Below are 115,343 nucleotides of genomic sequence, written 5' to 3'. Positions count from 1 at the left end.
CCAGGAGGTGGTTCAGTTTGCCAAAGCTTTTGGAGCAACAGTTGAAGCTGAGCTGGGCCTGGTTGGCGGCAGTGAAGACGGAAGCGGCGATCACGGGATCTGCTGCACGAATCCTGATGATGCAAAGGTGTTTGTGGAACAAACCGGTATTGATGCTCTGGCTATCGCTATCGGCAATGCCCATGGCAATTATCCGGTGGCACCCCAGCTGCAGTTTGAGGTGTTAAATGCAATAAACGAAGCAGTTGATATTCCCCTGGTACTGCATGGGGGAAGCGGCATAACAGATGAAGATTTCCAAAAGGCAATTTCCTTAGGAATCAAGAAAGTAAATATCGCCACGGCCAGTTTTAACAGCTTGACTGAATATGCCCGCCGGTATTTTGCCGGTAATGACAGTTATAATTATTTTGATTTGGATAGGGCAATGATTAAAGGAACTTATGAAAATGTAAAGCATCATATTAAAGTCTTTAATCATGCTCCTGCAAACGTAAGGTGAAGTTCTATAAGACATTTATTAAACTAAGCATTTTTATCGTACTGCAAAACGTTATTGTCCTCAGTGTAAATTTGCTGGATAATGTAATGCTGGCACGGTTTAGCGGGCAGGCCATGGCGGGTGCATCAATAGTCAACCAAATACAATTCGTTTATCAGCAAGTGCTTACGGCACTTGCTGAGGCGGTTGTAATGATTGGCAGCCAGTATTGGGGAGCGAAAAAGGATAAGCAGAACCGTGATATTGCCAAATGTGCTTTGACAGTCGGGGTACTGGTTTGTGTCCTTTGTTTTGTTATTGTCAGTTTGTTTGACCAGCCAATTTTATCTTTGTTTACCAAAGATGAGGTTATTTTGGTACAAGCGGAGCGGTATCTGGGAATTATACGGATATCTTATGCTTTTTCTATGATATCGACAATTTTACTGGGTTTTTTAAGAAGCAGAGAGCTGGTGCAAATCGGCTTTTGGCTTTCAGTGGCAGCTCTTTGTACTAAAGGGCTTCTTAATTATCTGTTTATTTTCGGCAAATTTGGTATTCCCGTACTGGGGATTGAAGGAGCTGCATTTGCCACTTTGATAGTCAGGCTGATGGAATGTGCGATAGTGGTCATCTATACACTTAAAAAGACCGGATTCTCTCCAGGACAGAAATTAGCCGCTATTGCCCCGGGATTTTTTAAGGATTATCTTAAGGTCTTGTCACCGCTTTTTGTTATGGCACTTATCTGGAGTTTAAGTACCGCTTTGCAGACGGTGATTCTTGGTAATATGAGCAGTACCGCTTTGAGCGCAAATGCAGTTTCCTCCAACTTGTTTTTGATGGTCAAAGCGGCAGTCACCGGCAGTGCATTGGCAGGCGGGGTCATGATCGGTAAGGTAATTGGTGAAGGTGACACCAGGGCGGTTAAAGAAATGTCTAAAAAACTGCAGATAGTATTTTTAATTACGGCCCTTGCCGGGGCTCTTATTTTGTACCTGATCCGAATTCCGGTGCTGGAATACTATAACCTTAGCCCGGAAATAAAGACTATGGCGAATCAGTTTTTGATTCTTATGAGCATTATTTATATGGGGATGGGATATCAGATGCCTACTAGCGAAGGAATAATAAAAGGCGGAGGCAGCCCTTCCTTTATTCTGGTGATGAATATTATCAGTATATGGATTATCGTCCTGCCGCTTTCCTGGTATATGGCATTTGTAAAAAAAGCGGCTCCTATTGTAGTTCTGGCCTGTCTTAATGCAGATCAGATCTTTAAATGTGTACCTGTCTTTATCAAGACCAACTATGGACACTGGGCGAAAAAGCTAACGAGGAATTGTTAGGTTAAGAATAGAAAATAAAGAGATACCAGTATCTTAAATCATTAGTTGATTGGGATGCTGGTCTTTTTTGTCGATATTTGATGCTTTTTGGAAAATAATGTTTACAAAAAATTAAAAAGGTGGGCAAAAATGATTGCGGAAACTTTGACAATAATTTATCATATGTAATATAAATAATATTATCGGTAATATCGATAAAATATGTAAGGAGGGTATGCATTGGAGGTTTTAGAGTTAATTGTTGCGAAGGTGAATGGATTTTTATGGGACTATTTGCTGTTATTCCTGCTGGTAGGAACCGGGATATGGTTTACTCTGCAGCTTGGTTTCATTCAAATCAGAGGCTTTGGGGAAGGCTTCAGAAGAACATTCGGAGGGTTGTTTAGAAAGGAGGAGGAGGCTGGAAGTGACGGCATGTCGTCATTTCAGGCACTTGCAACTGCAATTGCGGCCCAGGTAGGTACAGGTAATCTAGCTGGTGCGGCGACGGCTATTGCGGTCGGAGGCCCAGGAGCTATTTTCTGGATGTGGGTCAGTGCATTTTTTGGTATGGCGACAATATATGCAGAAGCATTAATGGCCCAGAAATTTAAACAGACAGATAAAGACGGAAACGTTACAGGTGGTCCGGTATATTACATAAAAGGTGCTTTTAAGGGAACGTTTGGTAAAGTATTGGCAGCTATTTTTGCAGTACTAATTATTTTTGCTCTTGGTTTTATGGGAAATGCTGTTCAGTCCAATTCAATTGGGGATGCATTCAGTGCAGCATTTGGTGTTAATCAGGTTATTGTTGGGGTTGCTGTTGCGATTCTGGCGTTCTTTATTTTTTCAGGTGGGATTAAAAGAATTGCCAAAGTTACAGAGACATTGGTACCTATTATGGCGTTGTTCTATATTATAGGAGCACTTATTGTAATCTTTGCAAACGTTACAAAGATTCCGCTTGTTTTCCAGGAAATCATCGTAGGAGCATTTGCTCCGCAGTCAATTGCAGGGGGTGTAATTGGTGCGACGATTCAGCAGGCCATGAAGAAAGGTGTTGCACGTGGATTGTTCTCAAATGAGGCTGGTATGGGTTCTACACCTCATGCACATGCAGTTGCTAAAGTAAAGCATCCTGCAGAACAGGGGTTTGTAGCTATGATAGGGGTATTCATCGACACATTTGTTATCCTGAACTTGACAGCATTTGTTATTATCATCACACGTTCTGTAACACCGGACCAGTCGCTGATAGGTACAGCACTGACACAGGCTGGATTTTCGTCTGTATTTGGTAAATTTGGAGAGATATTCATTGCTATATGTATGTTTTTCTTCGCATTCTCTACCATTATCGGCTGGTATTTCTTTGGAGAGGCCAACATTAAGTATCTGTTTGGAAAAAAGGCAGTTAAAATTTATTCATTGTTGGTATGTGTATGCATTATATTAGGTTCTGCCATGAAAGTAACTTTAGTTTGGGATATGGCTGACTGCTTCAATGGATTAATGGTAATCCCAAACTTGATAGGTCTGCTGGCACTTACTGCGGTAATTAAGTCGGTGCACAAGGACTATCAGGTAAATTTCAAAAAGAAATAGCAGGCTGGCTAAAATTGTTAGGATGAAGTAAAACTTTCAGGCAAAAAGGATTAGAAAATGGACCATACTCTGAATCTTGTATTAATGACTGGGTAAGGGAACCTGCGCAAGACAAAAGGCAGAAGGACGATTGATAAGCTGTAAAAGCTTTAAGTCGTCCTTCGTACTTTTATAATATAAGATCCTTTTGATGATTGGACAACCCCAATAAAACATGTTAATATTCAGAAAGAGAAGACTTGACAAGGAGGGGTAGTTATGGCGGTGACACTTCAGCAAATAGCCGATGCGGCCGGAGTATCAAGAAGGACGGTCGACCGGGCTCTAAAGGATCAGGGCAGAGTCAGGCCGGAAGTGGCCGAAAAGATAAAAAAGCTGGCAGAAGAAATGGGATACCGCCCTAATCAGGCAGGCAGAGCATTGGCCCTGGCTAAGAACCCGATTAAAATAGGTGTGATTACTCAATCATCAGAAACCCCCTTTATGCAGGAAGTTTTAGTGGGGGTGCATGATGCAAGGAGAAGAGTGCGGCGGAATGGCGCTGATGTAGAGATTTGCCGGATTGACGGAGTGAATGCCCGGCAGGTCATTGCATGTATGGAGAAGCTAAAGGAGTCCGGTGTAAGGGGCATGGCTCTGGTTCCCGCAGAAGATGAGGGGATTAAGCTAGAGATTGACCGGCTTTCGGAGGAGGATCATATTCCAGTAGTAACCTTCAACTCAGATGTATCAAATAGCAGAAGGATTTGTTTTGTGGGACAAAACAATAAAAAGGCCGGTCAAACGGCAGCCGGTCTAATGGCAGATTGTCTGAAGTCTTATGAACAGATAGGGATTATTACCGGCTCCGCTGAAAACCCGGCACTTAACAGCAGGGTGAAAGGCTTTCAGGAGACTTTGAGCGAGCTGCGTCCGGACCTGATGATTAACCAGGTCTACTATATTGCCGACGATGAACTCCAGGCTGAAAAAATCACTGTAGAGCTGTTAAATGAATTTCCGCAAACCAAGGGCATTTTTGTCAGTGCTCCGGCCGTACTGGGAGTGTGCCGGGCATTGAGGAAAAAGGGTGTTGAAAAAGAAATCATTGTGATTGCCAATGATGTTCTGGGCGAGAATATAAAATGCCTGGAAGAGGGAAGCATCAATTATCTCATTGGCCAGGAGGCATATTTCCAAGGTTATGAAGGGGTTATGACTCTCTACCGCTATTTGCTGGAAGATCGAAAACCCAAAAAAGAGTTAGAGTATACAGATATTATTATCAAAAATCGTTATAACATTTAGTGTACTGTACCATTAATGTTTTTCCTGGGCAGCTTACCTGAACAACAGTGGCACAGTTCACTAGTTAAATAAAAAACAAGTCGGAAACAATTACTGAAATCCGACTTGTTTTTTTGTGTAAAGTTTCTAAAAATACCCCAAACTTATTGTTTAATATTTATCAATTTGTGATTATTGACAAAAATAGCTTGTGAAATATGTTCAAAAGATACATTGCGCCCACGTGGGCAATATGTTAATATGACAACACGGTAACTGTTCCTGGTTCTGAACAGATACACAATACCTTAATAAAGGACATTAGAATTATTACAAAATAAGGAGGAACATTATGTTAAAAGTAGGAGTGATTGGCTGCGGTGGTATGGGCAGAGACCATATTAAGCGTTTGACCAATAAGATTCAGGGCGCAGAGGTAGTTGCGGTTTCTGATGTTATGGAAGAAAGTGCAAAAGAAGCTGCTAAAATCTGCAATGCAAGGGTTTATACCAACGAACTTGAATTAATTGCTGATCCGGAAGTAGAAGCAGTGTTTATTGTATCTCCTGGCTTTGCTCACACCGAGCCGCTGTTAGCAGCAATTGAAGCCGGAAAGAGAGTTTTTTGTGAAAAACCATTAGCAACGACGGCAGCGGATTGCCTTAAGGTAGTAAATGCTGAGGTTGCTGCCGGTAAACATCTGATTCAAACTGGTTTTATGCGGCGCTATGACAAAGGGTATATGCAAGTAAAAGAAGCCTTGGATTCCGGTAACTATGGTGAACCGTTAATGCTTCATTGTACACACCGTAATCCCGAAGTTGGTACAAACTACAATACTCCGATGGCGGTTCATGACACTGCAATCCATGAGATAGATGTACTGCATTGGCTGGTAGATGATGAGTATGAATCTGCTCAGGTGATTATGCCCAGAATCACCAAGTATTCTCACTCCGAGCTTAATGATCCTCAGATTATGCTCCTCAGAACTAAAAAAGGCGTTTGCATTGATGTAGAAGTGTTTGTTAACTGCAAGTTTGGTTATGACATTAACTGTGAAGTGGTTTGTGAAGATGGTGCAATTAAAATGCCCGAACCGGCCTACCCCTATATTCGTAAGGATGCCAGACTTTCGACTACCATCGATACTGACTGCTTTGTCAGATTCAAAGATGCCTACGATGTGGAGGTTCAGGACTGGGTTGATAAGGCTGGGGAGGAAGTAATCAGCGGCCCCACTGCCTGGGACGGGTATCTGGCAGCAGTTACCGCTGATGCGTTAGTAAAAGCACAGGAAAGCGGCAAAATCGAACCGATCATAACAGAAGTTGAAAAACCGGACTTTTATAAATAAGAAGAGGAGATTTTTAGAAAATGAAAATTGGATTTAACGAAGCAACAGCGCTGGAGTGCCAGGGACAGTCATTGATGGCAGATTTGGAAGCCTGCGAAAAGAATGGTTTTGATTATATTGAGATTCGCTTTGATTGTATAAAAGATTATTTGCAAGATCATACATTGGAAGAATTGGCTGACTGGTTTAAGAATCATAACCTGAAACCCTGGGCTTATAACACGTTGATTTTCTTTAATCAGAGAGATGAAGCCGGGAAAAAAGAAATTGATGAAGAAACTGATTTTATCATCCAGGTATGCAAGGCGATTGGAATGAAGATGTTGATTACTGTACCTTCCTTTGATGTGAAAGATAAAACAATTTCTGAGATTAAGGAAGAGGCGGTAGCAAGGCTGCGTTACTTAAGTGACAAGGTAGGAGCGGATATTAAGATTTCACTGGAGTTTTGTGGGGCACCCAATTGTTCCATTAACCAGTTTGGGACAGCTTATGACGTAGTAAAAGCGGTTGACCGGGAGAATGTTGGGGTAACCGTTGATACGTTCCACTTCCATGAAATGTGTTCAAAGCTTGAAGACTTGGAAGCGGCTGAAGGGAAGAAAATTTTTGCTTATCACTTAAATGACTGCGAAGACTTACCTTTAGGTTCTGCCGGTGATGATAAGAGGCTGTGGCCGGAAGAAGGAGTTGTTAATCATGCCGGAATTGCCGCCGCTCTTAAAAAGATCGGTTTTGATGGAGTTTGTACCATCGAAGAGTTCCGTCCGGAATACTATGCTCTCCCCCATGCAGAGAATGTCAGGAAAGCGGCAGAAGTTACGAAGGCTTTTGTTCATAAATACTTTAGCTAGACAGGAGGCGGCAAGATGTTGGATAATAATAAAATCAAACTGGGCATTTCCCAAATCGGGTGGACGAATGATGATATGCCGGATCTGGGGAAAGAAAACACTTTTGAGCAGACAATAAGTGAGATTGCCCTGGCAGGATTTAAGGCATCAGAAGTCGGAGCCAAATATCCTGATGACCCGGCGGTGCTGAAAAAGGCAATGGATTTGCGCGGACTTACGATTTGTAATAGCTGGTTTTCCACGTTTTTGATTACCAAACCATATGAAGAGGTGGAAAAAGACTTTATAAAACAGCTTGACTTTTTAAAGGCCGTGGGTGCAGATGTAATCGGTGTCTCCGAACAAAGCCATAGCATTCAAGGCAGGCTTGATCAGCCCATCTGGGAAGGCAAGTATGTGATGAATGAAGATGAGTGGAAGATGCTGGCAGATGGTCTTAATAAATTAGGAAAAGCTGCGAAAGATAAAGGGATGAAGCTGACGTTCCATCACCATATGGGAACGGTAGTTCAGACTGAAGAAGAAATCGACCGTTTTATGGATTTGGTTGATCCGGAATATGTCTTCTTACTTTTTGACAGCGGACATTTATCCTTTGCAGGAATCGATCCGGCTAAGATTCTTAAAAAATACATAAGCCGGGTACGGCATATTCATTTGAAGGATATTCGTCAGACGCTGGCAGATAAATCGAAGGCAGAGCACTGGAGTTTTCTGAAAGGTGTCAGAGAAGGTGTCTTTACGGTACCAGGCGATGGAGATGTGGACTTCGAACCCCTTTTTAAGATTGTTGCAGAGTCAGGTTATGCAGGCTGGCTGGTGGTGGAAGCCGAACAAGATCCGGCGAAAGCGAATCCCCTGGAATACGCCATCAAAGCCCGGAAATATATTGCCGAAAAGACAGGTTTATAAGCAGGCCAATTTTATGTTATTTTAAGACAAAAATATGTAGTGATAATCATTAACAAATATTATATTATGTGGAGGTGAAAGGATGAAAATAGCATTTGATGTGGATGTATTGGCGAAGCAAATGGATATTAACCGGATGGTTCACCAGGTGGCAGACTGGGGATATAAATATATCGAACAATCCCCCCATCCCCGGATTAATCCTTTTTATAAGCATCCCTTGTTTTCTAAAGAGTGCGAGGCTGAGTACAAAAAAGCCTTAAAGGAAACAGGTGTTGAACTGTCCTCATTAATCGGGGTGTACCGCTGGTCGGGACCCACAGAGGAACAGAGACAATTTGCAGTAAAAAATTGGAAACGGCTGATTGAAATCGCTGTGGAACTGGGTGTTCGGGTTATTAATACGGAATTATCAGGCGATCCGAACCAGCAGGAAATCTGCAATGGAATGTGGTTTAAGTCGATGGAAGAATTGCTGCCGGTTATAGAGCGGGAAGGCATCCGGATTGAGATTCAATCTCATCCATATGACTTCTGTGAGCTGAATAATGAGTGCTGTGATTTGGTAAAATCCTTCCGTTCCGATTATCTGAAATATGTTTTTGCTACAGCTCATGGTTTCTTCTATGACCAGGGCAAGGGCGAGATGAGAAAGATGTTAGAGTATGCAGGCGAAGATTTATCACACGTTTTATTTGCGGATACATTTAATCAGGAACTGGATTGCCGCTATATCGTAAATCCACCATGGCTTAACAGCCGCGGAGCTGCCGATGTAACTGTGCATCAGCATCTGGCCATGGGGGAAGGGGATGTAAACTTCGAAGAGATTTTTGCTGCGCTAAGGGCCATGAACTTTAAAGACCGCACCTTTAAGGTGGGCGGTGAATCCATCGCAACCGTTTCTTATTTTGGTTTTCCTGAGAAGATGGATAAGCAGGCTCCGGAAGCCAGAGAAAGGATTGAAAAGGAGCTATTAGGATAGTAATTGTGCCAAGGGCATTAAAAATATAAAGGAAAAGAAAGGGAAAGAAAATGAAAAAGATGAGGAAAATGTTGGCTGGTTTGAGTGCAATGGTGATGGTGGTCGGGTTACTGACTGCTTGCGGAGGCGGAGGCAGTGACACAGACTCTGGCAGCAAGAGTGATGGCGATAGCGGCAGTAACAGTGATTCTGCCAAGCTAACCCTGATTATGTCCCAAAGAGATGAGTGGCTTGGAGAAATGGAACAAGCAGCTGTAAAGGAAGCAGAAGAAATGGGTATTAATCTCAATACTGTTGATGCACAGTCTGACACCAGCAAAATGCTTCAGTTTATTGAAAGTGCAAAGAATGATGGTCAAAAGGCTGTTATTATCAACATGGTAGACCCGGAAACAGCAGAGCAATGTGTGGAAGCTGCCGGTGATATGTATGTAGTTTTTGTGAACCGCTACCCTTCAGATGATTCTGTCTTAAATGAAAAAGTAGTTTATGTTGGCTCTGATGAAAGTACTTCTGGCTATTTCCAGGGTGAATGGTTAGCAGAACACTTTAAAGCGGAAGGAAAGAGTGAATTTAGCTATATTCTTCTTAATGGTATTTTAGGTCAGACCTCCACCACTTTGAGAACCGAGTCGTTGTTAAAAGGTTTGGAGGATAACGGCGTTAAAGGGGTAGAAGCAACGGCTCCGCTGGCGGCTGAATATCAAAGAGAAAATGCTCAGGATATGATTGCACCACTCTTAAAGACTGCAAAATATGATGCAATTATTTCTAACAATGATGCCATGGCTCTCGGGGCAATTGAAGCAATGATTGATCAGGGTATAGATCCCACTACTGTACCGATTGTAGGTATTGACGCTTCTTTAGATGGCCGTCAGGCTGTAAAAGACGGCACTTTAGACATGACAGTATTCCAGGATCCGAAAGGACAGGGAAAAGGAGCACTGATTGCCGCTAAAAACCTGATTAACGGCAATGCAATTAACGATGGAACCGACTGGGAACTTGACGAAACCGGAAATATTTTATGGATTCCTTTTGAACCGGTAACAATTGATAATGTAGATGAGTATGACAACCGCTAATAATTAAAGCAAAGCATGGAAGACGGGGGAGAATTCATTTTCCCCCCATTTTCAGCAAAAGAATGAGGTGAAGGTATTGAGTGAAAAATACATTCTGGAAATGCAGGGAATCGTTAAGGAATTTCCCGGTGTGAAGGCCTTGAACGGAGTTCAGTTAAAGGTGCGGCCAGGTACTGTTCATACCCTGATGGGGGAAAACGGGGCCGGGAAGTCGACCCTGATGAAATGTTTGATTGGGATGTACGCTGCGAATGCAGGGACAATTACCTATAAAGGCAGAGCCGTAAAGTATAAATCGACAGAAGAGGCATTAAATGATGGAATCTCCATGATTCATCAAGAGTTATCGCCTGTGCTGGAGCGTTCGGTCAGTGAAAATGTCTGGCTTGGACGGGAACCTAAAAAAGGGATTTTTATTGATTATAAAAAAATGCGTCAGGATTGTCTGGAGTTATTTGGGAAAATGGGTGTTGACTTAAATCCTGACGAGAAGATGAAAAATCTTACCGTAGCTAAGATGCAGATGGTAGAAATTGTGAAAGCTATTTCATACAACTCTTCGATTGTCATTATGGATGAGCCCACTTCGGCTTTGACGGATTCCGAAGTAGAAGATTTGTTTCGGATTATCGCTGAGCTGAAGGCGAAAGATGTGGCGGTTATCTATATTTCTCATAAAATGGATGAAATTTTTAGAATCAGTGATGATATTTCTATTTTCCGTGATGGAACTTACATATCTACCGACCAGGCCTGTAATTTGACCCAGGACGAGGTTATCAAACGGATGGTAGGCCGGGAGATTACAGAGATGTTCCCTAAAGAGGAATGTGAAATTGGTGAGGTTATTTTAAGGGTTGATAAGCTTAGTTCCGGGAAAGCGGTAAAAGAAGTATCTTTTGAATTACATAAGGGTGAGATTCTTGGTTTTGCCGGACTGGTTGGGGCCGGACGTACCGAGACTATGGAAACCATCTTCGGAATGCGGCCAAAAACCGGAGGAGCAGTTTACATCAATGGGAAAAAGGTTAACATTAAAAGCCCGGAAGATGCCGCTGCTAATAAGATTGCCTTGTTAACGGAAGACCGGAGAGGGAATGGTATCCTTGGAATCTTGAGTGTTAGGTTTAATACGGTGGTTGCAAATCTGAAGACCTATGGTTTCCCGGTTGATTCAAAGAAAATGGCTGCAGATACACAGGAATATATCGACAGACTTAGTATTAAGACTCCCAGCATGGATGCTCAGATTCAGGATTTGTCCGGGGGGAATCAGCAGAAGGTTTTACTTGGACGCTGGTTATTAACGGATCCGGATATTTTGATTGTAGATGAGCCCACCCGCGGAATTGATGTAGGAGCAAAAGCAGAAATTCATCGTATTATTTCTGACCTGGCAAAAGCCGGGAAGGCGATTATCGTTGTCTCATCAGAGCTGCCGGAGGTTATGGGTGTGTCCGACCGGGTGGTGATCATGCATGAAGGCAGAGTAACCGGTGTCCTTGACCGCTGTAATTTATCACAGGAATTAATTATGAAATATGCGACTAAAGAAGAAGTTGAAAGTAAATCCATGGTTCAGGAGGGTGAATAAGTGAGTATTCAGAGAAAGAAATTTTTATCAGATAATATGATTTGGCTGGTTTTGATTGCGCTGGTTATTATTATGTCGATTGCAAACCGTAATTTTGCCACAGTGTCAAACCTGACAACGTTATTGACCGGAGAAGCAATCAAGGGGATTATGGCCTTTGGTGTGGCTTTTGCCATCCTGACTAAGGGAATTGATCTTTCATTAGGGGCAGTGGCGGCTTTAGTGGGGGCAGTCAGCGGAGCCTTAGTACAGCCGACGGACTTTGCAATGAGAACACTCTCAAGCGGGGCAAGGCTTCCGGCACCTGCAGCAATTCTTATTGGATTATTATTAGGGGCGGCAATTGGCGGATGTATTGGGGCTATCATTGCCTATACGGAAATCCCGGCATTTATTGCCACTCTGGGTGCCCAGCTGATATGCCGGGCTGCTGCAAAGATGTTTTCGAACCGCCCGGTTTCGAAGCTTTCTGATGATTATCGTTTTCTGGGAAGCGGACGGGTATTGGGGATACCAATGATTGTCATCGTCTTTATCATTATAGCGGTTATTTCCTGGTTTATCCTGGTTCATACCCGTTTTGGCAAGAGTCTTTACGCCATCGGCGCAAATTCTCAGGCTGCCAGAGTGGCCGGGATTAATGTTAATGCAAACCTGATTAAGGTTTATGTCTGGTGCTCCTTAATGGCAGCTCTTGGCGGTGTATTGCTGGCCGGCCGTTCCGGTTCTTCAGATCCTTCTACTTCAGGTCTTAACTATGAGCTTGATGCAATTGCCGCAGCCACGGTTGGCGGTACTTCCCATACCGGCGGTGTATGTTCCGTAACCGGAGTCATTGCCGGAATCCTGATTCTGGGAGTTATCAATAACGGTTTGGTATTGATGGGTGTAGATGATAATATGACGAATATTTTAAAAGGTATTATCATTATTGGTTCGGTGGTATTAGATATGCGTAAGAATATAAAGAAGGTATGATAAAGTGGCGTTCTTAGCTGTGGTGGTTTTTTCACCTGGATAAGAACGCCATAACTATTTAGTATAGAAAGCTATTATTTCCATAGGGAACGGTACTGAAGTGGAGTTATGTTTTCCAGCTTGCGGAAATTATGGATGAAGTGTGAAGTGTTGCAGAAGCCGCACGTCTCGCCGATATTCTCAATACTGGCGGCGGTAGTGCTGAGCAGTTTCTTGGCATGCCTGATGCGCAGTTGAAGGAGATAGCGGTGAGGGGTTACCTGATAAGCCTCTTTAAACTTGCGTAAATAGTAATGGGTACTGAGGGAGGCTTTCTCGGCGAGCTGATTCAGAGACAGATTACTTTGTCCCAGATGCTCTTCCATATATTGGATTGTATCCTCCAATAACAGTTCCAGATTTCCCTTTTCCTGTTCGCTATTAAGTTCTGCCAGTTGTGTTAGCAGGCGCTGAAGATAAAGAGCCATAGTATGAGGTGAGGTGTTTGCCTGCTTAACATTTTTGATAATACGCTCGCAGCAATGCTCAATCTCAGAAGTTAAATTCTGCGGATAGAAAATACAACCCTGGTGCTTTAACAACATATTGGTATAGGCTGTACTGCTGCTTCCGGTTAAATGGAACCAACGCATTCTCAGGTCATCGGTGCCGGCATAATAACAATGGGGTTCCCGGCAGTCTAATAGTACAAGGCTCCCGGCAGGTGCCTTTTTTTCTTCGCCCCGGTATCTGACCATCAGGCTGCCCTCATCTACAATGATTACGTGGCAGGTGTCAAGCCATTCCCGTTCCACGATATAATGCTGGTCACAGTGATAGATCCCTGCATGAGGGATATAGCAGAGATTTTTTTTCGTAAAAGGGTCAGGTTCATAATAAAAACGTTCCGAATCTTTCAAGACACCAACATCCTTCATTCTCATTCCTCCACAAGGTCAATTTTATGTTATTTTATGACAAGAATATGTAGTGATAATCATTAACAAATATTATATTATGTGGGAAAGAACCTGTCAAATGGAAGTTGTGAAGATGGGTCATAGAAAGTTAATTTTAAATTATTTTTATGGAGGACAAGAAAATGAAAGAAACAAAAATTGGCTTGATTGGTGCCGGCTGGATGGGGCGGGCTCACACGGTAGCCTTTCACCATGCCGGAATGATTTTTGGAGATGATTTACCAGTCTTTGAAATCATTGCGGATGTTTATGAGGAACAGGTGAAGGAAGCCGCCGAGTCTCTGGGGTATAAGCGTTATACGACCGATTGGCGCGCGGTGGTAACGGATCCCGCAGTTACCCTGGTGGATGTAGCCACCCCTAACAATATGCATTTTGAAATGGTTAAGGCAGCCCTGGAAAATGGAAAGCACGTTTTTTGTGAGAAACCTTTATCTCTCTCCGGTGAGGAATCGCAAATTCTGGCGGAGCTGGCTAAAGAAAAGGGAGTAGTTAATTATTGTGGCTTCTCTAACTTAATGAATCCGGCAAACCAGTATGTTAAGGAGTTAGTAGAAACCGGAGAGCTTGGTGAAATCATGCGGATTCATGCAACTTACGATCAGGATATGCTCCTTGATCCCAAACTGCCCCTGACCTGGCGCCATGTAAATGAGACTGCCGGCTCGGGAGCTTTAGGGGACTTATGCAGTCATCTGTTATCCGTATCCCAGATGATTCTTGGGGATATCAAAGAGGTTATCGGGATTGATTCAGTTGTGGTCCCGGAGCGCCCGATTGCCGGCAGTGACAAAACTGGTAAAGTTGAAAATGATGATATTATTACCTTTCTGGTAAAGTATAAAAACGGAGTTATTGGTGATTTTTCCTCATCCAGAGTTGCTACCGGCCGGAAGAATTATTTCTATTATGAAATCCAGGGGACGAAGGGAACGGTAGTCTATGATCTCGAGCGGATGTGCGAAGTGCAGGTCTATTTTAAGCAGGATGCAGATAAGAGAAAGGGGCGGGACAGTGGTTTCCGCACAGTGCTGTTAAACCCGGAACATAAAGGTTATAAGTATTTTCAGCCGGCTGGAGGGATTGCCATTGGCTTTGATGATATGAAAGTATTACAGGCCCATGAATTAATGCAGGCCATGGCCGGAGGTGAATATGCCGCGAATTTTGCTATGGCAGCCAAGGTGGATGGCGTAGCCAGCGCTGTGCTTAAGTCACTGAAGAGCAGAACATGGGAAGAATGTTGTAACTGTTCATGGTTCTGAACAGATACAGAATGCCTATAGCAGGAAGATGTCTATAATAGGAGGATGTTTAAATGGGATTTGGTAAGATTGAACTGGGGATTGCACCTATCGGATGGACGAATGACGACATGCCTGAGTTGGGCGGGAACAATACCTTTGAACAAATGGTTTCGGAAGCCGCCCTGGCAGGTTTCACCGGGACGGAAGTGGGCGGCAGGTTTCCTGCTGATCCGGCGGTGCTGAATAAGGCATTAGAAATGAGGGGGCTTAAGATTGCCAGCCAGTGGTTTTCCAGTTATTTGTGTTCAGCGCCCTATGAGGAAAATGAAGCAGCGTTTATGAAACAATTGGATTTTTTAGAGGCGGTGGGAGCGAAGCGGATTAATGTCTGCGAGTTAACCAGATGCTTGTTTGCTGAGCGGGTATCCATGTTTGGTGAGCATAAGCCTCTTGCCAGTGACATGGAGTGGGAGAAGCTTTGCGATGGCTTAAACAAGCTGGGAAAAATTGCAGCCGCCCGGGGCTTTAAATTGTGTTTTCACCATCATATGGCGACGGTGGTGCAAACCCTTGAAGAGACCCGGCGCTTATTGGATAATACCGACCCTCGATATGTTTATTTGTGTTTTGATACCGGGCATTTTACATTTGCCGGAGAAAATGTTGTGCGGGCAGCGGTTCTCTTTGCAGGCCGAACCGGTCATGTACATTTAAAGGATATTAGAAAAGAAAAAATGGAGCAGGCTTATCGGGAAGGTTTTGCGTTCAGGCAGGCGGTGTTAGCTGGTTGTTTTACGGTTCCGGGAGACGGGTTTGTGGATTTCCCCGGGGTTTTTGCAGAACTTGAGAAAAAGGGATATGCCGGGTGGATGATGGTAGAAGCCGAACAGGATCCGGCTCTTGCCAATCCTTTTGAGTTTGCCCTTAAGGCGCGTAAATACGTCAAAGAGCAGACGGGATTATAGGAGTAAAAAATGGATAAAAAAATTAAGTTTGGTATAATTGGTCTGGGAACAATGGGCAAAATACACCTGCAGAACTTACAAAACAGGATAAAGACAGCAGAGGTGGCAGCAGTTTGCGGGAGAACTCCGGAGAAAGTTGAGAAAGTAAGAGAAGAGTATAACATTCCTTACGGTTTTACTTCTGTTGATGAACTGTTGGCGTTTCCGGAGCTTGACGCGGTAGTTATCGCTACTGGAGCGGATGCACATAAGGAACCCGTTTTAAAGGCGTGTGCAGCCGGAAAACATATATTCTGTGAGAAACCCCTGGCGAAGACCCTGGAAGATTGCAAAGAAATAGAAGCAGCTGTGAAGGAAAATGCCGGTAAATGCTTCACGGTGGGATTTATGCGGCGCTTTGATCCTTCCTATGCTGAAGCAAAGGAAAGAATTGAAGCCGGGGAGATTGGCGTGCCGATTATGTATAAGGGCAGCAGCATTGATCCCGCAGAAGTACTGCCGGATCACCTGGAAGGAGTTAAGAACGGTATTTATGTCCCCTGGTTTATTGAAATGGGGAGCCATGATACGGATTTGGCCCGGTGGTTTTTAGGGAGCGAGCCGATTAAGGTTCACGCCTATGGCGGAGCTTATGTTTGCAAGGAGCTGGCTGCTTATGATGATTACGATAATGGTGCGTCACTGACCGCGTTTGATAATGGTACCATGGCTTATATACAAGTGGGGAGGACCGGGACTTGCAGTCATGTAGAGTCCGAAATTGTGGGGACGAAGGGAACCCTTAGGGTTAATCATGTTCCCCGGCGTAATTATCTGTCTGCTTTGGTGGCGGAAGGTCATCTGGAAGCTTGCCAGGATAGCTTTATCAGCCGTTGGAGTGAGGCTTTTTTTAAGGAAATGGATGATTTTGTGGAGTGCATTATAAATGGAAGAAAGCCACAGGTTACTGCTTATGATGGAACAATGAGCCTGGAGTTTTGCCTTAAATTGCACCAGGCATATCTGGAGGGAAAAGAAAATGAGTAAGATGATGGACGCGGTTGTTTTCACTGAAAACGGAAGGTACGAAGTTATCACCCGGAAAGTACCGGAACTTACCCGGGATGAGGATGTAAAAATTAAGATATTAAGGGCCAGTATTTGTGGTACAGATGTTCATATTCTTCACAACCCTCCGGGAATCAGGGCAACGAAAGGTATTATTCTTGGACACGAATGTGTTGGCGAAGTAGTAGAAACGGGAGACGGTGTCAGGACACTTAAAAAGGGAGACCGGGTTATCCTTGATAATAACCTGCCCTGCGGCGTATGCCCGGCATGCCAGAGCGGCAGCAGTAATCTCTGTACAAAGATGGCTTCCATGGGAGTACATATAGATGGTGTCTTTGCACAGTATGCGGTGGCGCCGGAACAGCAAATGGCCGTTCTTGATGACATGGTTTCCCTTGATGAAGCAATTTTTGCGGAACCGTTAAACTGTGTTATGGGAGCGGTTAAGAAGCTTAAGGTCATGCCGGGTGATACGGTGCTGATACTGGGCGGGGGACCGATTGGTTTGTATTTCACTACCCTGATGCGCCTGTGCGGAGCAGGCCGGGTTCTGGTTTCGGAAATTTCAGCATTTCGTAAGGAGTATGCTTTGGGTCAGGGAGCTGACAGGGTGATTGATCCGTCTGCAGAAGACCTGAATGAAGAGATTTTAAAAGAAACCGGCGGAATTGGTGCTGATATTGTAATAGACGCGGTTGGTGTATTATTACCCGAAGCAATAAAGGCTGTAAAAAAAGGCGGGAGCATCTTGTTATTCGGACAGAATGGGATGGTTCGTCAGGAATTATGCCAAAATGATATTACGGCTAAAGGAATAACAATTTACGGGAACTATATTGGCAATTACACCCTTGGAAATGTAACCAGACTGCTAAAGAGCAAGCGTTGTGATTTCAGCAGGATGATTACTCATCGGCTGCCTCTTAAGGAGTTTGGCACTGGTTTAGCGGCAATGCAGGAGGGGAAAGCGCTGGAGGTGGTCTTATATCCGCAAAATGATGCTGAAAAGGCTGCCGGGAAATAAGAACTCTGGAAAAACAGAGAAGCCATTGGTAGTTTTTACTCTCCCAATGGCTTTTTTGTTTAAACATTTCCTTTTAGTGCTTATTTGCGTCGTTTTATGAAAACGGCAATGCCGGCAGCGACAACAACCACAATAGCGGCAACGACGATAACAGCAGAGTTCATGGTGTATCCTCCTTTCGTGTTTTTGTAGGTTTATATGGAAAGCATATTATTTGCCTTCTCGCAAACGTCGTAAATCTCGTCATACTTTCCGTCGATCAAAGGTGTTACTTTATCTGTCTTTTTCTTGCTAATATGAACATAGCAAAAATAAGGGATTATCCAGCCGACAAAGCCGGGAATTGCCAGAATAACCATTAAGGGAAGCATATCTGCCAAATATGCAAATACAGAACCTGCCATAAAAGCAGTGCCGAATATGCCTATTACATAAGCAGTCGCAGCAGCGGCAATGACCTTTGAATGGTCCAGTGCAATAATGTCATTTACGCAAGCGTCAAACTGCCGTTGCAGGCGGGTTAGCTCTGCTTTATTGCGGATTTTCCGGTCGCGTTTTAATTTCAGGGTAACCGAGCCCACTTTTTGTATGGGGTGAGAAGTTCCCTCCAAGGTCCAGCCAAAGTTGGTGTAGCCGTCGGCATATACAGAAACCATATCATTTTTGATTGTTACATCTTTGTACTCATAGCCGATAAAAGCATTATCGCCTATAACTGTTTCGTTCATAGTAATACCTCCTGTCCTTATATCGTTTTGATACTCATACTTTACGATGTTGTTGTTTATAAATTGCTTGAGAATTGTTTCTAAAATATTAAAACAAAAAAAGGTGCTTATCCCATTTCGGGAGTAAGCACCTTTCCTTAATAATACCCTGTTAATAATTCAGGGGGATAGTCGCAGTGAATATGCTGCCCTTTCCTGGTTCACTGGTAACCTCCAACTCCCCTCCTAATTTGTCAACCACCCTATATGCAAGGGCGAGTCCCAGGCCGTTACCCTCGCTGGAATGCGATGTATCACCTTGATAAAAAATGTTTTTTTCGGATAGGACAGCAGTTTGAAGAGGATATTAAATTCACGGACAGTTACTGGGATTTCATCATCATCAATGCTTGCAGAAAGTGCGTCCGCGTCCAGCGTGAGGCTGCCAACCGTCAGCTTTTTTTCGTCCATGATATTTGCCCGGCGTAAGAGTGCGGCAACACGCAGCACAAGCTCGTCTAAATTGACCGGCTTAACCATGTAATCATCAATCCCGGAGTGAAACCCCTTTTGTTTGGACTCGATATCGTCCCGCGCCGTCATAAACAGGATAGGAATAGTCTTGTTAAGAGAGCGTACCGTTTTTGCAAATTCAAAGCCGTCAATCCCCGGCATCATAATATCCGAAATAATAAGGTCGTATAAACGCCCATACATCAAATCATAAGCTTCACTGGGGTCGAAACAGCCTTTTGCCGCATACCCGTTATCAGAAAGATGGGAGCATACGATTTGATTTAGCTTACTATCATCTTCCACTACTAATATATTTATCATCATCAGACCTCCAAGACAAAAAATCAAAATTACTATATCATGCTGTTGTTTGAGAATTGTTAAAATCAGTCCTTTTTCGTTATATGTAACACTATATATGCTCAAACGGATAATATCAAGAAATCCCTGTCGTAATTTTTAGTACTATGTGCTTTTATCATTATAAATAATTAAGTTGCGTGCGTTTTGCGTGTGTGTTATAATCAGTTCTTAGAAAATACGTGATAAGAGGTGACCAAAGGATGGCTGGAACAATTCAAGATATCGCAGACCGGGCGGGAGTGTCCCGGGGAACAGTAGACCGTGCCCTTAATAAGCGGGGGCGTATTAATCCTGATGTGAAAAGGCGAATATTGCAGATTGCCGATGAAATGGAGTATGTGCCCCGGAAAAGGAAAAGTGAAAATAAAAAGAAGGTCAAAATCGGGATTGTGACGCAGCTGTCAAGTGCTTCTTTTATGAGCAGGATTAGAAAAGGTATCCAGGATGCGGCAAAAGAAACGGCTTCAAAAGACTTTGAATTACTCATTGAGGAATGTGAGAATGTAAGTGAAGATTCCCAGATGGAGTCTCTGCTGCGGTTAGAGAAAGCGGGGGTAGCGGGAATCGCAATTATGCCGGTTGACGGGAATCAGATCCGCAATAAAATCAATGAGCTGATTGAGCAGGGGATTAAGATTGTTACTTTCAATACTGATATTATTGGTACTAAGCGCAGCTGTTTTGTAGGTATGGATAATATCCGCAGTGGCCGGGCCGCCGCCGGACTGATGGGATTGCTTGCGAGAAAAGAAGGCGAGGTTCTGGCTATTACGGGCCATTTTGGCAATAGTGTCAATAATATGCGGGTGGAGGGCTTTACCTCTGAATTAAAAGAGAACTTCCCTGATCTTCATCTGGTAGGGGTTCAAAGCAGCTTTGATGAACCCGGGGAAGTGGAACGGCTGGTGTCTAAAAGTCTGGATACTTTTTCTGATTTGAAAGGTATCGTGGTATTTTCTGCCGGTCAGGAGGGAGTTTTAAAAGCCTTAGCAAAACAAAAGATTCCATCCAAACAGCGCCCCTTTGTTATTGTCTATGACTTGACCCCTGAAAATATTGCCGGTTTAAAAAGTGATGGCTTTGATTTTATTCTGGATCAAAACGGATACATGCAGGGGCACCAGGCCTTATGTATCCTGGAAAATTTAATCTTTGCGGATGCTCTGCCAACGAAAGAATACTACTATACCGATATTGTTATAAAAACAAAATATAACATCTGAGGGAAAATTGCAGAAATAAAGATTTTAAAAATGAAAAAGCACGCACTTCAGCGTGCTTTTTGTCTGTTTGATTACAAGAAAGGGAAAAAGTACTAGTTGAAAACTGTGAAAATTGTGCAATATAGTAGAATATGTATAATGTGCTATTTATTATATTGCACGCGAGTGCGGCGTGTGATATCATGAGGGTAAGAACTTATTAAATACATAATAAATGAGGTGAAGAGATGAAATATTTAGAACTGGATAACAACAGAGAATTTGATTTGGTTCTGCTTGGCCGAGTGGCGATTGATTTTAATCCGGCTTATAACGAGGATGTGAAAGAGGATTTTAAACCTCTTAAGAAGGTTCACGTTTTTGAGAAATTTGTAGGGGGATCTCCGGCCAATATTGCGGTCGGTGTAACCAGACACGGGATGAAGGCCGGATTTTTTGGAAAGGTGTCTGACGATCAGTTTGGCGAGTATGTGGTAGATTATTTTGATAATGAGGGAATTGATACCAGCCGTATCACCAAATGTGAGAATGGTGAGAAGCTGTGTCTGACCTTTACGGAGATGCTGTCACCAAAGGAAAGCAGCATCCTGATGTACCGTAATATACCGGCTGATTTGCAGTTAAGTGTAGCGGATATTGACGAAGAGTATATCAAGAATACAAAAGCACTCCTGATTTCAGGGACAGCCCTATCGGCCAGCCCTTCAAGAGAAGCAGCTTTTAAAGCGGTGATGCTGGCCAGAAAATATAATACCCGGATTATCTTTGACATTGATTACCGGCCTTATAGCTGGAAAAATGATGATGAGATTTCCATTTACTATTCATGGGTAGCTAGAGAAGCAGATATTATTATGGGGTCAAGAGAAGAATTTGACCTGACGGAAAAATTAATCAAAACTGGCATGACTGATGAGGAGAGCGCTGCTTACTGGCAGAACTATCATGCTAAGATTGTAGTTATCAAACACGGTATGAAAGGCTCAACGGCTTATACGAATGATGGCGGTAAGTTTTCTATTAAGCCATTCCCGGTTAATGCCCGTAAAGGCTTTGGCGGCGGTGATGGCTATGCTTCCGGATTTTTGTATGGCTTGTATCAGGGGTGGGAGATTATCGACTGCCTGGAGTTTGGTTCTGCCGAGGCCTCAATGATGGTGAAGAGTAACACATCTTCTGATACCCTTCCTAATCCGGAAGAAGTACATGCTTTTATCAAAGAAGAAAAAGAATTATACGGGGATATGGTTGCCCGTGCAGGCGAGGAGGAAAAATAAGGTGAGTAAGACGACAAAAATGACAACTGCACAAGCAATTGTGAAGTTTTTGGATAATCAATATGTTTCAATGGACGGCGCAGAAACTAAGTTTGTAGAAAGTTTTTTCACCATCTTTGGTCATGGAATCGCCGTAGGGTTAGGTGAAGCTTTAGATACTGATCCGGGAAGCCTGAAGGTTTTACAAGGACGTAATGAACAGGGAATGTGCCATACTGCAATTGCTTATGCCAAGCAGAATAACCGGCGTAAAATTATCCCCTGTGCTTCTTCCGTAGGACCAGGAGCAGCTAATATGGTGACTGCCTGTGCGACGGCAACAGTGAATAATATTCCTTTGCTGGTATTCCCGGCTGATACTTTCGCCTCCCGGCAGCCGGACCCGGTGCTGCAGCAGTTGGAGCAAAGTAATAGTTTGGCTACAACTACGAATGATGCTTTCAAACCAGTGTGTAAGTATTGGGACCGGGTTTCCCGCCCGGAGATGGTGATGACCGCGTTGATAAATGCTATGCGCGTTCTGACTGATCCGGCCGAGACAGGTGCCTGCTGTATCTCTCTGCCTCAGGATGTGGAGGGTGAAGCTTTTGATTTCCCGGATTATTTCTTCAAAAAACGGGTTCATCGTATTACCAGACCGGTAGCTGTTCCGGAAGAGCTGGATGACCTGGTAAGCATTATTAAAGATGCTAAGAAACCCCTTATAATTGTGGGCGGAGGAGTACGTTATTCCGAAGCCGGTGAAACAGTGGAAAAATTCTGTGCAGAGTTTAAGATTCCTTTTGGCGAAAGCCAGGGAGGCAAGAGTGCATGTAAATCCAGTGATCCCTATTGCCTGGGCGGAATCGGTGTGACCGGTACTTATGCCTCAAACGTAATTGCAAGAGATGCGGATGTAGTGATTGCCATTGGCAGCAGATTATCTGACTTTACAACCAGCTCTAAGCACTTGTTCCAGAATCCGGATGTGCAGTTTGTAACGATTAACAACTGCCGCTATCATGCTTATAAGATGGACGCTGTCAAAGCTGTCGGCGATGCAAAGGTGACGGTGGAAGCATTAAGTGAGAAGTTAAGATACATTAATTATCAATCCGCTTATACAAACGAAATTGTGGACGCGAAGGCTAAATGGGATGCGGAAATGAAGCACCTAGGCAGCATCGAATATACAGGTGATGATTTTGAGCCGATGATTAAAGCGAGAGATCCCCGGACAGTTCCGGAATTTGTCAAGCTTACGGATGGTAAGATTACACAGACTGCGGCTCTTTATGCAATCAGAGAAGTGATTGACGAAAACGCTACCCTGATTACGGCGGGCGGTTCCTTGCCAAGCTGCCTGCAGAGAATGTGGACTACCGACAAACGCGGCGGCTATCATGCTGAATACGGCTACTCTTGTATGGGATATGAAGTAGCTGCTACCCTGGGGGTTAAGTTTGCAGAGCCTGAGGATGAAGTGTATACCGTAGTTGGGGACTCCAGCTTCCAGATGCTTCATAGTGAGATTATGACCATTATGCAGGAGCGGCAAAAGGTTAATATCTTAATCTTTGACAACTGTGGTTTTGGCTGTATCAACAATCTGGAAATGACTCATGGTATCGGCAGCCTCGCAACCGAGTTCCGCTATACTGACGGTAAGAAGCCTTGTGGAGATTTAATTCCGGTTGATTATGCCAAGATTGGCGATGGCTATGGACTTAAGACCTATACCTGTAAGACGATTGCAGAACTTAAAGCAGCTTTAGAGGATGCGAAAAAGCAAGAGATTGCGTGTCTGTTTGATTTAAAGGTTATTCCAAAAACTATGACCGATGGTTATGAATCCTGGTGGAACGTGGGTCAGGCTCAGGTTTCCGGAAAAGAAAGTGTTGTTGAAGCCTGGGAAGAAGTTAAGAAGGCCAGAGAAGAAGCAAGAGTCTATTAGAAAGGAGAGATTATCTGATGGAAGAAAAGGTATTTGGTTATCCCCAGTTTGATGATCAGGGAGAAATGATTTTATCAACTTATGATAATGAATACAAAGCAATGCTCATGGATATCCGTGTCTATCGGCTGAAAACCGGTGAAAAGCGGACGTTTAAGAAAAACGATGAAGAGATGGCTATTCTCCTGTTAAGTGGTAAGATTGTTTACCGGTTTGACGGTAAAGAAGAAGCGGGAGAAAGAAAAGATGTTTTTACCGACGGCCCTTACTGTGTTCACGTCAGCAAGACTACAGAGGTAGAGATAGAAGCATTGGCCGGGACGGAGATTCTGGTTCAGTGTACGAAAAATGACAGGAGCTTTGAGGCAAAGTTCTATGTACCCAAGGATGCACCCTGGAAATATTCCAGTGTCGGCAAGTTTGGCAATGTAGCCAAACGCCGGGTCAGCACAATTTTTGATATTGATATTGCCCCCTATTCCAATATGGTTCTGGGCGAGGTGTTAAATGACAGGGGGAACTGGTCTGGTTACCTGCCTCACCGCCACCCCCAGCCGGAACTTTATTATTTTATGTTTGACCGGCCGGAAGGCTTTGGCGCCAGCTTTGTAGGTGATGATGTTTTTAAGAGCGTAGATAAAAGTTTTTCTGCGATTCCCGGAGGCAAGCTGCATCCTCAGTCAGTAGCACCTGGCTATCAGATGTACACCTGCTGGATGATCCGTCACCTGGATGGCAATCCATGGCATCAAACCGACCGTAATGAAGATGAAGCTTACTTGTGGCTTCACGAAGCCGATTTTTCGGATTCCTCCCAAATTTAATAGAAAAATGTAATAAAAGTAAAGCCTGCCGGATTCCGGCAGGTTTTACTTATGAAAACTGTTATCCTGGGAAGAGTGCGTTATAGCTCCGGGCACTTGCGCTGCGCCCTTCGTCTGTCAGGTTTGTTAAATTGCCGGAAAGCTGAATATAGCCATCATGTTCCAGTGAGCGGATAATTTTAGATGTAAATTTTTCCGTCCAATGCAGATGAGCATGTATAGTATCAATACCCGGTTTAAAGTTTTCTTCTGCGCTGTCTTCATGGCTGGCAAGGTGGAAAAGAAGAGTTACCTTGGCAAACTCAAGCTTCTGGTTTCTGCGTCTGAGGAGGGAACTGATCAATCCTCTATGGGGTGCAAAAATGAATACGAGCATAAAGAGCAGCCCTGTCACTACAGCCATACTCCCGGCGATGGAAACATCCAGCAGTGCCGCTGCCTGATATCCGAAAATTCCGTTAACGGCTCCGATAGCACCACTTAAAATAAGCATATGTCTGAGGTCATCTGTCAGAAGATATGCGGTCACCGGCGGGCCAATCATAAAGGCGACAACTAAAACGGATCCTACTGCCTGAAATGCGCCAACTGCAGTAAGAGATACTAGTGTCATCAGCCCGTAATGTACCAGGGCGGGGGAGAAGCCTAATACTGCAGCCAGCATAGGATCAAAGGTTACAATCTTGGCCTCTTTAAAGAAGATTATAATTGCAGCAAGGTTAATCAATAGCAGTATTCCGGATGTGTAGATTGCCTTTGCGCCAATATCCACGCTTCCGATAAGCATGCGGTCAAAGGGAGCGAAGGCCAGTTCACCCAGAAGTACCGAATCAGTATCCAAATGAACTGAGCCCGCATATCGGGTTATCAGAATGATTGCAATGGAAAAGAGCAGTGGGAAGACCACGCCGATAGCGGCATCCTCTGCCAAAAGCCGTGTCCGGCTCAATAGCTCCGTCAGCCAGACAGTCATTACCCCCATCAGCGCTGCCCCGGCAATCAGAAAAGGTGAGGAAAGATCGTGAGTGGCGAAAAAAGCAAGCACAATCCCAAGCAGAATCGTATGAGTAATAGAATCTGACATCATGGACATCTTTCTGAGAACCAGAAATGTTCCGGGCAGGGCACAGGCCACCGCCACAATGACAGCTATGAGTTGTATTTCAATTTGAGGGGACATCCGGTGAACCTCCTTCCAGCTTATATAGAATCTTGTTTTTCCTGCGTTGGTAAATTCGGTGCAGTACGCCACGGCCGGGTGCAAACAGAATACTGAAAAGAACAATGATACTGACGCAGACCACGATTGCCGGTCCGGTGGGAAGCTTTGGCACAAGTGAGCTGGCAGCAGTTCCTGCAATACCGGATATGGCTCCGAACAGTGCTGAGAACGTCACCATGACCCACAGCTTATTCGTCCACTGACGCGCTGCCACCGGCGGAGCAATGAGCATGGCACTCATGAGAATGACACCAACTGTTTGTAATCCGATGATGATAGCCAGCACAATCATGAATGACAGCAGCAGATTCAGTTTTTTAGGTGAAAAGCCAAGGCTCTGGGCAAAATCTGTGTCAAAGGTAAAGAGCTTGAATTCTTTCCAGAACAGCAGTACTAGTACAAGCAGTATCAGGCCACAGATTATCATTAAAGTAATATCACGCTGCAAAAGCGTAGACGCCTGCCCGAAGATGAAGCGTTTCAGTCCTGCCTGGTTGGAATTGGGGATTTTCTGCACATAGGTGAGGAGTACCAGCCCCAAGCCAAAAAATACCGACATGACCAGGGCCAGTGCGCTGTCAAACTTCACCCGGGTATGCCGGACGACTCCAACAATAAACAGCGTTGCCAGCAGGCCGGAAATAAGTGCACCCAGCAGCAGGACTTCAGTTTTTTTACTGCCCAATAAAACAAAGGCCATCACTACGCCGGGCAGGGCTGAGTGAGATACTCCGTCACCCAGGAGGCTCTGCTTGCGGAGTACTGCAAAGCTTCCCAGCACTCCGCTGATCAGACCGAGGAGAGCAGAACCCAGGGCGACTGTTTGAAAGGTATAGTCTGAAAATAAAGAGCTTACACTATTCATATCACACCACACTCCTTAGGAGCTCGCCGGAGCTGTGATAGGTCTTTTTCAGGTTTTCCTCGTGGAATACTTCGTCCACAGGTCCGCTGGCAACCACGCGCAGATTGATCAGGGTCACCCAATCGAAATAATCGGGTACCGTCTGTAAATCATGGTGAACGACCACCACAGTTTTACCCTGCTCTTTCAATTCTTTCAACAGTGATACGATAGCCCGTTCCGTTTGGGCATCGACCCCCTTGAAGGGTTCATCCATGAAATAGACCTCCGCTTCCTGTGCCAACGCGCGGGCAAGAAATACCCGCTGCTGCTGGCCTCCTGAGAGCTGGCTGATTTGGCGGGCAGCATAATTCTGCATTCCGACCTTTTGAAGTGTTTGCTTTGCCAGTTCTATATCCATTTTACGGGGACGGCGGACCCATCCCAGTTTACCGTAGCAGCCCATCAGTACCACGTCCTGAACCGTAGCCGGAAAATCCCAGTCTACGCTGCCGCTTTGAGGCACATATCCAATGCGTTTTTTCAAAACCCGTACATCACCGCTGCCGTCTGCAAAGCGGACTGCTCCGGTCACAGGTTTTAAAAGTCCCAGCATCGCCTTTATTAGGGTAGTTTTACCGGCTCCGTTTGGGCCAACCACTGCCATTAGTTTTCCTTTTGGAATTTTTAAATCAATATCCCAGAGTACGGGCCTGGTGTCATAGGCCACGGTTAAATCCTCTACCTCTACTGCGTAGTTTTGCTGTTTCTCCATGAAGAATCCCTCCCGTCATTTTAAAGCATCCACAATCGTATCAATATTGGCTTTTACGGTCAAAATGTAGGTATCGGTCCCGGCCTCGGCATCTCCCAGAGAATCGGAGTAAAGCTCACCGCCGATTGCAACATCAAAGTTTTTGGCTTTTACAGCAGCCTGCAGCGCCTCAATAGTTTTTGGGGGCACAGAGGATTCTACAAAGATGGCCTTAATCTTCCGTTCCACGATGAAGTCAGCTAAAGCGCTCACATCTGCTGTGCCGGCTTCCGCATCTGTGCTGATACCCTGCAGGCCGTGCACTTCAAAACCGTAGGCTTTACCAAAATATTGAAATGCATCATGAGCCGTAACCAGCACGCGCTGTGCCTCTGGCAGTTCTGCCGCACGATTCCGGATGTATGTATCCGTTTCGTCCAGTTCTTTTAGATAAGATTCCAGATTGGTTTCGTATTCCTCTTTTCCGTCAGGATCTGCCTTGGATAATCCGTCTGAAACGGCTTTTGCCGCCTCCTTCCACAAAGACACATCAAACCAGATGTGAGGGTCGTGTGCAGAGCTGTCGTCTTCCGAGGCCAGAAGCTTGGATTCGTCCAGCCCATCCTCAATGCAGATGACGTTGGCTTCCTGTCCGGACAGGTTTTCAAATATTTCCCCCATCTTACCCTCCAGATGCAGGCCGTTATATACTACGATATCCGCTTTCTGCATCAGGGACACATCCCCCTCACTGGCCTGATAAAGGTGAGGGTCAATACCGGGGCCCATCAGACCATCCACTGTAACCCGTCCGCCGCCAATAACGGTGGATAAGTCCGCCAGCATCGTGGTGGTAGTGACAACGTTCAATTTATCTTCCGTGGATCCAGTGTCTGCTGCGGGAGCTGAGCAGCCTGCAAGCAGTAAGGATAAGCTTAATACCGCGCTGAAAAGTCTTTTGATTTTTTGTTTCATAAAAACCTCCTAAATAATATAGTTGTGTTATAAATTTTCCACCTTATCTACAAAGATTTGACTGGCAGCTTTATAACTGATTTGAACACGTCTTCCTTCCAAATCTAGTGTAAATGGCCCTTCATAAGGCGCCGCCTCTATAATGCGGACAGAACTTCCAATTACAATTCCACTTTCCTGCAGGTAATCCAGCAATTCTGTTTCTTCCGTTACACGCCGGATATGAGACTCCGTGCCGGTGGAAAGATGGATCAGAGCCTGCAGAGGCATAAGGGTGATATGTCCGTCAGGGTGAGGAATAGCGCTTCCATGAGGGCAATACGCCGGGTAATTCAGAAATTGATCCAGCCGGGCTGTCAGACGGGAGGGAGTAATGTGCTCCAGCAGTTCTGCGTCCTCGTGAGCTTCGCTCCATGAGTAGCCCAGATGACGCATCAGAAAGACCTCCCAAAGACGATGCCCGCGCACCAGTAAGATCGCAGACCGGATTCCTTCAGATGTCAGACGGGATCCTTTATAAGGCTCGTAATGGATTAATCCCTCCCGCTTCAGTTTTCCCAGCATTTCTGTAACAGAAGCAGGGGCGATCTGTAAAGCTTCCGCAATTTGTTTATTGCCAACCAGTTCCTCCATACCTCCAAGTTTATAAATAGCTTTTAAGTAGTCCTCTTTATTAGGTGTCATTTTATCTTCCTCCGTTTAACGCAAATGCGTTGTATGATTTCAGCAGTTTCACTTCAAAAAGCATTATTCTATACTTATTGAGCTGCTAATGTTCAATAAGGTATACTCCTGAATTGTTAATACTCAAGAAAACATGAACATTTCCACAAGTACCCCAGCCAGTAAGATGAAAGCGGCTGCGGATAAATTCAGTATTTTGCGTCGAAATAACCGTTTTACATAATCATCCATTCTTTTTCTCCATTACTAATCTTATACATCCCGTTATTTAGGTATACCTAATTTTAATTGTATTATATGCCTAAATGATGAAAAATGCAAATAATTTTAAAAAATAATATTAACTGCCTGATTTGTTAGGGGCGGGAAATACTGTTTCCCATGACTAATTTATGATGACTAAGGGTAAAGTGTTACGAATATATTGTATAAAAACATATAGGGGATGAATGTTTATGAGTAAGCCTGCAGAAAATGAATTTCGTACTGTCCGGGGATATCAGCTAAAAAAGCAAAATGAGAGCGGGCTTACACCTGCTTTGGAGGATTATCTTGAAATGGCCTACCGGTTATGTCTGGAAGAAAGTTATACTCGCGTAAATAAACTTTCCGAATGTCTGAATGTACGGCCGTCATCTGTATCAAAGATGGTGTCCCGGCTTGTTAAGCTGGGTTATCTGGAATATGACAGCCTTGACAGCATTTTGTTGACTGAAGAAGGGAGAATAACCGGGGCATATTTGCTGGAACGCCATAATATTATAGAGCATTTTTTTACTTTGGCCGGAAGTTCTAACCCATTGGAAGAGACAGAATTGGTCGAGCATATGCTGTCCGCTTCTACGGTATTGAAAATCCAGACACTGCTGAGATTCTTTGAAGAAAATCCAGATATTGACCGCCGGTTTAAGTCCTTCAGAGATGGAACTGCTTTTTCTGAAATCTAAACTTCAAAGGCTGCTTGACAGATTCGATGTCGCCTGCTAAACTGATAATTGAATTATCAGTTTTGTGTGAGGAGGTGAAACTGTCAGATGTCCAAACCGGATCACTCCATTGACCCACGTATCATGGAGAGCGCAAAAAAGGAGTTTCTTTCCCATGGGTTTGAAAAATCCTCTTTAAAAGAAATATGTAAAGAAGCAGGGGTTACTACGGGCGCCCTGTATAAGCGGTACAAGGGAAAAGAAGATTTGTTTTGCGCTGTGGTAGCGGATACGGCTGCAGCATTGGATGACTTTGTGAAAAAGCGAAGTGCCGCACAGGCATGTGATTTGTCTGACGAAACACTTATCAAAGCATGGGAGATGGATGAAAACATGACGGCATGGTTTCAATTTCTCTATAAATATCATGATGGTTTTGTACTGCTTATTTCAGGCGCAGGGGGAACCCGGTATGCCAATTTTCAGCACGACTTCGTGGAAACAATGACCGTAAAAACTTATGAGTATTTTTTGGAAGCCAGAAGGCGGGGACTGACCCATGTGGATATTTCCATAGAGGAAATGCACATTCTGCTCTCTGCATTTTGGACCACAATCTACGAACCCTTCATCCATGGTTACACATGGGACCAGGTGGAAGCCCACTGTAAGCTGGTCTGTGACCTGTTCAACTGGAACCGGGTCCTGGGGTTTAGAACACCCGTATAAAATTCCCTTTTAGAAAAGGGGATTTTATTTAGTCTCTGGTTAGTAATAACTAACTTTAAAGGCAACTTTTTTATTACAGGAGGAATAATCATGATCAATGCAATTGATGCAAAGGAAAAACAAAAGCAATTTATACTGAATGAGGGATTGTGGAAGGTAATGGCCCAGCTTTCATGGCCTGCTGTGGTGGCTATGGTGCTGTATGGTTTTAATGCTGTGCTGGATGCTATCTTCGTGGGACAGTTTGTAAACGACGTTGCTCTGGCCGGGGTGTCCCTTGCCTATCCCCTTTCCCAGATTAGTACTGCCTTTGGTTCGCTCATCGGTGTGGGTGCCGGCTCGGTGCTGAGCATCGCTATTGGTGCAAAGGACATAAAGACACAAAGGAATCTGCTGGGGGTGGTAAACCGGCTGTCTATTATATGTGCCATTCTTTATATGGTTGTAGCCTTTGTTTTTGCAGAGCCTCTTATTGCAATGATGGGCGGACAGGGTGAGGCTCTTGCTTACGGAGTCAGTTATTTTAGAATATGTACGGTGGGTGCATTCTTTTGGATTTACGGACTTGCGGGTAATATGATTATCCGTGCAGAGGGAAGGATGAAAACAGCAGCCTGGATGATGGGAGTCGGCTTAATTGTCAACGCTGTTTTCAATTATATTTTTATGGTAATTTTTAATATGGGCGTTGAAGGCGCGGCCTGGGGCACGAACGTGGGCATGTTTGTCTATACACTGATGGGCTGGATCTATTTCGGACGGGATAAGGCAACCTTTCAGGCGAACCTGGTTTCGCTAAAAGGAGACAGGGAGATTACATCTTCTGTGGTGCGGCTTGGTATGCCCTCTCTGATTATGTCTATTATGAGCCTGATTCAGGGGCTGGTGGTATTTAATGCGCTGGCAAGGTATGGTACTATTGCGGACATTGCCTTTTATGGGGTGGTTTACCGGGTATTTCAGTTTCTGCTTACACCTATCTTTGGCCTGATGCGTGCCCTTCAGCCGGTCATCGGTATTAACTACGGCGCAAAGCAGTACGACAGGGTCATACGCTCATACAAGATATTTGCCGCGGCCGCACTTCTGCTGACCCTGCCCTTCTGGATCATCTCTCTTGTCACACCTGGCTCTATTTTAGGTATGATGTTAAAGGATCAGGTTTTTACGGGCACGCAGTTTTTGTACTTCCGGGTCTATATGGCAATTCTGCCGGTGCTATCCTTTATTTTTATGGCAATGACGTTATTTCCAGCTATTGATAAGAGTAAGCCTGCCATGATTATTGGCATAGCAAGGCAGGTTGTGTTTTACATACCTGTGATGCTGTTTCTGCCAAAAGTCGTAGGAGTGAGTGGCATATATTATGGTTCCCTTGCAATTGATGCTGTTATCGTTCTTTGGACAATGCTGCTGGTGAAGAAGGAGTTTAACAGATTAAGAGAAAATAAGATATAAAAACATTAAATAGAGAGCATAATCATAGCTGAATACATTTCTTACAATCCGTCAAGAATTGTTTTATAGGTTGAATTAGATTGGAGGAAGAGAATATGTCAATAAGCAATAATGCAATAGTAAATTTTTTAAAGAAGTTTGACGAGCATCCATTTATGGTAAAACTAAGCGGAGAGGAGCACAAAATAGGGGATGGAGAGCCTGTGTTTACCCTTTCTGTAAAAGAGGATATCCCATTGTCAAGTCTGATGTCGAGTACATCCATTGCGTTGGGAGAAGCATATATGGATGGAAATATTGGAATAGAAGGGAACCTGTATCAGGCCTTGAATCAATTTCTGGGGCAGATGGGAAAATTCCATACAGATACAAAGGCATTGAAGAAATTGATTTATTCCTCACTGTCCAAAAAGAATCAGAAGGAAGAAGTGACTTCCCATTATGATATAGGAAATGATTTTTATCAGCTCTGGCTGGACGAAACAATGAGTTATTCCTGTGGATATTTTAAAACAGAAGAGGATACCCTTCTCACAGCTCAGAAAAATAAAATAGAAAGAATATTACAGAAGCTGTATCTTAAGCCGGGAATGGAGCTTTTGGATATAGGATGCGGATGGGGTGAATTACTGATTGAAGCCGCAAAAAAATATGGCGTCCGCGGGACTGGTATTACACTTAGCCAGGAACAATATGAAAAATTCAGTAAACGAATTGTGGACGAAGGATTATCAGAATTATTAAGCGTAGAAATTCTGGATTATAGGGATTTGCCTAAAAAGGAGTGGCTGTTTGACAGAGTGGTTAGTGTAGGAATGATAGAACACGTCGGGCGGGATAACTATAATCTATTCCTCTCATGTGTGGGCCAGGTATTAAAACCCCAGGGAATGTTTCTGCTGCACTTTATCAGTGCATTAAAAGAGTATCCCGGTGATGCATGGATAAAAAAATACATCTTCCCGGGAGGCGTAATTCCAAGTCTGAGGGAAATCATTAATTTGACTTCTGAGTACAATTTTTATATGTTAGATATCGAAAGTCTGAGAAGGCATTATAACAGGACTTTGTTATGCTGGGAAAGAAATTTTAGTAAGAACAGAGAAGAAATAGAAAAGAAGATGGGGGCTAGATTTACGAGAATGTGGCACTTATATTTATGTTCCTGCGCAGCAACCTTCAATAATGGAATCATTGATTTGCATCAGATATTAATGACAAAGGGACATAATAACGAATTACCAATGACCAGGTGGTATTAGAAATAAAGATGTAATTGAGCCCGGCCGGAAAGGGCACTGAATAGAAAGATAAACAGTAAAGCGGATTGCAGAAGTCCGCTTTACTTTATGCCTGAAAAAGAATAAAATAAGGAGAAGATGATGCATTAAAAGATTGGAGGGATGATGACGCTATGTTATTTCAAGATAAAATTGCTGTTGTAACAGGCGGTGCAAGGGGAATTGGTAAAACGATTTCAGATGAGTTTCGCGCAAACGGGGCCACTGTTTGTGTCATTGATATACTTCCCAATGATTATTATATAGGGGATCTGGCGGAGGAACAGGTACTAACTGACTTTGCTAAAAAAGTGGTTTCTGATTACGGGAAAGTAGATTATCTGATCCACAATGCGATGCCGCCGATGGCAGGTATGACAAACTGCTCTTATGACGAATTTAACTATGCTCTGCGCGTGGGAGTTACAGCTCCGTTTTATTTATCAAAGTTGTTTTTACCTCATTTCTCATCAAATGCTTCTATTGTGAATATTTCTTCCTCCCGTGACCGGATGAGTCAGCCCGATACTGAAAGTTATACGGCAGCAAAGGGTGGTATTCATGCACTGACCCACTCAATGGCGGTTAGTTTAGCTGGGAAGGTACGGGTCAATTCTATTTCTCCTGGATGGATTGATACGGCATTTACACAATATGCAGGAGAAGATGCAATACAACATCCTGCCGGACGGGTGGGGAATCCTCTTGATATTGCGAATATGGTATTGTTCCTGTGCTCGGATAAGGCTGGGTTTATTACCGGAGAAAATATCTGTATTGACGGTGGGATGACAAAACAAATGATTTACACTGGCGATTTTGGATGGACATTGAATACAGACCCGGAAAACAAGGAAAGCGAATTTAGAGAATAGAAAAGGATAGTTTAAGAGAGAAGGAGGTTTCCCTATGGAGAATGGAAAAAAGAAATTGTCATCAAAGCAGCGTGAAGAGTTACTTGAAACATTAAAAGCCCGGTTTGAGAAGAACATGGACCGGCATGCAGCCATTGAATGGGACAAAGTACAGGAAAGGCTGGACGCAAACCCTGAAAAAATGTGGTCGCTGGGAGAGATGGAGGCAACAGGCGGAGAGCCGGATGTTGTGGGCTATGATAAGGAAACGGATGAATATGTTTTTTATGACTGTTCGCCGGAAAGTCCCAAAGGGCGCAGAAGTATCTGTTATGACCCTCAGGCGCTGGCATCGAGAAAGCAGAACAAGCCGGAAAACAGTGCTGTTGGGATGGCTTCAGATATGGGAATTGATGTTTTGACAGAAGAAGAATACAGGGAGCTGCAAAAGCTTGGGAAGTTCGATTTGAAAACATCAAGCTGGGTGAAAACACCAGATGATATTAGAAAACTTGGCGGCGGCCTCTTTTGCGATTGCCGCTATGATACAGTATTTGTGTATCATAATGGAGTGGAAAGCTATTATTCTGCAAGAGGATTCAGGGGGGTGCTGCGGATTTAGGATACTAAATGACTGAATGCTGCATTAAAGAATAGATCTTACTGATTTAAAGAAGTCAGCAAGGTCTATTTGCTTTTATTCTGTTTGAAAAAGGGGAAAAAGTATTGACAAATCTGGAAAAGTTGTGCTATATTTTGAACATAAAGATTGCGAACAATTAAATTATATATAATTAAAGGAGGGATAAGCAAAATAAAATGAAGACAGCGATTCGTTACTATTCAAAAACAGGAAACACGAAAAAGCTGGCAGATGCAATAAGCCAGGCAGCAGGTATTCCTGCCGAAACTGTTGAGCAGCCTGTAACAGAACCGGTGGATGTTTTATTCCTTGGAAGCGCTGTATATGCAGCAGGCATAGATAATGAGGTGAAAACATTTATCTCCGCACTGGATAAAGACAAGGTGAAAAAAGTGGTAAATTTCAGTACCGCAGCCTTGCTTCCATCCACATATAAGCAAGTAAAGCAGCTATTAGAGCAGAAGGGGATTCCGGTAGACGAACGGGAATTTCATTGCAGAGGAAGCTTTAAAATGTTACATCGGCGAAGACCTGATACAGAAGATTTGAAGAGAGTTCAGGAATTTGTAAACGGAATAATAAATTCAGGAAAAAGATAGGAGGAACACTATGGGTATTTATGGATTTGAAGCGAAAAGCGCAAAAGGAGATAATGTTAGTTTAAAGGAATATGAAGGAAAAGTTCTCTTAATTATAAATACGGCGACAGAATGTGGATTTACGCCCCAATATGAGGACTTAGAAAAACTGTATAAAGCGCATAAGGACCAGGGATTTGAAATTTTGGATTTCCCATGTAATCAGTTTGGTGGGCAGGCTCCTGGAACCGATGAAGAGATTGGAAACTTCTGCTCTTTGAATTTTGGGACTACTTTCCCGCGGTTTTCTAAAATTGATGTAAACGGAGACAGCGCATTACCATTATTCAAGTATCTTAAGGAGCAGAAAGGATTTGCAGGATTTCAGCCGGAGCATAAACTGACACCTGTTCTGGAGAAAATGTTGGGAGAGGCTAATCCAAACTACAAAGATGAACCGGATATTAAATGGAATTTTACAAAATTCTTAATTGACAGACAGGGTAATGTTGTAGAGCGGTTTGAACCGACAAAGGATATTTCTGAAGTAGAAAAAAGAGTAGAAGAATTATTATAACCCCACAGAAAGGTGTGCTGCACTTTTTGGGGGATAATAATGGAGAGGGATAAATGGCTGGTAAGTATGATGCTTTAAAATTAAAAAACCAATTATGTTTTCCATTATATGCCTGTTCCAAAGAAATTGTAAAGTTATATAAGCCATATCTGGATGAACTGGATCTGACTTATACCCAGTATATTACGATGATGGTTTTATGGGAACATAAGCAGATGAACGTAAAAGAACTGGGAGGACATCTTTACCTTGATTCCGGGACACTGACACCGGTTTTAAAGAAGCTGGAGCAGAAAGGCTGGGTAAAGCGGTCCAGAACAAAAGAGGATGAAAGGGTATTGAATGTCACCCTGACAGAGAATGGAGAAGCTTTAAAGGAAAAAGCAGTCCAAATACCAGAACGCATGGGAGAATGCATGAAGCTGGAACCGGAGGAGGCAAAAATCCTTTATAAAACCTTATATAAGTTATTGGGAGAATTTGAATCGTAAAAAACAGGAGCCGTTGCGAAGAGGTGAGTTCACAGTCACTTTCTGAGCAGCGGTTCTTTTTATATAATAGGAAACTGTGTTTCCTATTATATAAAAATCCCCCGGAGGATTGCACTGGGCAGGGTTACCTATACAGGAGAACTTGCAGAGGGGATAGTATCTATAGAATGGGGAGGCAGTATTGCTATTCTCTCCCTTTCCTTGTGATAGGCAAAAACATCTGTCAAAGAGCTGTAAAGTTTCTCAAATATATCGTATGTACTAAATGTAGTTTTAATGGGATGATATGTTTTTTGTATTCTGATAGATTTCTCCAGTGCTTCCTCGTAAGTGCCAAAATAGCCCAGGGATATAGCACTAATTATCGCTGCCCCTAAGCATGGGGCTTCTTCATTTTCAGGGATATCAATTATGCATCCGGTAATATCCGCTTTTATCTGCGTCCATAGTGAAGATTTTGCTCCACCGCCAGTAGAGATAATACGGGTTGGAGATATCCCTTCTTGTTTCATTGTGTCAAGGTTTTTCTTAAGCAGGCAGGCGACTCCCTGCATAACTGACAGGGCAAGGTCATATTTAGTGTGATGTGCTTTTAATCCAAAGAAAACACCAGAGGCATTTTCATTAAAATCAGGTGCATTTACACCAGTAAGGTAGGGAAGAAAGATTGGTGCAGTAACCTTATCACATTTCTCAAGTTCCCTGTTAATGACATCGTAAGAAATGTCAGAGAAAAAGTTGTTTTTGTACCATTCCATACTAAAACCCCCACTTTCACAAACAGGGAGCAAGACATAAGTTTCTGGAAAGGGACCGCAATAAATAGGAATTTTATTTTTCCCGAAAAGTGGAGCGGCAACAAGAGTAGAGATAGATAAAACGGTTCCAGCTGATTCGCTTATCATTCCCGGGGCAGTATTTCCAGTGCCAATCATTCCGGCAAAGTGATCTAAAGTGCCTATATTAATTCTGGTACGTCTGGTAAGTCCTATATTTTCATCAACATGTGCTGTTATTAAGTGTCCGGCAATACTTCCGGAGGGCGCAACCGGGGGGAGTTGGTCTAACCGTACTCCACAATAGTCAAGAATTTCTTTCCAATAGCATTTTTTGCTTATATCAAAGTAATGTGAAAAGCTATAAATGGTGTAATCACCAAGCATATTTCCGCATAACCGATAGATGATGTAATCTTTTAATAATAAATATTTAACTGCTTTTTCAAAAGTGGGGGCTTCATTTTTTTTCAGCCAAAGCAGCTTAGTGATGGGCCAGGTTGGTATAAGTTCAGGCTGGCCGGTAGTATGGAAACATTCATCAGAATCAAAGTGTTGGGATAACTCTTTGCATTCTTCCTTAGAACGCATATCTAACCAGGATATTCCAGGATAAATTGGTTCGTTATTCTCTCCCAATACAATAAGAGACTCAGCTTGTCCGGTGAGGATGATTTCACCAACCTCTTCATTATTGAATTTCTTCCCTTCTGCTGATGCATGGCGAATCATGGATATGATTTTATTAAAATACTCATTAGCATCAAATTCCACAAAATCGTTATCCCGGTCATAGGTGACAGACTCCGATAAAAGAGTAATAAGAGACAAGCTGCAGTTATAGATTGCAGCCTTTATGTTGGTTGTTCCTAAATCTATAGAAATAATGTTCATGTCATACCTCCAAATTTATTGATTGTACAGATTCTCGTTTAACCAAATATGGTTCGAGAGAATATATGCACATATTTGTTTGTTGTTGAACTAATACAGAGGTTAGAATGGTAATACAGCTCTGAGCCATGCGCTCTTTAGGCAAATGTACGGTGCTGAGGGGGGGCATGGAAAATGCAGAAAAAGGATTATCATCAAATCCAATTACGCTAATATCTTTTGGTACACTGAGATTAAACTGTGCAGCAGCCTTATAAACCCCATGGGCAAGTGCATCATCAAAGGTGAGGACTCCAGTAAACGGAAGAGTAAATTTTTTTAAATCATAGTCCCATAGGTTTTGTATTACTTCGCAGCCATTTTCTATAGTTGCGGGAGTGGTTTTTATCATTGAACGATTAAAAATAAGTCCATATTCTTTATAAGCACGTTCAATACCAAGAACAAATTGCTCGCTTATAGGAAAAGAGAGGGGAACTGTTATTACCAAACAGTCTTTATGGCCATTTTCCAGCATCTCTTTTGCAGCAGCATATCCTCCGTATGCATAATCAATATAAACATGGTGACAGTTTATTAAGTCATAACGTGCGCCTTGAAGAATTAGTTTTTTGTGAACATCAGATAATAGCTCTATGTTAGAAGATGCTGTTTTCGCCGGCTCCAGGATAATAAAATCAGGCTGCCGGGAAAGGGCAGTTATAATATTTGCCCGCTCCTGGCGTTCACTGAATTGTGAATCAAAAATCATAGTCGTATATCCATGCTTTTCCATTTCAATAGAAATATTTTTGAATATATATGTAAGAACGGGGTTTTCAATATCATTAAAAATGATTGCAATCGTCTTCGTGGAGTTACTCTTTAATCCTTTGGCAAGGGGGTTGGGAATATACCCCATTTCCTCTGCTTTTTTAAGAACAAGTTCACGTGTAGATTCCTTAATTGCAGGATTATTATTCAGCGCTTTTGAAACTGTGGAAAAAGATATTCCTAACTCTTGCGCTATTGATTTAATTGTAACAGGTTTTTGTCCGTTATCAGAAGTCATTAAGGGTCATCCTTTCTTTCAAATAGTGAGGTTGTATTTACAAAGATTACAACATAATTACAACGTTGTCAATGTGCAGGTGAAAAGATTAACAATAGTTGGAAATGAAATCAAAAAATAAAAGTGCATAATACACAAATATAGAGAGGAATATTTGTGAAAATGAACCAATTAATATATAAAATAAAAATGATATATTGACATAATGAATAAAATAAATTATTGTAATTACAACGTTTGAAATATTTTCCGGAAAAAATCAGTAAAAGAAAAATTTTTTTAAAACAAAATTACAACGTTGTAAAAAGGAGGGACATATGAAGTTAGCTTGTACTAGCTCTATGGTTAGCGGAGCAAGTATTACTGAAAAGGCAAATATAATCAGAGAATGGGGATATGAAGGAATAGCTGTTTTTGTTGAGTTCAAAGAGTGGAATGACAAAATGTATCAGGAAGTTTTAGGGCTGGAAAAGAAAACAGGGGTAAAGCCATGTGAGTTTGTTTTTGGAGATGAAATCTATGGCCATCTGATGGATGCAGATAAGGATATCAGAAAGAAAAGTAGAGAGATGTATAAATTAGCAGCACAGGTATGTGCTGAGATAGGGGCGGTTACGGAATTGGAATTTTCATATGGCCCGCAAAATCCCCTTCCACTATTTAACCCATATGTAAAGATGAGTGAAAGCCAGGAAGAAGAATTTTTAGAAATGTACCGGGAGGTTGCTGAACCATTAGAGGGTACACAAGGTACTATGTTACTTGAAGGAATTAACAGATATGAAAGCTTATTTATGAACAGTATTAAGGATTGTAAAGATGTAGTAGATAAAGTTGGAATGAAAAATGTAGGTGTTCTGGCAGATTTTTTTCATATGTCAATTGAAGAAGCTGATTTTAAAGAAAGTATTTTATATGCCGGAAGTTCAATTAAACATGTGCATCTGGGGGATAACAACCGCCTGTTGCCAGGTTACGGAATGACAGACTGGAAAACATGTTTTCAGGCATTAAAGGATATTAAGTATAATGGATTCCTTAACTTAGAGTGCAGTACTTGCGGCATCCCGGAAGAAACACTGCCAAAGACAGCGGAGTTTTTGAAAAAAATGATTTAGCAGGTGAAGGTACAGGTGAGGTTGTATGAAAAAATTAAGGGTACCGTTTTTTGAAATTGGTCCTAAAGCATATTTGTATGGTGAGGAAGCGCTGAAACTTGCTAAGGCTGCGGATGAACTGGCAGAAGAATATGAAGTAGACATTATTTTTACAGCACAGTATACAGACATTAGAAGAATTGCAGATGCAACAAAAAACATTCGAGTATTTGCGCAGCATATGGATTCATTAAAACCAGGGAGAGGTGTAGGTGCTGTTTTGCCAGAGGCTTTAAAGGAAGCTGGTGCAGAAGGGGTTTTATTGAATCATGCAGAAAAGCCTCTAACAATTACTGAGATATCAAGATGTATTGAAAGAGCAAAAGAAGTTGGACTAATTTCTATGGTATGTGCAGCAAATGTGAAGGAGGCAAGGATGATCGCAGCTCTGGAGCCAGATATCATTTTGGCGGAATCCCCGGAGTTAATAGGAAAAGGGGCCAGAAGTAAAGAGGATGCAATTGCAATTGAAATTATAAATGAAGCAGTTCATTCAATATCCAAAAATATACAGATACTCCATGGTGCGGGTATTCAAAATGAGAATGACGTATATGAAATTATCCATGCGGGGGCACAGGCTACAGGTTCAACCAGCGGAATCATACTGGCTGAATCGCCGGAACTAATGCTGAAAAAGATGATAAAGGCAGTTGCAACAGCATGGAAACAGAGAAAAAAGGAAGAGGAGGCATAAGAATATGGCTGTATTTCATGAAGTGTTTACGATTGAATCAGGGCAGAGGGTAAGCTTTGATGATGTAACAGAAAGGGTCATAAAAATTGTTGAAAGCTCAGGAATTAAGGAAGGCATTGTAAATGTATATTCCCAGCATACAAGCTGCAGTGTTTTTTTACAGGAGGATTCAGAAGACGTTACTTATTGGAACGTGCCATTGATTCTTCAGGATATGGTAAATGTTTTGGAAAAAATAATTCCTAATTGTAATAATGAGGGGCAATATCTGCACCCAGGCCCCATCCATGTAAAAAACGCAATGGAACTGCGGGATGAAAGGTCAGAGTGGCTTTTAAATACCGATGGACATTTGAGGTCTGTACTGTTGGGGCGGTCAGAGACTATTCCACTTGTAGACGGCGAAATGGTGTTAGGTGAATTTGGGCGTATCTATTTTACAGATATGGACCAGACTCGTGCAAGAACAAGAAATGTAAGAGTACAGATCGTAGGGGAATAGGGGCCAAGAGGAGGTAAAAAGTGGGTATTATTGAAAAAATGAGATTAAACGGCAAAAAAATATTTGTTACAGGAGGGGCACGGGGCATCGGAAAAAGTCTTGTGACAGCCTTGGCAGAGGCCGGAGCAGATATTGCTATTGTAGATGTAGATTTAGAGGAAGCAAAGAAGGTTGCTGAAGAGATTGAAAAAAAGCATTGCAACAAAATGATTGCTATTAGAGCAGATATTACGAAGCCGGAAGAGGTGAATGAGATGATGGAGATTATTCTCAAAGAGTTTGGAAGGCTTGATGTAGCATTTTGCAATGCCGGTATAGGACATACAGTTCCAATTGAGGAGGATAATATTAAAGATTGGAGCAAAGTTATTCATGTGAATCTAACGGGTACATTTTTAACAGCACAAGCGGCGGGAAAGGTAATGATTAAGCAAGGCGGCGGCTCTATTATAAATACAGCATCCATGTCAGCGCACATTACCAATATACCTCAAAAAGAGTGTTCATACGCAGCTTCTAAAGCGGGAGTCATCGCTATGTCCAGAAATATGGCTGTAGAATGGGCGGAGAAAAATGTCAGGGTTAATACGATTAGCCCAGGATATGTTGCAACGGAAATGACATTAAATGATTCGACCCTGGCACCGCTGATCGGACAATGGGAGAAGTTGATTCCAGTACATAGAATGGCGAAGCCGGAAGAATTACAGGGTATTGCTGTATATTTGGCCAGCGATACCAGTTCATATACAACGGGAGCCGATTTCAGGATAGATGGAGCTTATACTTGTTTTTAACCGAATCAAGGAAGCGGATTGCGAATATCCGCCTGACTTTAAAATGGGAGGAAGAATAGATGAAGAAGAGAGTTATAGGAGCATTTTTGGCAGTAGTGATGGTAATTGGTTTAGTGGGCTGTGGAAATAAAGAAGGAAACGATAGCAGTTCAAATGGCTCGGAAAGCAGTGGGGAAAGCAGCAATATGATTGCATATACACAAAAAACGTTAAATCAGTATTTCCATGTTGCCCTTCAGGAAAAAGTGGAAGAGGCTGTCAGTGAAGCCGGGTATGTTCCGGAGGTGGCAAATTGTAATAATGATTCCACTTTACAAAATGATCAGATGAAGAACTTTATAACAAAAAAGCCTAAAGCAATTATTGTAAATACAGTGGATTCAGATGCACTCAATGATGCGACAAATGCAGCAACAAATGCAGGTATTCCAATTGTTATGGTAGATAATCCGGCTTCTACGGCAGTAGTTGACTGTACGATTCAGTTTGATAACTTTGAGTGCGGGAAAATGGCCGCAGAGGAGATACTGGCAAAACTCAAAGAAAAAAATGGCTCTGAAACAGGGCGGGTCGTAAACGTATATGGTGCTATGAGTTCAGAATCATGGAGACTTAGAAAAGATGGATTTGATTCCGTAATGAAAGAATATCCCGATATTGATTATGTTCAGGTGCCGGGTGAAGGTGAAAGAGGAAAATCACAGGAGGCGCTGACAAATGTTATTGCAAAATACAATGGAGATATTGATGCAGTGCATTGCCCTTCTGATGATCCGGGACTTGGCTGTGCAGAAGCCCTTCAAGTGGCCGGACTGTGGTATCCGGTGGATGATGAAAAGCATGTAATCATGGTAACAGGAGATGGAGAACCTGATGCGGTGAAATATCTTCAAGATGGCTATTATGATGCAATTGTTGTGGAAGATGCTTATGCTTATGGACCAATGGCAATGGATGTATTAAGTAGTTATATTTTTGAAGGCAAAGAGGTTCCGACAACGGGAACATATACCAATGAAAAATTTTACTGGAAAACAGCAGAGTTTATGTCAGGAGAAACAGGCCCGATTCTTCGTGTACCGCCATACGTACTGGATGCATCTAATATAGAAGATGAGGGTCATTGGGGTGTACAGGCGCTGAAAGCTGAAGGAGAATAAAGCTATGGGAGAAATCGTTCTAAAAGTAGAAAATATCAATAAAAGGTTCGGGGCTACCCAGGCTCTTAAAGATGTTAGTTTTGCTGTTGAAAAAGGGACGATACACTCACTTCTGGGACGAAATGGAGCGGGAAAGTCAACCGTAGTGAATATTATAGCAGGAATTTACAGACAAAATGATGGCACTGTGACTTTAGAGGGAAAAGATGTAACCCCATATTCTGTCTTTGAAAGGCAGAATATGGGAATAAAGCTGGTACCTCAACATGCGAGTATTGTTCCTGAGCTGACGGTGGGTGAAAATATTTTTGTGGGAATTTGGCCCGAAAAAAAGGGCTTTGTGGACTGGAAAGCTCTTTATAAAATGGCAGAGGCAGAACTCAAAAAATACGGACTTGAAGTAGACCCTAAGGAGAAGGTAAAAAACCTAAATGCAGTAGACCAAAGAAAAGTTAATATAGTAAGGGCTATGCATGGAGGCGCAAAGGTTATTATTCTAGATGAACCAACAACGGCACTGTCAACGAAAGAAAGAGCAGAGTTGTTTGTATTTGTGAACGAACTGAAGGCACGGGGAACCTCCTTTATTTTTATCAGCCATTACTTACAGGAAGTTGTGGAGCTTTCTGATGATGTTACGGTTATTCGTGATGGATGCTCCTTTACGGGAATGGATGAGGATGGTCTGCATGAAGAAAAACTTGCAAATTTAATTGCTGGTGAGGAAGTAGAGCTAATCCGCCGGCAAAGAACAGCAGATGACAATCAGAGAAATCTTCTGGTGGAGGTAGATCGTATTTCAGGCTCCATTTTAAAAGATGTTTCGGTAAATTTGTATAAAGGGGAGATCACTGGAGTCGTAGGTTTTCCAGGGTCGGGTGCCAGAGAGTTTTTGAGAACACTTTTTGGTCTGGAAAAAGTAAGGTCAGGAAAAATTATTGTGAAAGACAGCGGTGTTATGCTGGCAAAGTCACCATGGAATGCCATTAAAAATGGGATATCATATGTTTCGAATGACCGCCATAAAGAAGGCATAGTAGACCTTATGACGATAGAAGAAAATATAAGTCTTCCATTGTTGTACTCAATGTTAAAGGGCAGGTTTGGTTTTGTTGATAAGAATAAATCAAAAGGTATCTCCAGGGATTATTTCGACTTATTTCATATAAAGGCTAATGCCATTTATGACAAATTAAGCAGCTTATCAGGAGGTAATCAGCAAAAAGTAGTGGTTGCCAAAGCAGTCAGCAGTTCACCAAAGCTTCTTATGCTGGATGAACCAACAATAGGAATTGACATAAAGAGCAGAGAAGAAATTATTGAAAATGTTATAAAAATCGTTGAGGAAAAGCAGACTTCCGTATTGTACCTGACAAATGATTTTGATGAGTTAGTCAGAGCGGTGGACCGTATTTTATTCTTCAATGAAGGAAAATTGGTGAAAGATGTAAGAAATGAAAATCTGACTCACGATGACATAATCAGTATTCGAGACTCTCTTGCGGATGAACCGGCTATTATTTGAGATGAGAACATGGAGGGATAACAGTGGATAGTAAATGGTTTAAGATAAGAAAGAATTTATTAAACAATATAGTTTGGATATTATTAATACTGGCAATTGTCGTAGTCGGAGGACTGGAAAAAAGTTTCTTTACTACAACTGTAATGGGAAATGTTCTGTCTCAGGCAACGGTTCTGGGTATTCTCTCTTTTGCCCAGGCATTTGCCATTATGTTAGGGTTGATTGACTTGTCTTTATTAGGTGTTATGTCGTTTTCGGCAACAACAGGCCTTCTTTTAATCGAAAAGGGGTGTCCGACGCCCATAGCGATTTTAATGATTTTTGTTGTTGGAGCTTTATTGGGAGCAATGAATGGTGTTTTGATTGCTAAATTAAAAGCAGTTGCTTTAGTAGAAACACTTGCCGTAAAATTAACACTTTTGGGCGCTTTTTTAGCAATCACTCAAGGCAGGGCGATAACGAGTGTTCCTGATTCATATAAATGGTTTGGACAAGGAAATATTGCAGGCATCCCAACTCTTCCAATTGCGTTAGTAATCGTGTTTGTTGTTGTATATATTTTGTGGAATAAAACTCCATATGGCAGGAGTTTGTATGCTGTAGGAGGGAACGAACATGCAGCCTATGTATCGGGTATTAAGATTGACAGAGTTAAGATAATTGCATTTACAATTTCAGGACTGCTTGCAGGTATAGCCGGCTTTTTCTTGTCCGCGTATATGGGTGCGGTTACTTCAACTTTTGGGACTTCCTATGATATGAACAATATTGCAGCAACTGTTATTGGCGGTGTTGCTTGTAGTGGAGGTAAAGGAAATGTACTTGGGGTATTGGGGGGCGTTTTACTTCTTACTGTTATTCAAGTAGGACTTCAGATATTGGGGGTTGCAAGCTACTATGTACAGATGATAAATGGTCTCATTATTTTTATCGCCGTGCTTTTGGATGCATTTAGGCTGAAATCTGAGCAAGTCAGATAAGATAATATATAGGATTCATAGCAAGTTATTAAAATTAATAAAAATTGATTTTGGATACATAGGGGAGGAATGCTGTATAATAGCTGTAAATTGCTATTATACAGCATTCCTTTTTGTATGTTTAAGATTTGCAGGTTGTATTTGGGGATTTGAAAATATATAATAGAAAGAATAATGCAATCAATTGTGAATAGGGGGAATTACATATGCAGCAGGAACAAGTTGATAGTTTAATAAAAGGATATGTGGAGCAAAGCCCCAGAAACAGAGTATATGAGGAAGAGGCCCTCAGAGAGGATTTGGCTGGGATGAAGTTATACGACGAGCCTGTCATTGGGTACTCAGACGCGGAGGATTCTTTGTATGCGGGATTAAAGGACCCTGATGTGATAGGACCTCATTTTATGCTTCCCAGTGAATGGCTGCCCGGCGCAAAGACGGTTATTAGTTTCTTTCTTCCATTTACAGAGCAGATACGGCGTGCCAATGCTTTGGAAAAGGTCCGCCCTGCTGATGAATGGCTGCATGGACGTATAGAAGGTCAGGTGTTTATTATCAGCCTGCTGGCCTACTTGTCGGAAAACCTTACTGCTGCTGGTTACCAGGCAAAAGCACCAGCTGTGGATTCCAGGTTCTTTTCTGCTGAGGCCCCTGGAGAAGATGGGCTGGGTTATACAAGTAACTGGTCGGAACGTCATGTGGCATACATATCCGGGCTGGGCACTTTTGGGCTGTCACGTGGAATGATTACCTTAAAGGGAATGGCAGGCCGGTTTGGAAGTGTTATTACAGATTGGAAGACCCAGGCTACGTCAAGAGAGTACGACAGCTATGACGAGTATTGTACCCTATGCATGGCATGTGCCAGAAAATGTCCGGTACATGCTATCTCGAAGGAGGGAAAGGATCAGGCATTATGCGCCGCATATATCAATAAAACGAAAGAACAGTTTTATCCATATTATGGGTGTGGCAAATGTCAGACTGGTGTACCCTGTGAGCATGGCAAACCAAAAGGCAGGCGGATTGACCGATAAAAAGTATTGAAAGAGAAAGGCGGATTATAATTATGAACAGCAAAATCACCAGAGAAGAAGCATTTGAGTTACTTAAGAAATATAATAAGGAGTCATTTCACATCCAACACGCACTTACGGTAGAAGGTGTTATGCGCTGGTATGCCAATGAACTTGGGTACGGCGGTGAAGCGGATTACTGGGCAATTACCGGATTACTGCACGACATTGATTTTGAACTTTACCCGGAGGAACACTGTCAGAAGGCACCTGAACTTTTGCAGGAAGGTGGCGTGGGAGAAGATATGATTCATTCTATCTGTTCTCATGGGTACGGCATTTGCAGTGATGTGAAGCCGGAGCATGAGATGGAGAAAGTCTTGTTTGCAGCGGATGAGCTGACAGGATTAATTGGGGCCGCGGCCCTGATGCGTCCTTCTAAGAGTGTAATGGATATGGAAGTTTCCAGTATAAAAAAGAAATTCAAAGATAAAAAATTTGCGGCCGGATGCTCCAGGGATATTATCCGTCAGGGCGCGGAAAATCTTGGCTGGGAGTTAAATGAATTATTTGAAAAAACCATACTGGCTATGCGTTCCTGTGAAGAAAGTATCAGAGGTGAAATGGAGAATTATACACAGATAATTTGTATTTAAGCAAAAGGGGAAGGCAGACACTATCCAGGTGTTTGGCTTCCCCGAATTTGTTATTTGACATGAGGGACTACCTTAAAAATAGCTGCATTTTGGCTGTAAAGCATCATCTTAATATTGGCTTTGAATTAAGTCATGTCGTCCCGAAGCGCATCAATAATATTTTCTTTTTTTATCTTGCTAACGGCATACAGCATTGTAATAAATACAAGAAAGAGTACACCAAACACGCTGATTGCCATACTGCCCCACGGGAATACAAATCCAATATTCCCGCCGCCGATAATCATGCCCTTATAAATCAGACAGGAAAAAATTCCTGAGAGAGGCAGTCCCCAAAGCATCGTCCGCGCTCCATAAAGAGCGCATTCAAAACGCATCATCTTATTAAAGTCCCGGTCGGACATCCCCACAGAACGGAGCATGGCAAATTCCCGTCTCCGCAGCTTGATATTGGTGGAAATGGTGTTGAAGACGTTCGCAACCGCGATCAGCGAAATCATTGTGATAAAAACAACCGAAAACAGCTTAACAATGAATGTAATATTACGGTTTTGCTCAAGTATCTCATAGACATTGTACAGATTATAGTCGGCGGTAATGCTGGCGCTGTCAATCATCGTCTGCATCTCAGTTGTTGACTGACCGGGATGTTCTGACTTGAAGGTCATGCCCAGCTTAGTAGGTTTTACAGTTGCACCTAGTGCATCAAATTGCGGTTTTACCTCGTAAGGGGCTATCACCATAAGAGAGTATCCGGGCCACTCACCCGGCTCCATGGGCAGCAGATCGGGGTAGTCTTTTACAAAAGCTGCATGGATTGTTTTCGTTTGATCTCCGGTCTTGGAGTGGAGCGTAAATTCCATAGGCTGTTCCTGCGTATACCAACGTCCGGGCAGTATTCCTGCCATAATCATTTTTTTGTCCTGACCGGTGTATTCTTCTGGGGACAGGCCGAGGCCTTCCAGCAGGTTCTGATAGACACTGTCCTCAACAAACTGAATATCCAACTGCACTTCCACCGTTTCACTTGTCCCATCATAATTAATGGGCTCGCCGTACTCATCAAAGAAATGGCTTGGCAAATCATTTGTATTGAGCACGCAGGAATAGGTCGAAAGTGCCTGATAAGTGCTTTCGGTAACACCGCCGGCGGTTTTCAGCTCATCATAAAGCTGTAACAGACTGCTTTCCTCCATGTCTCGCGTATAGAAACAGATGTCATATTCTTCAGCTACTACAGATGAATTTTCAGCAATCTGATTCAGATAGGTTCTGAAAGAGCTTGCCGACACAAATAACACGACGCTTAACGTAAGAGACAGGATAATGCTGTGGTAACGCCCCCTGTTTCTCTTAAAATTTTTTAACGCAAGGGTTTCCTCTAAACCGTAAAAGCGTTTTGCGAGCTTTGAGATTCTTATCGCTTTCGCTTCCACCTTTACCTCGTTTGTCTGGCGGATACACTCCATCACAGGCGTACTGGCGGCCTTCTTTGCCGGAATATAGGCTGAAATCAGAATAGTGAACATACTGATAGCTGCAGCAGCAACAAGAGCAGGGATGGACACCACCAAAGTCAATGGTACATTGTCATACATAACATTTGCGAAATTCTTTGCTACAAGAGAAAGCACAAGCTTGATGCTGGGTATTCCGACTAAAATGCCAATCGGAATTCCGATTGTACCGATGCAAAGGCCTTCAAACAAAACAGAATTGCGCAGTTGTTTTTCGGTGGCACCTACCGACATTAGAATTCCGAACTGATGTGTACGTTCATTCAATGAGATGTTGAATGAATTGTAAATCAGAAACACTGAGCCGAGCATAACCAGGGAAATCAAAATGCTGCCAATCGAGTACAGAAGAACTGTAAGCATCTTTTCCCCTGAAAGTCCCATAAAACGCAGTACATCATCGTTCAAAACGTAACTGTGATTATCGGATATACTGTCTGCATAAGAATGAACCTGATATGGGTCCTTCAGCGTAATAAATACTGTAAGACTGTCCGGTGCGGCTATATCCTCTGTTGTGATTAAAGTGTATCCGGGTGCAGCAAACTCCTCCATTCCAGGCCGTTGGCAGATACCGACAACCGTATATGTTTTCTCTGTCGCGGTTACAAGCGTTTCATTCCCGGCAGAATATAAATCGTGCTGGCTGAGCTTCTGATCACCGCTCATGCGGCTGCCCACCGAGAGGGTGAGTGTGTCACCCGCCAAAATTTTCACACCGCCGTTTGCCGCAATATGAGCCGGTATCATAACCTCGCTGCTGTTCTCCGGCAGTCTGCCGGAAAGGAGCTTGATGGGCAGCGTATTCAAGGCTTTCTTGTTCCATCCGGTAATAAAAAGATATGGCTTGTCGGGATTTTGCCCGCCTTCCAGTGTGGCATAGCCTATGTTCTGCAGCGCTACGGTATTTGCCACCCGGCTGTCCTCTGCCTGTTCCATCACAATAGAGGAATCTGCGTCCGGGATTTCAATATGCCAATCACCATATTTGGCAGCGGCACCGTTTATCATATAGCTTTGCAGGGATACGGCAAAGGCAGCAACTGCCGTAATCATAGCGGCGGACAGAACCACTCCGATTATTGTAACAATTGTTCGGGTACGGCTTTTCTTCAAGCTTTGCAAAGTAACTTTATTAAAAACATTCATGGCCGCACCCTCTCGTCTCTTGCTACTTTGCCGTCTGATATGCCGATAATGCGGTCTGCCTGCAAAGCGATATTTTCGTCATGGGTGACGAGAATCAGGGTCTGCCCATATTTTTGATTGCTTTCTTTCAGCAGTTTGATAATTTCATGCCCATTTCGGCTGTCCAAGCTGCCCGTGGGTTCGTCGGCAAGCATGACCGCCGGGGCATTCATCAAAGCGCGCCCTATGGAAACACGCTGTTGCTGACCGCCTGAAAGTTGATTGGGCAAATGTGTTTTGCGGTCTTTTAATCCAATCATTTCAAGGAGGTCATCCAGCCTCTCCTCGTTGACCTTGCGTTTGTCCATCAGGATAGGCAAGGTGATGTTTTCTACCACATTCAGAGTGGGAATTAGGTTGTGAAACTGGTAAATCAGTCCAACCTGCCGCCTGCGGAAGATGGCGAGTTTTTCATTGCTCTGGCCATATACATCCTGCCCCTCCAAATACACCTTTCCACTTGTGGGAATATCTACGCCGCCGATGATGTGAAGCAATGTGGATTTGCCCGAGCCGGAGGAACCGATGATTGCGGTAAACTCGCCCTTTTCGATAGTAAGCGAAACATGGTCAAGCGCGGTAACCTGATTTTCACCCTTGCCGTAAACCTTGCACAAATTTTCGATTTTTAAAAACTCCATTATGTGAGTCTCCTTTCTTATGCTTTACTCATATAATAGAACTTTAACCTTACATCTCGGTGACTTTTAAGTGAGAGATTCGTCACTTTGGGAAACGAATGGCAAATACCGCACCGCCCTGGGGGTGGTTTTTTGTGGTAATCGTCCCGCCCTGCCGTGTTATAATCATCTTGCAGAGAGCCAATCCAATCCCGTATCCTGCAGCGTTTGTGTTTTTTCCACGATAAAACCGGTCAAACAGGCGGGGTAAATCCTCTTTTTCAAAACCTGCGCCGCTGTCGTGAATGACAATCTCAGTAAACAGGGGGTTTTTCGTGCAGACAATTTCAATCTTTCCGTTATTGCCTGTGCTTTCCATGCAGTTCTTGAGGATGTTTTGAATTGCTTCTGAAAGCCAGCCAGAATCACCTTGAATGATTATCCCGTTCGGCACGTCTATCTGCACACTAATATCATGCAGTTCCATTGGGATTAAGAGCGGTCGAAGCGCGGCGCATATTAAGGTGTTTACATCTATCTGCCCGTTTTGGAACACCACAATGCCCGCGTCCAGCCGGGATAATTTTAGCAGGGAAGTAAGAAGCCAATCCATCCGTACAAGCAATTCCTCTGTTTCCCGTACAAATGCCTTCCGCTCATTTTCATCAGGGTTATTCTCTAACAATGTCAAAATGAGGTTTGCAGATGTCAGTGGGGTTCGAAGTTGGTGGGCTATATCGGCCAGCGAATCGGCAAGATGCTCTTTTTCTTTTTTCAGCATATCGTTTTGTTCACGGATACGCAGCAGCATTTTTGTTATCTCACTGTGCAGAATAGAAAGCTCGCCCTCATTCGATTCACCAATATATAGATGGTCAGTATTATGAAGCACAAGGTCGATTTCATGTGAAATCCGCGCAATACTTTTGTATCGGTTTTTGGTAAACACGAAAAATGCTGTGCCAAATGCAGCCACAGAAGCAATGGCAAGGATTCCTGCCACCTCATTGATTGCAAATCCCAGTATTACAGTGGCGGCACCCAGTAAAGAAAATAATATAGCAAATTGCCGAAACTCTCTATTCCGAAGCATACTCATCCCCCAATCTATACCCCATCCCACGAACGGTCAGAATGATTTGCGGGCTTGCCGGATCAGCTTCTATTTTTTCCCGCAGGCGTTTGATGTATACAGTCAGTGTATTATCATTGACAAACTCACCCGCCGCGTCCCACAATTCGTCAAGCAGCCTGATCCTCGTGATAATACTTTTTGGGTTACTAATAAATACCAGAAGCAAGCGGTATTCTAAGGCTGAAAGAAAAATCTCGCTGCCGTTTTTTTTCACAATGCCGCTTGACGTATCAACATGAAGCCCGAGGATTTGAAAATCCGTCTCGGAACGCCTCCCTTTTCGCAGGGCGGTTCCAATGCGCGCAATCAATTCACGCGGACGAAAGGGCTTAGTGATATAGTCGTCCGCACCTATGTTCAGTCCGGTAACAACACTTGATTCATCGCCGGAAGCCGTCAGAAAGATAACGGGAATATCTTGCGTTTCTTTGATTTCTGTACAAACCGTAAAGCCATTTCCGTCAGGCAGGGAAATATCAACCAACGCCAGGTCAAATTTATTCCTGGCAAGCATGGCAAGAGCGTCACTCTGTGTGGGGGCATGGGTAACTGTAAATCCTTCCGATTGAAGCAAAAGCACAAGGTTTCGGGCGATTGCCTTATCGTCCTCAACCAACAATATTCGTTTCATTTGTTTTCACCATCCTTTGCCTTACTGCTCCTATATCGTCCGTCAGCCAGTGCTGCTTCCTTTGTTGTTATATAATCCACGTATAAACACCTCCATAGCTGTATTGTATTTCTTTTGACGGAAATATACAAGCTATGGATTGTAAGTGATTTTAAATAAAGGTATAATATCAGTATCTAATTTAAAGCGAGGGGGCTGTATGGACACTGCATTATCATTAAGAATGAAATTTGACAATAAAGAAGCGGTTTCAGACGAAGAAATTGATACTCTGCTAAAGCAATCTAAAATAGTTCAAAAGCTGACAAAGGATTATGAAGAAAGTGCTCTTTTCAATCTTTTCCGGCTTATTTGCTTATCTGAAATTCCTTATGCAGAAAGATTACCATATACGGAAGAAGTCATTTCTTATATCTCCAATCATTTATCTGTACCGGAGGGTTTTTCTTATACAGGGAAAATTGATTATATCGTACCCTGCTACAATGCAATGCTGTTAGAAGCATATACCCGGCTAGGCAAAGCAACCTCCCGGGAAGCTCAAAATGCTTTGAATTGGATAAAACAATATCAAGTATTTGACCGTAACCAATCAACTACATGGAAATATATTGGAATTTGTAAACATGGAGGTTGTATGAATGCTACACCTTGCTATATCGGTATTGGAAAAGCTGTTAGAGCATTGATTACTTATGCTGAGTTTGTTGATCATTCTGATGAAAAAGTGGAATCCTTAATCAAAGATGGTACACACTATATGCTTCGCCACAATATGTATCAGAGATTAAGAAATCAAGCTCCAATAAGTACTCACATAACAGATATTATGTTTCCCCAAGCTTATATGCTTTCGGTTACTGACCTGGTTTGCATTGCAGGCAGGCAAAATCTTTGGGAGAACAAAGGTGCACAGGAATTAAAGGAACTTTTGCGGAAAAAATCCTGTGCAGAAAATAGTTGGAAGATTGATTACATATATAGCCATAAAGGGTATAAAGCATTTGAAGGTAAAAGCAAGCCATCAGAGTGGATTAACTATTTATTTAATTCTAGTCAAGGCTCAATAAAGAAAAAGGAGATTTAGTTCATATGAATGGGATGATAAGAAGTAATATTAAAATAGGCAGTAGAGTCCTGGTCGTGCAAAAGCAAGACCAAAGAACCGGAAAATTAACGGAAGGCATTGTGATGCGTATTCTTACGAATTCTCAGAATCATCCAAGAGGGATCAAGGTTATGCTGGAAGGCGGAATTGTAGGAAGAGTGCAGAAAATATGCGATGCACCTGCTGGGGGCGGTAATAAGAACTAGGAAAGGTTAGGGATTAAGATGAATATACAGATATTCGGTACGACAAAGTGTTTTGACACCAAGAAAGCTCAGAGATATTTCAAAGAGCGCGGTGTGAAATATCAATTTATAGATTTGAAAGAGAAAGGTCTTAGCAAAGGCGAATATACCAGCGTGAAGCAGTCTGTTGGCGGATTGGATAAAATGTTGAATCCAAAATGTAAGGATAAGGATGCATTGGCATTAATCCAATACATTTCTGAGGATGATAAAGATGAAAAGGTATTAGAGAATCAGCAGGTGTTATTGACACCGATTGTGCGGAATGGCAAGAAAGCAACCGTTGGATATCAGCCTGACGTATGGAAGGGATGGGATTAGGAATTCGAGATGTTTAAAAAGTTTATTTTATTTATATTAAAGCCTCTGTCGTTTCTTCCGGCAATTATTATGGTGTACGTGATTTTTAGTTTTTCCTCCCAATCCGGTGTGGACTCGGGTAATTTAAGCTACATTGTAAGCCATAAGATTGTGAAAATCGGGAATGAGGTATTGCAGAAGAATCTGGAGGAATGGGAGATTGATGAGGTTGCGTATAGGATAGAGTATCCGGTGAGAAAGGCAGCGCATATGACGGAATATTTTATTCTGGCTGTTACAGTGTCCCTTCCGTTTTATGTATATGGACTCCGGGGCTTTGGCCTTGTGGTGGTTGCCGGGCTGATATGCGTAGGTGTTGCCTGCGGGGATGAGTATTTCCAGTCTTTTGTGGATGGAAGAGGTCCCTCCATCAGGGATGTTGGTATTGACAGCATCGGTGTGTTTTTGGGAATTACTGCAGTACGTATTTGCTGCTGGACAGTTCTTGCACCTGCAAGGATGATGGAGCGCAGCAGGCGCCGGTGGGAAAGAAAGCGGCAGCGTGAAAGGCAGAGGGCACGTCAAAGAAGAGTGCAGAGCCGGGCACACAGCCGCTGGGAGGAATATTAAAAGTTTAAGGCAATGCAGACAATTAAGGTTTCTTAATTGTCTGCATTACGTTTTTAATAACTTCCTGCCGTATTTCTTCCTCTGATTCGGATGAAGTTCTGTAGTCAGCATATCGTGCTGCCACATACAAGTAATCCGCCAGACGGTTCATATATTGCAATGCTTTGTTATCTGCCCCGTAGTTTTGGGCTACTTTGTGAAATCTCCGTTCCGCTCTTCTTGCAACAGCCCGTGCCACATCCAGACGTGCAGACTGCTCGCAGCCTCCGTATAAAATAAATTCTTTGGCGCGGGGAAATGCATTTTCCATCCAATCGATTTCCGCCTCAAGTTCCTGAATCTTATCCTCAGAGAGGCGGTATTGGGAATTTCGGGGGTCGGCTATTTGGGCCATTATCTGCATCAATTCTTTTTGAATCTGTGAAAGGCGGTCATGAAGAGACTGCTCAGCGATTACTTTTGCAAGTCCGATGTGGCTGCTCAGCTCGTCTATGGTCCCCAGCAGTTCAATTCTGTCATCATACTTGGAGACTCTGATTCCGTTCATGAGAGAGGTTTTACCTCCATCTCCGCTTTTGGTATAAATTTTCATTGCATTCCTCCCACTTTGTAGTAAAATCAGTAACAGTTCAAGCCATGAGCTCGATTACGCGCCGCTTCATCTCGCTTTGACAGAGCGCCAAATAAATTTCCAGGGATATATGTCATGCGCAAGCAAGCTTTCTCCTGGCATATATCCCTGCAAATTTGCATGGCTGAACTGTTACAAAAATCATTTAAAAGGCAGCTTTTTAATAGCACGTGCGCTGTTCGCACCCAGTTTCCGGCACTGTTCTTTATCAGGGGTTTGATAGCTTTCCACAGGACGGTTCTTTTCAATGCCGCGCATCTGCAGAGCAATATAAGTGCCCCTTATACCGATTCCGGAGCCAAGCATAGAATCGTTTGCCGCATTCCAGGCCAGTTCCTTCAGATTGGTGTTATCCATTTCTTTCAACTCGAAAAATACGCCTTCTTCTTCTATCCCGGCGCAGATTTCCTTCACGACAGCGGCATCGGGTTCATTTGCATATATAAAAATAGAAGGTTTTTTAATTATCATTGTCTTTCCCCCACATATGAAAGCACAAGACCGGTTGCTACGGCATTCCGGGGGCCTTCCTGGCCGCGGATGTTGCCCCTGCCGCATACAATGCGGTAGCCGGAGAATTCCTCCATCAGCATTTCCGGTATCTCGAAGTCTTCGGCTGAACCGCCCACCAGCACAACGTTGGATATGTTTTTCAAATCATGGTCCGGTGCTACCTTTTGAAGGGCACGAAATGCATTTGTTACAAATACTTTTCGCTTTGCGTCCCGGCGTACCTGGGCAATCTTCTCCATTGGGATATCCTTTTCTATACGAATAAAGCCTTCCTCTGACAGAAGGACAACCCGCCCGTAAAATCTTGGATCAATGGACTCGTCTACAAAAGTCATCTGCCCGTTTTCCATACGCACATGAAAAAGGCTCTCTACCTTTGCCAGGGGATATTTTTTTATCTGTTCCGCTATGTGTCTGTCCCCCAGTCCCAGCTCTGTCTCAATGAGCATGGAAACCAGCTCTCCGGCCCCTGCCTGGTGAGTAATGACAACCTTTCCTTCTTCTGATATTACAGCCGCATCCGTAGAACCTCCGCCCATATCCAGAATGGCAAGGGGAAGTTTTGTACCCGGAGTGGTAAGGGCACCCAGGCTTGCCATAACAGCCTCCACACCTGCAACCTTCACATCTGTGTCCAGCTCCAGCTTTAATTTTTCGGCAATCTGGCGCATAGGCAGCTTCTGTGTTTTTACCATAGCCGCAATACCGACTGCTTTCTCCAGACAGGTTTCACCTGCCAGTGCCCCGGAGATTAAAACAGGTGCCAATGTATCAACTGCCAGAATATCTGTAATATGGACATCTGCATTGGCAGTGCCGTCTAATTCGCTCATACCTTTTTTAATGCGGGCAAACATATTTCCCACATTCGTTTCCGGCTGTCCGGTGATATCGCGGATGCTACCTGCATCGGACACAACCTGCATGATTTTTTCCGCCCCTTCATCCAGGTTGATGGAAGCGCTATGCTCTGCATCAAGATAAATCTCTCCTGCGGGGAGTACATTTTCACGGACATTGCCGCCGGGAGTTTTCAAAACAACAGCGCTGCGTTTTCCAATCAGACTTTTGGCAATGGGAGTGACGGTGCGCGTCTCTTCTGCATTCAAATCAAGAAGAGTTGCTATTCCGTAAGGATTTGACAACATGCGTATCGTCTGCCCGGGAAGTGCAACTTCAATTGCCGCAGGAACTCCGCCGGGAAGCTTGTCAATCCGTGCCACTTCATCTATAATGGGAACTTTTTTATGAAGGCGGTTTTTTACAAGAACAGCTTCGTCGGCCTGCAGAATGACTCCGGTAATATTCAGGGAATCCCCGGATTGATTCAGGATGGCGGCAATTTCTTCATAGGAATAGGAAGCAGGTGCCGCAACAATATAGGGTGTTCCCGGAACTCCCCGGGATATATTTTCAATCAGCAGAATTTCTCCAACTGCCTGGCCTGCTCCTGCAGGGGTAGAAGGATTGTGGCCAATCATAGAAGAGTCCGTGATGATTGTCTCGGTCAGTGTTTCCATGGCAGTATCACCAATGACCGGTGCCGCTTCATTCAGGCGGATCAGGGAAATGTCTTCCACGTCCCTGCCGATCTTACTCATGGCCTGTTTTAAGGCGGCTTTGACTCCATGGGTGTTGGAGACAGTTCCCTTCGTACCGGTAGTCGGGCATGAAGCACTGGTCAGGAAATGAATGCTGCCGTCAGCGGCGGCTTCCCCGACACATACTTCTGTTGTAGAATTTCCGATATCTATTCCGGCAATATAACTCAAAGCAGAATCCCTCTTTTCTCATACACTTCGGCGGCTTCCATTACAAGCCTTGCACAGTTTTTCGCGTTATATTTTTCTAAAAGCTCCTGGGCCATCATCACCAACTCCAGTTTAGTAGAGCGGTTGGGGCGCAGTTTATCATACATTTTTAAAATTACATCATCGGGTACATCTACCAGTTCTGCCGCACGCTCAAAATTTTTCTCCATAGGGTCATTGCCTGCATCTCTGGCTACCTGTCCCTGTGCTCTGAGCATTTCTTTAGATATCTTAATATCATCGGCAGAAACGCGGTTTTTCATCACTTCATCCAGTGTAATATCGGTTAGTTTTTTACCGGTTCTGGATGTAATTTTTTCTTTTTCATGTTCGCCTAATGGGTATTGCATTTATCTTCCCTCCCATTCAATAATTCCTATTTCTGGGTCAAGCTGTTCCGTCTCCGCAATATGCATCAGTGCAGCTTTTACCTGGTATTTTGGACGGGACATAGGGTCATTGGTGGACGGAATCGGTACGACCTGCTCGCCCTTTACATATTTTGCAGCATTCTGGCCAATCTTACGGTAAGTTTCCAGGTCCATCAAAGGTGCCTGGGGAAACAGCTCCAGGTTAGAGAGCGGGTATAAATCCTTCTGGTGGATAACAGTCGTCCCTTTGGACTGAATCCCGATGCCGATGCCGGAGCCGGAAAGTTTAGCGGCTTCCAGTGCCATAAAGCAGACATCAGAAGTATCCAGGATTTTGACAACTCTGGGAACCATGCCCTCTTCTTCAATTCCTGCCTTTACATTTTCCAGAACATCATCCAGGGGAATGCCGCAGATGGTTTTCTGGATTTCTTTCTGAAATGCGGCGCCCACACCTATGACAACCTCTTTCGGGTCAGTACCCTTTTTGGCTTTAGTCCAGGATGCGTAGGAAGTCTTTGCTTCATGAATTCTTTCACGTCCCGCCATAGATGGTATTGCAGAGGCGGACGGCACAGTTGTTGTTCCGGTATCCTTCTCTTTCTGTTTCATCTCAGCAAGGACCGCATTTGTAATCTGTTTTATTAAATCTTCATTCATCTGCATATGCTCACCTTTCTTCCTTATATATCCTGTGGGTTTATAATATGAGGAATCTTTTTGATTTCTTCCCAGCGCTCACCTTCTACACGGTAGCCGGTTCCTGGTCCCATATAGTCATTGGGAGTATTTACGCCAGACAGGACGTGAAAGTCTCTGTCCAAAATGGCTGCTGTTTGCATGTAATCACCTGCAACGCGCTGCTTGAGCATACTCAGCACACTTTCTGCAAGGTCCTGATAGCCTGACTCAGCCAGGGCTTTCACCACGTCAACTCCTGTGATGCCCCGCTTAAGGACATCTTCCGCTGCCATCAAATCGGCTGTAACATCACGAGGCAGAGTATCTTTACTTCCATGTGCATAAGTGACTGCTTCGACCTGCTCATCAGAAACTGGCGACAGTCCAAGCTGTCTGAAGACTGCCTGTACAGCTTTCCCTGCTTTTTGCCGGACATGGATGACCTCTTCTTCTGTAACCGGACGTAAGCCTCCGTCTACCTGCATATCTCTCTGCAATACATTGTAATCGTCAAAGTCTTCAGCGTCAAAATTGGAGCCTGCAAACATATTATCATAGTTTGGTTCCCCGGCGTAGCCGGAGAAAATAAAGTCGGTTCCCGGAAGGAACTGAAGCATAGTCCTTGCAGTTCTTCTCATGTCAGAGTTGGAGAAGCTCTGGTCATTAGAGGATGCACATTCCAAACCAAGAAGGGCCGCTACAAGATTCTCACTCATGACTTCCCGGATACCTCCCGGTACTGCACCAGGTACTCCGATACAGCTGACGGAACCATTTTGGATTCCCTGGCTTCCCGCACCCTTTGTTGCATAGAGACAGCGGCATTCCAGATAAAGCATGGACTTCTTTTCGCTGTTCCCCATCAGGACTTCTGAGCCGGAACCGGAGGTGAAGCGGACCTTCAGTCCTCTGGAAGCGTATGCTGAGTTCAAAAATGCTTTAGAATAAGGAGTGTCATCCCCATCGATAAATACCTTTTCCGTACCATATACGGAAAGTGTCTCCGCATATGTAGTCAGACCTCTGATACCAAGCTCCAGCTCTGTAGCTTCTTCGGCAGAACACTGTGTCAGTATGCCGGGGCGCCCAACCTGAGAACCGATTAACAGTGCTATAGCACTTAGCGGCGCATACCGGGCAACACCCATAGTTGTCTCTTCTTCCGCAAATCCACGGAGTGCGCCTTCTGCGGCATCTGCTGCTATCTGTACCGGATCATCCTTCAGATTTGTAATGTGTGCCTGGTTTCCCGGCATCCTGCGTGCACGCATTTTCTGCATTCCCATCATGAGCTCTACTACATTAAGATGGTTCATAACTTCCACCATCTTGGCAGGAGTGATACCACTTATGATTTCTAAAATTTCTTTTCTGGACACATGAATATCTACAATCATCCTGGCAATATCCAGAGAAGGGATTGTCATAGATTTTTCTGCCCGCCCGGTATGGATTGCATAATCAGCAATAAACTGGTCAATAAAATCAAATTCTTCTCTTTTCTTACCATCTAATTCTATGATTTTTCCATTTTCTACCTTAATAGAGGGTTTGGGGTCGTATGGGCTTGCCATTGCCACAAATCCCATCTCAGGCCATTCGTTGATGTAACCGTCCATATTCACAGGACGCTTGTCCAGTGTTTCAATACGTTTTGATTTTTTCATCTCTCTTCTCCTAACGGATAGTATCCCACGATTTACAGTGCCTCTATTATACACCAAACACAGGGAAATAGCAATGTATTATTGCATAAAACATACAAAAAACCACATATACAACATTTGAAAACCACATGAAACAACATATAGTGTGTAATGAAGGTGAAGTTTGACACAGCTATAAAATAATTATATAGTAAGTTAGTAAAAGCTAACCAATGGAAAGGATTATATTATGGAGTTAAAGCAATTGGAATATTTTGTAGTAGCCAGTGAATGCGGCAGTTTTAATAAAGCGTCGGAATGTTTATATACATCTCAGCCCAATGTCAGCAAGGTAGTGGCAAGTCTGGAAAAAGAGCTGGGACGGGAACTTTTTGTGCGTACGAGAAAAGGAATCCAGCTTACGGCCTTTGGTGAAACAATGAGGGAATATGCACAGAATATACTAATAAATGTGCAGATTATGAATAGTATGGCTCCGGTTAACCCAGGCAGGAAATTGTCGCTATCTACGTACCCCAGTAACATGATTGCCAGACTTTTAGTGGACTTTTACAAGGAAATGGGGGAAGAGTACGTTGTTGAGTATTTACAGGGGACAGTAGAGGAGATTACGGACAATGTAAAAAAGGGAATTTCGGAGCTTGGCATTGTGTTTATTGCTGAGAAACAGCTGACGGCTTTCCAGCATATCTTATCTCATAAAAACTTAAGATTCTATACATTAGATACGAAGGAAGTCTGTGTCTATGTAGGGGAAAATAACCCCCTATTCCACAGGGACAGTATAGACTTTTCAGAACTTCCGGAGCTTAAATTTATCAGAGGCGTGAGAGATTACTTTTCCATGGAACATCACCTGGAATCGGTGAGCCTGGGGGTAATCAGTACGGAAAAATTAAGGCATGTGATCTATTCTAACAGTGACCACATGACTATTGATGTACTGCTGCATACAGATATATGCAGCCTGGGCATTAACTTTATGAATGAAAAATATGAGCAATATCCTATAAAAACACTTGCAGTGAATAATTGTGAACCATTTCTTGTCATTGGTTATGTGGCTGATGAAAATAGAGAATTAAGTCTGCAGGCAAAGTGGTTTATCGAAAGATTAAAAAGTATATTATAACAAATTGTTATATCAGGAACTTCCAAAACGATATTAGTTAGAAAGCACTAACTTGTGTTACACTCACATAAGCCGAGAAAAAAGGAGGAAGTTTTTGTGAAGAGAAAATTTTTTATGTTAGTAATGGCAGGTATACTTGCAGCTTCTGTTATAACAGGCTGTGGAAATAAGGAGCAGGAGTCAAAGAGTGAGACTTCGCCGGAGGCTTCTGGTAATGAGGAGTTAGTATTTGTCAATTACCGGGATATCAGGGACTTAAACCCTCATCTGTATGCCGGTGAAATGTATGCCCAGGAAATGTTATATGAAACTTTGGTAAATATTACAGAGAGTGGATACGAGGGCTGTATTGCTGAAAGCTGGGAAATCAGTGAAGACGGAAAAACGTATACATTCCAGATCAGAGACGGAATTACCTTTTCTGACGGAGAGGTATGCGATGCTTATGCGGTAAAAGCAAATTTTGATGCTATTATTGAAAATAAGGACAGGCACACATGGCTGGAAATGATGAATCTTCTAAAAGGAGTGTCAGCCCCGGATGAAAAAACTTTTGTGATTGAACTGTCAGAGCCTTATTATCCTATGCTTACAGAGCTTGGTGTGACAAGACCTTTTGCAATGATTTCTCCAAAAGCTATGAAAGACGGAAGTACGAAGGATGGTGTAAATGAATACATCGGGACAGGTGCCTATGTGCTGACAGATTTTGTGACAGACGAATATGCGGTGTTTGAAGTAAATGAAAATTACTGGGGAGAAAAACCTGAGATTAAGAAGATTACAGTTAAGGTTATTCCTGACAATCAGACCAGAATCATGGCACTGGAAAAAGGTGAGATAGATTTAATCTTCGGAAAAAATATGATAGATGCTGATGCAGTAAACAAATATATTGACAGTGAAGAGTTTAAAGTTGCTCTTTCAGATCCTACATCCACACGCCAGATTGTTTTAAATACATCGAATGAAATCCTGAAAGATAAGGAAGTACGCCAGGCAATTCAGCACGCAACAAATAAAGAGGCTATTTCAGAAGGAATCTTCTACGGTCTGGAGAAGCCCGCAGATACATTATTTGCAGAAACAGTTCCATACTGTGGCATTGATTTGCAGCCATATTCTTACGCAGCAGAGCAGGCGGAACAGATGCTGGGTGAAGCAGGCTGGGTAAAGGGTACCGGCGGTGTGCGTGAAAAAGACGGCAAAAAAATGGAGTTATCTCTGTTGTATAACAGTGACAGTGTAACAGAAAAAACAATTGCAGAATACCTTCAGTCTGAATATGACAAGCTGGGAATTTCCTTGAATATCAGCGGAGAAGAAGAACAATCCTACAGAGATAAAATGAAAGCCGGAACTTTTGATATGGTATTTAACATCTGCTGGGGAACACCATATGATCCGCAGTCCTCTCTGGCAGCAATGAGACAGCCTGTATACGGAGATTATGCAGCACAGCTTGGTCTGGGGGATAAGGCAGAAATAGATGCCGCAATTACAGAAATCCTGACTTCCACCGATAAAGCAAAAAGACAAGAATTATATACATTCGTGCTTACAAGACTGCACGAGGACGCGGTGTACATACCATTGACTTATGAGTGCAACAAAGCAATCTACCGTTCAGATCTGGAAGGAATGCATTTCACACAGACACAATATGAGGTTCCATTCTACGATATGTATTTTGAATAAAAAACCCCGGAGGGCGCAGCAATTTGCAGCGTCCTCTGGCTTGAGGAGAGAATGATTTATGAAACAGTATATTATGAAGAGAATACTGCTGACCATTCCATTGTTAATCTGTATTTCGTTCGTGTGCTTTGTTTTTATAAACCTGATTCCGTCAGATCCGGCAGAGGTTGCACTCAGAGTCCGGCAGGTGCCGGTCATAACGGATGAAGCCATTACAGAAGTGAGGGAGGAGCTTGGACTGGACAAACCCTATATGATACGTTATGTAAGCTGGGTGGCAGATTGCCTGCGGGGAGACTTTGGAATCAGCTATACAAATCCATCCAGGACAGTTGCCGGGGAATTGGCACGATGCCTGCCTGCGACGCTTCAGCTTGCAGGGGCTTCTTTGGTTCTGGTTATTTTACTTAGCCTTCCCATTGGATTTTTATGTGCGGTATATCGGAATAGCTGGTTTGACAAAATCATTCGTATGCTGGTGTTTATGACAACGGCCATGCCTGCATACTGGATTGGCCTTTTGTTAATGTGGCTGGTGGCAATTAAATTAGATTTGCTCCCAACCAGCGGAGGCGGAACGTTCAGCCATTTGATTCTCCCGGCGGTTACCGTATCGTTTACATATATTTCTACTTATATCCGTTTGATACGCAATAACATGCTGGAAAATATGAAGCAGGACTATGTACTGTATGCGAATGTACGAGGCATTCCGCAGAAAAAAATACTGATAGGACATATTTTACGAAACTCGCTGCATACCTGTTTTGTAGCAATCGGAATGAGTATCCCACAGTTGATTGCCGGAACGATTGTAGTGGAAAATGTGTTTGCCTGGCCGGGACTTGGGACCTTGTGTATCACATCCATTTTTAACAGGGACTATCCCGTAATTCAAACTTATGTATTATTGATTGGAGTACTGTTTGTTGTATTTAACCTGATTTTTGATATACTTCAGACAGTTGCAGACCCAAGGCTCCGAAAGGAGGCATCCTGATGTTCAAACGTTTTTTACATAATAAAACGGCTGTAATTACTACAGCCTTAATCATTTCAACTGCTGTTCTGGGGATTTTAGCGCCATGGATAGCACCTAATGATCCATATGAAAATGATATTATCAATAAGTTTGCGGCATTTAGCCTGGAATACCCCCTTGGCACAGACCATTTAGGAAGGTGCGTGCTGTCAAGAATGTTATTTGGTATCCGGCCTACGCTGGGGCTGGCGGCTTTGACTATGATTGGAACCATTGGCCTGGGAGCTTTAATGGGTCTGCTGGCGGGACATTTCGGAGGCATTGTGGACGAAGTGATTATGCGGGTGGTAGATGTCATGTTATCTTTTCCCAGCCAGATTATGGTATTTGCTGTTGTAGCTCTTCTGGGAATTGATGTCCGTAATGTGATTCTTGCAAATGTATTTATTAAATGGGCATGGTATGCACGAATGATCCGGACGGGAGTGGTCCAGTACCGTGACAGAAATTTTGTCCTGTTTTCCAGGTGTGTGGGTATGCCGGAACATTTTATTCTTTTCCGGCATTTACTTCCGTCTATTGCGGCGGACCTTGCGGTATTATCAAGTCTGGACATTGGATGGGCCATCATTAATATATCCACCCTGTCCTTTTTGGGGCTGGGAGTACAGGCACCTATACCGGAATGGGGTGCCATGCTTAACGAGGCAAAGAATGTCCTGACCACAAACCCGGTACAGATGCTGGCACCTGGTATTGCCATTGTAGTCGTTGTAACCGCCTTCAATTTGCTGGGGGATGCACTCCGCGATGTTCTGGACCCTAAGGAGACACAAGTATGAGTAATGTAATATTAAATGTGAAAAATTTACAGGTTTCTGTTCAGGAAAGGGGAAAATCTTACACACTGGTTTATGATTCCGGCTTCTGCGTAAATGAAGGGGAGTGTCTTGGAATACTGGGGGAGTCCGGGAGCGGTAAGAGCATGACGGTAAAAAGTATTATGGGACTGCTGGACACGAATTTCAAAGTAACTGGGGAAGCCTGGTTTCACGGGAAGGACCTGTTAAAAGAGAGTAAGGAAAGTCTGCGGAATATCAGGGGAAGTAAAATAGCCATGGTACTGCAGAATCCTATGACCTCTTTTGACCCTCTCTGCAGGATTTCCAGCCAGATTGCCGAAACTTTTCAGGCACATACAGACTGGGATGCTGAAAAAATCCGGGAGAAATCCATTGAACTGCTGGAACAGATGCAGATCAGGGAGCCTTTGGAAGTTCTGCAGAAGTATCCCCACCAGCTTTCGGGAGGTATGATTCAAAGAATCATGGTGGGAATTGCCCTTTCTATGGAACCGGATCTTCTGGTTGCAGATGAGCCCACAACGGCATTGGATGCGATTACCCAGCATGAGGTTCTGAAAGCGTTCAGAGAAATCAAAAGGGAGAAGAAAACGTCCATGATTTTTATTACCCATGACTTAGGGGCGATCTCCTATGTGGCGGACCGTATCCTGGTCATGAATCAGGGAAGGATTGTGGATGAAGGAAGTTTTCATGACATTCTCCGCCACGCAAAAGATCCATATACCAGAATGCTTGCAGAAAAGAAGTGTGCGGTTATGGAACAATACAGGAGGGTTCTGGGAAAAGGGAGAGGGATGCTATGATTGAATTGCAACATATAAATGTAAGCTTCCGAAACGAGCTGCAAAAGAAATTATTTGGAACAGAGAGAAAGAAGGTTCTGCGTGATATATCAGTAAGAGTTGAAAGAGGAGAGTGCCTTGGAATTCTGGGAGAAAGCGGCAGCGGGAAGAGCACCATGGGAAAGGTTTTATGTGGATTATTAAGACCAGATAATGGGGAAGCGCTGATAGAGGGGGAGAGTATTTACTCCTCAAGAAAAGGCAGGAAGTTACTGAGGGATAAAATCAGTGTTGTATTTCAGGATTATACCACATCATCAAATCCAAGATTTCATATCAAGGACATTATTGGAGAAGGGATTACGGTAAGAGAGAGAAAAACAAAGAAGAGGATAGAAAGAAAAGAAGAAGTGGCAAGGCTTCTTAAGTTAGTGGGACTGGATGAAACTTATGCAAACCGGTTTCCCCACGAGCTTTCCGGCGGGCAGCTGCAGAGGGTATGTATTGCCAGGGCAGTGGCCTGCGATGCTGAAATCATTCTTCTGGATGAGGCAGTTTCTTCTTTAGATGCACATACACAGGTACAGATTATGGATCTGCTCATAGAGCTGAAAAACCAATTAAATCTGACCTACATTTTTATTACTCATGATCTGACTTCAATTACTTATTTTTGCGACAGAGTACTATTTTTAAATAACGGGAGAGTCACAGAAGTGACCAAAACCAGTAACATTGGAGCGGTGACAGATGAATATGCTCTGAAACTGCTGCATTCAATTATTGATTTTATGGAGGAGGAGAATCATGCTGCAGAGTGTGTATGAAAAATGGGGCATTGTGATTCCTGTTCCGGGTACGGAAGGAATTAAGGGAATCTGGATAAAAGGGGATGCCCCAGGAAAAACCTTGGTGGTTACTGCAGGAGTTCATGGCTGTGAATACGTAGGAATTCAGGCAGTCAGAGAGTTAACAACTGAAATAAAGGCAAGTGAACTGTCGGGAAGCGTCCTTTTTATTCCCTTAATAAATGAGAGTGGATTTTATGAAGGTGCAAGGCAAATTGTACCGGAAGATGGGGAAAATTTGAACCGGTGTTTTCCGGGAGATGAAAAAGGCAGTATCACATGGAAAATGGCAAAGGCGCTGGAAGAGTATCTATATAAAAAGGCGGATTTTCTTATAGACCTTCATGGCGGTGATGTGAATGAATCTATGACCCCTCTGGTATTTTTTCCGGCAGGTGCAGGAGCAAAAATTGAACAGAAAACAAGAGAAGCGGTAAAAAGGCTTTCTATAGAATATTGCATTCAGTCCAGGGCAGAAAATGGGCTTTATAGCTATGCGGCAAAATGTAACATTCCGTCCTTATTAATCGAAAGAGGCGGGGGCGGCAAGTGGACTGCTGCGCAGGTTGAGGCATGCAAACAAAATGTCTGTGAGATTATGGATTTTCTGAACATAAAAAAGTATGAGAAAAATCATAAGAGTTCTGTAGAAATTTCACATACCTCTTATGAAGAAGCAGCGGAAAAAGGCTTCTGGTACTGTATGAAGGGAGCCGGGGAAGCAGTGAAAAGGAATGAGCTTTTAGGCAGGCTGACAGATGACTCCGGGGAAATTATAAAGGAATACAGAGCGGAATTTGACGGAGTGGCATTATATCTAACCCATGCGTTAGGAGTAAGAAAAGGGGACCCTTTAATTGCATATGGGAAAATATGATAAAGAATATTTAAAAATTGCTATGCCTTCTGCTGCGGAAGGCATATTTATGATTCTGCTCAGTTCGGCAGATTTAATTATGGTGGGAACCCTTGGAACAAAATCTATTGCAGCAGTCAGTATTTTTGTACAGATAAAAATGATACTTTTTTGTATTGCCCGCTCGCTGGCAACGGCAATTATGGTTTTAACTGCCCGCAAGGCAGGTATGGGGAAGATACAGGAGGCAAAAGACGTACTCAGGCAGTCTTTTCTTACGGTTGTTCTCTTTTTGTCTGCGATTCACGTATTGTTTTTTCTTTTCATCGAAAAAATTCTATGGCTGGCAGGGGCAGATGCTGTGTATTTATCCCGTGCTGTTACCTATGGCAAGATTGCGTTGTGCGGGGTGTTTGTAAGTTCAATATCAACGGTATTGCAGGCGGCATTGATGGGGGTTGGGAAAACCGGTATCGTAATGAAAGTAAACATCACAGGTAATGTTATGAATGTTGTTATGAATGGAATCTTAATCCTGGGGATAGGTCCCTTTCCGTCTTTGGGAGTGAAGGGGGCAGGCATTGCTGCATTGACTGGCACAACGGTTACATTTTTATATACGGCATATGTTTTAAGAAAAGGGGGGATTTTTCAGGAGAAAGGCAAGTGGATGCCGGAAAGAAGCTATCTGAAAGAATTCCTCCCGGTTTTTGGCGGTATTTTTTTGGAGCAGGGCAGTGAGCGGGTGGGGATGGTCTTATATTCCCGTATGGCAGCAAGATTAGGTACTGTTCCTTTTGTTGTGCACAGTATCTGCATGAATGTATGTGATATCTATTACAATTTTACCCAGGGAATGGGCAAAGCCAGTACGGTCCTGGCCAGCCGGTCCGGAGGAAAGAAAAGCCGGGAAGACTGGGAAGGATATGTAAAATCAGGAAACAAAATGAGCGTCATTTTTTCTATAGTATCTTTTCTGGTCTGCTTCTTTTTCAGAGATACAATCCTGGGATTTTATACCAGAGATAAAGCGGTGGCAGAAATGGGAAGTGTTATCATGATATTTGTTGCTGCTGTCAGCTTTCCAGAGGCCCATGCCATGATTTGTGCGGGAGTGCTCCGGGGGAGCGGGAGAACCGGGCAGGTTGCTCTCTATTCTTTTATCAGCATTACAGTCATTAGGCCCATATTTACCGCCTTTTTAATTTATCAAATGAAACTGGGCGTATACGGGGCGTGGATTTCTTTAGTATTGGATCAGGTTATAAGGGCAGTATGCTCGTCAATTTTGCTGAAAAAGCTGTTGATGAAACTGAAAGATTCCTTTAATATAAAAGAAGAATGATATCATCTATGCTAAAAAGGAGGAATGCAACATGATAAAAATTGTAGCAGATAACTTTGTAAAAAAGGATGAGGTAAATGAGTTTTTAAGTCTGGCGAAAACACTGATTGCGGAGACAAGAAAAGAAAAAGGCTGTATTTCCTATAATTTAAACAGGGATTTGAAAGACGAAACACATCTGACCTTTATTGAAGAATGGGAGGACGAAAAGGCAATTGAAGGCCATAATGCTTCTGACCATTTTACAACCTGTGTACCGCAAATGGCAAAACATTGTTCTAAGCCGGGAATATGCTGCTTATATACGGAAGTGGATTTATAGGATTTGGAAGAAACTGATAGCAGATGCATGACTTAATGCCCTGAAGCCGATACTTTGATGGCTCCGATGCCGTGCAGCGGAGTGCACGGCACGGTCTGAACAGTAACATGTATCTGCTATTATTCATATTCAAGTGGGACGTTATTGACAAACGCTTTCGTAAGCAGTATGATGACTATATAAAATGATTCAGTCAAAAAGGAGAGGTTGAGTTGCCTAAAATATATACGGATAACGAACGCGCATATATCAAAAAAAGGCTGAAAGAAGAAGCCTCATATTGCCTTTCGACTTTTGGAATCAGGCGTACTACCGTAGATGAATTAGTGGAACGTGTGAAAATCCCCAAGGGTACTTTTTATTTGTTCTATGAATCAAAAGAGCTATTATTATTTGAGGTATTATTGCAACAGCATGAGACCATAGAAAAGCAGTTGTTAAATGAAATCAAGTCCTTGGAAAAACATATAACAACTGAAAACTTAACTGAAATAATCTATGGCTTTTTTAAAACAATAGATGAAACAGGCTTACTGCGTCTTTTGACAACCGGAGAAATAGAACTGCTTTACCGTAAATTGCCCCAGGAGGTTATGGAGACTCATTTTTTACATGATAGTACAATGATTAAAGATATTGTAGAAATGGTTTCATGTTCTGATAAAATCAACACCGATTATTATGCGGCTGCTTTCAGAAACCTTTTTATCGGTATGATTTATAAACGCGAGGCAGGCGAAGAATATTTTAACGAAGCTCTAAAACTTACCATTAGAGGTTTAGTATTACAAATGCTAAACTAAAATTTTTTACTATTTTATTGACTAAAAATAATGATTTGGTCATTTAAGGAGGACGCTATGCTGACAGTCAAAAATCTATCATTCAGTTATTCAAAAAAACCCTTCATTACATGCATGAATTTTCATGTTGAAAAAGGAGAAATATTTGGTTTCTTAGGTCCATCGGGTGCGGGAAAAACAACATTACAAAAAATTCTCACGGGTTTAATCACGACATATGATGGAAGTGTTAAGTTAGATGGTATCGAATGCAAAGAGCATGATAACCGCTTTTATGAGAACATTGGTGTGGATTTTGAATATTCAACGATGTATGAAAAATTAACTGCCAGGCAAAACCATATTTTTAACTACGCACAATATGGCAGACGCAACAGAATTGTGCGATATAGTGGCTTTTATTGTGAACGGCGGCATTAAAGCTTTGGATAGTCCCCACAATCTTATTATGCGGAAAGGAGCAGCAAAGGTTTGGTACACTTACTATGATAAGCATGAGCGTCTGGGCGAATGCCTGCTTTCTCAAATATCGCAAGACAATGTGCTGACAAACCTAATAAAGAAAGACCGCATACTATCCATTCACAGCAGTGAGCCAACTTTGAATGATATTTTTATTGAGATTACAGGGAGGACACTGCAATGAGAATCGTAAAACTAATACTTGGAGATATCCATTTTCAATTCAAATATGGTTTTTACTTTATTTATCTCTTGTTCTGCGCGCTATATGTTTTTCTGCTTTTTATCTTTCCGGAAACATGGCGTGAAAAGGCTGTAAGCATTATGATTTATTCCGACCCTGCAGCAATGGGACTTTTCTTTATGGGGGCGATTGTGCTGCTGGAAAAAAGTCAAAGGGTATTAAATGCTTTGGCGGTTTCCCCTGTAAAAGCGATTGAGTATATAATAGCAAAGACAATATCACTAATGCTTATATCTGTACTGGTGTCCTTCGTGCTTGCATTTGTGGCAGGGATAAGAAATATCCCGGAAGTTTTACTTGCAACGGCGTTAACTTCCATAATTTTCACTTTATTGGGCTTAATTGCAGCCACAAAAATAAACAGCTTGAATCAGTATATCATTATGACCGCTCCCCTAGAGCTTATTTGTTTTGTACCGCCTATAATTTACTTATTTGTCCCATCGGCCATTATACAGTGGTATCCATTGAATGGCAGCATGGCGTTAATTTCAAACAGCAGCCAAAATCCCCTGCGTGATATTTCTATGCTATTAATTGTAATTGTTTGTTTATTCATGGTTGCTCAGCGTGCAACCATGAAAATGTGGAGGAGTCTTGGAGGGGTTAAGTTATGAATGCCATTTATATCAGCTTTTTACAGATGATACGGCAGTTGAAGCAAGATGCTATGCTTATAATAATTGCCCTTGCTCCCCTGCTTGCAGGAACTTTTTTTCGGTTTGCGATCCCTTTTATAGAGAAGTTAATAACTGGTTATTTCGGTGCAGACGCAATTTTAGCTCCCTATTATGAGTTGGTTGATTTATTTCTAATAATTCTAACCCCATCCATGTTCAATTACGTTGTTGCCATGGTAATACTGGAAGAAACAGACGACCATATGGTTTCCTATTTAGCTGTTACACCTTTGGGGAAAACAGGATATTTATTATCAAGATTGGGAGTAATAGGGCTTATTTCATTTCCTGCCAGCATTTTTGTGTCTGCGCTTTTTCGTCTGTCCAATGTAAATATACTGATGCTTACAGGTATTGCACTGGCAGGAACTGTTCAAGGTGTTATTATAGCGTTGCTTATTGTCACTCTATCAGCAAATAAGGTGGAAGGAATGGCAGTTGGAAAAATAACAACTCTCTTTACTGTGGGGGCGTTTGCTCCATATTTTATAACCGGAAAAATGCAATATACACTATCAATTCTGCCATCGTATTGGATGGCAAGAGCCATACAATCAAATAATTATTTGGCATTGCTTATCTCAATTTTACTTGGAGGACTTTGGGTTATCCTTATATCCAAAAAATTCATCAAAAAAATAGCTTGTTAGAGCATGGTTCCATTCAGCTACTAAAGTAATGATATGAAAATGCAGCTACTGCGCTGCTTTTTTATTCGGCACCTTTCGCGTGAATTTACGCGAAGGTGTTTTTTGTGTAATAGGAAATTACGCCCTATTACAAAAAAAACCCGACCGGGGATGGTACTGCGACATAAGCGGCAGATGTCGTTATGCGGCCAACCCAGGCGCAAGAGTCTGCTTTGCAAACTCTTTGCTATTCGATACGTGAAAATGGAAATTGAAATATTGCGCCTTTTTTCGTGTCGAAATAGTGTTATCATACGCTGTATATGGCTATTTATGCCGCATTATGTCTATGGGAAAAGTATAATCACAGGAGGGTTTTAAGTATGAAAAACAAAAGTATCAAAACATCTATATTGGTTCCCGCACTAGCGGTATTGGTTGCAGGAATTCTACTCATGGCGGGCGTGATCGGAGTCCTTTCTTTCTCCGCCACCCAGAATCTCACATCCCAGCTGATGGATGCCAGGGTAAACGAGTACAGCAATCAGTTTGAGGCCATCTCCATGTCCTCTTACGGCACGGTTATGTCGGTGGCCCCTATTGTACAGAACCTTGCAGAAACCTCGGAGAATCCCCGGGCCGATATTGTAAACGCCCTCGAACAGGCAATCAAGGGAAATAATATGCTGTCCGGTATATGGACCTGCTGGGAGCCCAACGCCCTGGACGGAAAGGACCGCCAGTTTGCAAACACCAAGTTGCATGACTCCACCGGTCGTTTTATTCCTTACATAGGCTCTGACGGAAGCGGAGGGTACAGCAGTTATGCCTTGACGGGGTACGATGACCCTGCGGCCGGTGATTTTTATCTCAGTGCCATTGACAGCGGAAAGGTACACATTACCGACCCGTATCCATATGAGGTCAATGGGGAGCAGCAGCTTGTTTGCAGTATAAGCGTTCCGGTCACATTAAACGGGCACACCGCGGGGGTGGTAGGTGTTGACATCAACATGGAGGATATTAACGCCACGATGAATACAGGTTCCATTCTCGACAATGGATATATTTACTCGCTGTCTCCCGGAGGACTGTTGGCAACACATCCCGATTCCAGCCTTGTTTTGCAGCAATACGACACAACGTGGATGGGAAATTACAAAGAAGAGATTGAACGAGTGATAAATAATGGCGGAACCTTTGCTGTTGACGCCTATTCAGACGTTACCAATACTAATATGACCTTTTTGGGTTCAGGTGTGAAAATCGGCAGTACGGACGACTATTGGGTTGTCTGCGGAGTTGTGCCGCAAAAAACAGTGAACGCCGCGTCGAACTCCCTGTTGTTTTCCGTCATTGGCATCGGTGTCCTGCTGATTGTCGTGGTCGGTATCACGATTCTAGTCATTGTCCGCAGACGCCTGAAAGATCTTCCCATCCTGACCCAGGTTGCAAGCGATATGGCGCTTGGCAATATCGCTGTGGCTGATGGGAGGCAGGTTGACAAAACATCAAACACACGCAATGAAATTATTCTTTTAATCCGTGCTTTCGCAGATATGGCCGATGGTGTGAAGCAGCAGGCAGATGTTTTGGAACAAATCGCCCAGGGGGACTATTCCGTCACGATTCCTGCACGTTCGGATGCTGATGTGATGAACAAGGCGCTTAACAAAATGGTTGAAAATATGAACGAGGCGATGTCGGTTATCAACAGTGCCGCCGACCAGGTTGCAACTGGTTCTAATCAAGTTTCCAGCGGCGCGCAGGCTCTGGCATCAGGCTCCACCGAGCAGGCGGCTACCGTAGAGGAGCTGAGTGCTTCCATCAGCGAAGTAGCTGTACAGGCAGAGGAAAACATGTTGAATGTCAGGAGTGCGGCGGAATATGTGAAACAGGCAGTGGCCGGAGTTTCTTCCAGCAATCAGCAGATGGGGATTCTTACCGAGTCAATGACCGACATTGGTTCCGCATCCAGCCAAATTGCGGGTATCACCAAGGGCATTGAGGATATTGCGTTCCAGACCAACATTCTTGCACTCAATGCAGCCGTTGAAGCCGCCCGCGCGGGAGACGTTGGAAAAGGCTTTGCGGTGGTGGCGGACGAGGTGCGCAATCTGGCAGGAAAATCAGCCGAAGCCGCAAAACAAACTGCGGAGCTCATTGAAACGGCTGTCCGCACAATTGAAAGAGGAACGGAAATTACCTCGCAGACCGCGGAACTCCTGCAATCCGTCGAGGTGAGTGCACAATCTGTGACAGAGAGTATTGAAAGGGTGGAGTACGCGTCCACTCAACAAACCAGTGCTATCGAACAGATCAATGATGGGCTGAATCAGGTTTCCGCTGTAGTGCAGACTAATGCGGCCACCGCCGAGGAAAACTCTGCCACCAGTGAAGAGATGTCCGCACAGGCTGACATGCTGCGTCAGGAGGTGCAGCGGTTTACGCTGAGAGACGACAAAAGAGGTGCACATCCCAGCTCCAGCCGCACCCACGAGACTCTTTCCTGCACAGAGGATTCTGTACCTTCGCTGCCTTCCGACATGGATCTGGGAAAATATTGACTTATGAGAGCAATTTTTATTAAGACATGCGAAGTGTAAAGGGTATATAATATTATAAAAATATATGGATAGGACTTGATAGCATGGATAAATCAGAAATTGCAAAAAGTATAATCGAATATATCGAACAGCAGCTTAAAAGCGGAGGCGAAGCCCTATCGCTGGACGAAATAGCAGAAAAGGTCGGATATTCCAAGTTTTACTTGAACCGTACCTTTCAAGAAGAAACCGCAATAACCATTCACCAGTATATTTTTGAGCGGCGTTTAACAGAGGCGGCAAAGAAACTTGTCTATACGGATAAAGCAATCGTAGATATTGCCTATGAAACAGGCTACCAATCGCAGCAGGCTTTCACGAATGCTTTTCGTAATATCTATCTTTGCGCACCGATGAAGTATCGAATGGATAAGCAATATTTTCCAATAAGAAAAGCATATCAAATGCAATCTATTCTTAGCGTTTATTCTTATAGCAGATTGGCGGTGGCGGCATGACGATACCTTATGTTATTGAACAAACCGGCCGGGGTGAACGCAGTTATGATATTTATTCCCGCCTTTTATCTGACCGCATTATTTTTCTGGGTGAAGATGTGAATGATACGACTGCCGGTTTAATAGTTGCACAACTTCTCTTTCTAGAGGGCCAAAACCCAGATAAGGATATTAGTTTATATATCAATAGTCCGGGCGGGTCTATTACTGCTGGTCTCGCTATATATGATACAATGCGCTATATTCGGTGCGATGTGTCAACTATTTGCATCGGAGTTGCTGCCAGCTTCGGCTCTTTTCTATTGGCCGGCGGTACAAAAGGGAAGAGGTTTTCTTTGCCAAATGCAGAGATTATGATACATCAGCCTGCTATATCGGGCGGTATGAAAGGTCAGGCCAGTGACATTAAAATTATCTCCGACCATATGCTGAAAACAAAACAGCGGCTTAACAAAATTTACGCTGAAAATACCGGACAGCCAATAGAACAAATAGAAAAAGACACTGACAGGGATAATTTTATGAGTGCAGTGGAAGCAAAAGAGTACGGTATTATTGATGAGATTGTAGAACACCGTAAAATAGTATTATAAGCTTGTTTACGTACTTCAGATGGAAAAAAGATGATTTTTTATTGCATCCAATTTTTCAAGAATTAAATTTTCCAAGCTGGTTGGCTGAATAGAAAAAATGGTTTCACCGTAGAATGTAAAGATTGTAAATTTCTACTTTGACGAAGTTACAAAAGCAGTGCTCTTTTTGAAATTACCTTTGAGTCAGCCGTTGTTGCTTTGGATTTTGAGAACATTGGAACATATAATTTAGCTGAAAGATAATTAGCCGTTGTTTCAACGGCGGAATAGAGATGTGCATTAAGGTATAGCCGATTGGAATGGTGGTTTTGAAAAAAGCTGCCATTCTTTTTATGTATCATGATATAATGGGAAAGACTTTAAAGATTAGAATCTTTGACGGACTGTAGAGGAGTATCTTATGAAGATAACCAGTTTAAGAATCCGGAATTTCAAATCTATCCGGGATATGTATATCAAGGATATTGAAAATGCCCTGATTTTGGTAGGGCAGAATAATACAGGAAAGACGGCTGTTTTGGATGCCATCCGGGCTGTAGGCGGCTCTTACCGTATCCTGCCCGAAGATTTTCGGGAAAACTTTCCGAATGTGGAAGTATCTGTTTCCCTGGAAATTGGGGAGGACGATCTTCTGAGCTTTCAGAAGCGGGGAGTTGTCAGCAGGTACAGAAGAATGGAGGCATGGAGAGAGGATTTTCGGAAAAAACTGCCTTCCTATGATGAGAATGGGATTCTGACGTTTGACTTTACGGTAAATAAAGAGGGGAATGTCCGCTACAATGACGGTGTGCAGAAGAACAACCGCTATATAAAAGAGGTGTTTCCGCAGATTTATTATATGGATACGGACCGTGACCTGGATCAGCTTCAAGGGGATCTGCTGATGCTGCAGGAAGATGAACTTCTGAAAAGAATACGCTCCGGCTGCTGTATTTTCGACCGGGCAAAAATGTGCAACCATTGTTTTGCATGTATTGGGCTGATTAACCAGAAAAAACCGGAGGAGCTGGATGCTTTTGAGACGGCAAAGCTTTTGGATTATAAACTGTATCAGTTAAACCTCAATGAATTTGCGGGGAAGGTAAATGAGAATTTCAGAAAAAACGGCGGTCAGGAAGAAATCATTTATTCCATGAACCGGGATGTGGAAAGGATGCTGCTTGTGACAACGGAAATACGCAGCAGGGAAAGAACCGGAGCCCGCCCGATTACGCAGATGGGGAAGGGCATGCGCAGTGTATATATGCTGTCACTGCTGGAGACTTATGCGGAAGGGGAGGACGGAGCACCTGGTATTGTGATGGTAGAGGACCCGGAAATATTTTTGCATCCGAAGCTTCAAAAAGTATCCGGCGAGATATTATATCGGTTATCCAGAAAAAACCAGGTTATTTTTTCCACCCATTCTCCGAACCTTTTGTTCAACTTTAACAGCCGCCAGATACGGCAGACTGTGCTGGATGAAATGGGGTGTTCCGCAGTGCGTGAGACAACAGACATTAGTACAATTCTGGATGATTTGGGTTACACGGCCAATGATTTGCTGAATGTAAATTTTGTTTTCATTGTAGAAGGCAAGCAGGATAAGAGCAGGCTGCCATTACTAATTAAGAAATATTATTCGGAGACATATGATAAAGAGGGAAATCTGTCCCGCATTGCCATCATTACCACGAATAGCTGTACAAATATTAAGACCTATGCAAATTTGAAATATATGAATCAGATTTATTTAAAGGACCAGTTTCTGATGATCAGGGACGGGGATGGAGAAGATCCTGAAAAGCTGAAGAGACAGCTATGCCGGTATTATGAGGAGAGAAGTAAAGAGGACGCTGATAAACTGCCCAGGGTCCTGCCGCAGAATGTATTGGTCCTGCATTACTATTCTTTTGAAAACTATTTTCTGAATCCACGGATTATGGCACAGTTGGGCATCATAGAGTCCGAGGAAGCCTTCTATGAGATATTTTTGGGAAAATGGAAGGAGTATCTCCATAAAATCAGAAGCGGAAGACATCTGCTGGATATTCTGGGCCGGGACCTGGAGACGGTGAAGGATGTGAAAGAGCATATGGAGGAGATTAAGATTTATATGCGGGGACATAACCTGTATGATATTTATTATGGAAGATATAAAGAGCAGGAGCAGGAATTGCTGGGAAAATATATTGATTTAGCACAGAGAGAAGATTTTCAGGATATTTTAGATTCTATAGACCGGTTTATTTATTTTGAGAGCCGGAAGAAGGAGGAGAAGTAAAATGAAACAGAAAGCAATATGGAAAACCTGGTTTGAGCAAAATGAGGAAGAAATGCTGAGAACAGCAGATGATATATTCCGCCATCCTGAGTTATCAAAGGAGGAGGTGTATTCATCCAAACGCCTGGCAGATTTTTTGGAAAAACAGGGATTTTCTATCCAGTGGAATATAGCAGGTTTTGAAACAGCCTTTATTGCACAATGGGGAAGCGGAAAACCGATTCTAGGCTTTCTGGCGGAATACGACGCTTTGCCGGGACTGGGACAGGAGGCAGTGTGTGAGTACAAACCAAGCGGTGGTCCGGGACATGGCTGCGGACACAACCTTCTGGGGACTGCATGTGCCGGAGCGGCCTGTGCCCTGAAAGCGCAGATGGAAGCGTCTGGTATGGAAGGGACAATCCGGGTATATGGCTGTCCGGCGGAAGAGATTGTAATCGGAAAAATCCAAATGAACGAGGCGGGTGTATTTGATGATTTGTCTGTGGCAATCACCTGGCATCCTTTTGATAGAAACCGGGTGAGTTATGACATCTGGCTGGCCCAGGACATCAAGAATTATAAATTTTACGGTACGACTGCCCACGCTGCCAAAAATCCAGAGATGGGACGCAGTGCGCTGGATGCTGCGGAGCTGATGAATGTAGGTGTTAATTATCTGAGGGAGCATGTGGCAGATGATATACGGATGCATTATACCTATACAAATACAGACGGACCGGCAAATATTGTGCCGGACTATGCTTCTACAAACTATTTTATCCGTTCCGGTAAAAGTGAGCGGATGGAGGATGCTTCCCAGAGAGTGGATGCATGTGCCCAGGGAGCTGCAATGATGACGGGAACAAGGGTTGAAATAGAACGTGTGACAAAAAATAAAGAGATGAAGGTGAACCGGACTCTTGCGGAAGTGTTTTATAAGGCTATGGAACAGATACCCGTTCCGGAACATACCGAGGAAGAGATTGTATTTGCAAGGGATATAAGCGAGCGGGCAGGAATTCAGAATAATGGGGTTTATTTTACGGGACTGGAGCCTCTTGAGGATGAGCCGGTACTGCTGCCTATCGGGACCGATGTATCCGATGTGAGCCACAAAGTTCCCACTATAATGCTCAGTGCGGCTGCGATGTGTAAAGGGACACCTCTGCACCATTGGTCAACTACGGCACAGGTGGGAATGAGTATCGGACAGAAGGCAATGGTGTATGTGGCGGAGTGTATGGCACTGGGAAGCTGGATGCTGCTGGAACAGCCGGAGAAGATAGAAGAGGCGTGGGCGGAACAGTAATTGTTAAATCGTGGATTGAAGAGAACGAAGGACTGTGATAGAATTTTATTAAGAGTAGTCGTGTATAGGGTGTGTTGGCCTTTCATCTTAAACAGATGGGAGGTGATGTGAATGGACAAAAAACCGTTTGACTTCAAGGATTTGATGCAATTCGGCATGTTTATTCTCGCATTACTGACCTTTATTTATTTAATTAGCCAGTAATACATAGAAAAACCACCCTTCATACTTTGACCGGTATAGGGTGGAATTTCGTAATTTCATTTTGAGGTCAACCCCTTGTGGGCGGCTACTCTTTTTATATAATTATCATAGCATTGGAAATATAAAATGTCAAGAATCCGGAAGAAATGAGGATAACTAAGGTGAAAATTATAGTAGATGCGGATGCTTGTCCGGTGATCGGAATTATAGAGAATATCGCAGAGCAGGAAAAAATTCCGGTTGTATTGGTATGTGATACGGCGCATTTGTTTCAGTCTGAATACAGCAGAATTGTGACAGTAGAAAAGGGTGCGGACTCTGCAGACTTTAAAATTGTTACAATGACGGAAAAGGGAGACATTGTGGTGACCCAGGATTACGGCGTGGCATCTATGTGCCTTGGAAAAGGTGTTTTTCCAATTCATCAGAGTGGGAAATGGTATACGGTGGAGAATATAGACCAAATGATGTTTGAACGGCATATTGCAAAGGAAGTACGCAGGAAATCAAAAAAGAATCACTTGAAGGGGCCCAGAAAGCGGACAAGAGAAGATGACGAGCATTTTGAAAAGTCATTTCGCAAGCTGATCATCAAGATTAGGGAAGGGGCGCAAGAGTTATGAAGTATATTGATATTACAAGAGAATTATTCAGTTCTAAAGCATACTCGGGGGACCCCGTTCCGGAGTATGAGCGATTGATGGAGATAAAAAATGGGGATGTCTGCAATCTTACTTATCTGAAGCTATGCGCACATAACGGAACACACATGGATGCTCCCTGGCACTTTATGGATGAAGGACGGAGGATTGATGAGCTTCCTTTAGAGCAGGTAATGGGCAAATGCTGTGTGCTGGAGTATGAAGGGATACTGGATGGAGAGACGGCCCGGCAGATGACAGCCGGTAAAGGGAAAAAGCAATTATGGAAAGGGAATGTCACTCTTACAGAGGCTGCAGCGGAGGTTTTTGCTCAAAATGGCGTAGAGCTGGTAGGGGTGGAAAAGCAGACAGTAGGGGCGGAGGAGACTCCCGGAGCAATACAGAAAGTACATAAAATTCTTCTGGGAGCCGGCATGGCGATTCTGGAAGGGCTGTGCCTGGAAGAAGCGGAGGCAGGAGAGTACTTTTTGTGTGCCCAGCCCCTAAAATTGGGCGGATGTGACGGAGCCCCATGCAGAGCGGTGCTTATTAAAGGTAACGGCGGGGCGGAGGAGATATTCTGAAATGTGTGATGAAGAATTGGGTTAAACTGTTTTCAAGAAAACATACTTGTTATCAGAAGACGTTTCCTCCTGGAAACGGTAATTAAGACGGTCAAATTCACGGATATCTCTGATATTTTTTATCTGATGCTCAGCCATCCACCGGACCATCTCACCTCGTGCCATTTTCGCTTTTGTACCCTTCACTTTTATCTTTCCGTCTATTTCCTCTCCGAAAATGCAGGTTACACAGGTGGCGGGAGCAGTTATGTACGGAAGGATTATCCGGCTGTATTCAGCAGAGGCAAGGTTTACAATTTGGAGATTACGTACACTTCTGCCTTCAGTCAGCCGTTCGTACAGCTTTCTTCCCCAAAATTGGTACAAGTCTGCCGCCAACTCTGTTTCCAGCTTTGCCTGCATCTCCAGGCGGTAAGGAACTACACCGTCTGTTGGCCTTAAAATACCGTAAAATCCTGATAAGATCCGCAGATATTTTGAAGCATATTTCCACTCTGATTCGGAAAAAACCTGAGGGGCCATATACTGGTACTGGATACCTTCGTAAGCGAGAAGGGACGGAGACTGATTGCGCTCTAAAGAATGTGTATGAAGACGGTTGTAGTTCATATCAGTTAGTTTATCGCTGCACCGCCATAATTCTTTTAATTCGCTGCGGGACATTTTTGCTAATATATTATGCAGATATTTCGCTTCTTTGGAAAAAACAGGTTTGGTAACGGTGCATGGATATTCATCTATAATATTCATTTTCTTAGCCGGTGAAATAATGATTTTTAACATTTGTGTACCCTTTCCGGTATTCATCTATAAATTGTTTAAGGGGAGTCAATCTGACTACGATTATATCATGATAAAGACACAAATGAAAATAATATAAAAATAACGAGGTAAATAAAGATGCTAATTGGTGTTGTTGTAAATAGCCTGTCTGTCCTTTTTGGCGGTGCTGTCGGAACTTTGTTGGGAAATAAGCTGAAAGAAAATTTTAAAAGTAATCTTACTTTAATATTTGGTGTTACTTCTATGGCAATGGGTGTTGCTTCCATTGTAAAGCTGACTTACCTTCCTGCTGTAGTATTGGCAGTTATTATCGGTACTGCAATTGGAGAGCTGATACATTTAGAATATGGAATTACGGTTGCCGCAGCGAAGGTACAGGCTCCAATTTCTAAGATTTTTGCTTCAAAAGAAAGCAGCATGAGCCAGGAGGAATTTATGCAAAAGCTTGTTAGTATTGTGGTACTGTTTTGTGCAAGCGGAACAGGCGTTTTTGGTGCATTACAGTCCGGAATGACAGGCGACCATACGATTCTGTTTTCCAAATCCATTTTAGATTTTTTTACAGCTGCGATTTTTGCAGCCAGTCTTGGTTTTATTGTATGTACGGTTTGTATTCCGCAGTTTATCGTACTGCTTCTGCTGTTTTTCAGTGCAGCTTTTATTATGCCAATGACAACGCCTGAAATGCTTAGTGATTTTACTGCCTGTGGAGGGATTTTGATGCTTGCTACCGGTTTTCGTATTGCCGGAATCAAATCTTTTCCAATTGCAAATATGCTTCCTGCTATGGTTTTAGTTATGCCATTTTCTTATCTTTGGTTACATATTGTGGTATACTAAGAGCATTAAAGTATGAGGGAGATATGTGTGTTGTGAAAAGGATTATACTTGGCTCTGCGTCTCCGCGGCGCAGGGAGCTAATGGAGCAGATAGGGCTGGAATTTGAAGTGGTGGTAAGCCATAAGGAAGAATATTATGAGAGTGTTCTTCCGGAAGAGATTGTAAAAGAGCTGTCATTGATGAAAGCTGAAAACGTAGCATCGGAGCTGGAAACAAAGGACATGATTGTAATAGGTGCAGATACAATCGTAGTACTAGATGGAAGAATTTTAGGAAAACCCAAAGATGAAGACGATGCATTTTATATGCTGAAAAATTTGCAGGGAAGGGCACATGAGGTATATACAGGAGTTACAATTCTGAATTTTGATGGGAATGGAGCACGGCAGGTATGCAGCCATGCTGTCCGGACAACAGTGTATGTACATGACATGGATGAAGAGGAAATTTGGAGATATATTAAAAGCAAAGAGCCAATGGACAAGGCAGGGGCATACGGAATCCAGGGAAGATTTGCAGCGTATATAGATAAGATAGAAGGGGATTACTACAATGTAGTAGGACTTCCAATATCTTATATATACCAGCAGATAAAAGGTCGCGATAAAAGGGGACAGTCCCTTTTGGAAAGGGTCTGACCCTTTTGAAAAGGGACTGTCCCCTTTGCGTGTCGTTTTCAGAATATTCAGAATTTATACTATGGTCCATAGTGAATGGCCGTTGTCACGGAGCCATTTCTTCATTTTTTTATAATCGGGCAGAACGGATTCTACGATGGCGTAAAATGAGTGGGAATGGTTCATTTCCCGGCGGTGGGCCAGTTCATGGACTACAATGTAATCGAGGACAGGTTCCGGTGCAAATATAAGACGCCAGTTAAAGTTCAGGTTTCCCCGGCTGGAGCAGCTTCCCCAGCGTGTTTTTTGTTCGCGGATTGAGATACGGCCATATGTTACGTTCATGATAGAAGCGTAGTAGGCTGTTTTTTGTGTAAAGATATCCCGGGCAATCTGAATGTAGCGGTTTCTGTCTTTTCCTGAAAGTGTGGGGGGACAGGGGGACGGCTTTTGTTTTGCCTTATCTACGTGTTTCAGAATCCAGTTTTCTTTTTCTTTGAGGAAATTGTGGATAGCTGTTTTGGGATATCCCTTGGGAGCGCGGACTTTCACGGTTCCGTCGGAAGTCACTTGAACAGCCAGGGTTTTCCGGCTGCTGTATATAATTTCATATGTATAAGGATGCTTCATTTTGTGCCTGCTCCTTTCGGGCTGGGATTAGAATAAGTATAGAAGAATTGGAATAAAGGGTGCCAGGATAAAGTTTGTGACTTTAATATTGGTCAGTTTCAGCATATTTAATCCGATTGCAACAATGAGTAGTGAACCAACGCAGGTCATTTCGTTTATGACAGGAGTTGTGAGAAAATCGGAGATTACATTGGCGGATAAGGTCAACAGAGATTCATAAAGAAATACTGTGAGAGCCGAAAATGCAACGCCGATTCCCATCGTAGAGGCCATTACAAGAGAGATTGTTCCGTCAATCAGGGCTTTCGCAAATAATGTTTCGTGATTGCCTGTCAATCCGCTTTGGAGAGAGCCGACAATAGACATTGCACCCACGCAGAAAAAAATGGTACAGTTGACAAATCCTTCCGCGATGGAATTATTAGAACCATTGAATTTGAACATGGCCTGCAAAGAGTCTCCCACCCATTGAAGTCTCCGGTCAAAGTTAAATATTTCGCCTATAATTACACCAATAATAATAGATAAAATCACGATGACGGTGTTCTCACCCTTTAGGGAACCACTGATTCCAATATACAACACACACAGTCCCAAACCCTGCATAATAGAAGTGTTCATTTTTTCGGGAACCCCTTTTTTGAATACAATACCCATCAGCGCGCCAATTATAATGGTGGCTGCATTTGCAAATACGCCTGTTAATATCATCTGTCTATAACTCCTTTTGTAGTTTGTCCCAGTATACCAAATTAAAACGCATTTGTGAAATGAAGAGTGGGATTCAATTATATAATTTCAAAGTAGTTACCCTTTTGCTTTTTACATTTCTTTTTAAGTGTGTCGAATTGAATTTTCTCAACTGTACTTCTGACTTTCATAAGAAATCTCCTTTGGTTTTATGTGTGTTTAAACGTGGCCGGTTCAGGAAGGGATACCTTCCTGAACATTAGTAGTTCAAAAAGTATGCCTTGTTAGGCATATTCTTATAGAAAGGGCAGAAGGGTACAAACATATTATGGTAAGGATTGTGTAAAACTCTGGTTAGCAGATCAGGAATATCAATGATGTCTCAATAAAACAACACCCTAAATCCTGCATGGTTTTGGGATTTATCTTGCAATAACCGCATAATCTCCATATAATAGATAAGAGTTGTCAATGGTATTTCAAAGGAATGAGAATAAGATGAAGAATAATGGGAAAAAAGGTACTGACCGCTTCCGCACGATGTGGAAAGCTCTTCATATGGAGCTGCGGGAGCATAGAAGCTCGTTTATGGTTTATTTCGTTTTGCGTCTTCTTGTGATTATAGTTATGATTTTACAGATTTTTAACAGGAATTATGAGAATGTATTTTTATGTGTTTTAACACTGCTGCTTTTAGTAGTACCTAGTTTCGTACAGATTACCATGAAAGTGGAGCTGCCGACCACACTGGAAATCATTATCCTTGTGTTTATTTTTGCAGCGGAGATTTTAGGGGAGATCAGGGAGTTTTATCTTGTATTTCCATTTTGGGATTCAGTTCTTCATACTTTAAATGGATTCCTGGCGGCAGCTATTGGATTTTCTATGGTAGATCTGCTGAACCGGAGCGAGAAGATGGTTTTTAAACTCTCACCCTTGTTTACGGCAATTGTAGCATTTTGCTTCTCCATGACAATCGGTGTGATATGGGAGTTCTTTGAATTTGGAATGGACTGGTTATTCGGCTATGATATGCAAAAAGACACGGTAATTCATACAATACGCTCTGTTATGCTGGACCCGGATGGAAGGAATATCCCCACGGAAATTAACAACATAACCAGTGTGGTTCTTAATGGAAAGGACCTGGGGCTTGGAGGGTACCTGGATATTGGCCTGATAGATACAATGAAAGACCTGATGGTAAACTTTGTAGGTGCATTGATATTTTCAGTAATAGGATATTTTTATGTGAAAAACAGAGGAAAAGGCAGTGTGGCAAGAAGGTTTATTCCGAGGAAAAAGAAAGAAGAGCGGGATTTCCTGAAAATTGCAAGAACAGAAATTGAGCATCAAAAGGAATTAGAAGAAAAGGAACTGGAGAAAAAGAAAGCGAAAGAATAGAAGAAAAGCGTGCAGGGTTCTCATGGCTGAGAATCCTGCACGTTTTATTATATAAAACCCATCCGGGGGATGCTCACTGCGCACACAAGGAAAATGGCCGCTAAAACGACCGCGCTTCGGCACGAGGGTCTGGCAGGCCAGGCTCTTTATTTAGCAGAATCTTTTTTACATTTCCGGTAATAATATACAACAAGTGTCCAAACGCAGAAAAGAAGGCATGCCCCGAAAATCGTTGCTAAAATATAAGTAAAAATTGCGGGGATATTCCCCAGGTATTTTACAAGGGAAGAAAATCCTATCTGCTGCATCTCATAATATGGATTGATGTAAAACATGTTGATAGTGCCGCGAGTACCAAAAAGATGATTTATAAATGCGGCAATGAGGCAGCAGAGTAGATAAAGCAGGGTGCTGTCTCCAATTTTGCGGTAATGAAAAAAGTTGTCTTTACTTTCCAATATATAGGCAGCACCTGCTGTAATACCTATTATAATAAGCATTACATGCCACAAGTAGGAGTGAATTGTCAGACAGAGTGCAGGATAATAAAGCCCGCTTGTATCAGCAAATACAGCAATTCCGCCTAAAAGGCCATAACACATGAGAAATGTAAGTAAGGCGTTGCGGATCCGGAGGTTTTTACTCCACGGAAGGACCAGCAGAACATACATGGATATGCTGCATAGCTGGAAAGGGAAAAACCACCACTGGTAAGAGCCCTCATTTAAGCGGAAGGTCAGATACCATTGCTTCCATATTTCGCTGATGCTCATAAGGATACCGCAGACAAAGAAAAAACGATTAAATTTATAAGATGTATTCACTGTATGTTCCTTCATTCTAATCCTTCTTTACATTTTATTGTAATCATTGAGGGGCCATAACATACCACACTACTATTTTGGCGCTATTTATAAGAATTATAAATCAAATAAAATCAAAATGCACGCAAATCTGGCGGCAGAAATTAAGAAGTTGTTAAGATTTTTGCGATTACTGTTAGAGCATAGACAACTATACTAGTTGATATTAACAAAAATATTGTCCTTTAAGCATGGCATATCGATTAAATTGTCGTTTTTTGGTATATTGAAACCTTAAAATTAAAAAATAAAGATTAAATTTTTATAAAAACCTGAAAACTTCACCTTGGGTCTCATGAAAATTAAATAAAAAGGTGCTGTTTTTCTGCAAAAATCCGCCTTTTCTGACCGTTGACAAACAAAAATTTTGGGTGTAAACTTTAGGAATCTTTTAAGGAAAAGTTACTTCTTAAAAGGGCGCATATGGGCGGGAATTTCGAAAACGGAATTTCTTTTTTTATGCAGTAAATATGAGAGAAATCCCTTTTTCCGGGCGCATATAAAAATGAAAGAAAGGGAGGGAGCAATACGGAAAGATTAACAGAGAATTTGCTGGAGGAACTGAACTGCCACATTGTGTTCACGGTTCCTGTTTTCGGCGGAATCGGTGTATCGGAATCGGTTGTCGTTACCTGGATTATTATGGCAGCTCTGGTTCTGCTTTCAATTATCTTTGTGCGGAACCTTAGAGTCGAGAATCCGGGAAGGAAACAGATTGCGCTGGAGACTGTTATTGGTGGGATACAGGATTTTTTCGTGGGTGTCATGGGGAAAGAAAATAAGCGGTATATTCCTTATTTGATTACAGTAGGTCTTTACCTGGGTGTTTCCAATATTATAGGTCTGTTTGGATTCAAACCACCTACAAAGGATTTAAATGTGACTGCCGCACTAGCTATTATGAGTATGTTTTTAATTGAGTATTCAGGCATACGCAAAAATGGATTTAAACATTGGGTAAAACATTTTGCAGAACCGGTGCCTATAGTAGCACCTATTCTGGTTATGGAAATTGTAATCCGTCCATTATCTCTTTGTATGCGGCTATTCGGTAACGTGCTGGGTGCATTTGTTGTTATGGAACTTTTGAAGTTAACTATGCCTATGCTGTTGCCGATACCGTTTAGTTTTTATTTTGATATATTCGACGGACTTTTACAGGCATATGTGTTTGTATTTCTGACATCGTTATTTATGAATGAGGAACAGGAATAATTGTACACGGTGTGCAGACGGGGATATGGTTAAAATGACCGCAGCAGGTGCGGATCTGGCAAGCCAGATTATTTATTCAGGAAAATTTATAAAACATAGTAAAAGGAGATTAGTATTATGGGAACAATGATCGCAATTGGAGCAGCTATTGCAGTTTTAACAGGTATTGGAGCAGGTATTGGTATTGGTATCGCAACAGGTAAGGCGGTAGATGCAATTGCAAGACAGCCGGAAGCAGAGAGTAAAATAAGCAAGAACCTGATTCTGGGATGTGCTTTGGCCGAGGCTACAGCTATTTATGGTTTTATTATTGGTTTATTGATTATCTTACTTTTGAAATAAATAACAGGAAAGGCAGGTGGGACAGGTGCTGCAATTAAATGTGAACCTTCTCTTTACCATTATAAACCTTGTTGTTCTTTATCTTTTGTTGAAAAAGTTTTTAATCAAACCGGTAACTGATGTGATGGAAGAACGTGAAAAGCTGATTGCTGATGGCCTGAATCATGCGAATGAAGCTCAGGAAGAAGCCCTGAAAATGAAGCAGGAATATAAAGATGCTTTATCCGGAGCAAAAGAAGAATCCGCTGAAATCGTAGAAAAGGCACAGGTACGGGCTAAGGCCGAGTACGACAGAATTGTGACAGAAGCAGGAGAAAAAGCAGGAAATATTATGAATTCTGCCAAGATAAATATTCAGTCGGAACGGGAGCAGACAATAAAAGCGCTGCAGTCAGAAATTGCCGGCCTTGCCATGGCGGCTGCTGAGAAGATTGTGAGCGAAAAGACAGAGAATCAAGGAAATCAGGAAATCTATAATCAATTTCTAGAAGAAGTAGGTGATGCTCATGAAGACTCAGACAACGACTAGTCATCTATACTTGCCGCAGGCTGCGGTAGGATATGCCCATGCGTTGTATGAGCTGAGTATTCCGAAAGAAGCCATACAAAAAACAAGGGAAATATTTGCTGAGGTTCCTCAGCTTTATGATGTTTTTGTGAATCCGACGATTCGGGAAGCAGAGAAAATGAAGGTGATAGACCAGGTATTCCCGGAGGAAATCAAGAATTTTCTGAAAGTGGCGTGCAGATATCAGAGGATTGACCTTCTCTATGATATTTTCACAGCATATGACAGATATTGTGATGAACAGAATCAGATTCTGAACGCAGTACTGACTTGTGTAGAACCTCCAAGTGAGGTACAGTTAAAAGAAATGCAGGCGTTTCTCTGTAAGAAGTACGGTGTCCGCAGGGCAAATATTGAAATCAGAGAGGACTTGGGGCTGCTCGGCGGTTTTATACTGCATGCAAGAAGTGACGAGTATGACTGGAGTCTGAAAGGGCGCCTGAAGAGATTAGAACAAAAATTGACCTGGAGGTGAACAAGGTGAGTTCAATCAATTCAGATGAAATTATTTCTATTCTGAAAAATGAGATAGAAAATTTTGATACAATCAGCAAGAACAGTGAGATTGGAACAGTCATCGCTGTAGGTGACGGTATTGCCACTGTTTATGGGATTGACCACGCCATGTACGGGGAGATTGTGACTTTTGAAAATGGACTGAAGGGAATGGTACAGGACATCCAGAAAGATGCGATTGGCTGTATTCTTTTCGGACATGATACTGAAATCAGGGAAGGCACAAAAGTAAGCCGTACAGGTAAGAAAGCTGGAGTTCCGGTAGGGGACAAGTATATAGGCAGAGTGGTGAACTCTCTGGGAGCTCCTATTGACGGAAGAGGCGAGATTCCTGCAGATGGCTATCGTCCAATTGAACAGGAAGCACCTGGCATTATTGACCGTAAATCAGTTACTGTGCCATTGGAGACAGGTATTTTGTCTATTGACGCGATGTTTCCAATTGGACGCGGACAAAGAGAGCTGATTATCGGCGACAGACAGACAGGTAAAACTTCCATAGCTTTAGATACAATTATTAACCAAAGAGGAAAAGATGTAATATGCATCTATGTAGCTGTCGGACAGAAAGCATCTACAGTAGCGAAGGTAGTGAATACACTGACGATAAATGGCGCTATGGATTACACAATTGTTGTTTCATCTACTGCAAGTGACTGTGCACCGCTGCAGTACATTGCACCATATGCGGGAACAGCTTTGGCGGAATATTTTATGCATCAGGGGAAAGATGTACTGATTATATATGATGATTTATCTAAACATGCGGTTGCATACCGTGCATTATCCCTGCTGCTGGGAAGATCACCGGGACGTGAAGCTTACCCGGGAGATGTATTTTACCTGCACTCCAGATTACTGGAGCGCTCCAGCCGCTTGAATGAGGCTAATGGAGGCGGTTCTATTACAGCTCTTCCGATTATTGAGACACAGGCAGGTGATGTATCTGCATACATTCCGACCAACGTAATTTCCATTACAGATGGTCAGATATTCCTGGAAGGCGATTTATTTTTCTCAGGAATGAGACCGGCGGTCAATGTGGGTCTGTCCGTATCCCGTGTAGGAGGTGCGGCCCAGACAAAGGCTATGAAAAAAGCGTCAGGAAGTATACGTATTGATTTGGCGCAATACCGTGAGATGGAAGTGTTTACGCAGTTCAGCTCTGATCTGGACGCGGCAACTAAAGAACAATTGGAATATGGCGGCGGCCTGATGGAGCTTCTGAAACAGCCGCTGTGCAATCCTATGAGTCTTCATGAAAAGGTTCTTACTCTGTGCATAGCAACTCATAAAGTGTTCCTGGGAATAGAGAAGAAAAAGATAAAATCATTCCAGATGGATATGCTGCATCATTTTGATGCGGAATATCCTGAAATCGGAAAAGAAATTGAAGAGAAAAAAGCTCTTACCGATGAACTGATAGAAAAAATTGTGGAAACGGCACAGGAATTTAAAAAGAGCAGGTGTTAATATGGCAAATATCAAAGAAATACAGACTCGTATAAACAGCGTTAAAGATACGATGAAGATTACGAATGCGATGTATATGATTTCCTCTTCTAAAATGAAGCAGGCCAGGAAAAAGCTGTCAGATACAGAGCCGTATTTTTACGGGCTGCAGAGGGAGATTTCCAGAATCCTGCGTCATGTGCCGGAGATAGAAGACCCTTACTTTGACATGCGGGAAGAGCTGCCCGCTGATAAACGAAAAATAGGCTCTATTGTTATTACGGCAGATAAAGGACTTGCAGGAGCATACAACCATAATATCATCAAGCTGGAAGATGAATTATTAAAGGAGCCCGGTATACACAAGCTGTTCGTGGTAGGGGAGCTGGGGCGTCACTATTTTTCAAAACGCGGCGTAGAGATTGCCACGAATTTCCAGTATACAGTTCAGAAACCGACCATGCACCGGGCCAGGAGTATATCATCTGTAATCCTGGAGCAATTTGAGCAAGGAGAACTGGATGAGGTCTATATTGTGTACACCCGTATGGAAAATTCTATACAGGTGGAAGCTGAAAAAGTAAAGCTCCTTCCTTTGGAACGGGCTGCCTTCAACCGGATGGTCATGCCGCTGAACATGTATAGAGAGGAAATTGAATTCTATCCATCAGCGAAAAGTGTCATGGACATTATTGTGCCGAATTACGTGACCGGTATGATTTACGGATGTCTGGTAGAGGCTCATGCCAGCGAGCACAATGCCCGCATGATGGCCATGAAATCAGCAACAGACAGCGCGGAAAATATTATTAAAGAACTATCTACCTTATATAATAGGGCAAGACAGGCTGCAATTACACAGGAAATAACAGAAGTTTGCGGCGGCGCTAACGCGCAGAAACGGAAAAAGTAAGAATATTCTGAAAATGGACGGCAAAAGGGTCAGTCCCTTTTGCGTCTCTTTTGCAATAGGAAGTGAGAACGGATATGAATAAAGGACGAATTGTACAGGTCATGGGACCTGTCGTTGACGTAATGTTTGAGGACGGCAATCTTCCTTTTATCAAGGATGCGCTGGAAGTTGAGAACAACGGAAAGAAGTGTGTCATGGAAGTTGCCCAGCATCTGGGAAATAATGAGGTGCGCTGCCTGATGCTTGCTGCCAGTGAGGGGCTGCATAAGGATATGGAAGTGACTGCTACAGGCGAGGGTATTAAAGTGCCTGTAGGTGTGCAGACACTAGGCAGATTATTTAATGTTTTAGGAGAAACGATTGATGACGGTGAAGTTTTAGGCGAGGGTGAAAAGTGGGTTATCCACAGAGATCCTCCAAGCTTTGAAGAACAGAGCCCGGTTATTGAGATATTGGAAACAGGTATTAAGGTTATTGACTTGCTTGCGCCTTATGCCAAAGGCGGTAAAATTGGTCTGTTCGGTGGTGCCGGAGTTGGTAAGACTGTTCTGATTCAGGAATTGATCCGTAACATTGCCACAGAGCATGGCGGATATTCCATCTTTACCGGAGTCGGCGAGCGTTCCCGTGAGGGAAATGATTTGTGGACGGAGATGGGTGAATCAGGGGTTCTGGCAAAAACGGCCCTGGTGTTCGGACAGATGAACGAGCCCCCCGGAGCACGTATGCGTGTAGCTGAGACCGGACTGACTATGGCGGAGTATTTCAGGGATGTGGAGCATCAGGACGTGCTTCTTTTCATTGATAATATCTTCCGTTTTACCCAGGCAGGTTCTGAAGTGTCAGCACTTCTTGGGCGTATGCCTTCTGCTGTAGGTTACCAGCCTACTCTTGCTACAGAAATGGGTGAGCTTCAGGAACGTATTGCATCTACGAAAAATGGTTCTGTTACGTCTGTACAGGCTGTTTACGTACCTGCAGATGACTTGACTGACCCCGCACCTGCAACCACTTTTGCTCATTTGGATGCTACAACAGTATTGTCCAGAAAGATTGTAGAGCAGGGAATTTATCCGGCGGTAGACCCGCTGGAATCCAACTCACGTATCCTGGAAGCGGATATTGTGGGAGAAGAACACTATGAAACAGCAAACCAGGTAACAGCAATTTTGCAGAAGTATAAAGAATTGCAGGATATCATCGCAATCCTTGGTATGGAAGAGCTGTCAGACGAAGATAAAGCAATTGTACTGCGTGCAAGGAAAATCCAGCGGTTCTTATCACAGCCATTCTATGTTGCTGAAACATTTACAGGAACTCCGGGAAAATATGTGCCGCTGAAAGAAACCATCCGCGGATTTCAGATGATTATCAATGGAGAGATGGATCAATATCCAGAATCTGCTTTCTTTAACGTGGGAACAATCGAAGATGTTATCGCAAAAGCGAAGACAGAAAATGCCGCAGAATAGAGGTGTATGCATATGGATACATTTGGTCTGAAAATAATAGCCAGTGACAGGATTTTCTATGACGGCCGCTGCAGGAAACTGACGCTGCCGGCTCCTGACGGGGAAATAGGAATTCTTGCAAATCATGAGAACACGGTCATTGCACTGGGCGTGGGTGATGCAAGGATGGAAATTGAGGAAAACCATTGGATAGAAATGGCATTAGGTGAAGGATTTGCCGAGGTTGTAAACAACCGTGTTACTGTTCTTGTTGAGACTGCCGAGCGTCCGGAAGAAATTGATGTGCGCAGGGCGGAAGAAGCGAAGGAACGTGCCCAGGAACGTTTGAGACAGAAGCAGAGCATCCAGGAATACTATATGACCCAGGCGGCCCTGTCCCGGGCGATGAGCCGCTTGAAAGTATCTCAGAGGAAGAAATAGAGAATAGCACCGCAATATCCGAATTTTCCCGTCGGGCCGTATTGCGGTGCTTTTTCCGTCTTGCAATTTAAATAAGATTATACTACAATAAACTTACTAGTTTAGCCATATAAGATAGAGTTTAAGGAGACATCCATATTACTAAGGCGTGAAAGGACCCCGCCTAAGTCAACAGGATGTACTTTGCTGCTAAGGTTCGAAAGGACCGAACCTTAGTAGTATAAGTATGGCTGAACTGTAACATAAAGCTTAGGGGAGAGATATCCATGGGAGAAAAATATGGACAACGTTCTATTATAGAAATCATGAATGATGTATTGGGTACAGTACGCGATTATTATGATTCTGAATATGTTTACTATATAGAAAAAGATGAGGAAGATATCCTTACAATCTATGAGTGGTGTGCAGAAAATGTCCCGTGGCAGAGGGACCGGCTGAAAATGCTGAGTGCAGAGCAGATGCCTAAGTGGATGAAGCGTGAGATTACGGACACTACAGAAGATGACTACAGTGTCTTCCAGCCCCTGGATGACGGTGTGGTTGCTGTATTGGCGGCAGTAGGCGTTCACAGAGGCGGGTGTGACCTTTCTCTTATGCGCGCGGTTATTCCATATATTTCACAGGCCATTATACTGCAGAAGATGCAGAAGCAGCAGGAGTATCTGAGCTATCATGATGATTTGACGGGCCTGCTGAACAGAAACAGTTTTATGGGCTACATGGCAGAAGCCGGGCAGGAAGAGCTGAGGTCTTTGGGAGCTTTGTCTCTGGATATTAACGGATTGAAGAATTTTAACAAAGAATTTGGACATGAATATGGGGATGAGGTAGTTACCCGTGTGGGAGAAGTTCTGGAAGAATATTTCAGAGGAGCCATGGTATTCCGGGTGACAGGCGATGAATATCTGGTAATTATGGAAAATGTATCATACGAGGACTTTATGAAAAACGTTCATGGGGCCCATGATAAGCTGGAAAATATCAGTCTTGGACTTACATCTATGGGGTATGCGTGGGAAAAAGTTGATATTGATGTAGACAGCCTTGTGGCAAGTGCCGAGAGTATGATGCGGGAAGAAAAGCAGAAATACTATAAAAATCTGAAAAAAGGACATCACGAGCCTATTATTAAAGAGGACTTGCTGGAGGATATCAAACAGGGGAATTTTATTATATGCTTTGTCCCCAGAATGGATGCCATAACTGAGGAAATCATTGGTGCGGAGGCAGTTGTACGCTACCACCATAAGGATTTGGGAATTATGAATCCCGGAAAATATATTACTCTTTTAGAGGAGACCAGGCTGTCACATTATCTGGATATGTATGTGTTTGAGCAGGTCTGTAAAACACTCAGGCACTGGGAGACAGAAGATATACCGATACTGCCCGTTTCCGTCAATTTTTCGGGGGCAACACTCAGTCAGGCGAACATTGTGGAGAGAATGCTGGCTCTTGTGGAAAAATACCATGTATCCTGTGAATATCTTGAGGTAGAGGTTTCTGAATCCTATGAATATATGAATCAGGAGATGTTAGCTGAGACAAGTGATAAAATCAGGAAAGAAAATATTCGCGTTGTTTTAGATCATTTCGGCGCAAAAGATTCCAGTTTCTCCATTCTTTCTATTATGGAATTTGATGGTTTGAAACTGGACAGCAGTCTTGTAATGAATATTGTGGGGAATAAACGCAGCCAGATTGCCGCAAAAGCAGTTATTGATGTGTGCAGGCAGCTTGGTGTTCATGTTGCAGCTTCAGGGGTTGAGACACAGGACCAGTTGAATGTGCTCAAGGAGCTTGGATGTGACTATGTACAGGGGACCTTGTTTAACAAACCGATTACGGTAGATACCTTTGAAGTACGCTATATGAAGAACTAGGGTATTTGTTCAGGGTTCTGAGCAGATATGAACTAGGGAACTATTCTGAACAGATAACAGAACTAGAAAGCGGGCATATTTATGATAAGAACATGGCTTATGGATATCCGGCCGCTTTATGAGGCCGGCAGATACCGTGCATGTTATGAAGGACTTCCGGCATTTAGAAAAGAAAAGGCGGACAAGCACCGCTATCAAAAAGGAAAGGCTCAGAGCGCAGGCGCCTGGATGTTGCTGGAAAAAATACGAAAAGAATATGAAATTTCAGAGAAAGCAGCATTTAATCTCTCGCATTCGGGGGATTACGTGCTGTGTTCTATTGATATGGATTGTTGTGAAAATACTCAGATAGGATGTGACATAGAAGAGGTAAAAGAGGCTAATCTGAGGATTGCAGAGAGGTTTTTCTGTCCCTCGGAATGCAGGAGGATTTTCGAGGAAAAGAGCAAAGAGCAGCAAAATGATTTGTTTTACCGGTTCTGGGTCCTCAAGGAAAGTTTTATGAAGGCCACCCGGCAGGGAATGGCGATGGATACCAGGAGTTTTGAAATCCAGCTTTCCCGCCCTCCTGTTCTTTTGAAAAAGCCGGAGGGTTATCCGGGGGAATATTATTACCAGGAATATAAGGTGCCTGGAATACCTTATAAAATAGCGGTTTGTTCTACTGATAAAGAAATAGATTCAAAAATACGGATGGAGTTGAAAGCATGAATATAAAGATGAACCGAAAGATAAAAAAGGCACTGATACTAGGCGTAATATGCGGGGCAATGCTGGGGGTAGTGATTACTTTCGCTGCAGCCAGCAAGGCAGTTAATAAAAAAGAAGTAGCAATGATTGAGACAAAAAAGAAGCTGCAGGCGGAAAATAAAAATCTCCAGTCCCAGTTGAAACAGCAGGAGACAGTGGAGGCGGCTGCTACATTATCGGAAAAGCAGCCGGATGACTGGGCGCTGATATTGGTGAATGACAGCCATCCTGTAGATACAAATTATGTGCCGGAGCTTACAGAAATTGCTCCGGAGCATTCGGTAGATTCCAGAATTGCTGAGGATGCAAAACAAATGCTTGCAGATGGAAAGGCTGCCGGGCTTAAATTTTATCTTTGTTCCACATACCGCTCTTATGATGACCAGAAGGCAGTGTTTAATGAAACAATGCAGGATTGGATTAATCAGGGAGACAGTTATATAGATGCTTATAATGAAACGAAAAAGTCCGTGGCAGTGCCGGGTTACAGTGAGCATGCCCTGGGACTGGCTCTGGATATCATGTCTGAGGACTACCAGGAACTGGATGAGAAACAGGCGGATACTGCTGAGGCAAAATGGCTGGCCGAGAATTGTTACAAGTATGGATTTATTCTGCGATATCCTCTGGACAAGGCAGATATTACAGGCATCATTTACGAACCGTGGCATTACCGTTATGTGGGTAAAGACGTAGCAAAGGAGATTACGGAAAAAGGAATCACACTGGAGGAATACCTGGGCGTGAAATAAATAAGATTCAGGAAACGGCGGGTGGCTGGAGATATATGGAAGGTTTATCTGCTAAATTGGACATTGACGTACTTTTGTGCATTTGCTAAAATGAAAAAAGGGGAAAAAGATGGGTTTATGAAGAAACTATATAGTTTCTGACCGTTGGGTATATGTTCATTTTAATAAGGAGGAACACCATGGAAGGTCTTACATTTGGAGAACAAGTCAAAATTATTCTTGGCCGGAAAGGCATGACTATTAAAGAACTTGCAGAGATTATTGAGGAACGTACCGGACAGAAGATGTCCAGGCAGAATTTGACACAGCGTTTGGGAAGAGATAATTTCCAGGAACAGGATATGCGTAAGATTGCAGAAATTTTAGGCTGTCCTTTTCATTTAAGTATTTTACCAGGAGAAACTTTGGGGCAGTCCAAGCCTATGGAAGCTGCCCAGGCAGCAGGTCCCAGCGAACAGGAATGGGAGAAAATAGAACAAAAAAGAAGACAGAAAACAACCTCTTCCAGACATGAGGATAAGAAGGCGGACAGCAGTAATGAAAGCGAAGAGCGGGATATGACGATTGGAGAACTCTACGAAATTCATGAAGAACTGTCTGAACTAGAGAAGAAAGAAGAGCCAAAGGCAGAGAAGAAAGAAAAGTTCCTTACCGGCGGTATTTTCCTCAGAAAGAAAGCGAATCCTGCGCCCGAGCCGGAGGTAAAGGCATCATCCACGGAGGAGTCAGAGACCGTAAAAGAGCAGGAACCTGCAGATGAGCTGCATGAGGACCATGAGTCTTCAGTCCAGGAACCTGCAGATTTCGAGCCGGTTATCAAACATGAGGATGTGGAGGAAGACAGGGACCAGGGTGAGGTGAACCCATACACAGGCAAAGAATATCAGTCTAACAGTGTCCGTATGCATCCCACCAGAATCGGATACGTGCAGGTATATGACCGCTCTATTCACAGATGGACGGATATGACAGAATGGGCTTTCCTGGGATATCAGGAGCGTAAGAAAGCGCTGCTGGGCAAGGCATATGAGCCGCCCATTTATCTTGATTAAGTATCTGCTCAGAACCATGAGCAGATACGCAGCAAGCCCATGAAAATCGCCTGTGGCGATGGGACTTGCTATGGTGTGTTCCATGTTTTCACACAGACTGTGCAGTAAATGCACAGTCCTGTACTGAACAGTTACGATTAATACAGTAGTAAGGAAACAACCATGCTGCTAAGTTCGAAAGAACCTCACTAAGCCAGCAGATTGTACTTTGCTGCTAAGGTTCGAAAAGACCGAACCTTAGCAGCATAAGTAAAGAAAGGCATATTATGGAATGGAATGCATTACTTTGCACAAAACGGATGCGTGAAGGTGCAGGAGGCCAACAGCCCAGAACAACAGATTTGAGAAGTGAGTTTGAAAAAGATTACCACCGGATCATCGGCAGTGCTTCTTTTAGGCGGCTGCAGGATAAGACACAGGTCTTCCCTTTGGATAAAAGTGATTTTATCCGTACCAGGCTCACTCATTCTCTGGAGGTATCTTCCTTTGGAAAATCATTGGGACAAAATATCGGAGAAAATATTCTGACTTGTAAGTCTGATTCAGGATTTACGCCTCAGATGAAAGAAGATATCTGCCATATACTTCAATGTGCGGGTCTGATACACGATATCGGGAATCCGCCTTTTGGCCATTTTGGGGAAAGCGCCATCCGGGAATGGTTCATAAAGAATCTGCCGGAGATGGTCTACCGGGGAGAATCTGTAGAGAAGATGCTGACCGCGCAGATGAAGGCAGATTTCTATCATTTTGAGGGAAATGCCCAGGCACTGCGGCTTGTGACAAAGCTGCATTATCTTGTAGACGAATTCGGCATGAATCTGACTTATGCACTGTTGAATACCATTGTAAAATATCCGGTGCCTTCCACCGGAATTGATTTCAGTACGGGGAATATCAAAGATAAGAAGATGGGATACTATTATGCCGACACAACCGTTTTTGAAGACATATCAACAGAAACTGGGACGGGAAATTATAGGCATCCCCTGACATATATTTTGGAAGCGGCAGATGATCTGGCTTATAAAACGGCAGATATTGAGGATGCATTTGTGAAAGGATTCCTTTCTTTCCATGAACTGAGCAGGGAATTGGAAGAATTGCAAAAAGAGAATCCGAACGCAGACTTTCCAGCCTTTGAAAGATTGAACTCTTTGTATGAAAGAGGAATAAAAAAGAACGTGAGCCATCCGGAGTCTTATGCAGTCAAGAACTGGATTGTACGGGTACAGGGTTATCTTATCAGTTGTGCCACTTTTGGATTTACCTCCCATTATGAGGAGATTATGGCGGGAACTTTCAAGTACGATTTATTTTATGGCACTTTCGGAGGCAGATTAATGGATTTATTGGGGGATATTGCATACCGCTATGTATTTTCCTCTACTGCCATATATAAAATGGAAGTTACAGAGTCAGTCATATTGAATTTTCTGATGGACAAACTGGTACATGCGGTATTGTATTACGATACAGATGAACCGTTGGATTCTATTGATATCAGGGTAGTATCTTTTATTTCTGATAATTATAAAAATGCATACAAACACCAGTCAGAGGGCAAAAGCGAAGCAGAAAAATTATATCTCCGGCTGCTGCTTGTGACGGATTATATATGCGGCATGACTGACAGTTATGCCAAGCGCCTGTATCAGGAAATGAATGGGTTAATTTGATAAAAAGAACAGCAGGAAGAATTTGAAATTCTTCCTGCTGCTTTTTTTAACTTGAAAGTCTGCTGTAAGCTTACGCTGCTTTTGCAGCCTTTTCTTTTTTTACAATCCGGCTTAATACAAATGTGATAATTGCACAGAGAATTGCGGCAACCATTGCATAAGCCCATGTCATGTTGTAACCTGTTCTGCCATAGTTATCCATCCAGCCGCCTACCAGTGTATACATAAAAAGGTCTGGTGTATAACCTAAGCAGGATGCGATACCAGATACACGTCCGCTCATATTTACAGGGATTCCAGCGTCATCATGTACTGCAAAGTACTGGCTTCTTACGGCATAGATGAAGAACAGGCCAAGGAAGAAGTTAGCAACAATTGCTACAACCAGAGAAGCATTTGCAGGAAGTACGATGAACAGTCCGAATGATGCTGCCAATCCGATACATCCTCCGATAATTACCGTGAAACGTGATTTCACTTTATCTGCAAGGAATCCTCCGACGATACCGCCAAGTCCCTGAATCAAATAACGCACACCACCAAGTGTTGCAGCCGTTGCAGCAGATAATCCATAAAACTTAACTGCATAGGTGTTCACATATCCAATCAGTCCATATACACTGTATGCAGTGAAGATAATTGCAACAAGGAGCCATACTCTTGGAATTAACAGAGCTTTAAACATACCTTTTGTAACTTCTGCAATACTTTCAGCGTTTTCTTCCCTCTTTGTATCTTCAATAAAAATAAAATTCAGGATACCGATAATAATTACAACAATAGAGCAAACCCTAATTGCAGCAGAAGCTCCGGCTACTTCACTGGTATAACGTGTAAATGCAGCAGTCATACCAAATACGAGAAGAGCATTGAGGACACCGCGAAGACCTTCCTGAAGACCGAAGAGACGGCCCTGTTCATCGTCGGAACCCAGCATACGTGTTGCCTTGATGCAGGCAGACCAGTAAGTGATGATTGTAGAAATACCCATCAATACGAAAATAATACGGCTTATGGTGTAGCCTGGGAATGTGGAAAACCATAAGCCAAGGATACCTGTTGCAATAAAGGAAAACGTAAGCAATTTTCTTGCTGAAAACTTATCGGCAATAATACCTCCTACAAAATAAGAAAGAGTTGCCATTGTTGCATATCCGGAAGATAAGAGTCCCATCTGCGCATTTGTAAGGTTCATTGCGTTTTGGATTGGTACGTAGAAGGTCTCACGGATGTACGGCAATTGGAAAATAATCCCGGCACCTGCTGCGAGAAGAAGCAGGGTACCATACTTTTTAATAAAAGCTTTGTTCATAAGTTTGCCTCCAGATTAACTATAAAATTTAGTGGTGATACGATGCTGCAGTCATCGTACCTGTTATTAGTGTAACAAAAAAAGAGAAAAATAATGCCACGATTGGCGTTACTTCTCTCTCCACTCTTGTAACTAATCGGATTATAAGATATTTGTCTAAAGAAGTCAATCAAAAAAAAGGCAAAATAAGAAAAATAAACATTGTGCATAAAAACAATAATACAATCATATGAAAAATAAACAATTGACAATTGATAGCAGTGCGTATATACTAGTAGCAGTTACCAAAAGAGATTTTGAGAGAAAAGTAACCACAGAGTCAGGGATTTCCTGCGTTGTGTTACTTTTCTTTTTTTTATGTAATTTGAAGAACTATGTTTCCCGTTACATAAGAATAACTCTCCCAAGAGAGGGCAAAATAAAGCTTTAGGTGAAGTATCAAAGAAAATGTGGAAAAGTGAAAGGAGCCCAGTATCATGGCAATTATTTCAAGAGAGCAAATCGTAGAAGGATTGGTAAAAATCCTGGGAAAAGAACAGGTAGTAACGGACGAACAGGTACTAAAAGAAAGCAGCCTCGACCGGTACAGAAAATATGAGCAGGCATGTCAAGTGTACACACAGCCAATCCCGGCAGCAGTCGTATATGTAAAGAGTGCCCAAGAGGTATCTGAAGTACTTATGTTTGCCAATGAAAACGAAATTAATGTAGTACCAAGAACAGGGCAGTCTGCAATTGAGGGCGGATTAGAGACTTCACTGAAAGATTCTATAGTCCTTGACGGATCCACTATGAATAAGGTAATTAAGGTGGACGAGTATAACATGCAGGTTACATGTGAGTGCGGAGTTCCTCTTCAGGAGCTGGATGATATGTTAAGAGAGAGAGGATATACAACAGGCCATTCTCCTCAGTCTAAACCTCTGGCACAGATGGGCGGTCTGGTTGCAACAAGAAGTATCGGACAGTTCTCTACTTTATATGGTGGAATCGAAGATATGATTGTAGGTCTGGAAGCCGTATTCCCTAACGGAAAAATCTGTAAAATCAAAAACGTACCAAGACGTGCGGCAGGACCAGACATCAGACACATTATCTGTGGAAATGAGGGTGCTTTGTGCTTCATCACAGAAGTGACATTAAAATTATTTAAATGGATGCCGGAAAATAACAGATACATCGGATATAAGCTGGATGATGACCAGATGAAACTTGGATTTGACTGCCTGCGTGAAGTTATGGTTGCAGGATACAAACCATCTTTTGCAAGACTTTATGATGCGGCAGATGCACAGCAGCATTTCAGTTCATGGCTGGAAGACGGCAAGGCAATCCTGATTTGGATGGCAGAAGGACCGGCAAATATTACTCCGGCTATGGAGGCAGGAATCAAAGAAATGATGTCCAAACATCCGGAGCTTGAAGAAATAGATCCAACGCTCATTGAAAAATGGTACAGCGGGCTGAACTGGGGACCGGAAGAGATTGCAGAGGAAATGGAAGAAATCAGAGCAACTCATAACATCGGTATCACAACAGAAGTATCCGGAAGCTGGGATAATATCTACGAAATTTATAGAACAGCCTGTGACAGAATTCTGGAAGAAGTACCGGATATGACTCTGATGGGCGGACATTCTTCGCACAGCTACATCAATGGCACAAATATGTACTTTGTATATTACTACAATATTGTGGACTGTGCACCAGAAGAAGAAATTAATAAATATCATGACAGAATCAATCAGATTATCTGCGAGCAGGTTATTAAATACGGCGGGTCTATTGTTCACCACCACGGACTTGGAAAAGCAAGAGCAAAATATGTAACACAGGAATACGGTTCTTCCTATTACATGCTCAAAACGCTGAAACAAGCATTTGACCCTAATGGTATCATGAACATGGGAACACTGATTCCGCTCAGGAAATAGGCTTATGAAAGTATTAGGTTGTTTTAAGATAGTTCCAGACTTAGACTTGATTGCTGAGGAAGACTGGATAGCAGATGACCAGCTTCAGGTGGACACCAGTTATGGAAAGTTATTGTGGAACTGTTTTGACGAAGGAGCACTGGAAATGATGTTAAAGCTTTCTGATTTATCAGAAGGCTTTGATGTCGTTTATGAATTGAATGCATTGACAGTGGGCAGGCGCCAGCATGAAAATTTTTTGAAAACACTATATGCACTGAGATTTGCACATGCAGTGCGGGTAGAGGCCGAAGAAAATATCAGTTTCTGTCCTGAAGTCATCGCAGAGGTGATTGCAGATTATGTTACAGAAAGTGCCCCTCAGGATTTGATTGTGATGGGGACACAAAGTTCTGATGGAAGTAATATGAAGACACCCTTACTCCTCGCAGAAAGACTAAACTGGCCCTGTATTACCCAGGTGACAGATCTTTTTCCTGTAGATGAGGAGCATGTAAAAGTTTTCAGCCAGGAAGATGGGAAAACGGTGACTCAGGTTATAAAATTGCCCTGCGTATTTGCAGTGGGAAATGCAACATGCTCTTACCTGAGAGTACCCACCCTGAAAGAAAAAATGAAACTTGGAAAGAAGCCCATCGAACATATTATTTCAGAAAAACTTGAACTGGCAGAAACGCAGCAAAATGTGGAACTTGTGGGATTGGAACCTAAGGACAGCAAAAGAGATACGGTGATAATTACAGGAGATACCCCGGAGGATAAGGCACGAGTACTGTATGAGACATATCTGAAAGGGAGGCTTGAGAATCTATCAAGTACGCCTCGGCGTACTTGCTGCGAGGCGCGAGTAATGCCAGGTATGACACATGCATCAGCGCGTCTCTGTAATCCGCCGGAGGCTTCATCTCGCAAAGAGATGAAATTTCATTTTGTGATTGACAGGTATTCCAAAGACGTGCACCGCCAGATGGAAGAGATGAATGCCTTTAGAGAAGCATTTCTGGAGGGGGTTGAAGAAGGGGAAGCGTATATCTTAAGTAAAGCGGCTCCGGAGGTAGAAGCGGAATCCCTTTGCATAGCGGAAAATGCAGTTATTTTAAGTGCACAGGACTATTCCCCGGAAGCGGTACTGGAAGGCTTGTGCCAGGAAGCCACAGAGGATGACCTGTATATTTTTGGAAGTGGCTTTGGCGGAACAGAGCTGGCAGTGAGAATGGCTGAAAGAACAAAAGGAAGCTCCGTTACGGCAGTGCATGCTTTGGAAGCCAAAGAGCAGCTGACGGTCAGAAAAATGGTATATTCCAACCATATGGAAGGCACCTTCCAGATGAAAAAGGGACCATACTGCATTTCTTTGGCAAAGGGAATGGAGCGTAAGGCAGCAGAAGAAAAAAGCTTTTGTATCTTAAAAGAAATTCCATGCCTGGCCGGAAATGATTTTGTGGTTTCCAGAGAAACCTGTGAGGAGGAGACGACAGGAGGACTGGAAAGTGCCAAAGTTGTGATAGCAGCCGGAAGAGGTGCAAAAAATAAAGAGCGTGTAAAGTTTTTGGAGGAGACGGCAAAGGTGCTGGGCGGAGAATTGGGAGTCAGCCGTCCGGCAGCCATGAATGCATGGGCTCCTATGAATAAACTAATTGGTGTGTCAGGCGCAATGATACAGCCGGAAATCTGCATTACGGCAGGAGTATCCGGTGCGGCCGCATTTTTTGCAGGTATTGAAAAGAGCAAATTTATCGTGGCTATAAACACAGATGAAAAGGCACCGATTATGAAAAAAGCTGATGTTGCGGTGGCGGAAGATTTTGAATCTGTGATGAAGGCAGTCAGAGCACTGGCAGAGGATTAAACGTTACTGTTTACAGGCTTGCATGTAAACAGTAACGATTAAACGACAGGGAGTACAACTTATGAGACAACTGATTTATCCGATGAAAGAACAGTATGAAGAATATGTCATTGATGAAGCCAAGTTTTCCGGTTATGCACAAAGTATTTCTTTTCCTGAGAATGAAGAAGAGATACAGGAAGTCATCGGAGAGCTTGCAAAAGAGCACGTGCCGGTTACAATCCAGGGCGGCAAAACGGGCATCACAGGCTCATCCATTCCGGAGGGCGGGCATATTATGAACCTTTCCCATATGAACAAGGTAAAGGACAGTTACCTTTTGGAGGATGGAACCGGGCGGATTATTGTAGAACCAGGAATCAATCTTATGGACCTGAAAAAGGAAATTAGCGCAAGGTTCCGGAAAAACCCGCTGTTTTGGCCTCCTGATCCAACAGAGAGTTCAGCTGCAGTGGGCGGAATTGTGGCTACAAATGCCCAGGGAATCAGCCGTCTGCTTTATGGACCCAGCCAGGATTATATTGAAGCGTTACGAATGATTGACAGCGGGGGAAAGATTCATGTCATTGAGAGAGGACAAAAGCTTACACTTAGTTCTGGAAAAACGATGGAAATGCTGGATGCGGTATTGGGAAAGGAAGGCATTACCGGGGTCATCAGTGAGCTGACCTTAAAATTGATACCGAAACATGAAAGTGTGTGGGGCATTGCCTTCTTCTTTGAGGAGATTGAAGACGCCGGAAAGTTTGTGGATATTTTAAAACAGGAACTTCCCAAGGGTGAAAATGCTTCTGTGGCAGCAGTGGAATATATGGACAGAGAGACGATAAATCTGATTGAGTCTCATAAAAGCACCATGACCAAAATTAAAGAGCTGCCTGATGTCGATGAAAACCGGGCAGGTATGGTGTATATAGAGCTTCACGGTGAGGAAGAGGGCATTGAAGTGCTGGCAGAATCCCTGATGGAATCAGCGATGGTTGCCAACAGTGATCCAGATGAGGCGTGGGCCGTATCCGGAGAGCTTGATGTGGAAAAACTTCATGCCTTCCGGCACGGTGCAGCAGAAACCGCCAATCTTTATATCGAGGCGGTCCGCAGGGAAGATAAGCGGATTACAAAACTGGGTACGGACATGGCAGTTCCAGACATTCCGTTTTCCCGTGTTCTTGAAAACTTTCAAAATGAGTTATCTGCTGCAGGCTTAAAAGGCTGCATATTTGGACATGCGCTGGAGAATCATCTTCATGTTAATATATTGCCGGATTGCTATGAAGATTATGAAAAGGGAATCCTGTTAATCCGTAAATGGGCAGCAGAAGTTAAGGAACAGCAGGGAGAGGTAATTGGAGAGCACGGAGTAGGAAAGTTAAAGCAGAGAATATTGGGTGACCTGATATCCGAAGAATATACAGGGGTATGCCGGGAATTGAAGGCAGAGTTTGACAAGGAAAATATGTGGAACAGAGGGAATATTTTTCCGGAAAAGGCAGGTGGGGTATGAAAATTGCAGTTTGCATGAAACAGGTGCCGGCAGTTTCCGAGGGAAATATGGACCCTGAGACGGGAGTGCTCCTGAGGGCCGGCCTGGAAGCTATTGTGAACGTATATGATTTGTCCGCTCTGGAAGCTGCATTGAAAATAAAAGACAGCAAAGGAGCCAGCGTCCATGTCTTTACCATGGGGCCTGCAAAAGCAGAGAATGTCCTGCGGGAAGCATTTGCCATGGGTGCAGATGAGGGCTGGCTTATTTGTGATAAAGCATTTGCCGGGGCAGATGTGCTTGCCACTTCTTACACCTTAATGCAGTCTATCAGGGCTGCCGGGGATTACGACCTTATTTTGTGCGGAAAACAGACGACAGATGGAGATACAGCTCAGGTAAGCGGAGGGCTTGCGAGATGGATGAATCTTCCACATGTAAACTGGACGACGGAGATTATGGATATTTCCAATGCAGACATGAAGGTCAGGTACAGTATGGAAAACCGGATGGTTACAGCCAGTGTAAGTTTACCCTGCCTGGTATCGGTGGAAAAGGATTCTTTTGTGCCCAGAATGCCTTCCCTGAAGCTGAAGATCAGCGGGAAGAAAAAGGAAATACATGTGCTGACGATGGAGGATTTAGAAGATAAGGACAAGGAACGTTATGGACTGTCCGGATCTGCTACAAGAGTACGCAAAATCTTTCCGCCGCCGCGGACAAAACAGCAGGAACCAGTGACTCTTGACGGGGCCGGAGCGGCAGAATATATTTTATCACAGTTAGGCCATGCAAATCTTTCGTGATGTAAAGGGAAGGGTGCTTGAACTTACGGCTGAACTGTGATAAAACTTTATGCTTGATAGAAAGGGGAACGGATATGAGAAAGTCAAACATCGGGGAGTGGTCCGGAATCCTCGTGTATGTGGAATGCAGAAAGGAAAAAGTGCATCCGGTAGGGCGTGAACTGATTGGTGAGGCATCGCGCCTTGCAGAGGAGCTGGGGGCGGCTGTTTATGCAGTGGCGGCAGGCAGCGGGCTGGATGATATTCCCTCTCAGCTGGCCGGATGCCCACTTGAGAAATTGTATTTATATGAAACAGAGGATGAATACACTCCTATTGTTTATGAAAAGATAATAGCCGGGTGTATAGAGAAGCTAAAACCGTCCATCGTCCTTATCGGAGGTACTTATGAGGGGAGAGCACTTGCCCCCAGACTGGCAGTAGCTTTTGAAAGTGGACTTACGGCAGACTGTACATCTCTTGAAATAGATACAGAAGGTAATTTGATACAGATAAGGCCCGCATTTGGGGGAAATGTGATGGCAAGCATCGTAACCGCTCACAGCAGACCTCAGTTTGCCACAGTAAGGCCCGGGGTTATGGAACCTGTTTTTGAAGACAGCCTCCGCGAGCCGGTGATAGTAAGGGAACTGGTAAACTTGACGGACGAGAGATTCAAAGTCCTGGAGGTAAAAGAGGCAGAGGGCGGTGACAGCATTACGGAGCAGAACATACTGGTTGTGGCAGGAAGGGGAGTCAGGAAGAAGGAAGACCTTGAAATGCTGCGTGAACTCTCAGAGCTTCTTGGCGGCAAACTGGCATCCAGCAGAGCGCTGGTTGAGAAGGGATGGATGTCTCCTCAGGAGCAGATTGGATTGTCAGGGAATGCGGTCAGTCCCCAGTACATGATAACATGCGGAGTATCGGGTACAGTACAGTTCATGGCAGGGATGAAGCAGACAAAGAATATCATTGCAATTAACGAAGATCCAACTGCCAGAATATTTGAGATAGCTCATTATCCGGTGTGCGGTGATTTGTATGAAATTGTTCCTGAACTGATTGAGCGGCTGAAAACGCAGAAAGGTGATGATTTCACTGGAATTCAGATATAAATTAACACAGGAAGAAATAGAAGAGGCACTGCTGGATTTAGACTGGAAACGGGAAGGGGCGTTTAGCAGGATAAACCTTTGGGTGATTAGTATCATCGGAGTGGTTGTTTTAATTGGGTTTATAAGGAGTCCGGACCAAGTGTTTCTTTTTCTGCTTCTGTTGATTATCATTGGGATGCTTTTGTATATGACTTATGGGATTCGGTATATAAGGAAAAGAAAAGCGAAGAAAATGGCAGGGCAGCAGGGGGAGTACAGGCTCAAAATTACAGACACATCTATTATACCGGGGGACGGGAAAGAGAATATAAAGCTGGCAGGCAGGAAACTTCTGTTCCTGAGTTCTGAGCATGTCTGTGTCATACGGGTTGACCGGGATGTATTTACAATTCCGAAAAGGGTCATAACAGATACGCAGCAGAAAGAATTGAAGAGCATAGCGGCAAAACATAAATGCAGCTTTATAAATATAGTGTTGAGAAGGGAGAGAGTGCAGTGACGGAGACAAATGAGGTGAATGGGGCAAATGAAAAAACTGTAAAGCTGACGTTAAGGAAAGGTGTTTTTTTTCCTCCCTGGCTGCTTCTGATAGCTATGGTTATTGTAAGCATGGTGAATGGGGATGTTTTTTTGGCGGGTATGGATGCCGTGACTGGCTGGATTTTGAATAATTTTGCGTGGGCATTTAATCTGACCGCTCTTGCGTGTGTAGTTACGATTATATTTATATGGTTTTCCCCTCTTGGAAAGGTTAGAATCGGGGGAAATAAGGCAAAACCGATGATGAAGTTTTGGGACCTGGCATGGATTACACTTTGTACAACCATTGCAGCCGGAATTTTATTTTGGGCATGTGCGGAACCGATGTACCATATGTATGCTCCGGCTGTGGAAGAAGGGGTCCAGGCAGGTTCTGCGGGTTCTGCAATCTTTGCCATGAAGACAATGTTTTTGGAATGGACATGGACTCCCTGTGCAATTTACACGGTAGCGACGGTGTTATTTGCGTTTGTGTTTTATAATATGAATTTGCCGTATTCTATGGGCTCTGCACTTGTCCCTGTATTTGGATCGAAGGTAAAGCGGTATAATACTATTGTGGATGTAATCTGCCTTTTTGCACTTGTTGCGGGAATGGCGGCATCTCTGGGAACGGGAACCCTGACCATCGGGGGAGGACTTGAAAATATGTTCGGAATTCCGAGTGCACCTTTAGCATGGGGAATTATTATTGCGGTAATTGTAACCTCTTTTGTTATATCCAGTATTTCAGGGGTTATGAATGGAATCCGTATGCTTTCGAACATAAATGCAAAAGTATATATGGTATTAATTGTATTCCTGGTGGTATTCGGGCCAACCGCATTTATGCTGAATTTCACAACAGAATCTTTGGGAGCATATTTCCGGGATTTCTTTAACATGAGCCTTATGACGGGGGATGTATTCCAGGACAGCTGGGCGAAAAGCTGGCCTATCTTCTATTGGTGCAACTGGCTGGCATGGACACCAGTTACGGCTGTATTTTTGGGGAAAATATTAAAAGGTTATACCGTCAGGGATGCAATTAAATGTAATCTTGTAATCCCGGCAATCTTCAGTACAATCTGGATTGGACTTTTTGCTACCGCTTCCATCTATTATGAGTTGAATGGAGTCGGGTTATATGATACATTATTAGACAAAGGTGCAGAGGCAGTGGTCTACGTTGTATTTGACCAATTGCCGCTGGCAGTTATTTTAATTCCATTTTACCTCTTTATTGTATTTATATCCTTTGTAGCGGGGGCCGATTCCAATACAAACGCTATGGCCGGATTATGTACGGACGGTATTAGTGAAGATGAGCAGGAAGCATGGCCATGGCTTAAGATTGTCTGGGGAGCTTCCATTGCGGTGATGACATGGGTACTAATTAGTTTCGCTGGAATTGACGGAATTAAGGCTGCCTCAAATCTTGGTGGATTTCCAAACATGTTTCTGGTAATTATTATGATTATCGGTTTATGGAAAATCGGAATAAATCCCCGAAAATATGATGTACACAAAGAAGATTATGACAGCAGCGGACGTCCCATTGAGGTACCGCAGCTACCAATGGAAAAGGAGTAATAGCGAATGGCATTGACCAAGGAATATTTTATGGAAGCGACAGAGGTCTCTCCGGTAATCCCGGCGGCGAAAAATGATGAGTGGCTTGCCCACTGTAAAGAAGCAGAGTGCGGGATTGTTTATATCATTTACGGGGATATCTGTACGATTGCAGATATTGTGGATAGTGTAAAATCTATGGGGAAAATGGCGGTTGTACATGTGGACTTGATTGTAGGACTTTCCTCTAAGGAAATCAGCGTAGACTTTATAAAGAAATATACGAAGGCCGATGGGATTATCAGTATGAAACCAGCGTTGATTAAACGTGCCAATGAACTGGGTATGTTTACGATACAGAGGTTTTATATGATGGATGCCCTAACCTACGCCAATATTGTAAAGCATGTAAAAAGCTGTAACCCGGATGTAGTTGAATTTCTCCCTGCGGGACTTCCTAAGGTCATAAAATATCTCCTGGAAGAAATTGATAAACCAGTGGTGGCCAGCGGATTGATTTTGGATAAAGAAGATGTTATGGGGGCACTGAAAGCAGGTGCTTTTGCGGTGTCTACCACGAACCGGGAAATGTGGGATTGTTAAGTAGTTACAGTTCACACCCTGCGGGTGCACGGCACGGTCTGAACAGTAACGCTAAGTATACAATATAGACAAAAACGAGGGTGTGATTTTAACTATAATCACGATATTGACAAACAGTATTGTGAGATTTATAATGGCTATAGTTACTAAAAGAGCGGAAGAGAGAGTAACTTTTACACGCAGTATGCGTGTAAAAGTTGCTCTTTTTTTGTCCTTTAAAAACACATTTTGTGAATTAGACGGAATGTGGGAAGCTTTTTTGAACATAATATAAAAAGTATACGGAGGTAGAAAAAATGAGCTTTGATATTAATGATTTTTCAATGGATTTCTTTTCACTGAAAGGGAAAAATGCAATTGTAACGGGTGGAAACAGTGGACTGGGACAGGCATTTGCACTGGCACTTGCGAAGGCAGGAGCAAATATCTTTGCGTTTGCATTTGTAGATGATGACGGAACAACACAGAAATTAATTGAGGACTGTGGAGTAAAATATACATTTATGCAAGGTGATTTAACACAGGACGGCGTGTGCGATCAGATTGCTGAAAAGTGCGTGGAAACTTATGGACAGATTGACATTCTGGTAAACTGCGCAGGTATCTGCAATATTGCGGATGTACTTGAGTTTGGAAGAAAAGAATGGGATCCGATGATTGCAATCAATCTGACAGGCGCTTTTGATTTGAGCCATGCAGTTGCAAAATACATGATTCCTCAGCGAAGCGGAAAAATCATCAACATTTGTTCTCTGTTCTCCTTCCTCGGCGGACTTGGATCTCCGGCATATGCAGCTATGAAAGCAGGGCTCATGGGGCTTACAAAGGCATATGCAGACGAGCTTGGCAAGTATGGAATCACTGTAAATGGTATTGCTCCTGGTTATTTCCAGACAGCAATGACTTCCGGAACAGGAAGCGCAAATGATGAAAAGTATAACAAGATTAAAGATCATATTCCGGCGGACCGCTGGGGACAGAGACAGGACCTCATGGGAGCAACGGTATTTCTTGCAAGCCATGCGGCTGACTATGTAAATGGAACTTTATTAGTGGTTGACGGCGGATATCTTGTAAGATAATAGGTGCACCGTTTCGCCTGATCAGACTTAGAAAAACAGAAAAGAAAGAGGTTTGGACCTATGAGTGAGAAATATATCATCGGAGTTGATGAAGGTTCCCAAAGTGCCAAGATTCTTATATTTGACACGAGGGGCAATATTGTATGTGAAGGAAGACATGCATTAAAACCATATAATCTGCCGGAGCCTGGGCTTGTAGAGCACCCGGATGATGACTGGTGGGATGCAATCTGTGAGGCTTCAAAGAAGTGCATAGCTAATTTTAAAGGTAATGTAAAGGATATCGTAGGCATCGGCCTGTGTACCATCCGCTATTGCAGAGCTTATCTGAAAGCAGACGGAACACTGGCACAGCCGGCTTTGAGCTGGATGGATGTCCGTGTAGCAAAGCCTTATGAGCATACGAACCCGGACGTCAAATATATTGTTGCATCTTCCGGTTATATTACACACCGTCTGACAGGAGAATTTAAGGATACGGTAGCGAACTATGAAGGTGTATGGCCCATCGATGTTGACAAATGGAACTGGTCAGACGACCCGGCTGCTTATGAGTCTACCGGAATGCCTAAAGAGATGCTTTTTGACCTGGTAATGCCGGGGGGTATACTTGGGCATGTGACGAAAGAAGCTGCAAAGGCTACCGGATTTCCAGAAGGGCTGCCGGTTGTAGCAACTTCCAATGATAAAGCAGTAGAGGGTCTTGGAACAGGATGTATGGGAGATACTACCGCATGTATTTCTCTTGGAACTTATACCGCAGCCATGATGGAAGGGAAAGAGTTCTTAAGAAATACAAAAAGTGTATGGCCTAAGTTCTCCTGTGTACCGAATAAGTATTTGTATGACAGCAACGGAATCCGCAGAGGAATGTGGACCATCAGCTGGTTCCGGGATATTCTTGGTGACAGTTATATAAAGGCTGCAAAAGAGAAAGGGTTATCTGCAGAAGAGCTGCTCAGTGAGGAAGCTGAAAAGGTTCCCGTAGGCTCAGACGGGCTGATGACAGTATTGGATTGGCTGGCACCTGTGGATGCCATGTACAAGAAAGGTATCATGATTGGATTTGACGGAAGGCACACAAGAGGCCATATTTACCGTTCTATCCTTGAAGCAGTTGCACTGACAATGAAGAAGCATCTGGATGATATGTGCGGAGAGCTGGGGGTAAATCTGGATAAGATTATTATTACCGGAGGCGGTTCCAACAGTGATTTGTTTATGCAGATATTTGCAGATGTATTTGATGTGCAGACTGTACGCAATGAAGTGAATGGAGCGGCAGGTCTTGGTTCAGCAATCTGCGCGGCAGTGGCTACAGGAATCTATGACAGTTTTGACGAAGCGGTTGCAAATATGGTAAGAATTAAAGACAGCTTCGAGCCAAATGCTGAGAGAGTAGAATTTTATGCAAAGATGCTGCCGGTATATACGGATATAACGAGTCATACAGATGATATACTGAGAAAATCTTACGAACTCTTTCATTGATAAGGCTTTCGGCCTCTCCTGTGAGGTGAGTGTATGAAACCGATGATTTTAATTACTAATGATGACGGAATCCTCTCTCCCGGTCTTGCCGCAGCCGCAGAAGCGGTGGCGGATCTGGCAGATGTGGTTATATCTGCACCCCATACCCAGCAGACGGGGATGGGACGTGCATTTCCAAGGACAGAGGATACCGGGATAATAGAAGAAGTGGAAATGTCAGTAAGGGGACGCAGCGTGAAGGGTTATAGTGTCCACGGCTCTCCGGCCTTCGCAGCGGCGCATGGCATATTAGAGTTAGCGGAAAGGAAGCCGGACCTTTGCATCAGCGGCATAAACTATGGAGAGAATCTTGGAACTGTGCTGACATGCAGCGGCACCTTTGGTGCGGCATTAGAGGCGGTGAGCCATCAGGTACCTGCAATTGCGGTGTCTTTGGAGGCTGACCTGCAAATACAGCGTTCCAATGAGTTTCAGGACACCGACTGGGGTGCATCCATAGAGGTGCTCCGTACATGGACTTCCCGGGTTCTTCAGCAGGGTATGCCAAAGGATGTAGATATTTTAAATATTAACGTCCCCGCCAGACCTGCAAAAAGGGGAGAATACCGTATAACTACGCAGAGCCGCCAGAATTATTTTCAATTTATCAAGCCTGAAAAAAGGGAATTAGGACAGCCGTTTCTGCTGAAATCCCATCTTTGGGTAGATGAGGATACTCTGGAGAAGAATAGTGATATTTACGCGGTGTATGTGGATAAAATTGCATCAGTTACCCCGGTTAATATCGTAATGTCTGTAGAAATGTAAGTTTCTTCATTTTGAATGAAGGGAAATAATAAAAGGATGGGCAGCTTCTTCCTTTAAGCGGGAAAATGGATAGTTCTCTCTTTTGCAGAGGGAGCTATCCATTTTTTACTCATATAATTATTCCAATGCCTACATCATATACCGGCACCAGTGTCCAAAGTTATCGCTTTCATCTCTTTCATCCGAGGTGAGATTAAGGTGTTCTACGTGGGATTTGGTAAACTGTGGAAATCCGAACAATTCCGCAGCCCGTGCTTCCCGTGGAGTATAAACGCCGGGCACTCCAATCCAATAATGGCCATCTGACTCTACAAGCATCAAATGATGATAATTATGGTATCCATGCATCAAAAAGCTGTTGTTGGCAATATTCCAATACCTGCGTGGAAGAACAGAAAGTTCGGAGCGCTGGATTTTGCGCACATTTTCTGAATTCTTAGTCTGAGCCTTCTCAGTGGAATCTATGTTTGTCTGTGATACTGTACCAGGCGCTGAACCACGTGGCATCCCTGTTTTGTATGACACTCCGGTAATGCATTCTTCCATAGTATCCCGCAGCTCCTCGGCACTTATCGCTGACTGCTCTTCAATTTCTGTGACCGGAGGCACTCCAATGTCCATAAGTGGCTGTTCTTCAGGCTCTGGGACTGGCTGTGTCTCCATTTCCATGCGCGGGTTCCATCCGGGTCCAGTGACTGGTTGCCCCCCAGTGTCCATGTTCCAGCGCCTTCCGGTTCCAGTAGCTGTTGATGCCCCATTGTTTATGTTTGGTGGAGTTCCGGGTCCGGTGACTGGCGACACCCGATTGTTCATGTCTGGTGGAGTTCCGGGTCCGGTGACTGGCG

The 115,343-nt window shown here is 43.2% G+C and carries 116 protein-coding genes and 1 pseudogene (1 of these 117 running past the window's edge); 90 read left to right on the top strand and 27 right to left on the bottom strand.

Going from position 1 to position 115,343, the window contains the following annotated elements; genetic code table 11:
• The 11 genes from A8805_RS10795 to A8805_RS10745 form a co-directional block, all read left to right on the top strand.
• A protein-coding gene (locus tag A8805_RS10795; protein WP_109710965.1) for a class II fructose-bisphosphate aldolase crosses the window boundary here: on the top strand, positions 1 to 502 show its 3' portion. 350 nt of this gene lie to the left of the window's left edge; only the last 502 of its 852 coding nucleotides appear in the window; its start codon lies off the left edge, out of view; it ends in the stop codon at positions 500 to 502.
• Positions 499 to 1,830 (top strand): MATE family efflux transporter, encoded by a 1,332-nt coding sequence (locus A8805_RS10790; protein WP_109710963.1) that lies wholly within the window; start codon positions 499 to 501, stop codon positions 1,828 to 1,830. Before A8805_RS10795 ends, A8805_RS10790 begins: the two co-directional genes overlap by 4 nt.
• Positions 1,831 to 2,049: 219 nt before the next feature.
• Positions 2,050 to 3,417 (top strand): alanine/glycine:cation symporter family protein, encoded by a 1,368-nt coding sequence (locus tag A8805_RS10785; protein ID WP_109710961.1) that lies wholly within the window; start codon positions 2,050 to 2,052, stop codon positions 3,415 to 3,417.
• Positions 3,418 to 3,675: 258 nt separating this feature from the next.
• Positions 3,676 to 4,704, top strand: coding sequence for a LacI family DNA-binding transcriptional regulator (locus A8805_RS10780; protein WP_109710959.1), 1,029 nt, complete (start codon positions 3,676 to 3,678; stop codon positions 4,702 to 4,704).
• 331 nt (positions 4,705 to 5,035) lie between these two features.
• On the top strand, positions 5,036 to 6,040 hold the full coding sequence (locus tag A8805_RS10775) for a Gfo/Idh/MocA family protein (protein ID WP_109710957.1): 1,005 nt from the start codon (positions 5,036 to 5,038) through the stop codon (positions 6,038 to 6,040).
• Positions 6,041 to 6,060: 20 nt separating this feature from the next.
• Positions 6,061 to 6,894 (top strand): sugar phosphate isomerase/epimerase family protein, encoded by an 834-nt coding sequence (locus A8805_RS10770; protein WP_109710955.1) that lies wholly within the window; start codon positions 6,061 to 6,063, stop codon positions 6,892 to 6,894.
• Between the two features lie 15 nt (positions 6,895 to 6,909).
• Positions 6,910 to 7,806 carry a myo-inosose-2 dehydratase gene (gene iolE / locus A8805_RS10765; protein ID WP_109710953.1) on the top strand — a complete coding sequence of 299 codons (897 nt, stop codon included), beginning with the start codon at positions 6,910 to 6,912 and terminating at the stop codon, positions 7,804 to 7,806.
• A gap of 82 nt (positions 7,807 to 7,888) precedes the next feature.
• The gene (locus tag A8805_RS10760) at positions 7,889 to 8,791 is read left to right on the top strand and encodes a sugar phosphate isomerase/epimerase family protein (RefSeq protein ID WP_109710951.1); all 903 of its coding nucleotides are present in this window, start codon (positions 7,889 to 7,891) and stop codon (positions 8,789 to 8,791) included.
• Positions 8,792 to 8,841: 50 nt separating this feature from the next.
• Positions 8,842 to 9,879 (top strand): sugar ABC transporter substrate-binding protein, encoded by a 1,038-nt coding sequence (locus A8805_RS10755; RefSeq protein ID WP_109710949.1) that lies wholly within the window; start codon positions 8,842 to 8,844, stop codon positions 9,877 to 9,879.
• A gap of 76 nt (positions 9,880 to 9,955) precedes the next feature.
• The gene (locus tag A8805_RS10750) at positions 9,956 to 11,473 is read left to right on the top strand and encodes a sugar ABC transporter ATP-binding protein (protein ID WP_242992342.1); all 1,518 of its coding nucleotides are present in this window, start codon (positions 9,956 to 9,958) and stop codon (positions 11,471 to 11,473) included.
• Complete coding sequence (locus A8805_RS10745; protein ID WP_242992340.1) at positions 11,474 to 12,451, top strand: ABC transporter permease; 978 nt, start codon at positions 11,474 to 11,476, stop codon at positions 12,449 to 12,451.
• 74 nt (positions 12,452 to 12,525) lie between these two features.
• Here A8805_RS10745 and A8805_RS10740 read toward each other — a convergent pair whose 3' ends face one another.
• Positions 12,526 to 13,368, bottom strand: coding sequence for an AraC family transcriptional regulator (locus A8805_RS10740; protein ID WP_181392800.1), 843 nt, complete (start codon positions 13,366 to 13,368; stop codon positions 12,526 to 12,528).
• 164 nt (positions 13,369 to 13,532) lie between these two features.
• Between A8805_RS10740 and A8805_RS10735 the strand changes: the two genes are divergently transcribed.
• The 4 genes from A8805_RS10735 to A8805_RS10720 are packed head-to-tail and all read left to right on the top strand — an operon-like array spanning position 13,533 to position 17,696.
• Complete coding sequence (locus A8805_RS10735) at positions 13,533 to 14,675, top strand: Gfo/Idh/MocA family protein (protein WP_109710945.1); 1,143 nt, start codon at positions 13,533 to 13,535, stop codon at positions 14,673 to 14,675.
• Positions 14,676 to 14,728: 53 nt separating this feature from the next.
• Positions 14,729 to 15,622, top strand: coding sequence for a myo-inosose-2 dehydratase (gene iolE, locus A8805_RS10730; protein WP_109710943.1), 894 nt, complete (start codon positions 14,729 to 14,731; stop codon positions 15,620 to 15,622).
• 9 nt (positions 15,623 to 15,631) lie between these two features.
• Positions 15,632 to 16,648 carry a Gfo/Idh/MocA family oxidoreductase gene (locus A8805_RS10725; protein WP_109710941.1) on the top strand — a complete coding sequence of 339 codons (1,017 nt, stop codon included), beginning with the start codon at positions 15,632 to 15,634 and terminating at the stop codon, positions 16,646 to 16,648.
• Positions 16,641 to 17,696 carry a zinc-dependent alcohol dehydrogenase gene (locus A8805_RS10720; protein ID WP_109710939.1) on the top strand — a complete coding sequence of 352 codons (1,056 nt, stop codon included), beginning with the start codon at positions 16,641 to 16,643 and terminating at the stop codon, positions 17,694 to 17,696. The genes A8805_RS10725 and A8805_RS10720 overlap by 8 nt, the downstream gene beginning before the upstream one ends.
• Positions 17,697 to 17,890: 194 nt before the next feature.
• On the opposite strand, the gene A8805_RS10715 is transcribed toward A8805_RS10720, so the two are convergent.
• The 3 genes from A8805_RS10715 to A8805_RS10705 all read right to left on the bottom strand — a co-directional run bounded on the left by A8805_RS10715 (position 17,891) and on the right by A8805_RS10705 (position 19,240).
• On the bottom strand, positions 17,891 to 18,424 hold the full coding sequence (locus A8805_RS10715; RefSeq protein ID WP_109710937.1) for a hypothetical protein: 534 nt from the start codon (positions 18,422 to 18,424) through the stop codon (positions 17,891 to 17,893).
• A gap of 151 nt (positions 18,425 to 18,575) precedes the next feature.
• Complete coding sequence (locus A8805_RS22585; protein ID WP_242992355.1) at positions 18,576 to 18,689, bottom strand: ATP-binding protein; 114 nt, start codon at positions 18,687 to 18,689, stop codon at positions 18,576 to 18,578.
• Positions 18,650 to 19,240 (bottom strand): response regulator transcription factor, encoded by a 591-nt coding sequence (locus A8805_RS10705; RefSeq protein WP_109710933.1) that lies wholly within the window; start codon positions 19,238 to 19,240, stop codon positions 18,650 to 18,652. Before A8805_RS10705 ends, A8805_RS22585 begins: the two co-directional genes overlap by 40 nt.
• 242 nt (positions 19,241 to 19,482) lie before the next feature.
• Here A8805_RS10705 and A8805_RS10700 point away from each other — a divergent pair, with 242 nt between their 5' ends.
• The 4 genes from A8805_RS10700 (at position 19,483) to A8805_RS10685 (ending at position 24,539) form a co-directional block, all read left to right on the top strand.
• Positions 19,483 to 20,505: a LacI family DNA-binding transcriptional regulator gene (locus tag A8805_RS10700; RefSeq protein WP_109710931.1), complete on the top strand. Its 1,023-nt coding sequence runs from the start codon at positions 19,483 to 19,485 to the stop codon at positions 20,503 to 20,505.
• A 227-nt stretch (positions 20,506 to 20,732) separates the two neighbouring features.
• Positions 20,733 to 21,782 (top strand): 5-dehydro-2-deoxygluconokinase, encoded by a 1,050-nt coding sequence (iolC, locus tag A8805_RS10695; RefSeq protein WP_109710929.1) that lies wholly within the window; start codon positions 20,733 to 20,735, stop codon positions 21,780 to 21,782.
• Position 21,783: 1 nt separating this feature from the next.
• Entirely contained in the window at positions 21,784 to 23,715 is a 1,932-nt protein-coding gene (gene iolD / locus A8805_RS10690; RefSeq protein WP_109710927.1) for a 3D-(3,5/4)-trihydroxycyclohexane-1,2-dione acylhydrolase (decyclizing), read from the top strand.
• 17 nt (positions 23,716 to 23,732) lie between these two features.
• The gene (locus A8805_RS10685) at positions 23,733 to 24,539 is read left to right on the top strand and encodes a 5-deoxy-glucuronate isomerase (protein WP_109710925.1); all 807 of its coding nucleotides are present in this window, start codon (positions 23,733 to 23,735) and stop codon (positions 24,537 to 24,539) included.
• A 61-nt stretch (positions 24,540 to 24,600) separates the two neighbouring features.
• On the opposite strand, the gene A8805_RS10680 is transcribed toward A8805_RS10685, so the two are convergent.
• From A8805_RS10680 to A8805_RS10660, 5 genes are read right to left on the bottom strand one after another with little or no spacing between them, the layout of a single operon-like run.
• On the bottom strand, positions 24,601 to 25,719 hold the full coding sequence (locus A8805_RS10680; protein ID WP_109710923.1) for a metal ABC transporter permease: 1,119 nt from the start codon (positions 25,717 to 25,719) through the stop codon (positions 24,601 to 24,603).
• A complete protein-coding gene (locus tag A8805_RS10675; RefSeq protein WP_109710921.1) occupies positions 25,703 to 26,626 on the bottom strand; it encodes a metal ABC transporter permease in 924 nt (307 codons plus the stop codon). Before A8805_RS10675 ends, A8805_RS10680 begins: the two co-directional genes overlap by 17 nt.
• Position 26,627: 1 nt before the next feature.
• The gene (locus tag A8805_RS10670) at positions 26,628 to 27,380 is read right to left on the bottom strand and encodes a metal ABC transporter ATP-binding protein (protein WP_109710919.1); all 753 of its coding nucleotides are present in this window, start codon (positions 27,378 to 27,380) and stop codon (positions 26,628 to 26,630) included.
• A gap of 15 nt (positions 27,381 to 27,395) precedes the next feature.
• Complete coding sequence (locus A8805_RS10665) at positions 27,396 to 28,334, bottom strand: metal ABC transporter solute-binding protein, Zn/Mn family (RefSeq protein ID WP_109710917.1); 939 nt, start codon at positions 28,332 to 28,334, stop codon at positions 27,396 to 27,398.
• Between the two features lie 27 nt (positions 28,335 to 28,361).
• Positions 28,362 to 29,018 carry a metal-dependent transcriptional regulator gene (locus A8805_RS10660; protein WP_109710915.1) on the bottom strand — a complete coding sequence of 219 codons (657 nt, stop codon included), beginning with the start codon at positions 29,016 to 29,018 and terminating at the stop codon, positions 28,362 to 28,364.
• Between the two features lie 455 nt (positions 29,019 to 29,473).
• Between A8805_RS10660 and A8805_RS10655 the strand changes: the two genes are divergently transcribed.
• The 9 genes from A8805_RS10655 to A8805_RS10615 all read left to right on the top strand — a co-directional run bounded on the left by A8805_RS10655 (position 29,474) and on the right by A8805_RS10615 (position 36,554).
• On the top strand, positions 29,474 to 29,965 hold the full coding sequence (locus tag A8805_RS10655) for a metal-dependent transcriptional regulator (RefSeq protein WP_109710913.1): 492 nt from the start codon (positions 29,474 to 29,476) through the stop codon (positions 29,963 to 29,965).
• 87 nt (positions 29,966 to 30,052) lie between these two features.
• Positions 30,053 to 30,673 (top strand): TetR/AcrR family transcriptional regulator, encoded by a 621-nt coding sequence (locus A8805_RS10650; RefSeq protein WP_109710911.1) that lies wholly within the window; start codon positions 30,053 to 30,055, stop codon positions 30,671 to 30,673.
• 90 nt (positions 30,674 to 30,763) lie between these two features.
• Entirely contained in the window at positions 30,764 to 32,131 is a 1,368-nt protein-coding gene (locus tag A8805_RS10645; RefSeq protein WP_109710909.1) for an MATE family efflux transporter, read from the top strand.
• Between the two features lie 95 nt (positions 32,132 to 32,226).
• Positions 32,227 to 33,393: an SAM-dependent methyltransferase gene (locus A8805_RS10640; RefSeq protein ID WP_109710907.1), complete on the top strand. Its 1,167-nt coding sequence runs from the start codon at positions 32,227 to 32,229 to the stop codon at positions 33,391 to 33,393.
• 152 nt (positions 33,394 to 33,545) lie between these two features.
• Positions 33,546 to 34,286, top strand: a complete 741-nt coding sequence (locus A8805_RS10635) for an SDR family oxidoreductase (protein ID WP_109710905.1) — start codon at positions 33,546 to 33,548, stop codon at positions 34,284 to 34,286.
• Positions 34,287 to 34,320: 34 nt separating this feature from the next.
• Complete coding sequence (locus A8805_RS10630) at positions 34,321 to 34,887, top strand: DUF4256 domain-containing protein (RefSeq protein WP_109710903.1); 567 nt, start codon at positions 34,321 to 34,323, stop codon at positions 34,885 to 34,887.
• A 197-nt stretch (positions 34,888 to 35,084) separates the two neighbouring features.
• Positions 35,085 to 35,507: a flavodoxin family protein gene (locus A8805_RS10625; RefSeq protein ID WP_109710901.1), complete on the top strand. Its 423-nt coding sequence runs from the start codon at positions 35,085 to 35,087 to the stop codon at positions 35,505 to 35,507.
• 10 nt (positions 35,508 to 35,517) lie between these two features.
• Positions 35,518 to 36,063 carry a glutathione peroxidase gene (locus A8805_RS10620; protein ID WP_109710899.1) on the top strand — a complete coding sequence of 182 codons (546 nt, stop codon included), beginning with the start codon at positions 35,518 to 35,520 and terminating at the stop codon, positions 36,061 to 36,063.
• Positions 36,064 to 36,116: 53 nt separating this feature from the next.
• A complete protein-coding gene (locus A8805_RS10615; protein ID WP_109710897.1) occupies positions 36,117 to 36,554 on the top strand; it encodes a MarR family winged helix-turn-helix transcriptional regulator in 438 nt (145 codons plus the stop codon).
• A 128-nt stretch (positions 36,555 to 36,682) separates the two neighbouring features.
• On the opposite strand, the gene A8805_RS10610 is transcribed toward A8805_RS10615, so the two are convergent.
• Positions 36,683 to 38,224, bottom strand: coding sequence for an FGGY-family carbohydrate kinase (locus tag A8805_RS10610; RefSeq protein WP_109710895.1), 1,542 nt, complete (start codon positions 38,222 to 38,224; stop codon positions 36,683 to 36,685).
• A gap of 1 nt (position 38,225) precedes the next feature.
• A complete protein-coding gene (locus A8805_RS10605) occupies positions 38,226 to 39,275 on the bottom strand; it encodes a LacI family DNA-binding transcriptional regulator (protein WP_109710893.1) in 1,050 nt (349 codons plus the stop codon).
• 317 nt (positions 39,276 to 39,592) lie between these two features.
• Here A8805_RS10605 and A8805_RS10600 point away from each other — a divergent pair, with 317 nt between their 5' ends.
• The 9 genes from A8805_RS10600 to A8805_RS10560 all read left to right on the top strand — a co-directional run bounded on the left by A8805_RS10600 (position 39,593) and on the right by A8805_RS10560 (position 47,765).
• Positions 39,593 to 40,393: a sugar phosphate isomerase/epimerase family protein gene (locus A8805_RS10600; protein WP_109710891.1), complete on the top strand. Its 801-nt coding sequence runs from the start codon at positions 39,593 to 39,595 to the stop codon at positions 40,391 to 40,393.
• A 25-nt stretch (positions 40,394 to 40,418) separates the two neighbouring features.
• Entirely contained in the window at positions 40,419 to 41,129 is a 711-nt protein-coding gene (locus tag A8805_RS10595) for a triose-phosphate isomerase (protein ID WP_109710889.1), read from the top strand.
• A 4-nt stretch (positions 41,130 to 41,133) separates the two neighbouring features.
• Entirely contained in the window at positions 41,134 to 41,631 is a 498-nt protein-coding gene (locus A8805_RS10590) for a YjbQ family protein (protein ID WP_109710887.1), read from the top strand.
• A gap of 20 nt (positions 41,632 to 41,651) precedes the next feature.
• The gene (locus A8805_RS10585; protein WP_109710885.1) at positions 41,652 to 42,428 is read left to right on the top strand and encodes an SDR family oxidoreductase; all 777 of its coding nucleotides are present in this window, start codon (positions 41,652 to 41,654) and stop codon (positions 42,426 to 42,428) included.
• 59 nt (positions 42,429 to 42,487) lie between these two features.
• Positions 42,488 to 43,588, top strand: a complete 1,101-nt coding sequence (locus tag A8805_RS10580; protein WP_109710883.1) for a sugar ABC transporter substrate-binding protein — start codon at positions 42,488 to 42,490, stop codon at positions 43,586 to 43,588.
• A 4-nt stretch (positions 43,589 to 43,592) separates the two neighbouring features.
• Positions 43,593 to 45,113: a sugar ABC transporter ATP-binding protein gene (locus tag A8805_RS10575; RefSeq protein WP_109710881.1), complete on the top strand. Its 1,521-nt coding sequence runs from the start codon at positions 43,593 to 43,595 to the stop codon at positions 45,111 to 45,113.
• 23 nt (positions 45,114 to 45,136) lie between these two features.
• A complete protein-coding gene (locus tag A8805_RS10570) occupies positions 45,137 to 46,093 on the top strand; it encodes an ABC transporter permease (protein ID WP_242992338.1) in 957 nt (318 codons plus the stop codon).
• A 206-nt stretch (positions 46,094 to 46,299) separates the two neighbouring features.
• On the top strand, positions 46,300 to 47,130 hold the full coding sequence (locus tag A8805_RS10565; RefSeq protein ID WP_109710877.1) for a 4Fe-4S binding protein: 831 nt from the start codon (positions 46,300 to 46,302) through the stop codon (positions 47,128 to 47,130).
• 32 nt (positions 47,131 to 47,162) lie between these two features.
• Positions 47,163 to 47,765, top strand: a complete 603-nt coding sequence (locus A8805_RS10560) for a hydrolase (protein WP_109710875.1) — start codon at positions 47,163 to 47,165, stop codon at positions 47,763 to 47,765.
• 125 nt (positions 47,766 to 47,890) lie between these two features.
• On the opposite strand, the gene A8805_RS10555 is transcribed toward A8805_RS10560, so the two are convergent.
• From A8805_RS10555 to A8805_RS10540, 4 genes are all read right to left on the bottom strand, one after another.
• Positions 47,891 to 50,431, bottom strand: coding sequence for an ABC transporter permease (locus A8805_RS10555; RefSeq protein WP_109710873.1), 2,541 nt, complete (start codon positions 50,429 to 50,431; stop codon positions 47,891 to 47,893).
• Positions 50,428 to 51,111, bottom strand: a complete 684-nt coding sequence (locus A8805_RS10550; RefSeq protein ID WP_109710871.1) for an ABC transporter ATP-binding protein — start codon at positions 51,109 to 51,111, stop codon at positions 50,428 to 50,430. The genes A8805_RS10555 and A8805_RS10550 overlap by 4 nt, the downstream gene beginning before the upstream one ends.
• Positions 51,112 to 51,193: 82 nt before the next feature.
• A complete protein-coding gene (locus A8805_RS10545; RefSeq protein WP_109710869.1) occupies positions 51,194 to 52,183 on the bottom strand; it encodes a sensor histidine kinase in 990 nt (329 codons plus the stop codon).
• A complete protein-coding gene (locus A8805_RS10540; RefSeq protein WP_109710867.1) occupies positions 52,170 to 52,856 on the bottom strand; it encodes a response regulator transcription factor in 687 nt (228 codons plus the stop codon). Before A8805_RS10540 ends, A8805_RS10545 begins: the two co-directional genes overlap by 14 nt.
• Before the next feature lie 199 nt (positions 52,857 to 53,055).
• Between A8805_RS10540 and A8805_RS10535 the strand changes: the two genes are divergently transcribed.
• The 4 genes from A8805_RS10535 to A8805_RS10520 are packed head-to-tail and all read left to right on the top strand — an operon-like array spanning position 53,056 to position 55,139.
• Positions 53,056 to 53,943, top strand: a complete 888-nt coding sequence (locus A8805_RS10535; protein ID WP_109710865.1) for a hypothetical protein — start codon at positions 53,056 to 53,058, stop codon at positions 53,941 to 53,943.
• Between the two features lie 5 nt (positions 53,944 to 53,948).
• A complete protein-coding gene (locus tag A8805_RS10530; protein WP_109710863.1) occupies positions 53,949 to 54,170 on the top strand; it encodes a YwbE family protein in 222 nt (73 codons plus the stop codon).
• An 18-nt stretch (positions 54,171 to 54,188) separates the two neighbouring features.
• Positions 54,189 to 54,530 (top strand): arsenate reductase family protein, encoded by a 342-nt coding sequence (locus A8805_RS10525; protein ID WP_109710861.1) that lies wholly within the window; start codon positions 54,189 to 54,191, stop codon positions 54,528 to 54,530.
• A gap of 9 nt (positions 54,531 to 54,539) precedes the next feature.
• Entirely contained in the window at positions 54,540 to 55,139 is a 600-nt protein-coding gene (locus tag A8805_RS10520) for a VanZ family protein (RefSeq protein WP_109710859.1), read from the top strand.
• Positions 55,140 to 55,161: 22 nt separating this feature from the next.
• On the opposite strand, the gene A8805_RS10515 is transcribed toward A8805_RS10520, so the two are convergent.
• The 6 genes from A8805_RS10515 to A8805_RS10490 all read right to left on the bottom strand — a co-directional run bounded on the left by A8805_RS10515 (position 55,162) and on the right by A8805_RS10490 (position 60,813).
• Positions 55,162 to 55,731 (bottom strand): cob(I)yrinic acid a,c-diamide adenosyltransferase, encoded by a 570-nt coding sequence (locus A8805_RS10515; RefSeq protein WP_109710856.1) that lies wholly within the window; start codon positions 55,729 to 55,731, stop codon positions 55,162 to 55,164.
• Between the two features lie 180 nt (positions 55,732 to 55,911).
• On the bottom strand, positions 55,912 to 56,241 hold the full coding sequence (locus tag A8805_RS10510) for a glycerol dehydratase reactivase beta/small subunit family protein (protein WP_109710854.1): 330 nt from the start codon (positions 56,239 to 56,241) through the stop codon (positions 55,912 to 55,914).
• Positions 56,238 to 58,055, bottom strand: a complete 1,818-nt coding sequence (locus tag A8805_RS10505) for a diol dehydratase reactivase subunit alpha (protein ID WP_109710852.1) — start codon at positions 58,053 to 58,055, stop codon at positions 56,238 to 56,240. Before A8805_RS10505 ends, A8805_RS10510 begins: the two co-directional genes overlap by 4 nt.
• Positions 58,052 to 58,444 carry a diol dehydratase small subunit gene (locus A8805_RS10500; RefSeq protein ID WP_109710850.1) on the bottom strand — a complete coding sequence of 131 codons (393 nt, stop codon included), beginning with the start codon at positions 58,442 to 58,444 and terminating at the stop codon, positions 58,052 to 58,054. The genes A8805_RS10505 and A8805_RS10500 overlap by 4 nt, the downstream gene beginning before the upstream one ends.
• Positions 58,445 to 59,131 carry a propanediol/glycerol family dehydratase medium subunit gene (locus A8805_RS10495; RefSeq protein ID WP_109710848.1) on the bottom strand — a complete coding sequence of 229 codons (687 nt, stop codon included), beginning with the start codon at positions 59,129 to 59,131 and terminating at the stop codon, positions 58,445 to 58,447.
• 17 nt (positions 59,132 to 59,148) lie between these two features.
• A complete protein-coding gene (locus A8805_RS10490; RefSeq protein ID WP_109710846.1) occupies positions 59,149 to 60,813 on the bottom strand; it encodes a propanediol/glycerol family dehydratase large subunit in 1,665 nt (554 codons plus the stop codon).
• Between the two features lie 229 nt (positions 60,814 to 61,042).
• Here A8805_RS10490 and A8805_RS10485 point away from each other — a divergent pair, with 229 nt between their 5' ends.
• From A8805_RS10485 to A8805_RS10390, 21 genes and pseudogenes are all read left to right on the top strand, one after another.
• A complete protein-coding gene (locus A8805_RS10485) occupies positions 61,043 to 61,945 on the top strand; it encodes a LysR family transcriptional regulator (protein ID WP_109710844.1) in 903 nt (300 codons plus the stop codon).
• A gap of 96 nt (positions 61,946 to 62,041) precedes the next feature.
• The gene (gene nikA, locus A8805_RS10480) at positions 62,042 to 63,643 is read left to right on the top strand and encodes a nickel ABC transporter substrate-binding protein (protein ID WP_109710842.1); all 1,602 of its coding nucleotides are present in this window, start codon (positions 62,042 to 62,044) and stop codon (positions 63,641 to 63,643) included.
• 58 nt (positions 63,644 to 63,701) lie between these two features.
• On the top strand, positions 63,702 to 64,643 hold the full coding sequence (gene opp1B / locus A8805_RS10475; RefSeq protein WP_109710840.1) for a nickel/cobalt ABC transporter permease: 942 nt from the start codon (positions 63,702 to 63,704) through the stop codon (positions 64,641 to 64,643).
• On the top strand, positions 64,643 to 65,467 hold the full coding sequence (gene opp1C, locus A8805_RS10470) for a nickel/cobalt ABC transporter permease (RefSeq protein ID WP_109710838.1): 825 nt from the start codon (positions 64,643 to 64,645) through the stop codon (positions 65,465 to 65,467). The genes opp1B and opp1C overlap by 1 nt, the downstream gene beginning before the upstream one ends.
• Positions 65,464 to 66,294 carry an ABC transporter ATP-binding protein gene (locus A8805_RS10465; protein WP_109710836.1) on the top strand — a complete coding sequence of 277 codons (831 nt, stop codon included), beginning with the start codon at positions 65,464 to 65,466 and terminating at the stop codon, positions 66,292 to 66,294. The genes opp1C and A8805_RS10465 overlap by 4 nt, the downstream gene beginning before the upstream one ends.
• Positions 66,291 to 67,100, top strand: a complete 810-nt coding sequence (locus A8805_RS10460) for an ABC transporter ATP-binding protein (protein WP_109710834.1) — start codon at positions 66,291 to 66,293, stop codon at positions 67,098 to 67,100. The genes A8805_RS10465 and A8805_RS10460 overlap by 4 nt, the downstream gene beginning before the upstream one ends.
• Positions 67,081 to 67,998 carry a M14 family metallopeptidase gene (locus tag A8805_RS10455; RefSeq protein WP_109710833.1) on the top strand — a complete coding sequence of 306 codons (918 nt, stop codon included), beginning with the start codon at positions 67,081 to 67,083 and terminating at the stop codon, positions 67,996 to 67,998. Before A8805_RS10460 ends, A8805_RS10455 begins: the two co-directional genes overlap by 20 nt.
• A complete protein-coding gene (locus A8805_RS10450) occupies positions 67,985 to 69,322 on the top strand; it encodes an MATE family efflux transporter (protein ID WP_109710831.1) in 1,338 nt (445 codons plus the stop codon). Before A8805_RS10455 ends, A8805_RS10450 begins: the two co-directional genes overlap by 14 nt.
• Positions 69,323 to 69,353: 31 nt before the next feature.
• Positions 69,354 to 69,644 (top strand): putative quinol monooxygenase, encoded by a 291-nt coding sequence (locus tag A8805_RS10445; RefSeq protein ID WP_109710829.1) that lies wholly within the window; start codon positions 69,354 to 69,356, stop codon positions 69,642 to 69,644.
• Between the two features lie 212 nt (positions 69,645 to 69,856).
• Positions 69,857 to 70,447: a TetR/AcrR family transcriptional regulator gene (locus A8805_RS10440; protein ID WP_109710827.1), complete on the top strand. Its 591-nt coding sequence runs from the start codon at positions 69,857 to 69,859 to the stop codon at positions 70,445 to 70,447.
• 57 nt (positions 70,448 to 70,504) lie between these two features.
• Positions 70,505 to 71,093, top strand: a pseudogene (locus A8805_RS22995) (ATP-binding cassette domain-containing protein).
• The gene (locus A8805_RS10430; protein WP_109710824.1) at positions 71,090 to 71,770 is read left to right on the top strand and encodes an ABC transporter permease; all 681 of its coding nucleotides are present in this window, start codon (positions 71,090 to 71,092) and stop codon (positions 71,768 to 71,770) included. The pseudogene A8805_RS22995 and the gene A8805_RS10430 overlap by 4 nt, the downstream one beginning before the upstream one ends.
• Positions 71,767 to 72,483: an ABC transporter permease gene (locus tag A8805_RS10425; protein ID WP_109710822.1), complete on the top strand. Its 717-nt coding sequence runs from the start codon at positions 71,767 to 71,769 to the stop codon at positions 72,481 to 72,483. The genes A8805_RS10430 and A8805_RS10425 overlap by 4 nt, the downstream gene beginning before the upstream one ends.
• Positions 72,484 to 72,845: 362 nt before the next feature.
• Positions 72,846 to 75,029: a methyl-accepting chemotaxis protein gene (locus A8805_RS22580; RefSeq protein ID WP_242992336.1), complete on the top strand. Its 2,184-nt coding sequence runs from the start codon at positions 72,846 to 72,848 to the stop codon at positions 75,027 to 75,029.
• Between the two features lie 83 nt (positions 75,030 to 75,112).
• On the top strand, positions 75,113 to 75,526 hold the full coding sequence (locus tag A8805_RS10415) for a helix-turn-helix transcriptional regulator (RefSeq protein ID WP_109710820.1): 414 nt from the start codon (positions 75,113 to 75,115) through the stop codon (positions 75,524 to 75,526).
• Positions 75,523 to 76,119 (top strand): ATP-dependent Clp endopeptidase proteolytic subunit ClpP, encoded by a 597-nt coding sequence (gene clpP / locus A8805_RS10410; protein ID WP_109710818.1) that lies wholly within the window; start codon positions 75,523 to 75,525, stop codon positions 76,117 to 76,119. The genes A8805_RS10415 and clpP overlap by 4 nt, the downstream gene beginning before the upstream one ends.
• Positions 76,120 to 76,519: 400 nt before the next feature.
• Positions 76,520 to 78,382: an ATP-dependent nuclease gene (locus tag A8805_RS10405; RefSeq protein ID WP_109710816.1), complete on the top strand. Its 1,863-nt coding sequence runs from the start codon at positions 76,520 to 76,522 to the stop codon at positions 78,380 to 78,382.
• Between the two features lies 1 nt (position 78,383).
• Positions 78,384 to 79,673, top strand: coding sequence for an amidohydrolase (locus tag A8805_RS10400; RefSeq protein WP_109710814.1), 1,290 nt, complete (start codon positions 78,384 to 78,386; stop codon positions 79,671 to 79,673).
• A 111-nt stretch (positions 79,674 to 79,784) separates the two neighbouring features.
• The gene (locus A8805_RS22575; protein ID WP_242992334.1) at positions 79,785 to 79,877 is read left to right on the top strand and encodes a putative holin-like toxin; all 93 of its coding nucleotides are present in this window, start codon (positions 79,785 to 79,787) and stop codon (positions 79,875 to 79,877) included.
• A gap of 161 nt (positions 79,878 to 80,038) precedes the next feature.
• Positions 80,039 to 80,500 carry a YaiI/YqxD family protein gene (locus A8805_RS10395; RefSeq protein ID WP_109710812.1) on the top strand — a complete coding sequence of 154 codons (462 nt, stop codon included), beginning with the start codon at positions 80,039 to 80,041 and terminating at the stop codon, positions 80,498 to 80,500.
• Positions 80,497 to 81,102 (top strand): cyclase family protein, encoded by a 606-nt coding sequence (locus tag A8805_RS10390; RefSeq protein ID WP_109710811.1) that lies wholly within the window; start codon positions 80,497 to 80,499, stop codon positions 81,100 to 81,102. The genes A8805_RS10395 and A8805_RS10390 overlap by 4 nt, the downstream gene beginning before the upstream one ends.
• A 21-nt stretch (positions 81,103 to 81,123) precedes the next feature.
• Here A8805_RS10390 and yaaA read toward each other — a convergent pair whose 3' ends face one another.
• A complete protein-coding gene (yaaA, locus tag A8805_RS10385) occupies positions 81,124 to 81,885 on the bottom strand; it encodes a peroxide stress protein YaaA (RefSeq protein ID WP_109710809.1) in 762 nt (253 codons plus the stop codon).
• Positions 81,886 to 82,002: 117 nt separating this feature from the next.
• Between yaaA and A8805_RS10380 the strand changes: the two genes are divergently transcribed.
• On the top strand, positions 82,003 to 82,725 hold the full coding sequence (locus tag A8805_RS10380; RefSeq protein WP_109710807.1) for a DUF554 domain-containing protein: 723 nt from the start codon (positions 82,003 to 82,005) through the stop codon (positions 82,723 to 82,725).
• A gap of 23 nt (positions 82,726 to 82,748) precedes the next feature.
• Entirely contained in the window at positions 82,749 to 83,363 is a 615-nt protein-coding gene (locus A8805_RS10375) for a Maf family protein (protein WP_109710805.1), read from the top strand.
• A 54-nt stretch (positions 83,364 to 83,417) separates the two neighbouring features.
• Here A8805_RS10375 and A8805_RS10370 read toward each other — a convergent pair whose 3' ends face one another.
• Positions 83,418 to 83,972: a M48 family metallopeptidase gene (locus A8805_RS10370; protein WP_109710803.1), complete on the bottom strand. Its 555-nt coding sequence runs from the start codon at positions 83,970 to 83,972 to the stop codon at positions 83,418 to 83,420.
• A 27-nt stretch (positions 83,973 to 83,999) separates the two neighbouring features.
• Complete coding sequence (locus A8805_RS10365; protein WP_109710801.1) at positions 84,000 to 84,683, bottom strand: DUF554 domain-containing protein; 684 nt, start codon at positions 84,681 to 84,683, stop codon at positions 84,000 to 84,002.
• 477 nt (positions 84,684 to 85,160) lie between these two features.
• Here A8805_RS10365 and A8805_RS10360 point away from each other — a divergent pair, with 477 nt between their 5' ends.
• On the top strand, positions 85,161 to 86,066 hold the full coding sequence (locus A8805_RS10360) for a hypothetical protein (RefSeq protein ID WP_109711073.1): 906 nt from the start codon (positions 85,161 to 85,163) through the stop codon (positions 86,064 to 86,066).
• A 146-nt stretch (positions 86,067 to 86,212) separates the two neighbouring features.
• On the opposite strand, the gene A8805_RS10355 is transcribed toward A8805_RS10360, so the two are convergent.
• Positions 86,213 to 86,905, bottom strand: a complete 693-nt coding sequence (locus A8805_RS10355) for a YwaF family protein (RefSeq protein ID WP_109710798.1) — start codon at positions 86,903 to 86,905, stop codon at positions 86,213 to 86,215.
• A gap of 576 nt (positions 86,906 to 87,481) precedes the next feature.
• Between A8805_RS10355 and A8805_RS10350 the strand changes: the two genes are divergently transcribed.
• The 13 genes from A8805_RS10350 (at position 87,482) to A8805_RS10290 (ending at position 99,946) form a co-directional block, all read left to right on the top strand.
• Positions 87,482 to 88,144: a F0F1 ATP synthase subunit A gene (locus A8805_RS10350; RefSeq protein ID WP_109711071.1), complete on the top strand. Its 663-nt coding sequence runs from the start codon at positions 87,482 to 87,484 to the stop codon at positions 88,142 to 88,144.
• A 117-nt stretch (positions 88,145 to 88,261) separates the two neighbouring features.
• On the top strand, positions 88,262 to 88,486 hold the full coding sequence (gene atpE, locus A8805_RS10345) for an ATP synthase F0 subunit C (protein WP_109710797.1): 225 nt from the start codon (positions 88,262 to 88,264) through the stop codon (positions 88,484 to 88,486).
• Positions 88,487 to 88,511: 25 nt separating this feature from the next.
• On the top strand, positions 88,512 to 89,015 hold the full coding sequence (gene atpF / locus A8805_RS10340; protein ID WP_109711069.1) for a F0F1 ATP synthase subunit B: 504 nt from the start codon (positions 88,512 to 88,514) through the stop codon (positions 89,013 to 89,015).
• The gene (gene atpH / locus A8805_RS10335; protein WP_109710795.1) at positions 88,993 to 89,529 is read left to right on the top strand and encodes an ATP synthase F1 subunit delta; all 537 of its coding nucleotides are present in this window, start codon (positions 88,993 to 88,995) and stop codon (positions 89,527 to 89,529) included. The genes atpF and atpH overlap by 23 nt, the downstream gene beginning before the upstream one ends.
• Positions 89,530 to 89,534: 5 nt before the next feature.
• A complete protein-coding gene (gene atpA / locus A8805_RS10330) occupies positions 89,535 to 91,043 on the top strand; it encodes a F0F1 ATP synthase subunit alpha (RefSeq protein WP_181392799.1) in 1,509 nt (502 codons plus the stop codon).
• 1 nt (position 91,044) lies between these two features.
• Positions 91,045 to 91,935 carry an ATP synthase F1 subunit gamma gene (atpG, locus tag A8805_RS10325; protein WP_109710791.1) on the top strand — a complete coding sequence of 297 codons (891 nt, stop codon included), beginning with the start codon at positions 91,045 to 91,047 and terminating at the stop codon, positions 91,933 to 91,935.
• Between the two features lie 74 nt (positions 91,936 to 92,009).
• A complete protein-coding gene (gene atpD / locus A8805_RS10320) occupies positions 92,010 to 93,407 on the top strand; it encodes a F0F1 ATP synthase subunit beta (RefSeq protein ID WP_109710789.1) in 1,398 nt (465 codons plus the stop codon).
• Positions 93,408 to 93,419: 12 nt separating this feature from the next.
• Positions 93,420 to 93,827: an ATP synthase F1 subunit epsilon gene (gene atpC, locus A8805_RS10315; protein WP_109710787.1), complete on the top strand. Its 408-nt coding sequence runs from the start codon at positions 93,420 to 93,422 to the stop codon at positions 93,825 to 93,827.
• A gap of 266 nt (positions 93,828 to 94,093) precedes the next feature.
• On the top strand, positions 94,094 to 95,713 hold the full coding sequence (locus tag A8805_RS10310; RefSeq protein WP_109710785.1) for a GGDEF domain-containing protein: 1,620 nt from the start codon (positions 94,094 to 94,096) through the stop codon (positions 95,711 to 95,713).
• Between the two features lie 81 nt (positions 95,714 to 95,794).
• A complete protein-coding gene (locus A8805_RS10305) occupies positions 95,795 to 96,424 on the top strand; it encodes a 4'-phosphopantetheinyl transferase family protein (RefSeq protein WP_109710783.1) in 630 nt (209 codons plus the stop codon).
• The gene (locus tag A8805_RS10300; RefSeq protein WP_109710782.1) at positions 96,421 to 97,215 is read left to right on the top strand and encodes a M15 family metallopeptidase; all 795 of its coding nucleotides are present in this window, start codon (positions 96,421 to 96,423) and stop codon (positions 97,213 to 97,215) included. The genes A8805_RS10305 and A8805_RS10300 overlap by 4 nt, the downstream gene beginning before the upstream one ends.
• A gap of 179 nt (positions 97,216 to 97,394) precedes the next feature.
• Positions 97,395 to 98,267 (top strand): hypothetical protein, encoded by an 873-nt coding sequence (locus tag A8805_RS10295; RefSeq protein ID WP_109710780.1) that lies wholly within the window; start codon positions 97,395 to 97,397, stop codon positions 98,265 to 98,267.
• A gap of 266 nt (positions 98,268 to 98,533) precedes the next feature.
• Positions 98,534 to 99,946: a deoxyguanosinetriphosphate triphosphohydrolase gene (locus A8805_RS10290; RefSeq protein ID WP_109710778.1), complete on the top strand. Its 1,413-nt coding sequence runs from the start codon at positions 98,534 to 98,536 to the stop codon at positions 99,944 to 99,946.
• A 70-nt stretch (positions 99,947 to 100,016) separates the two neighbouring features.
• On the opposite strand, the gene A8805_RS10285 is transcribed toward A8805_RS10290, so the two are convergent.
• A complete protein-coding gene (locus A8805_RS10285) occupies positions 100,017 to 101,258 on the bottom strand; it encodes an MFS transporter (protein ID WP_109710776.1) in 1,242 nt (413 codons plus the stop codon).
• Between the two features lie 476 nt (positions 101,259 to 101,734).
• On the opposite strand from A8805_RS10285, the gene A8805_RS10280 reads away from it, so the two are divergent.
• The 11 genes from A8805_RS10280 (at position 101,735) to surE (ending at position 114,498) form a co-directional block, all read left to right on the top strand.
• Positions 101,735 to 103,192 carry an FAD-binding oxidoreductase gene (locus A8805_RS10280; RefSeq protein ID WP_109710774.1) on the top strand — a complete coding sequence of 486 codons (1,458 nt, stop codon included), beginning with the start codon at positions 101,735 to 101,737 and terminating at the stop codon, positions 103,190 to 103,192.
• A gap of 4 nt (positions 103,193 to 103,196) precedes the next feature.
• The gene (locus tag A8805_RS22570) at positions 103,197 to 105,041 is read left to right on the top strand and encodes an FAD-binding protein (RefSeq protein WP_242992332.1); all 1,845 of its coding nucleotides are present in this window, start codon (positions 103,197 to 103,199) and stop codon (positions 105,039 to 105,041) included.
• A 61-nt stretch (positions 105,042 to 105,102) separates the two neighbouring features.
• Positions 105,103 to 106,545, top strand: a complete 1,443-nt coding sequence (locus tag A8805_RS10265; RefSeq protein ID WP_109710771.1) for an FAD-binding oxidoreductase — start codon at positions 105,103 to 105,105, stop codon at positions 106,543 to 106,545.
• Positions 106,542 to 107,330, top strand: coding sequence for an electron transfer flavoprotein subunit beta/FixA family protein (locus tag A8805_RS10260; protein WP_109710769.1), 789 nt, complete (start codon positions 106,542 to 106,544; stop codon positions 107,328 to 107,330). The genes A8805_RS10265 and A8805_RS10260 overlap by 4 nt, the downstream gene beginning before the upstream one ends.
• Before the next feature lie 74 nt (positions 107,331 to 107,404).
• Positions 107,405 to 108,424, top strand: coding sequence for an electron transfer flavoprotein subunit alpha/FixB family protein (locus A8805_RS10255; RefSeq protein ID WP_109710767.1), 1,020 nt, complete (start codon positions 107,405 to 107,407; stop codon positions 108,422 to 108,424).
• On the top strand, positions 108,399 to 108,923 hold the full coding sequence (locus tag A8805_RS10250; RefSeq protein ID WP_109710764.1) for a hypothetical protein: 525 nt from the start codon (positions 108,399 to 108,401) through the stop codon (positions 108,921 to 108,923). The genes A8805_RS10255 and A8805_RS10250 overlap by 26 nt, the downstream gene beginning before the upstream one ends.
• Entirely contained in the window at positions 108,878 to 110,536 is a 1,659-nt protein-coding gene (locus A8805_RS10245) for a BCCT family transporter (protein ID WP_109710762.1), read from the top strand. Before A8805_RS10250 ends, A8805_RS10245 begins: the two co-directional genes overlap by 46 nt.
• Positions 110,537 to 110,542: 6 nt before the next feature.
• Positions 110,543 to 111,118, top strand: a complete 576-nt coding sequence (locus A8805_RS10240) for a glycerol-3-phosphate responsive antiterminator (RefSeq protein WP_109710760.1) — start codon at positions 110,543 to 110,545, stop codon at positions 111,116 to 111,118.
• Between the two features lie 296 nt (positions 111,119 to 111,414).
• Positions 111,415 to 112,200 (top strand): SDR family oxidoreductase, encoded by a 786-nt coding sequence (locus A8805_RS10230; protein ID WP_109710754.1) that lies wholly within the window; start codon positions 111,415 to 111,417, stop codon positions 112,198 to 112,200.
• 60 nt (positions 112,201 to 112,260) lie between these two features.
• On the top strand, positions 112,261 to 113,691 hold the full coding sequence (locus A8805_RS10225; protein WP_109710752.1) for an FGGY-family carbohydrate kinase: 1,431 nt from the start codon (positions 112,261 to 112,263) through the stop codon (positions 113,689 to 113,691).
• 33 nt (positions 113,692 to 113,724) lie between these two features.
• Complete coding sequence (surE, locus tag A8805_RS10220; protein ID WP_109710750.1) at positions 113,725 to 114,498, top strand: 5'/3'-nucleotidase SurE; 774 nt, start codon at positions 113,725 to 113,727, stop codon at positions 114,496 to 114,498.
• 129 nt (positions 114,499 to 114,627) lie between these two features.
• Here surE and A8805_RS10215 read toward each other — a convergent pair whose 3' ends face one another.
• A complete protein-coding gene (locus A8805_RS10215) occupies positions 114,628 to 115,119 on the bottom strand; it encodes a DUF6128 domain-containing protein (protein WP_207657692.1) in 492 nt (163 codons plus the stop codon).
• Here A8805_RS10215 and A8805_RS22335 point away from each other — a divergent pair.
• A partial coding sequence (locus A8805_RS22335) for a hypothetical protein (RefSeq protein ID WP_207657691.1) occupies positions 115,112 to 115,343 on the top strand: 232 nt, incomplete at its 3' end. The two genes, A8805_RS10215 and A8805_RS22335, sit on opposite strands and share 8 nt — an antisense overlap.

Source organism: Faecalicatena contorta (genome assembly GCF_003149105.1).
Taxonomy (GTDB): domain Bacteria; phylum Bacillota; class Clostridia; order Lachnospirales; family Lachnospiraceae; genus Muricomes; species Muricomes contortus_C.
This window is presented reverse-complemented; position numbering and strand designations above follow the sequence as displayed.

What these genes read in the sequence shown, in the direction of transcription:
- A8805_RS10780 (WP_109710959.1), top strand. Translation starts at nt 3,676, where the DNA reads ATGGCGGTGACACTTCAGCAAATAGCCGATGCGGCCGGAGTATCAAGA.
- A8805_RS10775 (WP_109710957.1), top strand. Translation starts at nt 5,036, where the DNA reads ATGTTAAAAGTAGGAGTGATTGGCTGCGGTGGTATGGGCAGAGACCAT.
- A8805_RS10770 (WP_109710955.1), top strand. Translation starts at nt 6,061, where the DNA reads ATGAAAATTGGATTTAACGAAGCAACAGCGCTGGAGTGCCAGGGACAG.
- iolE (WP_109710953.1), top strand. Translation starts at nt 6,910, where the DNA reads ATGTTGGATAATAATAAAATCAAACTGGGCATTTCCCAAATCGGGTGG.
- A8805_RS10760 (WP_109710951.1), top strand. Translation starts at nt 7,889, where the DNA reads ATGAAAATAGCATTTGATGTGGATGTATTGGCGAAGCAAATGGATATT.
- A8805_RS10755 (WP_109710949.1), top strand. Translation starts at nt 8,842, where the DNA reads ATGAAAAAGATGAGGAAAATGTTGGCTGGTTTGAGTGCAATGGTGATG.
- A8805_RS10740 (WP_181392800.1), bottom strand. Translation starts at nt 13,368, where the DNA reads ATGAAGGATGTTGGTGTCTTGAAAGATTCGGAACGTTTTTATTATGAA.
- A8805_RS10735 (WP_109710945.1), top strand. Translation starts at nt 13,533, where the DNA reads ATGAAAGAAACAAAAATTGGCTTGATTGGTGCCGGCTGGATGGGGCGG.
- iolE (WP_109710943.1), top strand. Translation starts at nt 14,729, where the DNA reads ATGGGATTTGGTAAGATTGAACTGGGGATTGCACCTATCGGATGGACG.
- A8805_RS10725 (WP_109710941.1), top strand. Translation starts at nt 15,632, where the DNA reads ATGGATAAAAAAATTAAGTTTGGTATAATTGGTCTGGGAACAATGGGC.
- A8805_RS10720 (WP_109710939.1), top strand. Translation starts at nt 16,641, where the DNA reads ATGAGTAAGATGATGGACGCGGTTGTTTTCACTGAAAACGGAAGGTAC.
- A8805_RS10715 (WP_109710937.1), bottom strand. Translation starts at nt 18,424, where the DNA reads ATGAACGAAACAGTTATAGGCGATAATGCTTTTATCGGCTATGAGTAC.
- A8805_RS10705 (WP_109710933.1), bottom strand. Translation starts at nt 19,240, where the DNA reads ATGATAAATATATTAGTAGTGGAAGATGATAGTAAGCTAAATCAAATC.
- A8805_RS10700 (WP_109710931.1), top strand. Translation starts at nt 19,483, where the DNA reads ATGGCTGGAACAATTCAAGATATCGCAGACCGGGCGGGAGTGTCCCGG.
- iolC (WP_109710929.1), top strand. Translation starts at nt 20,733, where the DNA reads ATGAAATATTTAGAACTGGATAACAACAGAGAATTTGATTTGGTTCTG.
- A8805_RS10685 (WP_109710925.1), top strand. Translation starts at nt 23,733, where the DNA reads ATGGAAGAAAAGGTATTTGGTTATCCCCAGTTTGATGATCAGGGAGAA.
- A8805_RS10680 (WP_109710923.1), bottom strand. Translation starts at nt 25,719, where the DNA reads ATGTCCCCTCAAATTGAAATACAACTCATAGCTGTCATTGTGGCGGTG.
- A8805_RS10675 (WP_109710921.1), bottom strand. Translation starts at nt 26,626, where the DNA reads ATGAATAGTGTAAGCTCTTTATTTTCAGACTATACCTTTCAAACAGTC.
- A8805_RS10670 (WP_109710919.1), bottom strand. Translation starts at nt 27,380, where the DNA reads ATGGAGAAACAGCAAAACTACGCAGTAGAGGTAGAGGATTTAACCGTG.
- A8805_RS10665 (WP_109710917.1), bottom strand. Translation starts at nt 28,334, where the DNA reads ATGAAACAAAAAATCAAAAGACTTTTCAGCGCGGTATTAAGCTTATCC.
- A8805_RS10660 (WP_109710915.1), bottom strand. Translation starts at nt 29,018, where the DNA reads ATGACACCTAATAAAGAGGACTACTTAAAAGCTATTTATAAACTTGGA.
- A8805_RS10655 (WP_109710913.1), top strand. Translation starts at nt 29,474, where the DNA reads ATGAGTAAGCCTGCAGAAAATGAATTTCGTACTGTCCGGGGATATCAG.
- A8805_RS10650 (WP_109710911.1), top strand. Translation starts at nt 30,053, where the DNA reads ATGTCCAAACCGGATCACTCCATTGACCCACGTATCATGGAGAGCGCA.
- A8805_RS10645 (WP_109710909.1), top strand. Translation starts at nt 30,764, where the DNA reads ATGATCAATGCAATTGATGCAAAGGAAAAACAAAAGCAATTTATACTG.
- A8805_RS10640 (WP_109710907.1), top strand. Translation starts at nt 32,227, where the DNA reads ATGTCAATAAGCAATAATGCAATAGTAAATTTTTTAAAGAAGTTTGAC.
- A8805_RS10635 (WP_109710905.1), top strand. Translation starts at nt 33,546, where the DNA reads ATGTTATTTCAAGATAAAATTGCTGTTGTAACAGGCGGTGCAAGGGGA.
- A8805_RS10630 (WP_109710903.1), top strand. Translation starts at nt 34,321, where the DNA reads ATGGAGAATGGAAAAAAGAAATTGTCATCAAAGCAGCGTGAAGAGTTA.
- A8805_RS10625 (WP_109710901.1), top strand. Translation starts at nt 35,085, where the DNA reads ATGAAGACAGCGATTCGTTACTATTCAAAAACAGGAAACACGAAAAAG.
- A8805_RS10620 (WP_109710899.1), top strand. Translation starts at nt 35,518, where the DNA reads ATGGGTATTTATGGATTTGAAGCGAAAAGCGCAAAAGGAGATAATGTT.
- A8805_RS10615 (WP_109710897.1), top strand. Translation starts at nt 36,117, where the DNA reads ATGGCTGGTAAGTATGATGCTTTAAAATTAAAAAACCAATTATGTTTT.
- A8805_RS10610 (WP_109710895.1), bottom strand. Translation starts at nt 38,224, where the DNA reads ATGAACATTATTTCTATAGATTTAGGAACAACCAACATAAAGGCTGCA.
- A8805_RS10605 (WP_109710893.1), bottom strand. Translation starts at nt 39,275, where the DNA reads ATGACTTCTGATAACGGACAAAAACCTGTTACAATTAAATCAATAGCG.
- A8805_RS10600 (WP_109710891.1), top strand. Translation starts at nt 39,593, where the DNA reads ATGAAGTTAGCTTGTACTAGCTCTATGGTTAGCGGAGCAAGTATTACT.
- A8805_RS10595 (WP_109710889.1), top strand. Translation starts at nt 40,419, where the DNA reads ATGAAAAAATTAAGGGTACCGTTTTTTGAAATTGGTCCTAAAGCATAT.
- A8805_RS10590 (WP_109710887.1), top strand. Translation starts at nt 41,134, where the DNA reads ATGGCTGTATTTCATGAAGTGTTTACGATTGAATCAGGGCAGAGGGTA.
- A8805_RS10580 (WP_109710883.1), top strand. Translation starts at nt 42,488, where the DNA reads ATGAAGAAGAGAGTTATAGGAGCATTTTTGGCAGTAGTGATGGTAATT.
- A8805_RS10575 (WP_109710881.1), top strand. Translation starts at nt 43,593, where the DNA reads ATGGGAGAAATCGTTCTAAAAGTAGAAAATATCAATAAAAGGTTCGGG.
- A8805_RS10565 (WP_109710877.1), top strand. Translation starts at nt 46,300, where the DNA reads ATGCAGCAGGAACAAGTTGATAGTTTAATAAAAGGATATGTGGAGCAA.
- A8805_RS10560 (WP_109710875.1), top strand. Translation starts at nt 47,163, where the DNA reads ATGAACAGCAAAATCACCAGAGAAGAAGCATTTGAGTTACTTAAGAAA.
- A8805_RS10555 (WP_109710873.1), bottom strand. Translation starts at nt 50,431, where the DNA reads ATGAATGTTTTTAATAAAGTTACTTTGCAAAGCTTGAAGAAAAGCCGT.
- A8805_RS10550 (WP_109710871.1), bottom strand. Translation starts at nt 51,111, where the DNA reads ATGGAGTTTTTAAAAATCGAAAATTTGTGCAAGGTTTACGGCAAGGGT.
- A8805_RS10545 (WP_109710869.1), bottom strand. Translation starts at nt 52,183, where the DNA reads ATGCTTCGGAATAGAGAGTTTCGGCAATTTGCTATATTATTTTCTTTA.
- A8805_RS10540 (WP_109710867.1), bottom strand. Translation starts at nt 52,856, where the DNA reads ATGAAACGAATATTGTTGGTTGAGGACGATAAGGCAATCGCCCGAAAC.
- A8805_RS10535 (WP_109710865.1), top strand. Translation starts at nt 53,056, where the DNA reads ATGGACACTGCATTATCATTAAGAATGAAATTTGACAATAAAGAAGCG.
- A8805_RS10530 (WP_109710863.1), top strand. Translation starts at nt 53,949, where the DNA reads ATGAATGGGATGATAAGAAGTAATATTAAAATAGGCAGTAGAGTCCTG.
- A8805_RS10525 (WP_109710861.1), top strand. Translation starts at nt 54,189, where the DNA reads ATGAATATACAGATATTCGGTACGACAAAGTGTTTTGACACCAAGAAA.
- A8805_RS10520 (WP_109710859.1), top strand. Translation starts at nt 54,540, where the DNA reads ATGTTTAAAAAGTTTATTTTATTTATATTAAAGCCTCTGTCGTTTCTT.
- A8805_RS10515 (WP_109710856.1), bottom strand. Translation starts at nt 55,731, where the DNA reads ATGAAAATTTATACCAAAAGCGGAGATGGAGGTAAAACCTCTCTCATG.
- A8805_RS10510 (WP_109710854.1), bottom strand. Translation starts at nt 56,241, where the DNA reads ATGATAATTAAAAAACCTTCTATTTTTATATATGCAAATGAACCCGAT.
- A8805_RS10500 (WP_109710850.1), bottom strand. Translation starts at nt 58,444, where the DNA reads ATGCAATACCCATTAGGCGAACATGAAAAAGAAAAAATTACATCCAGA.
- A8805_RS10495 (WP_109710848.1), bottom strand. Translation starts at nt 59,131, where the DNA reads ATGCAGATGAATGAAGATTTAATAAAACAGATTACAAATGCGGTCCTT.
- A8805_RS10490 (WP_109710846.1), bottom strand. Translation starts at nt 60,813, where the DNA reads ATGAAAAAATCAAAACGTATTGAAACACTGGACAAGCGTCCTGTGAAT.
- A8805_RS10485 (WP_109710844.1), top strand. Translation starts at nt 61,043, where the DNA reads ATGGAGTTAAAGCAATTGGAATATTTTGTAGTAGCCAGTGAATGCGGC.
- opp1B (WP_109710840.1), top strand. Translation starts at nt 63,702, where the DNA reads ATGAAACAGTATATTATGAAGAGAATACTGCTGACCATTCCATTGTTA.
- opp1C (WP_109710838.1), top strand. Translation starts at nt 64,643, where the DNA reads ATGTTCAAACGTTTTTTACATAATAAAACGGCTGTAATTACTACAGCC.
- A8805_RS10465 (WP_109710836.1), top strand. Translation starts at nt 65,464, where the DNA reads ATGAGTAATGTAATATTAAATGTGAAAAATTTACAGGTTTCTGTTCAG.
- A8805_RS10460 (WP_109710834.1), top strand. Translation starts at nt 66,291, where the DNA reads ATGATTGAATTGCAACATATAAATGTAAGCTTCCGAAACGAGCTGCAA.
- A8805_RS10455 (WP_109710833.1), top strand. Translation starts at nt 67,081, where the DNA reads ATGCTGCAGAGTGTGTATGAAAAATGGGGCATTGTGATTCCTGTTCCG.
- A8805_RS10450 (WP_109710831.1), top strand. Translation starts at nt 67,985, where the DNA reads ATGGGAAAATATGATAAAGAATATTTAAAAATTGCTATGCCTTCTGCT.
- A8805_RS10445 (WP_109710829.1), top strand. Translation starts at nt 69,354, where the DNA reads ATGATAAAAATTGTAGCAGATAACTTTGTAAAAAAGGATGAGGTAAAT.
- A8805_RS10430 (WP_109710824.1), top strand. Translation starts at nt 71,090, where the DNA reads ATGAGAATCGTAAAACTAATACTTGGAGATATCCATTTTCAATTCAAA.
- A8805_RS10425 (WP_109710822.1), top strand. Translation starts at nt 71,767, where the DNA reads ATGAATGCCATTTATATCAGCTTTTTACAGATGATACGGCAGTTGAAG.
- A8805_RS22580 (WP_242992336.1), top strand. Translation starts at nt 72,846, where the DNA reads ATGAAAAACAAAAGTATCAAAACATCTATATTGGTTCCCGCACTAGCG.
- A8805_RS10415 (WP_109710820.1), top strand. Translation starts at nt 75,113, where the DNA reads ATGGATAAATCAGAAATTGCAAAAAGTATAATCGAATATATCGAACAG.
- clpP (WP_109710818.1), top strand. Translation starts at nt 75,523, where the DNA reads ATGACGATACCTTATGTTATTGAACAAACCGGCCGGGGTGAACGCAGT.
- A8805_RS10405 (WP_109710816.1), top strand. Translation starts at nt 76,520, where the DNA reads ATGAAGATAACCAGTTTAAGAATCCGGAATTTCAAATCTATCCGGGAT.
- A8805_RS10400 (WP_109710814.1), top strand. Translation starts at nt 78,384, where the DNA reads ATGAAACAGAAAGCAATATGGAAAACCTGGTTTGAGCAAAATGAGGAA.
- A8805_RS22575 (WP_242992334.1), top strand. Translation starts at nt 79,785, where the DNA reads ATGGACAAAAAACCGTTTGACTTCAAGGATTTGATGCAATTCGGCATG.
- A8805_RS10390 (WP_109710811.1), top strand. Translation starts at nt 80,497, where the DNA reads ATGAAGTATATTGATATTACAAGAGAATTATTCAGTTCTAAAGCATAC.
- yaaA (WP_109710809.1), bottom strand. Translation starts at nt 81,885, where the DNA reads ATGTTAAAAATCATTATTTCACCGGCTAAGAAAATGAATATTATAGAT.
- A8805_RS10380 (WP_109710807.1), top strand. Translation starts at nt 82,003, where the DNA reads ATGCTAATTGGTGTTGTTGTAAATAGCCTGTCTGTCCTTTTTGGCGGT.
- A8805_RS10375 (WP_109710805.1), top strand. Translation starts at nt 82,749, where the DNA reads ATGTGTGTTGTGAAAAGGATTATACTTGGCTCTGCGTCTCCGCGGCGC.
- A8805_RS10370 (WP_109710803.1), bottom strand. Translation starts at nt 83,972, where the DNA reads ATGAAGCATCCTTATACATATGAAATTATATACAGCAGCCGGAAAACC.
- A8805_RS10365 (WP_109710801.1), bottom strand. Translation starts at nt 84,683, where the DNA reads ATGATATTAACAGGCGTATTTGCAAATGCAGCCACCATTATAATTGGC.
- A8805_RS10360 (WP_109711073.1), top strand. Translation starts at nt 85,161, where the DNA reads ATGAAGAATAATGGGAAAAAAGGTACTGACCGCTTCCGCACGATGTGG.
- A8805_RS10355 (WP_109710798.1), bottom strand. Translation starts at nt 86,905, where the DNA reads ATGAAGGAACATACAGTGAATACATCTTATAAATTTAATCGTTTTTTC.
- atpE (WP_109710797.1), top strand. Translation starts at nt 88,262, where the DNA reads ATGGGAACAATGATCGCAATTGGAGCAGCTATTGCAGTTTTAACAGGT.
- atpH (WP_109710795.1), top strand. Translation starts at nt 88,993, where the DNA reads ATGAAGACTCAGACAACGACTAGTCATCTATACTTGCCGCAGGCTGCG.
- atpG (WP_109710791.1), top strand. Translation starts at nt 91,045, where the DNA reads ATGGCAAATATCAAAGAAATACAGACTCGTATAAACAGCGTTAAAGAT.
- atpD (WP_109710789.1), top strand. Translation starts at nt 92,010, where the DNA reads ATGAATAAAGGACGAATTGTACAGGTCATGGGACCTGTCGTTGACGTA.
- atpC (WP_109710787.1), top strand. Translation starts at nt 93,420, where the DNA reads ATGGATACATTTGGTCTGAAAATAATAGCCAGTGACAGGATTTTCTAT.
- A8805_RS10310 (WP_109710785.1), top strand. Translation starts at nt 94,094, where the DNA reads ATGGGAGAAAAATATGGACAACGTTCTATTATAGAAATCATGAATGAT.
- A8805_RS10305 (WP_109710783.1), top strand. Translation starts at nt 95,795, where the DNA reads ATGATAAGAACATGGCTTATGGATATCCGGCCGCTTTATGAGGCCGGC.
- A8805_RS10300 (WP_109710782.1), top strand. Translation starts at nt 96,421, where the DNA reads ATGAATATAAAGATGAACCGAAAGATAAAAAAGGCACTGATACTAGGC.
- A8805_RS10295 (WP_109710780.1), top strand. Translation starts at nt 97,395, where the DNA reads ATGGAAGGTCTTACATTTGGAGAACAAGTCAAAATTATTCTTGGCCGG.
- A8805_RS10290 (WP_109710778.1), top strand. Translation starts at nt 98,534, where the DNA reads ATGGAATGGAATGCATTACTTTGCACAAAACGGATGCGTGAAGGTGCA.
- A8805_RS10285 (WP_109710776.1), bottom strand. Translation starts at nt 101,258, where the DNA reads ATGAACAAAGCTTTTATTAAAAAGTATGGTACCCTGCTTCTTCTCGCA.
- A8805_RS10280 (WP_109710774.1), top strand. Translation starts at nt 101,735, where the DNA reads ATGGCAATTATTTCAAGAGAGCAAATCGTAGAAGGATTGGTAAAAATC.
- A8805_RS22570 (WP_242992332.1), top strand. Translation starts at nt 103,197, where the DNA reads ATGAAAGTATTAGGTTGTTTTAAGATAGTTCCAGACTTAGACTTGATT.
- A8805_RS10265 (WP_109710771.1), top strand. Translation starts at nt 105,103, where the DNA reads ATGAGACAACTGATTTATCCGATGAAAGAACAGTATGAAGAATATGTC.
- A8805_RS10260 (WP_109710769.1), top strand. Translation starts at nt 106,542, where the DNA reads ATGAAAATTGCAGTTTGCATGAAACAGGTGCCGGCAGTTTCCGAGGGA.
- A8805_RS10255 (WP_109710767.1), top strand. Translation starts at nt 107,405, where the DNA reads ATGAGAAAGTCAAACATCGGGGAGTGGTCCGGAATCCTCGTGTATGTG.
- A8805_RS10250 (WP_109710764.1), top strand. Translation starts at nt 108,399, where the DNA reads ATGATTTCACTGGAATTCAGATATAAATTAACACAGGAAGAAATAGAA.
- A8805_RS10245 (WP_109710762.1), top strand. Translation starts at nt 108,878, where the DNA reads ATGCAGCTTTATAAATATAGTGTTGAGAAGGGAGAGAGTGCAGTGACG.
- A8805_RS10240 (WP_109710760.1), top strand. Translation starts at nt 110,543, where the DNA reads ATGGCATTGACCAAGGAATATTTTATGGAAGCGACAGAGGTCTCTCCG.
- A8805_RS10230 (WP_109710754.1), top strand. Translation starts at nt 111,415, where the DNA reads ATGAGCTTTGATATTAATGATTTTTCAATGGATTTCTTTTCACTGAAA.
- A8805_RS10225 (WP_109710752.1), top strand. Translation starts at nt 112,261, where the DNA reads ATGAGTGAGAAATATATCATCGGAGTTGATGAAGGTTCCCAAAGTGCC.
- surE (WP_109710750.1), top strand. Translation starts at nt 113,725, where the DNA reads ATGAAACCGATGATTTTAATTACTAATGATGACGGAATCCTCTCTCCC.
- A8805_RS10215 (WP_207657692.1), bottom strand. Translation starts at nt 115,119, where the DNA reads ATGGACATTGGAGTGCCTCCGGTCACAGAAATTGAAGAGCAGTCAGCG.